At 47.7% G+C, this 112,530-nt stretch carries 125 protein-coding genes, 1 tRNA gene and 5 pseudogenes (2 of these 131 only partly in view); 74 read left to right on the forward strand and 57 right to left on the reverse strand.

Annotated elements, in window-relative coordinates:
- From QVC96_RS07490 to QVC96_RS07535, 10 genes are all read left to right on the forward strand, one after another.
- A protein-coding gene (locus tag QVC96_RS07490; protein WP_287688759.1) for a glycosyltransferase crosses the window boundary here: on the forward strand, positions 1-546 show its 3' portion. Its footprint begins 480 nt before the window's first position; the window shows 546 of its 1,026 coding nt (coding positions 481-1,026); its start codon lies off the left edge, out of view; its stop codon occupies positions 544-546.
- A 73-nt stretch (positions 547-619) separates the two neighbouring features.
- Positions 620-970, forward strand: a complete 351-nt coding sequence (locus QVC96_RS07495; protein WP_287688760.1) for a transcriptional regulator — start codon at positions 620-622, stop codon at positions 968-970.
- Between the two features lie 49 nt (positions 971-1,019).
- Complete coding sequence (locus QVC96_RS07500) at positions 1,020-1,628, forward strand: hypothetical protein (protein ID WP_287688761.1); 609 nt, start codon at positions 1,020-1,022, stop codon at positions 1,626-1,628.
- 104 nt (positions 1,629-1,732) lie between these two features.
- Complete coding sequence (locus QVC96_RS07505; RefSeq protein ID WP_287688762.1) at positions 1,733-2,020, forward strand: twin-arginine translocase TatA/TatE family subunit; 288 nt, start codon at positions 1,733-1,735, stop codon at positions 2,018-2,020.
- Positions 2,021-2,055: 35 nt separating this feature from the next.
- Positions 2,056-2,406, forward strand: coding sequence for a twin-arginine translocase TatA/TatE family subunit (locus QVC96_RS07510; protein ID WP_287688763.1), 351 nt, complete (start codon positions 2,056-2,058; stop codon positions 2,404-2,406).
- A complete protein-coding gene (gene tatC, locus QVC96_RS07515; protein ID WP_238026508.1) occupies positions 2,390-3,217 on the forward strand; it encodes a twin-arginine translocase subunit TatC in 828 nt (275 codons plus the stop codon). The genes QVC96_RS07510 and tatC overlap by 17 nt, the downstream gene beginning before the upstream one ends.
- 250 nt (positions 3,218-3,467) lie before the next feature.
- Positions 3,468-4,106: a hypothetical protein gene (locus QVC96_RS07520; protein WP_287688764.1), complete on the forward strand. Its 639-nt coding sequence runs from the start codon at positions 3,468-3,470 to the stop codon at positions 4,104-4,106.
- 97 nt (positions 4,107-4,203) lie between these two features.
- Positions 4,204-5,001, forward strand: a complete 798-nt coding sequence (locus tag QVC96_RS07525; protein WP_287688765.1) for a winged helix-turn-helix transcriptional regulator — start codon at positions 4,204-4,206, stop codon at positions 4,999-5,001.
- Positions 5,002-5,102: 101 nt separating this feature from the next.
- The gene (locus tag QVC96_RS07530; RefSeq protein ID WP_287688766.1) at positions 5,103-5,405 is read left to right on the forward strand and encodes a hypothetical protein; all 303 of its coding nucleotides are present in this window, start codon (positions 5,103-5,105) and stop codon (positions 5,403-5,405) included.
- A complete protein-coding gene (locus QVC96_RS07535; RefSeq protein WP_287688767.1) occupies positions 5,402-5,749 on the forward strand; it encodes a hypothetical protein in 348 nt (115 codons plus the stop codon). The genes QVC96_RS07530 and QVC96_RS07535 overlap by 4 nt, the downstream gene beginning before the upstream one ends.
- Before the next feature lie 105 nt (positions 5,750-5,854).
- On the opposite strand, the gene QVC96_RS07540 is transcribed toward QVC96_RS07535, so the two are convergent.
- Together QVC96_RS07540 and QVC96_RS07545 are read right to left on the reverse strand one after the other, a co-directional pair.
- Entirely contained in the window at positions 5,855-6,610 is a 756-nt protein-coding gene (locus tag QVC96_RS07540) for a DUF929 family protein (RefSeq protein WP_425597944.1), read from the reverse strand.
- 170 nt (positions 6,611-6,780) lie between these two features.
- A pseudogene (locus tag QVC96_RS07545) lies at positions 6,781-7,811 on the reverse strand (DUF4322 domain-containing protein).
- A 505-nt stretch (positions 7,812-8,316) separates the two neighbouring features.
- On the opposite strand from QVC96_RS07545, the gene QVC96_RS07550 reads away from it, so the two are divergent.
- The gene (locus QVC96_RS07550; protein WP_287688769.1) at positions 8,317-9,924 is read left to right on the forward strand and encodes a PQQ-binding-like beta-propeller repeat protein; all 1,608 of its coding nucleotides are present in this window, start codon (positions 8,317-8,319) and stop codon (positions 9,922-9,924) included.
- Here the strand turns inward: QVC96_RS07550 and QVC96_RS07555 are convergent, their stop codons facing one another.
- The 3 genes from QVC96_RS07555 to QVC96_RS07565 are packed head-to-tail and all read right to left on the reverse strand — an operon-like array spanning position 9,925 to position 12,497.
- On the reverse strand, positions 9,925-10,572 hold the full coding sequence (locus QVC96_RS07555; protein ID WP_238026522.1) for an ABC transporter ATP-binding protein: 648 nt from the start codon (positions 10,570-10,572) through the stop codon (positions 9,925-9,927).
- Positions 10,553-11,530 carry a FecCD family ABC transporter permease gene (locus QVC96_RS07560; protein WP_238026523.1) on the reverse strand — a complete coding sequence of 326 codons (978 nt, stop codon included), beginning with the start codon at positions 11,528-11,530 and terminating at the stop codon, positions 10,553-10,555. Before QVC96_RS07560 ends, QVC96_RS07555 begins: the two co-directional genes overlap by 20 nt.
- Before the next feature lies 1 nt (position 11,531).
- Positions 11,532-12,497: an ABC transporter substrate-binding protein gene (locus tag QVC96_RS07565; protein ID WP_287688770.1), complete on the reverse strand. Its 966-nt coding sequence runs from the start codon at positions 12,495-12,497 to the stop codon at positions 11,532-11,534.
- A gap of 214 nt (positions 12,498-12,711) precedes the next feature.
- Here QVC96_RS07565 and QVC96_RS07570 point away from each other — a divergent pair, with 214 nt between their 5' ends.
- The 4 genes from QVC96_RS07570 to QVC96_RS07585 all read left to right on the forward strand — a co-directional run bounded on the left by QVC96_RS07570 (position 12,712) and on the right by QVC96_RS07585 (position 15,963).
- Positions 12,712-13,716 carry a potassium channel family protein gene (locus QVC96_RS07570; RefSeq protein WP_238026525.1) on the forward strand — a complete coding sequence of 335 codons (1,005 nt, stop codon included), beginning with the start codon at positions 12,712-12,714 and terminating at the stop codon, positions 13,714-13,716.
- 140 nt (positions 13,717-13,856) lie between these two features.
- A complete protein-coding gene (locus QVC96_RS07575) occupies positions 13,857-14,141 on the forward strand; it encodes an OsmC family protein (RefSeq protein WP_287688771.1) in 285 nt (94 codons plus the stop codon).
- Positions 14,142-14,425: 284 nt separating this feature from the next.
- Positions 14,426-15,055, forward strand: a complete 630-nt coding sequence (locus QVC96_RS07580) for a hypothetical protein (RefSeq protein ID WP_287688772.1) — start codon at positions 14,426-14,428, stop codon at positions 15,053-15,055.
- A gap of 38 nt (positions 15,056-15,093) precedes the next feature.
- Positions 15,094-15,963 (forward strand): hypothetical protein, encoded by an 870-nt coding sequence (locus QVC96_RS07585; RefSeq protein WP_287690450.1) that lies wholly within the window; start codon positions 15,094-15,096, stop codon positions 15,961-15,963.
- 9 nt (positions 15,964-15,972) lie between these two features.
- Here the strand turns inward: QVC96_RS07585 and nrfD are convergent, their stop codons facing one another.
- Entirely contained in the window at positions 15,973-17,040 is a 1,068-nt protein-coding gene (nrfD, locus tag QVC96_RS07590) for an NrfD/PsrC family molybdoenzyme membrane anchor subunit (RefSeq protein WP_287688773.1), read from the reverse strand.
- Between the two features lie 120 nt (positions 17,041-17,160).
- Between nrfD and QVC96_RS07595 the strand changes: the two genes are divergently transcribed.
- The 11 genes from QVC96_RS07595 (at position 17,161) to QVC96_RS07645 (ending at position 29,352) form a co-directional block, all read left to right on the forward strand.
- Positions 17,161-18,021, forward strand: coding sequence for a tetratricopeptide repeat protein (locus QVC96_RS07595; RefSeq protein WP_287688774.1), 861 nt, complete (start codon positions 17,161-17,163; stop codon positions 18,019-18,021).
- Positions 18,022-18,064: 43 nt separating this feature from the next.
- Positions 18,065-22,369, forward strand: a complete 4,305-nt coding sequence (locus QVC96_RS07600) for a twin-arginine translocation signal domain-containing protein (RefSeq protein WP_287688775.1) — start codon at positions 18,065-18,067, stop codon at positions 22,367-22,369.
- A 25-nt stretch (positions 22,370-22,394) separates the two neighbouring features.
- Entirely contained in the window at positions 22,395-23,255 is an 861-nt protein-coding gene (locus QVC96_RS07605) for a 4Fe-4S dicluster domain-containing protein (protein ID WP_287688776.1), read from the forward strand.
- A 17-nt stretch (positions 23,256-23,272) separates the two neighbouring features.
- On the forward strand, positions 23,273-23,926 hold the full coding sequence (locus tag QVC96_RS07610) for a molecular chaperone TorD family protein (RefSeq protein WP_287690451.1): 654 nt from the start codon (positions 23,273-23,275) through the stop codon (positions 23,924-23,926).
- On the forward strand, positions 23,926-25,401 hold the full coding sequence (locus QVC96_RS07615) for a 4Fe-4S binding protein (RefSeq protein ID WP_287688777.1): 1,476 nt from the start codon (positions 23,926-23,928) through the stop codon (positions 25,399-25,401). The genes QVC96_RS07610 and QVC96_RS07615 overlap by 1 nt, the downstream gene beginning before the upstream one ends.
- Entirely contained in the window at positions 25,398-25,976 is a 579-nt protein-coding gene (locus QVC96_RS07620; protein WP_287688778.1) for an HAD family hydrolase, read from the forward strand. The genes QVC96_RS07615 and QVC96_RS07620 overlap by 4 nt, the downstream gene beginning before the upstream one ends.
- Complete coding sequence (locus tag QVC96_RS07625) at positions 25,976-26,380, forward strand: DUF2299 domain-containing protein (protein WP_287688779.1); 405 nt, start codon at positions 25,976-25,978, stop codon at positions 26,378-26,380. Before QVC96_RS07620 ends, QVC96_RS07625 begins: the two co-directional genes overlap by 1 nt.
- 28 nt (positions 26,381-26,408) lie before the next feature.
- Positions 26,409-27,326, forward strand: coding sequence for a mechanosensitive ion channel family protein (locus QVC96_RS07630; protein WP_287688780.1), 918 nt, complete (start codon positions 26,409-26,411; stop codon positions 27,324-27,326).
- 31 nt (positions 27,327-27,357) lie between these two features.
- On the forward strand, positions 27,358-27,831 hold the full coding sequence (locus tag QVC96_RS07635) for a hypothetical protein (protein WP_287688781.1): 474 nt from the start codon (positions 27,358-27,360) through the stop codon (positions 27,829-27,831).
- A 251-nt stretch (positions 27,832-28,082) separates the two neighbouring features.
- Positions 28,083-28,967: an SPFH domain-containing protein gene (locus tag QVC96_RS07640; protein WP_238026552.1), complete on the forward strand. Its 885-nt coding sequence runs from the start codon at positions 28,083-28,085 to the stop codon at positions 28,965-28,967.
- A complete protein-coding gene (locus tag QVC96_RS07645) occupies positions 28,930-29,352 on the forward strand; it encodes a hypothetical protein (RefSeq protein WP_287688782.1) in 423 nt (140 codons plus the stop codon). The genes QVC96_RS07640 and QVC96_RS07645 overlap by 38 nt, the downstream gene beginning before the upstream one ends.
- Before the next feature lie 83 nt (positions 29,353-29,435).
- Here QVC96_RS07645 and QVC96_RS07650 read toward each other — a convergent pair whose 3' ends face one another.
- The gene (locus QVC96_RS07650; RefSeq protein WP_287688783.1) at positions 29,436-29,924 is read right to left on the reverse strand and encodes a hypothetical protein; all 489 of its coding nucleotides are present in this window, start codon (positions 29,922-29,924) and stop codon (positions 29,436-29,438) included.
- A gap of 146 nt (positions 29,925-30,070) precedes the next feature.
- On the opposite strand from QVC96_RS07650, the gene QVC96_RS07655 reads away from it, so the two are divergent.
- Positions 30,071-30,424, forward strand: coding sequence for a hypothetical protein (locus QVC96_RS07655; RefSeq protein WP_287688784.1), 354 nt, complete (start codon positions 30,071-30,073; stop codon positions 30,422-30,424).
- Positions 30,425-30,432: 8 nt separating this feature from the next.
- On the opposite strand, the gene QVC96_RS07660 is transcribed toward QVC96_RS07655, so the two are convergent.
- On the reverse strand, positions 30,433-31,092 hold the full coding sequence (locus QVC96_RS07660; protein ID WP_287688785.1) for a sulfocyanin-like copper-binding protein: 660 nt from the start codon (positions 31,090-31,092) through the stop codon (positions 30,433-30,435).
- 167 nt (positions 31,093-31,259) lie between these two features.
- Here QVC96_RS07660 and QVC96_RS07665 point away from each other — a divergent pair, with 167 nt between their 5' ends.
- A complete protein-coding gene (locus QVC96_RS07665; RefSeq protein WP_287688786.1) occupies positions 31,260-32,018 on the forward strand; it encodes a hypothetical protein in 759 nt (252 codons plus the stop codon).
- Positions 32,019-32,141: 123 nt separating this feature from the next.
- Here QVC96_RS07665 and QVC96_RS07670 read toward each other — a convergent pair whose 3' ends face one another.
- Positions 32,142-32,888 carry a transposase gene (locus QVC96_RS07670; RefSeq protein ID WP_287688787.1) on the reverse strand — a complete coding sequence of 249 codons (747 nt, stop codon included), beginning with the start codon at positions 32,886-32,888 and terminating at the stop codon, positions 32,142-32,144.
- 47 nt (positions 32,889-32,935) lie between these two features.
- Here QVC96_RS07670 and QVC96_RS07675 point away from each other — a divergent pair, with 47 nt between their 5' ends.
- Genes QVC96_RS07675 through QVC96_RS07685 form a run of 3 tightly spaced genes read left to right on the forward strand, consistent with a single transcriptional unit; the run spans position 32,936 to position 33,928 of the window.
- Positions 32,936-33,424, forward strand: coding sequence for a helix-turn-helix domain-containing protein (locus QVC96_RS07675; RefSeq protein WP_238027283.1), 489 nt, complete (start codon positions 32,936-32,938; stop codon positions 33,422-33,424).
- Positions 33,396-33,593 carry a hypothetical protein gene (locus QVC96_RS07680; protein ID WP_287688788.1) on the forward strand — a complete coding sequence of 66 codons (198 nt, stop codon included), beginning with the start codon at positions 33,396-33,398 and terminating at the stop codon, positions 33,591-33,593. The genes QVC96_RS07675 and QVC96_RS07680 overlap by 29 nt, the downstream gene beginning before the upstream one ends.
- Positions 33,590-33,928 carry a transposase gene (locus QVC96_RS07685; RefSeq protein ID WP_287688789.1) on the forward strand — a complete coding sequence of 113 codons (339 nt, stop codon included), beginning with the start codon at positions 33,590-33,592 and terminating at the stop codon, positions 33,926-33,928. Before QVC96_RS07680 ends, QVC96_RS07685 begins: the two co-directional genes overlap by 4 nt.
- Before the next feature lie 16 nt (positions 33,929-33,944).
- Here QVC96_RS07685 and QVC96_RS07690 read toward each other — a convergent pair whose 3' ends face one another.
- On the reverse strand, positions 33,945-34,268 hold the full coding sequence (locus QVC96_RS07690; RefSeq protein ID WP_287688790.1) for a hypothetical protein: 324 nt from the start codon (positions 34,266-34,268) through the stop codon (positions 33,945-33,947).
- A gap of 169 nt (positions 34,269-34,437) precedes the next feature.
- Here QVC96_RS07690 and QVC96_RS07695 point away from each other — a divergent pair, with 169 nt between their 5' ends.
- Positions 34,438-35,589 (forward strand): pyridoxal-phosphate-dependent aminotransferase family protein, encoded by a 1,152-nt coding sequence (locus QVC96_RS07695; RefSeq protein WP_287688791.1) that lies wholly within the window; start codon positions 34,438-34,440, stop codon positions 35,587-35,589.
- Here QVC96_RS07695 and QVC96_RS07700 read toward each other — a convergent pair whose 3' ends face one another.
- From QVC96_RS07700 to QVC96_RS07710, 3 genes are read right to left on the reverse strand one after another with little or no spacing between them, the layout of a single operon-like run.
- Positions 35,590-35,793: a hypothetical protein gene (locus tag QVC96_RS07700; protein WP_287688792.1), complete on the reverse strand. Its 204-nt coding sequence runs from the start codon at positions 35,791-35,793 to the stop codon at positions 35,590-35,592.
- Positions 35,794-35,850: 57 nt separating this feature from the next.
- Positions 35,851-36,336: a 3-isopropylmalate dehydratase small subunit gene (locus tag QVC96_RS07705; protein WP_238026561.1), complete on the reverse strand. Its 486-nt coding sequence runs from the start codon at positions 36,334-36,336 to the stop codon at positions 35,851-35,853.
- The gene (locus QVC96_RS07710) at positions 36,333-37,580 is read right to left on the reverse strand and encodes a 3-isopropylmalate dehydratase large subunit (RefSeq protein WP_238026562.1); all 1,248 of its coding nucleotides are present in this window, start codon (positions 37,578-37,580) and stop codon (positions 36,333-36,335) included. Before QVC96_RS07710 ends, QVC96_RS07705 begins: the two co-directional genes overlap by 4 nt.
- A gap of 81 nt (positions 37,581-37,661) precedes the next feature.
- Between QVC96_RS07710 and QVC96_RS07715 the strand changes: the two genes are divergently transcribed.
- Entirely contained in the window at positions 37,662-37,802 is a 141-nt protein-coding gene (locus QVC96_RS07715; protein WP_287688793.1) for a hypothetical protein, read from the forward strand.
- A 377-nt stretch (positions 37,803-38,179) separates the two neighbouring features.
- On the opposite strand, the gene QVC96_RS07720 is transcribed toward QVC96_RS07715, so the two are convergent.
- The 3 genes and pseudogenes from QVC96_RS07720 to QVC96_RS07730 form a co-directional block, all read right to left on the reverse strand.
- The gene (locus tag QVC96_RS07720; protein ID WP_238026564.1) at positions 38,180-38,344 is read right to left on the reverse strand and encodes a hypothetical protein; all 165 of its coding nucleotides are present in this window, start codon (positions 38,342-38,344) and stop codon (positions 38,180-38,182) included.
- A gap of 114 nt (positions 38,345-38,458) precedes the next feature.
- The gene (locus QVC96_RS07725) at positions 38,459-39,727 is read right to left on the reverse strand and encodes a transposase (RefSeq protein ID WP_287688794.1); all 1,269 of its coding nucleotides are present in this window, start codon (positions 39,725-39,727) and stop codon (positions 38,459-38,461) included.
- A pseudogene (locus tag QVC96_RS07730) lies at positions 39,705-40,269 on the reverse strand (IS607 family transposase). The gene QVC96_RS07725 and the pseudogene QVC96_RS07730 overlap by 23 nt, the downstream one beginning before the upstream one ends.
- Positions 40,270-40,531: 262 nt before the next feature.
- On the opposite strand from QVC96_RS07730, the gene QVC96_RS07735 reads away from it, so the two are divergent.
- On the forward strand, positions 40,532-41,419 hold the full coding sequence (locus tag QVC96_RS07735; protein ID WP_287688795.1) for a PD-(D/E)XK nuclease family protein: 888 nt from the start codon (positions 40,532-40,534) through the stop codon (positions 41,417-41,419).
- Between the two features lie 161 nt (positions 41,420-41,580).
- Positions 41,581-42,348: a winged helix-turn-helix transcriptional regulator gene (locus QVC96_RS07740; RefSeq protein WP_287688796.1), complete on the forward strand. Its 768-nt coding sequence runs from the start codon at positions 41,581-41,583 to the stop codon at positions 42,346-42,348.
- A gap of 179 nt (positions 42,349-42,527) precedes the next feature.
- Here the strand turns inward: QVC96_RS07740 and QVC96_RS07745 are convergent, their stop codons facing one another.
- From QVC96_RS07745 to QVC96_RS07780, 8 genes and pseudogenes are all read right to left on the reverse strand, one after another.
- On the reverse strand, positions 42,528-42,704 hold the full coding sequence (locus QVC96_RS07745) for a hypothetical protein (protein WP_287688797.1): 177 nt from the start codon (positions 42,702-42,704) through the stop codon (positions 42,528-42,530).
- Between the two features lie 35 nt (positions 42,705-42,739).
- On the reverse strand, positions 42,740-42,865 hold the full coding sequence (locus tag QVC96_RS07750; protein WP_287688798.1) for a hypothetical protein: 126 nt from the start codon (positions 42,863-42,865) through the stop codon (positions 42,740-42,742).
- Between the two features lie 430 nt (positions 42,866-43,295).
- The gene (locus QVC96_RS07755; protein ID WP_287688799.1) at positions 43,296-43,526 is read right to left on the reverse strand and encodes a hypothetical protein; all 231 of its coding nucleotides are present in this window, start codon (positions 43,524-43,526) and stop codon (positions 43,296-43,298) included.
- Positions 43,527-43,686: 160 nt separating this feature from the next.
- On the reverse strand, positions 43,687-44,106 hold the full coding sequence (locus QVC96_RS07760) for a hypothetical protein (protein ID WP_287688800.1): 420 nt from the start codon (positions 44,104-44,106) through the stop codon (positions 43,687-43,689).
- Entirely contained in the window at positions 44,079-44,501 is a 423-nt protein-coding gene (locus QVC96_RS07765) for a hypothetical protein (RefSeq protein ID WP_287688801.1), read from the reverse strand. The genes QVC96_RS07760 and QVC96_RS07765 overlap by 28 nt, the downstream gene beginning before the upstream one ends.
- Positions 44,488-44,811 (reverse strand): hypothetical protein, encoded by a 324-nt coding sequence (locus tag QVC96_RS07770; protein ID WP_287688802.1) that lies wholly within the window; start codon positions 44,809-44,811, stop codon positions 44,488-44,490. The genes QVC96_RS07765 and QVC96_RS07770 overlap by 14 nt, the downstream gene beginning before the upstream one ends.
- A gap of 307 nt (positions 44,812-45,118) precedes the next feature.
- Positions 45,119-46,149, reverse strand: a pseudogene (locus QVC96_RS07775) (DUF4322 domain-containing protein).
- 128 nt (positions 46,150-46,277) lie between these two features.
- Positions 46,278-46,580, reverse strand: coding sequence for a transposase (locus QVC96_RS07780; protein ID WP_287688803.1), 303 nt, complete (start codon positions 46,578-46,580; stop codon positions 46,278-46,280).
- 243 nt (positions 46,581-46,823) lie between these two features.
- Between QVC96_RS07780 and QVC96_RS07785 the strand changes: the two genes are divergently transcribed.
- From QVC96_RS07785 to QVC96_RS07825, 9 genes and pseudogenes are all read left to right on the forward strand, one after another.
- Positions 46,824-48,779 carry a serine/threonine-protein kinase gene (locus QVC96_RS07785; RefSeq protein WP_287688804.1) on the forward strand — a complete coding sequence of 652 codons (1,956 nt, stop codon included), beginning with the start codon at positions 46,824-46,826 and terminating at the stop codon, positions 48,777-48,779.
- A 515-nt stretch (positions 48,780-49,294) separates the two neighbouring features.
- Positions 49,295-49,768 (forward strand): annotated as a pseudogene (locus tag QVC96_RS07790) (IS256 family transposase); the annotation flags it as partial.
- Between the two features lie 46 nt (positions 49,769-49,814).
- Positions 49,815-50,303 carry a helix-turn-helix domain-containing protein gene (locus tag QVC96_RS07795; RefSeq protein ID WP_238027283.1) on the forward strand — a complete coding sequence of 163 codons (489 nt, stop codon included), beginning with the start codon at positions 49,815-49,817 and terminating at the stop codon, positions 50,301-50,303.
- On the forward strand, positions 50,275-50,811 hold the full coding sequence (locus QVC96_RS07800; protein WP_287688805.1) for an IS630 family transposase: 537 nt from the start codon (positions 50,275-50,277) through the stop codon (positions 50,809-50,811). Before QVC96_RS07795 ends, QVC96_RS07800 begins: the two co-directional genes overlap by 29 nt.
- Before the next feature lie 19 nt (positions 50,812-50,830).
- A pseudogene (locus QVC96_RS07805) lies at positions 50,831-51,445 on the forward strand (transposase); the annotation flags it as partial.
- A 105-nt stretch (positions 51,446-51,550) separates the two neighbouring features.
- Positions 51,551-52,087 (forward strand): hypothetical protein, encoded by a 537-nt coding sequence (locus QVC96_RS07810; RefSeq protein ID WP_287688807.1) that lies wholly within the window; start codon positions 51,551-51,553, stop codon positions 52,085-52,087.
- Entirely contained in the window at positions 52,068-52,463 is a 396-nt protein-coding gene (locus tag QVC96_RS07815) for a hypothetical protein (protein WP_287688808.1), read from the forward strand. Before QVC96_RS07810 ends, QVC96_RS07815 begins: the two co-directional genes overlap by 20 nt.
- Positions 52,464-52,673: 210 nt before the next feature.
- Positions 52,674-53,513 carry a CBS domain-containing protein gene (locus QVC96_RS07820; RefSeq protein ID WP_287688809.1) on the forward strand — a complete coding sequence of 280 codons (840 nt, stop codon included), beginning with the start codon at positions 52,674-52,676 and terminating at the stop codon, positions 53,511-53,513.
- Entirely contained in the window at positions 53,510-55,573 is a 2,064-nt protein-coding gene (locus QVC96_RS07825; protein ID WP_287688810.1) for a type IA DNA topoisomerase, read from the forward strand. The genes QVC96_RS07820 and QVC96_RS07825 overlap by 4 nt, the downstream gene beginning before the upstream one ends.
- 81 nt (positions 55,574-55,654) lie before the next feature.
- On the opposite strand, the gene QVC96_RS07830 is transcribed toward QVC96_RS07825, so the two are convergent.
- The gene (locus QVC96_RS07830; RefSeq protein ID WP_287688811.1) at positions 55,655-55,948 is read right to left on the reverse strand and encodes a hypothetical protein; all 294 of its coding nucleotides are present in this window, start codon (positions 55,946-55,948) and stop codon (positions 55,655-55,657) included.
- Positions 55,949-56,199: 251 nt separating this feature from the next.
- Positions 56,200-57,003: an MBL fold metallo-hydrolase gene (locus tag QVC96_RS07835; RefSeq protein WP_287688812.1), complete on the reverse strand. Its 804-nt coding sequence runs from the start codon at positions 57,001-57,003 to the stop codon at positions 56,200-56,202.
- Positions 57,004-57,310: 307 nt separating this feature from the next.
- On the opposite strand from QVC96_RS07835, the gene QVC96_RS07840 reads away from it, so the two are divergent.
- From QVC96_RS07840 to QVC96_RS07860, 5 genes are all read left to right on the forward strand, one after another.
- Positions 57,311-57,985: a hypothetical protein gene (locus QVC96_RS07840; protein WP_287690539.1), complete on the forward strand. Its 675-nt coding sequence runs from the start codon at positions 57,311-57,313 to the stop codon at positions 57,983-57,985.
- A 110-nt stretch (positions 57,986-58,095) separates the two neighbouring features.
- Positions 58,096-58,188: transfer RNA gene (locus QVC96_RS07845), tRNA-Glu, on the forward strand.
- Between the two features lie 276 nt (positions 58,189-58,464).
- The gene (locus tag QVC96_RS07850; protein ID WP_287688813.1) at positions 58,465-58,794 is read left to right on the forward strand and encodes a hypothetical protein; all 330 of its coding nucleotides are present in this window, start codon (positions 58,465-58,467) and stop codon (positions 58,792-58,794) included.
- Entirely contained in the window at positions 58,733-59,170 is a 438-nt protein-coding gene (locus QVC96_RS07855; protein WP_287688814.1) for a hypothetical protein, read from the forward strand. Before QVC96_RS07850 ends, QVC96_RS07855 begins: the two co-directional genes overlap by 62 nt.
- A 283-nt stretch (positions 59,171-59,453) precedes the next feature.
- On the forward strand, positions 59,454-59,957 hold the full coding sequence (locus QVC96_RS07860; protein WP_287688815.1) for a hypothetical protein: 504 nt from the start codon (positions 59,454-59,456) through the stop codon (positions 59,955-59,957).
- Positions 59,958-60,265: 308 nt separating this feature from the next.
- Here the strand turns inward: QVC96_RS07860 and QVC96_RS07865 are convergent, their stop codons facing one another.
- Positions 60,266-60,634, reverse strand: a complete 369-nt coding sequence (locus QVC96_RS07865) for a hypothetical protein (protein ID WP_287688816.1) — start codon at positions 60,632-60,634, stop codon at positions 60,266-60,268.
- A gap of 103 nt (positions 60,635-60,737) precedes the next feature.
- Positions 60,738-60,935: a hypothetical protein gene (locus QVC96_RS07870; protein ID WP_287688817.1), complete on the reverse strand. Its 198-nt coding sequence runs from the start codon at positions 60,933-60,935 to the stop codon at positions 60,738-60,740.
- An 83-nt stretch (positions 60,936-61,018) separates the two neighbouring features.
- Between QVC96_RS07870 and QVC96_RS07875 the strand changes: the two genes are divergently transcribed.
- Both QVC96_RS07875 and QVC96_RS07880 read left to right on the forward strand, forming a co-directional pair.
- Positions 61,019-61,666, forward strand: coding sequence for a hypothetical protein (locus QVC96_RS07875; protein ID WP_287688818.1), 648 nt, complete (start codon positions 61,019-61,021; stop codon positions 61,664-61,666).
- A gap of 449 nt (positions 61,667-62,115) precedes the next feature.
- Positions 62,116-63,375: a radical SAM protein gene (locus tag QVC96_RS07880; RefSeq protein WP_287688819.1), complete on the forward strand. Its 1,260-nt coding sequence runs from the start codon at positions 62,116-62,118 to the stop codon at positions 63,373-63,375.
- A 235-nt stretch (positions 63,376-63,610) separates the two neighbouring features.
- Here QVC96_RS07880 and QVC96_RS07885 read toward each other — a convergent pair whose 3' ends face one another.
- The 3 genes from QVC96_RS07885 to QVC96_RS07895 are packed head-to-tail and all read right to left on the reverse strand — an operon-like array spanning position 63,611 to position 64,657.
- Positions 63,611-64,012 (reverse strand): hypothetical protein, encoded by a 402-nt coding sequence (locus tag QVC96_RS07885; RefSeq protein WP_287688820.1) that lies wholly within the window; start codon positions 64,010-64,012, stop codon positions 63,611-63,613.
- Positions 63,985-64,398, reverse strand: a complete 414-nt coding sequence (locus QVC96_RS07890) for a hypothetical protein (protein WP_287688821.1) — start codon at positions 64,396-64,398, stop codon at positions 63,985-63,987. Before QVC96_RS07890 ends, QVC96_RS07885 begins: the two co-directional genes overlap by 28 nt.
- Positions 64,379-64,657 (reverse strand): hypothetical protein, encoded by a 279-nt coding sequence (locus QVC96_RS07895; protein WP_287688822.1) that lies wholly within the window; start codon positions 64,655-64,657, stop codon positions 64,379-64,381. Before QVC96_RS07895 ends, QVC96_RS07890 begins: the two co-directional genes overlap by 20 nt.
- Positions 64,658-65,071: 414 nt before the next feature.
- On the opposite strand from QVC96_RS07895, the gene QVC96_RS07900 reads away from it, so the two are divergent.
- Entirely contained in the window at positions 65,072-65,299 is a 228-nt protein-coding gene (locus QVC96_RS07900; RefSeq protein ID WP_287688823.1) for a hypothetical protein, read from the forward strand.
- Positions 65,300-65,460: 161 nt separating this feature from the next.
- On the opposite strand, the gene QVC96_RS07905 is transcribed toward QVC96_RS07900, so the two are convergent.
- The gene (locus QVC96_RS07905; protein WP_287688824.1) at positions 65,461-66,459 is read right to left on the reverse strand and encodes an AAA family ATPase; all 999 of its coding nucleotides are present in this window, start codon (positions 66,457-66,459) and stop codon (positions 65,461-65,463) included.
- Between the two features lie 160 nt (positions 66,460-66,619).
- Positions 66,620-67,615: an alkaline phosphatase family protein gene (locus QVC96_RS07910; protein ID WP_287688825.1), complete on the reverse strand. Its 996-nt coding sequence runs from the start codon at positions 67,613-67,615 to the stop codon at positions 66,620-66,622.
- A gap of 267 nt (positions 67,616-67,882) precedes the next feature.
- Between QVC96_RS07910 and QVC96_RS07915 the strand changes: the two genes are divergently transcribed.
- Positions 67,883-69,097 (forward strand): MFS transporter, encoded by a 1,215-nt coding sequence (locus QVC96_RS07915; protein WP_287688826.1) that lies wholly within the window; start codon positions 67,883-67,885, stop codon positions 69,095-69,097.
- On the opposite strand, the gene QVC96_RS07920 is transcribed toward QVC96_RS07915, so the two are convergent.
- Positions 69,032-70,300 carry an RNA-guided endonuclease InsQ/TnpB family protein gene (locus tag QVC96_RS07920; RefSeq protein WP_287688827.1) on the reverse strand — a complete coding sequence of 423 codons (1,269 nt, stop codon included), beginning with the start codon at positions 70,298-70,300 and terminating at the stop codon, positions 69,032-69,034. The genes QVC96_RS07915 and QVC96_RS07920 overlap by 66 nt on opposite strands.
- The gene (locus QVC96_RS07925) at positions 70,278-70,844 is read right to left on the reverse strand and encodes an IS607 family transposase (protein WP_287688828.1); all 567 of its coding nucleotides are present in this window, start codon (positions 70,842-70,844) and stop codon (positions 70,278-70,280) included. The genes QVC96_RS07920 and QVC96_RS07925 overlap by 23 nt, the downstream gene beginning before the upstream one ends.
- 123 nt (positions 70,845-70,967) lie before the next feature.
- Here QVC96_RS07925 and QVC96_RS07930 point away from each other — a divergent pair, with 123 nt between their 5' ends.
- On the forward strand, positions 70,968-71,099 hold the full coding sequence (locus QVC96_RS07930; RefSeq protein ID WP_287688829.1) for a hypothetical protein: 132 nt from the start codon (positions 70,968-70,970) through the stop codon (positions 71,097-71,099).
- 1 nt (position 71,100) lies between these two features.
- Here the strand turns inward: QVC96_RS07930 and QVC96_RS07935 are convergent, their stop codons facing one another.
- Genes QVC96_RS07935 through QVC96_RS07950 form a run of 4 tightly spaced genes read right to left on the reverse strand, consistent with a single transcriptional unit; the run spans position 71,101 to position 75,005 of the window.
- Complete coding sequence (locus QVC96_RS07935; RefSeq protein ID WP_287688830.1) at positions 71,101-72,003, reverse strand: energy-coupling factor transporter transmembrane component T family protein; 903 nt, start codon at positions 72,001-72,003, stop codon at positions 71,101-71,103.
- On the reverse strand, positions 71,978-73,330 hold the full coding sequence (locus tag QVC96_RS07940) for an ABC transporter ATP-binding protein (protein WP_287688831.1): 1,353 nt from the start codon (positions 73,328-73,330) through the stop codon (positions 71,978-71,980). The genes QVC96_RS07935 and QVC96_RS07940 overlap by 26 nt, the downstream gene beginning before the upstream one ends.
- Positions 73,330-73,989: a hypothetical protein gene (locus QVC96_RS07945; protein WP_287688832.1), complete on the reverse strand. Its 660-nt coding sequence runs from the start codon at positions 73,987-73,989 to the stop codon at positions 73,330-73,332. The genes QVC96_RS07940 and QVC96_RS07945 overlap by 1 nt, the downstream gene beginning before the upstream one ends.
- Positions 73,986-75,005, reverse strand: coding sequence for a YncE family protein (locus QVC96_RS07950; protein WP_287688833.1), 1,020 nt, complete (start codon positions 75,003-75,005; stop codon positions 73,986-73,988). Before QVC96_RS07950 ends, QVC96_RS07945 begins: the two co-directional genes overlap by 4 nt.
- A 231-nt stretch (positions 75,006-75,236) precedes the next feature.
- On the opposite strand from QVC96_RS07950, the gene QVC96_RS07955 reads away from it, so the two are divergent.
- The 3 genes from QVC96_RS07955 (at position 75,237) to QVC96_RS07965 (ending at position 80,301) form a co-directional block, all read left to right on the forward strand.
- Positions 75,237-75,725: a helix-turn-helix domain-containing protein gene (locus QVC96_RS07955; protein ID WP_238027283.1), complete on the forward strand. Its 489-nt coding sequence runs from the start codon at positions 75,237-75,239 to the stop codon at positions 75,723-75,725.
- On the forward strand, positions 75,697-76,233 hold the full coding sequence (locus QVC96_RS07960) for an IS630 family transposase (RefSeq protein WP_287688834.1): 537 nt from the start codon (positions 75,697-75,699) through the stop codon (positions 76,231-76,233). The genes QVC96_RS07955 and QVC96_RS07960 overlap by 29 nt, the downstream gene beginning before the upstream one ends.
- A 261-nt stretch (positions 76,234-76,494) precedes the next feature.
- Complete coding sequence (locus QVC96_RS07965) at positions 76,495-80,301, forward strand: S53 family peptidase (RefSeq protein WP_287688835.1); 3,807 nt, start codon at positions 76,495-76,497, stop codon at positions 80,299-80,301.
- A gap of 24 nt (positions 80,302-80,325) precedes the next feature.
- Here QVC96_RS07965 and QVC96_RS07970 read toward each other — a convergent pair whose 3' ends face one another.
- The gene (locus QVC96_RS07970) at positions 80,326-81,426 is read right to left on the reverse strand and encodes an MFS transporter (protein WP_238027371.1); all 1,101 of its coding nucleotides are present in this window, start codon (positions 81,424-81,426) and stop codon (positions 80,326-80,328) included.
- A 175-nt stretch (positions 81,427-81,601) separates the two neighbouring features.
- Between QVC96_RS07970 and QVC96_RS07975 the strand changes: the two genes are divergently transcribed.
- Positions 81,602-82,120: an LOG family protein gene (locus tag QVC96_RS07975; protein WP_287690453.1), complete on the forward strand. Its 519-nt coding sequence runs from the start codon at positions 81,602-81,604 to the stop codon at positions 82,118-82,120.
- Between the two features lie 55 nt (positions 82,121-82,175).
- Here QVC96_RS07975 and QVC96_RS07980 read toward each other — a convergent pair whose 3' ends face one another.
- The 5 genes from QVC96_RS07980 to QVC96_RS08000 all read right to left on the reverse strand — a co-directional run bounded on the left by QVC96_RS07980 (position 82,176) and on the right by QVC96_RS08000 (position 86,784).
- Entirely contained in the window at positions 82,176-82,721 is a 546-nt protein-coding gene (locus QVC96_RS07980) for a class I SAM-dependent methyltransferase (RefSeq protein ID WP_238027372.1), read from the reverse strand.
- Between the two features lie 36 nt (positions 82,722-82,757).
- A complete protein-coding gene (locus QVC96_RS07985) occupies positions 82,758-83,390 on the reverse strand; it encodes a helix-turn-helix domain-containing protein (protein WP_287688836.1) in 633 nt (210 codons plus the stop codon).
- Positions 83,368-84,465, reverse strand: coding sequence for a nitric oxide response protein (locus QVC96_RS07990; RefSeq protein WP_287690454.1), 1,098 nt, complete (start codon positions 84,463-84,465; stop codon positions 83,368-83,370). Before QVC96_RS07990 ends, QVC96_RS07985 begins: the two co-directional genes overlap by 23 nt.
- Positions 84,466-84,531: 66 nt before the next feature.
- Positions 84,532-85,302: a hypothetical protein gene (locus QVC96_RS07995; RefSeq protein ID WP_287688837.1), complete on the reverse strand. Its 771-nt coding sequence runs from the start codon at positions 85,300-85,302 to the stop codon at positions 84,532-84,534.
- Between the two features lie 45 nt (positions 85,303-85,347).
- Positions 85,348-86,784: an MFS transporter gene (locus QVC96_RS08000; protein WP_287688838.1), complete on the reverse strand. Its 1,437-nt coding sequence runs from the start codon at positions 86,782-86,784 to the stop codon at positions 85,348-85,350.
- A 178-nt stretch (positions 86,785-86,962) separates the two neighbouring features.
- Between QVC96_RS08000 and QVC96_RS08005 the strand changes: the two genes are divergently transcribed.
- Genes QVC96_RS08005 through QVC96_RS08025 form a run of 5 tightly spaced genes read left to right on the forward strand, consistent with a single transcriptional unit; the run spans position 86,963 to position 92,707 of the window.
- Complete coding sequence (locus QVC96_RS08005; RefSeq protein ID WP_287688839.1) at positions 86,963-88,150, forward strand: RNA-guided endonuclease InsQ/TnpB family protein; 1,188 nt, start codon at positions 86,963-86,965, stop codon at positions 88,148-88,150.
- Between the two features lie 39 nt (positions 88,151-88,189).
- A complete protein-coding gene (locus QVC96_RS08010; protein WP_287688840.1) occupies positions 88,190-89,287 on the forward strand; it encodes an MFS transporter in 1,098 nt (365 codons plus the stop codon).
- Between the two features lie 55 nt (positions 89,288-89,342).
- Positions 89,343-89,849 (forward strand): hypothetical protein, encoded by a 507-nt coding sequence (locus QVC96_RS08015; protein ID WP_287688841.1) that lies wholly within the window; start codon positions 89,343-89,345, stop codon positions 89,847-89,849.
- A 4-nt stretch (positions 89,850-89,853) separates the two neighbouring features.
- Positions 89,854-91,191: an ATP-binding protein gene (locus QVC96_RS08020; protein ID WP_287688842.1), complete on the forward strand. Its 1,338-nt coding sequence runs from the start codon at positions 89,854-89,856 to the stop codon at positions 91,189-91,191.
- A 31-nt stretch (positions 91,192-91,222) separates the two neighbouring features.
- A complete protein-coding gene (locus QVC96_RS08025; protein ID WP_287688843.1) occupies positions 91,223-92,707 on the forward strand; it encodes a protein kinase domain-containing protein in 1,485 nt (494 codons plus the stop codon).
- On the opposite strand, the gene QVC96_RS08030 is transcribed toward QVC96_RS08025, so the two are convergent.
- The 3 genes from QVC96_RS08030 to QVC96_RS08040 all read right to left on the reverse strand — a co-directional run bounded on the left by QVC96_RS08030 (position 92,704) and on the right by QVC96_RS08040 (position 95,058).
- On the reverse strand, positions 92,704-93,078 hold the full coding sequence (locus QVC96_RS08030) for a PIN domain-containing protein (RefSeq protein WP_342765759.1): 375 nt from the start codon (positions 93,076-93,078) through the stop codon (positions 92,704-92,706). The two genes, QVC96_RS08025 and QVC96_RS08030, sit on opposite strands and share 4 nt — an antisense overlap.
- 101 nt (positions 93,079-93,179) lie before the next feature.
- Positions 93,180-93,422: an AbrB/MazE/SpoVT family DNA-binding domain-containing protein gene (locus QVC96_RS08035; protein WP_287688844.1), complete on the reverse strand. Its 243-nt coding sequence runs from the start codon at positions 93,420-93,422 to the stop codon at positions 93,180-93,182.
- A 262-nt stretch (positions 93,423-93,684) separates the two neighbouring features.
- Entirely contained in the window at positions 93,685-95,058 is a 1,374-nt protein-coding gene (locus tag QVC96_RS08040; protein WP_287688845.1) for an MFS transporter, read from the reverse strand.
- Positions 95,059-95,386: 328 nt separating this feature from the next.
- On the opposite strand from QVC96_RS08040, the gene QVC96_RS08045 reads away from it, so the two are divergent.
- The 4 genes from QVC96_RS08045 to QVC96_RS08060 are packed head-to-tail and all read left to right on the forward strand — an operon-like array spanning position 95,387 to position 98,098.
- Positions 95,387-95,947 (forward strand): hypothetical protein, encoded by a 561-nt coding sequence (locus QVC96_RS08045; protein WP_287688846.1) that lies wholly within the window; start codon positions 95,387-95,389, stop codon positions 95,945-95,947.
- Positions 95,948-96,000: 53 nt separating this feature from the next.
- The gene (locus tag QVC96_RS08050) at positions 96,001-96,396 is read left to right on the forward strand and encodes a PadR family transcriptional regulator (RefSeq protein WP_287688847.1); all 396 of its coding nucleotides are present in this window, start codon (positions 96,001-96,003) and stop codon (positions 96,394-96,396) included.
- Positions 96,393-97,310, forward strand: a complete 918-nt coding sequence (locus QVC96_RS08055) for an ABC transporter ATP-binding protein (RefSeq protein ID WP_287688848.1) — start codon at positions 96,393-96,395, stop codon at positions 97,308-97,310. Before QVC96_RS08050 ends, QVC96_RS08055 begins: the two co-directional genes overlap by 4 nt.
- A complete protein-coding gene (locus tag QVC96_RS08060) occupies positions 97,298-98,098 on the forward strand; it encodes an ABC transporter permease (protein ID WP_287690456.1) in 801 nt (266 codons plus the stop codon). The genes QVC96_RS08055 and QVC96_RS08060 overlap by 13 nt, the downstream gene beginning before the upstream one ends.
- Before the next feature lie 113 nt (positions 98,099-98,211).
- Here QVC96_RS08060 and QVC96_RS08065 read toward each other — a convergent pair whose 3' ends face one another.
- Positions 98,212-98,715 (reverse strand): hypothetical protein, encoded by a 504-nt coding sequence (locus tag QVC96_RS08065; protein WP_287688849.1) that lies wholly within the window; start codon positions 98,713-98,715, stop codon positions 98,212-98,214.
- A gap of 194 nt (positions 98,716-98,909) precedes the next feature.
- On the opposite strand from QVC96_RS08065, the gene QVC96_RS08070 reads away from it, so the two are divergent.
- From QVC96_RS08070 to QVC96_RS08085, 4 genes are all read left to right on the forward strand, one after another.
- Entirely contained in the window at positions 98,910-99,095 is a 186-nt protein-coding gene (locus tag QVC96_RS08070) for a hypothetical protein (RefSeq protein WP_287688850.1), read from the forward strand.
- 362 nt (positions 99,096-99,457) lie between these two features.
- Positions 99,458-99,682 carry a type II toxin-antitoxin system CcdA family antitoxin gene (locus QVC96_RS08075; RefSeq protein WP_238026885.1) on the forward strand — a complete coding sequence of 75 codons (225 nt, stop codon included), beginning with the start codon at positions 99,458-99,460 and terminating at the stop codon, positions 99,680-99,682.
- Positions 99,672-100,073, forward strand: a complete 402-nt coding sequence (locus tag QVC96_RS08080) for a type II toxin-antitoxin system VapC family toxin (RefSeq protein WP_238026886.1) — start codon at positions 99,672-99,674, stop codon at positions 100,071-100,073. Before QVC96_RS08075 ends, QVC96_RS08080 begins: the two co-directional genes overlap by 11 nt.
- Positions 100,074-100,392: 319 nt before the next feature.
- Complete coding sequence (locus QVC96_RS08085; RefSeq protein WP_287688851.1) at positions 100,393-100,749, forward strand: DUF488 domain-containing protein; 357 nt, start codon at positions 100,393-100,395, stop codon at positions 100,747-100,749.
- A 19-nt stretch (positions 100,750-100,768) separates the two neighbouring features.
- Here QVC96_RS08085 and QVC96_RS08090 read toward each other — a convergent pair whose 3' ends face one another.
- On the reverse strand, positions 100,769-102,247 hold the full coding sequence (locus QVC96_RS08090) for an ammonium transporter (RefSeq protein ID WP_238026888.1): 1,479 nt from the start codon (positions 102,245-102,247) through the stop codon (positions 100,769-100,771).
- A gap of 353 nt (positions 102,248-102,600) precedes the next feature.
- Positions 102,601-104,196: an APC family permease gene (locus tag QVC96_RS08095; protein WP_238026889.1), complete on the reverse strand. Its 1,596-nt coding sequence runs from the start codon at positions 104,194-104,196 to the stop codon at positions 102,601-102,603.
- A gap of 331 nt (positions 104,197-104,527) precedes the next feature.
- Between QVC96_RS08095 and QVC96_RS08100 the strand changes: the two genes are divergently transcribed.
- The 3 genes from QVC96_RS08100 (at position 104,528) to QVC96_RS08110 (ending at position 108,133) form a co-directional block, all read left to right on the forward strand.
- Positions 104,528-105,661, forward strand: a complete 1,134-nt coding sequence (locus QVC96_RS08100; RefSeq protein WP_287688852.1) for an arginine deiminase family protein — start codon at positions 104,528-104,530, stop codon at positions 105,659-105,661.
- Positions 105,662-105,939: 278 nt separating this feature from the next.
- The gene (locus QVC96_RS08105; protein ID WP_238026891.1) at positions 105,940-106,920 is read left to right on the forward strand and encodes a metallophosphoesterase family protein; all 981 of its coding nucleotides are present in this window, start codon (positions 105,940-105,942) and stop codon (positions 106,918-106,920) included.
- A gap of 298 nt (positions 106,921-107,218) precedes the next feature.
- Entirely contained in the window at positions 107,219-108,133 is a 915-nt protein-coding gene (locus QVC96_RS08110; RefSeq protein ID WP_287688853.1) for a metallophosphoesterase family protein, read from the forward strand.
- A 30-nt stretch (positions 108,134-108,163) separates the two neighbouring features.
- On the opposite strand, the gene QVC96_RS08115 is transcribed toward QVC96_RS08110, so the two are convergent.
- The 6 genes from QVC96_RS08115 to QVC96_RS08140 form a co-directional block, all read right to left on the reverse strand.
- The gene (locus QVC96_RS08115; protein ID WP_287688854.1) at positions 108,164-108,571 is read right to left on the reverse strand and encodes an alpha-E domain-containing protein; all 408 of its coding nucleotides are present in this window, start codon (positions 108,569-108,571) and stop codon (positions 108,164-108,166) included.
- The gene (locus tag QVC96_RS08120; protein ID WP_287688855.1) at positions 108,561-109,361 is read right to left on the reverse strand and encodes a transglutaminase family protein; all 801 of its coding nucleotides are present in this window, start codon (positions 109,359-109,361) and stop codon (positions 108,561-108,563) included. The genes QVC96_RS08115 and QVC96_RS08120 overlap by 11 nt, the downstream gene beginning before the upstream one ends.
- Positions 109,346-110,668: a circularly permuted type 2 ATP-grasp protein gene (locus tag QVC96_RS08125; RefSeq protein WP_287688856.1), complete on the reverse strand. Its 1,323-nt coding sequence runs from the start codon at positions 110,666-110,668 to the stop codon at positions 109,346-109,348. Before QVC96_RS08125 ends, QVC96_RS08120 begins: the two co-directional genes overlap by 16 nt.
- Before the next feature lie 134 nt (positions 110,669-110,802).
- On the reverse strand, positions 110,803-111,411 hold the full coding sequence (locus QVC96_RS08130; protein ID WP_287688857.1) for an urease accessory protein UreD: 609 nt from the start codon (positions 111,409-111,411) through the stop codon (positions 110,803-110,805).
- Complete coding sequence (gene ureG, locus QVC96_RS08135) at positions 111,383-112,015, reverse strand: urease accessory protein UreG (protein ID WP_238026896.1); 633 nt, start codon at positions 112,013-112,015, stop codon at positions 111,383-111,385. The genes QVC96_RS08130 and ureG overlap by 29 nt, the downstream gene beginning before the upstream one ends.
- Positions 112,012-112,530, reverse strand: partial view of an urease accessory protein UreF gene (locus tag QVC96_RS08140; protein ID WP_287688858.1) — the 3' portion only. The gene runs 90 nt beyond the window's last position; the window shows 519 of its 609 coding nt (coding positions 91-609); its start codon lies off the right edge, out of view; its stop codon occupies positions 112,012-112,014. Before QVC96_RS08140 ends, ureG begins: the two co-directional genes overlap by 4 nt.

Below are 112,530 nucleotides of genomic sequence, written 5' to 3' on the forward strand. Positions count from 1 at the left end.
CTCATTAGGGCTGGCTTCTGGACCCTTGGCTTTGAATCCCAGGCCTCGGGAGGAACCTTTCTGTGGGGCGGGTCCATGGCCTTCAGGAGGAACTTCTTTGACGGCGAAGTGATCAGGGAATTATCCCGGGAGTGGTGCGACGACTGCACCCTCACCAGGATAGTTAAGAACAGGGGAGGGAGGATAGCCTTTGATGGTCTGGCCATCCCCCTAAATGTCTACGACGAGAGGGATCTCTGGAGGTGGTCCACGAGACAAGTGGTAACCATTGTTAAATACTCAAGCAGAGGAGCCAAAGCTTTCTTGGTCATTGGAGCTTTCATGTTACTCTATCTGGTCCTCTTCCTTCTCACCCTCAACCCATTCTATCTCTCCCCCCATCTTCTCTGGATCCTGAAGAACTTCTCTAGAAGTAGACATCTGGGGAAATATTCATATATCCCATCTATCATGTCAATTCTAGGTGTATACTTCGGGTGGATTAAGCTAATCCTCGATTACAGGAAGAGGGAGGTCCTGTGGAGGGACAGGATCTATGTTCTTTAACAGAGTTTTACAAATCATAGTATAATCTAAGACCGAGAATTTTTTATACTTTCTTAGGTTTAGAAGGCAAGTTATGAAATTAGCATGTGAGCTAGGATCTCAGGTTGTTGTTCCAGCAATAAGGTCCATAGTTGCTCAGGAGATGTTATCCATGGGAGTTCCCTACTCCAGGATTGCTGAGATCCTGGGAATCTCCACAACCACAATCTCAAAGTATAGGGCTAGAAATAACGATAGGCTCGTGGAAATGATAAGGAAGGACCCAGACTTGATGGAGGATATGAGAACTCTCTCTAGGCTGGCCAGGGATGGAAGTGCGTCCTATCATCATATTTGTGAGATGTGCCACCTGATCAGGAAGAGGTTTTTTATGTCCGCGGGCAGATGTCCCATGGATGATGAAGTTCTACCCCGTGAAGGATAAGATGACATGAGGACTAAAACTGATAAAATCCAGCTTCGCACTAACAAGTTTGAGTGATGAGGTCGAGCACTGCATGAATCGTGATGAGCGGACCACCACTGATGTGAGGCTTGAGCTTCACCTTAATCCCTTCTCGTTTCACGAGACGACTTCCAGGTATAGGGTAGAGGAGGAGGATAACTGGATAAAGTTAATAGGGAAAGAAGGAGAATACTTGGCCCGGGAGTTTGAAACCTACGCTGTTCTGCTCTATCCCATTTCATGGATTCCCAGGGAGCTAATCCTGTCCCTGAACACCAGGCTAACCTCAGTGGACAAGTTAAGGGACGTGTTGATGAAGCCCATGGACTGGAGGGACTTCGTTACTTTCAGGATTAGGGAGGGCCAGATCATTTCCTCCGATCTAAAGCTTGAGAACTTTCTTGGGAGAGACCTAGTCAATAACGTTCTGGAGTCCGTGGGTCTTGAGTTCGTGGAACTTGAGGATAGCGTGGAGTTGGCCTGCGAACTTGAGAGTTTCAGTTGGTCAAGCCTGAACTTGGCGTTCTGGAAGATCTCAATGGGCCTTAGCCTTTATTTTGAGCTTAAGCGGTCTCACGAGGATATCTCACTGAGGCTTGCCCAGGAATACTTAGGCAGGTTCCATTCTCCTTCCTAAGGGTGTAATCACGTTAATACTCACGTTCTAAAATGAAGAAATAAAATAATGAAGTAATCTTTTTTAACTCGTTTTTACCTTAACTAATTTTAGAGTGTATTAAAATGGTCGCAATAAACCCCTCGGATATTGCCATTATAATTATAGTGGCACTGGTGCTGTTTGTGGGGAGCAGTAAGATTCCCGAGCTATTTAGGTCGATGGGTAGAGCACTTGGCGAATTCAAGAAGGGGAGAATGGAGGCTGAGATGGAGATAAATCAGATGCAGTCTCAGGCTCAGCCTACTGTACAGCAGAATCAACAGAAAACTTCCCCTGAGGAATTAGAAAAACAGATAAGAGACCTTCAGAACCAGCTGGATCAGATGAAGAAGCAACAGGGTACAAAGTAACCTTTTTTGCTTAATAGAGCAGGGAGGGCCCAGGAATGATAGGTAGCCTTAGCGATCTTTTGATAATGGTAATAGTGGCCATACTCCTTCTGGGAGGTGAGAAGGACCTGTCTGGTACCGTCAAAAACCTGGGCCGAACCCTTTCAGAGCTGAGGAAAAGGCAGAACGATTTTAAGAATGAGCTCATGAGAGAGCTCTCCGAATCAGGCGACATTACACAGGAGGCCAAGAGGAGCTTATCCTTTAACACTGACGTTCCAGCAGTGAGGCCGGTTTCTAGGGTTACACAAGCTCCTGAAGATCCTAGGATAAGGCAACTGGAGGACCAAATCAGAAAATTGCAGGCTGAGCTAGAGAGGTTGAAGAAGGGTGACGGAAAAAACTAATGAGCTTCCCAAGTCTCAGGAGAGACCACTCCTTGAACATCTTAATGAGCTAATTGTTAGGGCTAGAAGAGCCCTGATCTCTCTCGTGATAGCCTTCGTGATTTTCTTCTTTTTCGGGATCACTGAGGTATCCTTTGACGGATTTAATTTCCCAATTCTCTATCCAAACCTTTTCAACAGCATCTCCTCCCACTTCATCGAGCTATTCATTCACACTGAACTCCCTCCTCAGATGAAACTCCTGAACCTAAATCCCTTCGATACCCTGTTCTCAGCTGCCTACGTTTCCTTCTTTCTCTCCCTCTTCATTGCACTTCCCATCATCATACACGAAATATGGGGTTTCGTCTCTCCAGGCCTCTATGAACACGAGAAAAGAATGGCCAAAATGGTAGTGTTTCCCGCATTCGTATTGTTTGCTGCTGGATCCAGTTTCGCATACTTTGTAATAATTCCAGTCATGATGAAGTTCGTACTGATCTATACAACGACCTTGGGAGTGGAACCCACCCTGAGTCTCAGGGCTTTCATCAATACAGTTATGTCGCTCATGTTAACTGTTGGAGTTGCGTTCGAGTACCCGCTAGTAATGAGCATGCTTACTTTAGCCGGTGTGGTAAAAGCTCAGAGCTGGAGAAAGAACTGGAGATACGGCGTGCTTGGAGCCTTTATTATAGCATGGTTCATTTCGCCGGGAACAACTGGGGGCGTCATTGAGACTACAATTGGTGTAACACTCTCAACACTTTACTTCGTGGGAGTGGTTGCCTCTTACTTTGCCGAGAAGAAGAGGAAATCCTGGAGTATATAACTGTATACTAACCCAGTAAAGTTGAATCTCAAATTTTTCTTCTGTATATTTTTGAAGTCACATAGTTTAAATGTTATTTCCAACGAGTATTATTCATGGAGTTATGGTTGGAGATTTCCCTAATAATCGCGTTCTTGGCCTTAGATCTGATTCTCTTAGGTGATGGAATAAGGGAGAACCTAGTCTCCAGTAGGGACTCCAGAAAAACCTGAGGAAAAAATCTATATCTAAACGTGAGAAAGTGTCATAGATGTCTAAGAAGAGGAGGGATGAAGACAGTAAGGGACGAATTCTATTACCTGTTAGTAAGCGCCATGAGAGCGAATTAAGGGAGCTGATGAGGGTCTTAACCGAGAGGGGGTTTTTCCCTAGGAACGGTGACTGGAAATCCTTCATAGATGAGGCACTTGAGTCCCTCGTGACGCAGATAAAATCCGCTCCCGACTTCACCTTCAAGGAGAGAACTGACATGTTCAAGGACTTCTACAGCTCTAGGATCATGGGTCTAGTCCCTTTACCTCTAAGCACCCTTCAAAATATTGTGGAGAGGAGCCCTGAGGTGGCAAATGAACTTATCTCAGTTTATTTCTCTCTTTTTAAACACTCATTCATGGTTAATGGCATCAGTTCGCTGAGGGACTACTTGGACTCCTTGAGACGTTTTTTCATCACCATTACTCCCCTAGCTTCCCAGAACCTCATTATTAGGGAGGATGGATCGTGCGGTTCCTTCACAGTTTTCTCATCAGTCTTGGGTAAACAGATGGTGGAGAAGGTGTACTTACCCCTGTTGAGACAAATACTAAATGAGAGCACGGTCCAAGTAAGGAATCTGAAAGGTGATAATATCACCATAGAGGCTCAGTTTTGTCTTCCAGTGAAAGAGTAGGGACGATAAAGTAATATTTTCTCTATATAAATCATAAGAAGTCAAGCTGGAAGAATGGTTTAAATTTTAGATTTCTATAGTATACTCGTAGAATTCTATGGACGAAATTGACAAGAAAATTCTGTATTTCCTTTTCAGGGACGGAAGAGTAAGTCAAAGAAGCCTAGCTGAGGAGCTTAAGGTGACTCCCCCAACGCTCAACTACAGGTTCAAGAAGCTGGAGGAGGATGGAGTACTCAAGGGCTTTACCCTGTTCATAAATCCTTCGTTCCTATCTAGGTACTACGGATTTGTAGCGTTCATAAATCAAAGGGACTTTGACTCCGATTGGATTTTCCTCAAGTTCAAGTGCGTTGAATGGTTGAACGTCTATGGAGTGATAGGGAAGAGCTTGAGGGATTTGGACGAAAAGATTGAGACCATGAGTAAGACGCTGGGAGAGACTAGGCTCAAGTATATACCTGAACAGAACCCGGAGGAGCTGAAATCCATGGACGCCTCAATACTTTCAGCCCTTTCCAAGAGTCCCAGGGCTACAGAGAGCGAGATTGCACAGGAGTTGGGTATTCCCTCCAAGACTGTTTCCAAGAGGTTGAAAATAATGTCAAAGAGGGGCGTATTCTCGGTTTTTCCAGTTCTGGATATTCCCAAATCCGGTCTAATAATGTTCTCAATGTTCTCCAGAAGCCTCAGAAAAATTACGGGGGTTCTTGAGCCATGCACGATTTTCAGGATCACAGACGGAAAGGCTGGGATAAACGTGTGCTTGGTGGAAAACATGTTACAGACAAGGAACTACGTAAACGGCGCACGGTTACAGGACCCGGACAGCGACGTGATGATTATATACGAATATTATATCAACTCCTCACTATTACGAATTTTAGATCAGTAATCTATTTTAACTTAATTGAGAGCTAAATTGATTGTTTCGGGGTACAGATGTTTAGGTTATATTTACAAAAGATATTTAGTGTTCCAAGCTAAGTAGTATGTATGAATTGGACAGAGGCAAGTGAGTTAAAGAATCTCTCCGAGAGGGTTCAGAAGTCCATATATATGGTCAGTATAGTGGCGCTAAGGCTTCACGGAGAGGACAGGAAAGACATGCTTGCCATAAGGAAGATGTTGAGAGAATTGAAAGCTAAGTTAGGTAATGTGAGGAGCTTTCAGGATAGGATGGAGATATCAGAGATCTTCGGAGCGGTACTTCTAGGGTTGAACATTCTGTACTCCCAGATACCCGAGGAAAGCGTGAGGAACGATATTCTGAGGATCCAGGAGTTTCTAGGTGAATGAGGAAAGTGGATAGGGATCTTCTGGCATTGCTAGGTGAGGCTGGAGCCACCGGTCTCGCCAAGGGCATATATGAAGTGAGAAGGGAGGAGAGGTTTAGGCATGCTTATGAAGATGAGTTATCTCACTGGAAGTTCTTTAGATCGAGAAAAAGGTCTCGTTTAGAGTTACCCGTGTATTATGCACTCCTCTTGTTTGGAATCTTGATAGGCACCCTTGGTATGAGCGTGACGAGACGCGTCATTAACTATCTGGAAAGAGGGGCAATTGATTTTTACGTCAAGAATTATCCGAACGACGAAAGAATCATGGAAATAGTGGAAGAGGAGAGGAAACACTTCCTTTAGGGTCTTACCATGATAGTCAGGCAACTGGACGGGGAAAAGGTTGAGGTTGAAGGTATGGTGCCAGCTAGGTGTTCAATCCGTGGGTTTAGGGCTAGGATAGTTATTTCAGGTAACAGGGTTATAGCGGGTCAATGTGAGTGCGGATCCTTTCCCTGCTCTCACACCGCTAAACTCTATCTCATGTTCATGGCTAGAAAGAGATCTAGATAGTTCCTGTCTTTCTGGGTAGAGTATGTGGGCAGTTTGAGACTCGTAAACGTTCTCGTAATAAACGGGGAAATTAGATTTTAATTCATTTTCATAGTGTACTATTGCAGGTTCTTGGCATACATGCGAGGGCTGATTTCCGTCAGCTAGACAGATCTCTGCAGTGAGCAGGTTTGCGGTGGAGAAAATCTGGTATGAAATCAAGTTTTCACCATGTAGCTGGTTGAGTACATAGGTCCAGTTCTTCATCTGAATAAGTCCGGGATTATTTGTTGTTCCCACCTCATAATACAAACCTGCTACGTCTATAAATGGTATACTGCCGTTACCCAGTTGTTGCCACAACTGGTAAATATTTGAGGGAACTGCCTGAAGTGGCTGATGATTTCTGTCCTGAAATTCATAAGCTAGAACAGAAATATATTGACTCGTGTAACTTAGATTTTCAAGAGTGAATGTAGGAACGTCTGGGTATACGTCTGTGGAGCTAGATTCCATGTACTTAAGCCCTGAAACGTTACCAAACCTGTCCAGGGCAATTATGAGAGACCACATCTCTGCACCGCAGTATGGGCACCACTCCGCTCCTACAAATATAACTACTGGTTTACCTTGATAGGTTAGTTCACCGCTTCCCTGTTTTACGGAGTACACGAATGAGCTATTGAATTGAGTGAATCCGCTCTGGTTACGCGCCAACTCATATAGTTCAAGGTTAACAGGAGCAGAAACGTATGTCCCAATCTGATGGCTTGAGGATTGGACTTGTCTTAAATTAATTATAAAGGTTCGGAAAACCTCGCCCTTCACGGTACTCCCCAAAATCACCCCCTTAAAAATAAATCAAAATAAATAAAAAGCGGTTCTATACTTTTAATCAATCGTGATAAGAACTTATTTTGTATTTCATCTATAAAAAGCAAATGAAGGAGAAGCTTGAAGTCAGTCCTCTTAACTTCCCCCTTGAGGAACAAGAACAGCGAGTAAAGGAACGTGGCCAAAACGAAGACGAGAAGGCGGAAGACCCAGCTCCTGGAACAGGTGAAGGGGAGGAAGCCCTTCACCTCCCTGTAGGAAGTCTCGATGGGGTTCCTGATCCTGTCGTAAAGCCTCAAGACCTTGTCCTTGGGCAGGTCGAGGTTGGTCGCCCTGGCGAAGTACTCGACGTGGGACCTCCTTCTAGTCACTTCACGACCGTGGACGATCAACCTGAAGCTGACTTGATCAGTCCTCTTGCTCGCGGTGGTGTAAGGGCCGTCATACTCCTCGTAAACCTTGACGTCGCCCACCGGGACGCCCACAATGTACCTAAACTGGGAGAGGAACTTTATGACCTCTACTGTGTAGAAGCCTGCGTCCAGCGCTATTATCCCAAAATCCCAGGGAGAGGACCTGCTCCACGAGGATTTTCACCACTTCGTCCTTGCTCATCCCGTTGTAGCGCGTGAAGGCTAGGATTACGGTTTTGCCGTTGTAATCCGTAGTAGCTGTGGCGTAGTTCCACTGGTATCCCTTATCCCCGCTTCCCAGCCCCTCCACCCTCTCTCCCCAGTACTTCACCCCCGTCCAGTCTACGCTCACGTCCACCTCCTCCACCCCCTTCAACACCTCCCTCGCCACTTCCTGTACCTCCTGGAGCAGGCGGTCCGCTACTTCTATCCCCTGTTCCTCCACGTAGTTCCTCACGGTCTGTGGGGATATATCGTAGCTTCTCGACCTGTTCTCCACCGAGTCTCTCCACAGGCAGGCCGAGACCAACGTCTTCGCTACCTCTTCCTTCCTTGAAGTTTAGCGAGGAAAGGGTTATATATCCTAGCTTCTGGATGTTTACGTTGTGGGAGAGTAGGGTGATCATGGGTAATATCACCATCCTAGTATTACCCACTCTCCCACAAATTTCTTTCTCCAGCAGAGTTCAGTTTGTTTCATGAGTTTTAATTCACATCCTCTCCTCCAGTCTAAAATAAAGCTCTAGTGATTTTTTCATAAACTGAATTTGGGGAGTACCGTTCAGGGCGGGGTAGCTCACATCCACCGAGGCACTTCTGAACTCAATTTGTCTGTACTGTACTCTAGCTCAGGCTTGCTGTGTGTTTCAGGGTATTTTACTGTGGAGGAATGACTGAGTCTTCGTGAAGAGTAGTTGACAGGACCCTGGTGTATTTCATTTGACCCGAACGCCAATGGACTAGTATAGACACTAGAGGCCCTATTCATTGCGACCAGATCTTAAAGTATCCGACATGGCACGACTTTTCACTTTAAATACGCTGTGATTAATTTCCTTCATTTTAATTAAAACGAAGTTCTTCTCTTTTAAATAGATAACGAATAAAAAGAGGAAAATTCATCGAGACTTAATGAATAGAGTACTCGTAGCCATAGCCTTAGTTTCCGTATTTTTAGTTGGTTCCTTCCTAGGAGCTCCTATGATACAGTTCTTTTCCTCGGTGATAACACCAATACCTCAACCAATCATCAGGACTTACGATATGTATAATACCACATATTTCCCCTACGAGGTAAAGGTAGTGTACTATCCTGGTAACGCGACGAGCCAGAATCTAGATCTGCCCAGTTACTGGGGAGTGACAAACGGTGGACAGTCCCACAACGCTGCCTTTACCACCACATGCACCGAGTTAATTCAGGGCGTAGTCTGGCAACAGGATTTCGCCCATATGGCTGGTGCTGCCCTAATCCCCATGACGGCCCCGCAGAGTATGTTGCCCGGTGCCAATGTCATGGGAACTAGGTCTGCACTGGTCATGCTCACGCAGATGGTGGGAGAGCCACTGGGCGTTACGCTGGCTGACAATCTGCTATTCGTGGAGGAGGACAGCGGACCGGGAAGTATCTTCGCAGTAAATCCCTTAAACGGACAGGTCGTGTGGTACGCCACTGGACTGGCCAGTTACGCAATGAATAATCCCATAGTCTACAACGGGATAGTTTACGTCACTGTGGGTGACGTTGGTTTCAATTTTGCCAACTTTGTCCATTACGAGAAGGGTCAGTTCTCATCCATTCACAGGGGGATGGCCTACGGGGCTATCTATGCGTTCAATGCTACCGACGGTGAATTGTTGTGGATGAGGTTCACCATGGGCGAGGCCATGCCAGCTCCCGCAGTCTATAATGGAGTGCTAGCCTACGCTGATGGAGGTGGAGAATTCATAGGGGTTAACGCGACCACGGGACAGGTCCTTTGGCAGGATATGATGCCGGGTTTATTTGATAGTATGAGCAGTGTGAACTATTACGTTCTACCCAATGGCACGCCTATTTTCATCGCAGGTTTCACCAGCTTGACTGAACCTTACGGATTACTGGTTGCCGTCAACGGGATGACAGGGAAGGAGGTGTGGAATGCCTCACTACCTTCTCCCAATAAACCCTTCAATACGGGAATGGGTGACGTGCCTCCTGCGGTAGATCAGCAGGCAGGAATTGTGGTACAATCTACCGTGGCCAACGCAGAACCTAACGGGACCGTGGACACCATGGTTCTTGCCGTTAACGCTACTAATGGACACGTGTTGTGGGTAACGAACCTAGGGAGGGGATATACCCCACCAGCATTCAAGGGAGCGATCCCCATGATTTACAATAATACCGTTTACGTGGGCGCACCGTCACTGGGCAAGGAATTCGCACTGAATCTCATGAACGGTCAGATACTGTGGCAAACTAGATTGAATGGAATAGGACTTCCACCAAAAGCGCCTGGAGGACCTAGGGGAGGAGCTACCTATTACGACAACCTACTCTGGGTAGCAGGAGGTCCTTACGTCTACGTGTTAAATCCACACAACGGTGAACTACTACAACAGTACTATGTGGGCGGAAGATTCGGTATAGTTAACCCAGTGATAGTAGGAAGTACCATATATCTGACGAACAGCTATGGATGGGTAGTGGCGATCCCTCTCTACCAGGTTTACCCAGACTATGTGCTTTACGCTTAGTTAGAGGTCCAAGAAAAACATTTTTTTATTATCCAGGTTCACCTTTTTTACCCTGCAGTCGTACGCTGTTTCCAGTATTTGTTCGTTTAGTTCATCCGGATGGGATTGCCATATTATCTTCCCTCTTTTCATCACAATGACCCGATCGGCCCTTTCGATCCAGTTCAGGTCATGAGTGGCAATCAGAAAGTCCTTATCAGTCCTCGATCTAGAGATCAGGGAGATAACCTTGGCCTGGTTTTTTACGTCAAGTCCAGAGGTCGGCTCATCCATTAGGACCAGTTGACCCTCAGCCAAGGCCTTAGTAATGAGCACAAGTTTCTTCTCTCCAGTACTTAGGGTGGAGAAATACCTGTCCATGAGGTGAACGATACCCAGTTCCATCATCAACTCATGATACTTATCCAAGGAGTTCCTGGTTCCCGCAAGTAACACATCCTTTACCGGTATCTCAGGTGACGAGAATTCCGCAGGCACATAGCCCTTGGATATTTCATCTCCATTGAGAGCTCTGACAACAGACCTCAGGAGAGTGGTCTTACCAGCGCCGTTCTGGCCCAGTAATAGATTTACCCCTCTTGAGAGCTCGAGGTCAAAGCTGGAAAGCAGTCTTTTCCCTATCCTAACCTCAATTCCCTGTATTAGCAATTCCCTTCACCAACACGTAGATCATTACGGGAGATGCAAGGATTGAGGTGATGGCAGTGAGCGGTATCTTGAAACCCAGTGCACCGTTGGATATTATCTCGCTGGACATCATGATCGTGCTTCCCAGCATCATGGAGTAAGGGATCAGCTGTGATGCACCTCCAGGCACTAGCCTTCTCACAAGGTGTGGAACTATTATTCCCACAAATCCAATTATTCCCGCGAAGGATACAATGAACCCCGTGACCAGGCTAATCAGGAGTATCCAGGCCGTTCTGAACCTGTTGGGGTCAACATCCTTGGAAAGGGTAAGTTCATCGCTAATTGATGCCAGATCAATCATTCTGGACGTGTAAATTCCCAGGACTCCCAGAACTACCACCAGTAGGGATAGGATAGCTACGTTAGTCCATCCAACTACCTCTATCTCACCCAATAACCAGAAATTCAGGGGAGGTACCTGTGGAAACCTTTCCTGCAGGTATGTCAGGAGGATTGATATCAATGATGAGAACACGTAAGAGACTACCACCCCTCCTATGACCACTCCATATACGCCCGTTTTCCTCCCGATAAGCAGGGTGATCGATGTGGAGAGCATGGAGAAGAGAAATGCAACAAGGGGAGACACGTAGGCAATCCAGGCGAAGGGCAGATTAAAAGCCAGTAGATAATACGTAAGAACCGCACCAAATGCCCCTCCCGAAGCTGTGCCACTAATGTAGGGATCCATGAGCGGATTCCTGAGAAGTAATTGCATCACTGCACCCGAAAGGGCCAGAGCTGATCCAACCAGGGCCGAGGCAAGTACTGTGGGTAAGCGAATCTGAACTAGAATGTAACTGTAGGCTCCAGAAGGATGAAGGAGTAGAGAGGGCGGTATATATACCTCTCCGTAAACTAAAGCAAGAAAGAAGATAACCGCGCTTGACCCCAGGAGTCCCAGACCCTTCCACACCCTAGAACACCGGGAGCGTTACGTTGAGCTCCCTCATCACGTAGGAGGAGTTAACGTAACTGGGCGAGTTCCCCTGCATGATCTCCCTCATCATCCCAACTCCGTAAACTGCAAGAGGTCCTGGTTCGTTTAGAAGGTCTGTGGGTAGGTTCTGGGAAAGAATGTATATCCTGTGATCCTGATAGGCCCTCGTTGAAGCTATCCCAGGTATGTGGTTTATCATGTAGGTCGTGTAACTTAGGTTATATATTTCCTGAACCACAATTACCTGGGGATTGGCCAAGGTCAGGGATGAGGGCCCAAGTAGGGGATATCCGCTCCGATTGGCGAATACATTCACTCCTCCTGCCTCCTCTATCACGTTATTGATGAAAACGTTCCCTCCCGCAGTATAGAATTCGTAGTTGGGACAGATCCAGATGAGGTAAGCAACACTGGTGTTTCCGTGAGAGGTATACCTCTGAAGGGTTGAGTTCATCCACGAGACCAGTTCCTCACCCTGGGTTCTGGTTCCAAGCGAGCTGGAGAGGTTAATGATGGAGTTCTCTATCTGCGTGAAGTTCTGGGCGTAATCGTCGTTGGTGAGGATCACGTTCAGACCCGCTTCCCTTAACTGGTTCAAGTTACTTCCTATGAGTCCCTCTTCATCCACCACGAGGGATGGATGCAGTAGAACTAACCCGCTCACGTTAATTGACTCTCCCTCCTCCAATACCGTGACGTTGCTCGGCAGGTAACGTGTTGCGTTTACCAGTTCGAGAAGGGAATAGGAGTAGGAGTCCACACCTACCAGCTGTTTTCCCAATCCCAGGGAAACTAGGATTTGGGTATCACTGGGAGCTAGGGACACAATCCTTTGAGGGTGAGAATTGCTCGAGTAAACAGGTCTATTCAGAAGATAAACTGAGGAAAACGCTATCAAAACCACTACCACAACAGCTATCCCGACGACGAGCCTTGAGTTCATGGGTTTGGATAGGCTATCCATATATATAAACTTGATGCGAATCCCAGGCTCAGAAGGACATTACGTCGCAGGACATCTAGGGATCTTGTGACAGTTCGTAATGTTTAAATTACTCTAAACTTTGTCACAGGTAATGAGATCGGTGAGGTGTGGCATTATTTCCAGGAGCGTAATAACAGGGATATTGCCCCTAGAAATCTTAGGTCGATGAGATATGACGTGGAGATCCCTCCTCTTAGATATCCTCGAGTATGCTGTCGCACCTTACTCCGTTCTCAGGAAAATATTCCCACAGGTTATGATGCTGGCGCTGGTGGTCCTGTCCAATGCTGTGATTTTTGTCACCTACCAGCACCTGGACTGGATCTCTGCAATTTATGCGGGTGTGAACGTTGTCACCACGGTCGGGCTCTATGCTCCCAATATTAACCAGATGCCTTCCATTGAGAAACTACTCTTGGTTGTAACCATAATAATGGCAGTAGGCCTTTATACCAGCATCATCCAGTCTATGGTGAACACTGTAGTCAGGAGGTCTTCGTGGGCTGACGCGAGGGCTAGATGGAGGGGATCTCACTTGAAGGATCACATAGTTCTCATAGGGACAGGGAGGGTGATAGTGAGTGCTGCTAGGAGACTGGAAAAACTGGGAAAGGAGTACATAGTACTCACGAATTCCAAGGAAGTACTGGAACAGTTAAAGGGCGACAGGGTGATACTGGGAAACCCTGAGGACGATAAGGACCTAATGAGTGCAGGGATTCCTTCAGCATCATCCGCAGTTATAGCTATGGAGGATGATACCAAGACCCTTCTTGTAACCCTGAAGGTTCAGAAGATTAACCCTCCACTCAACACCATCTGTGTGGTAAAGCAGGACTCCCTCATCGACGTGTTCAGGACTGCGGGCGCGGACGAGGTTATTCCCTATGAGGATATAGTTGGGAGAATCACTGCAGCTGCCTCCATTGCAAAGAACGTAGGAGGAGTTATCTTCACGATGGACAGGAAGGCAGACATGGTGGTGGGATTTTTTGATGTGAAGAAGGAGGTCAAGATGTCTTCCCTGCCCAGCGACGTGGTGCCCATCATCATTGTGGATAGCGGAAAGCTTAACCCCTACTTCTCCAAGGATACGGTGTTGAAGCCAGGGCAGACTCTAATCCTCCTGGGAAATCCTGATAAGTTCAAGGAGATAACCCAGATGGTCTCACAGTAAGTAGTTGAATTTAAACCATTTTCTTAACAGATGAGTTTATGGAAATCAGTATTAACCTCTTTGGGGGTCCAGACTCTCCCTCTGCATAGATTGGAACCACGGTTAAATCCGTTGAGGAGTTTTACGAAGATGGTCCCCTAATGGCCTTTCTTGTCTCCATCCCTCACTGTATCTTCAATTCCATTTATAATGTGGCTGAAAAGGAGGGAATGAAACTAAAGTGTAAGGTTAGGGCAAGGTACGTTCTAGACGAGAAATTCCTGAAGACTGGTATCTATAAGTTCGCGAGGATAATCTTGGAGGTAAGTAGTCAGGACTGCGACGAGGAGGATCTGAAGGACCTAATCAACAAGGTCAAGACGGAGTGTCCAATCTACCTGAGCCTCATGGACAGGATGGAGATTCGTGCGGTTAAAGGTGGATAATTTAAGAGAAAATATTCTCTATAAATATTCTTTTATGTTGATTAATCTTCTTAGTAGTGCTATACGGATTTTAACGTGGTGAGATATTCTTCAATAAAGTTCGTATTGAAATGAAAATCGTTCATAGATGAGCGATGACATTTACCTTAAAAGTGAAATTTAATTGGAAGATAATTGGGACAGAACTGAAGGACTTTTAGGTAAAATGGACTTGAAGGGATTTTCAGGAAAGTACTATTCTTAGGATAAAAACTATATAAGTTAGGCCAAAATATTCATTATTAATGTCAGTATTGTTCCTAGACCCCAAGGACATTGAGATACTGGAGTTTATGGTGGCAATGTTACATATCTCGTCATACAGACTATCCAAGATTTCAGGAATACCTGCCTCGACGGTTTGGAGAGTTCTGGTGAAGTTAAAGTCACTGGGGCTCATTACCAAGGATGGGAGGGAATTCAGCATAACTCCCCGCGGTCTTGTAATGGCCTATTACCTCACCAAGAGACAATCCATACGTGAGACTGCCCTGCAAAATCTTAAGGAAGCGTGGAAATATGAGGGGTCTCTCGAAGAGTTGAGAAGTTTTCTGGCCTCTCTTCAGGACTTCTTGATGAGATTTGAGATTTCTCCCATGAGCATATGTTTCAATCAACCCCTCTCTGTGATTAGCCTCATGCTACCCAGGGCCAAGGACCTCGATGAACCAAGCCAGCGCGTCTTAGCCAGGTTCATACTCCGCACCTTCCCCTCTGTGGTGTTACCCTCCGGATGCAAGGCGGTATTGAGCTTTGACCAGAATGGAGAGCCGTACGCCCTTGCCGCTGATTGCAAGGAAGATGGAGTGCACCTGTTTCACAAGTGTGCCCTAATCAACTCTGTTGTTAAGGCGGAGGTAAAGGGTCGTAAGTAGTGGATCTGCAAAGGTTTTTATTCAACTCATCTCTCTTGATGAGGAAGGGCCTTCACCCGGTTATTATTCTAAGTGGGTGCCAAAGAAAACATCCTACCCCCATTTACCACCTTCCGCCAGGTGAGACCAAGGAGTTAAGACTTTGCGTGAAGCTTGGCGTCAGGGAGGACTCGCGTTGTCCCTTTCTTTATCCATCCCTTAGGGAGGAATTTCATGAGAGGGTAATAAGAGGCAATCCGAGTAAGGTTACTATAGCTGGAGTGGAAGGACTTCTCTTCGTGGACGTTTTGCATCCAGAGAGAAACCAACGTATATTGAAGGCGATTCTGAGCAATATTGTCACCACTTTTGGAGTAGCAGAATACCAAGTGGAGGTTATAGATGACATTGTAGGTTTCTCCTGGGGTATGGTGGACGCACTCCCCTCAATAAGGGAAGGAATGGTTATAGGAATGATAAACAGACCCGGGGGTCTAGCTCCAGTGAGAGCACTCTACAGGATATTGAATGGTGCCCATGACTACTTCTCAAGAAGGGGTATTGACCCAGAACTCATTGAAAAGCTGGCCGAAGAGTCTCTGGAAAGGGCAACTAAGATCCTGAAATTCCATGGGGTATATCCCATAAACCTCACGAGAATCGGTATACTGAACCTGAGGGAGGCGTTGAATTTGGGATACTCCATGGACCTTGAAATACCCAGTCCCTGGTACGGTGAACTGGTTGAGGCAATAACTCCCCTTGTTCAGGACCCGATGCAGTCGGAGTTACTCTTCCTCGTAATAGGGGAGAAAGGAGAAGTGGAGGATTCCCTGAAAGAGGCAGAGAGGGTGGGTTTTCCAACCTTTCATGTGGGAAAAGTCCTAGAGAAAGGAGATGTTATTAGAATAAAAAAGAAACAGGATTAACTTAGTCTTTTATCCTCTCCATCCGAAGCTTCCTATTGGTACAGGCTGGTTGGTCACTATCTGGAACGGTGTCATAGGCGCTAACTGGTAAGCATACTGTCCTGCGAATAGTATGTCTGCCCTGGTCAGGTATCCAGCAACCAACGCGAAGATTGCAGCTACAACAACAAGGTACTTCACTGCGGTGGGAACGTCCATTACAGGCATTTGTCCTACTGCCTTGGATGGAGCCTGAGCCTTCATTCCCATAATAGGCAAACCGCTAATGCTCAGGTAACCTATTCCCGAAATCACCAGCGTGAGCGCAGTGAGTGCCATATCAGCGTAGAATGAGGCCTGAGATACTAGATAGTTGTAGGCAACTTGGTCAAAAACATAAATGAAGTTAACAGATGCCATGAACAGGAACCATGTGGCAAGTTCCGCAACGCTGGAAAACATCAGCAACTTGGTCAGAGTCACCCTGGCCCTAATCATGTCCTCACTCTTCCCGACCAAGGCAATGAGGTAAGCCAAACCTGTGGCGGCAAATATTCCGTCAGCCAGATAAAGTGCAGGGATTCCACCATTATTCCAGAAGGGAACCCCAGTAGTTGCAGCAAGTTCAAAACCGCTATACGTCGTGGAGAAGATGCCTGCGAAAACGCCTATCACAGCAATAATGCCTCTAATCAGCCTGCTCTTCATGTTAGCTAAGGTTACTACCATGTACAGGAACGAGAATAGCAGGAGACCACCAACGAACACTATACCCCTGGCCATCCAGGAATGTCCAAGGTTCGCAAAAGCTTCAATGGGCGAAGCAATGGCAGCGGAAGGTCTTCCAAGATCCATATCGAAGAATCCGAGAGCAAGGATTGCAGCGATAAAGGTTACAACTGAGGCCCTCCTGGTGAAGGATCCATATTTATCTGTAACTTCCATTAGGCCTATAATTGCCATCAGCATTCCTGCAATTTCCGTGAAATAGAGGGCTAGCGCAACATATTCGCCCCACAGTGGATACTGGTTTATCTGTATAATTGGTGCCTGAATTCCGAAAGAGGTCCCTGGAGAAGGTGCGCTAAATAGACCCATCTTTATCTGATTCTCTGGTTTACATTATTAATTTAAATAAAGTTTCATTTCACCATACCGATATGTTTAAGAGAACATATTTTCCCCAAGTCTTTTTTCCTTCCTTGAGGATGGTTACAAGTGGACGACATTCTTAACAGGGCTGAGGAACTCATAGGGGAGGACAGACTGGAGGAGGCAATTTCACTGCTCAGGAATGTGGATCTTGTCGAGGCGTACATCTTGAGGTCTGAGGCACTACGTAGATTAGGGAAAGTGGAGGAAGCGTTAAGGGAACTGGATGCGGGATTGGAGAAATTTCCGTTCAGTTACGTTATTCTTGCAACCAAGGCTGAGGTTTTAGAAAGTATGGGGAGGTTGGATGAGGCTCTTGATACCATTGACCAAGTCCTGGCTATATTACCATATTCCTCTGAGCACAGGTTCGTGAAGGCTAGATTACTTTTCAAGCTGGGGAGATATGAAGATGCCAATCTTGAACTAGCTGAAGTCCTGAGGGTTAATCCCAGGAACGTGGACGCCAGGATCATGAAGGCGTTTTCCTATTACAACATTGGACTCAAGCTTGACGCTCTGTCTGAGGTGAACAGGGCCCTGGCATTCAAGAAAGATGATCCAAAGCTTCATGCCCTTAAGGGAAGGATTTATTTTGAGACGGGTTATCAGAAACTAGCCCTGAGTGAGTACAAGATAGCCTCCCATTATGAACCCGAGAACCCCGATCACTATTATGACATCGCCCTCTGTTATTATACACTAAAGATGATGGATGATGCGCTCCTCTACGTGGACATGGCCATTGCAAGGGGGAGTAAGGCCTCCTATCATGCACTCAAGGCAGCAATACTTAACGAGATGGGCAAGGACCCCTCACAGGAGATCAAAACAGCCCTTCAGCTTGATCCCTCCATCAAGCCAACTTTGGAGAACCTGTTAGGTGTAAAAATATCTCCGGAAGGAAATATCGATAAAATGAAGTGAGTTCTTAAATAATCTAGGCAAGTTAATCGACTCTAGATAAATAATGAGCCACTTGAAATTGTCCAGAAGGGACTTTCTTAAGGTAGGCGGTGCAGCTGCACTTGGTGCTGCCCTCATTCTAGGAGGCAACACAGTGGCCAAGAAGATATTTGATACATTCTCTGAGACAAATTACACTCTTAATTACCCCAGTGACGAGATTGTTTACTCCAACTGTTTCCAGTGCCTGGGGAGATGTGCATTAGAGATTGTGAGAACTCCCACAGGATTTCCCAGGTTTATCACCGGGACCATAGGATGGCACATTAATGACGGTGGCGTATGCCCTAGAGGGGCGTCTGACGTTTATTACTACTTCGCTCCAGCGAGGTTAAGATATCCTCTCCTAAGGGCTGGGGACAGGGGATCAGGTAAGTGGATGGCAATAGATTACGATACTGCGTTCGACATCCTCGTAAACGGTGCCTCGGCCAAGAGCTGGAGCAACCTGGGGGTTACCCCACAGGATCTAGGAGTTGCCAATTTCCAGGGTCTCATGCAGATAAGGGAGACGAACCCACATTCTCTGGTCTTCATGCAGGGTAGGGATCAGCTTATCCCTGGAATCACTGCAGGATTCTTTGCAGGAAACTACGGGACCGCAAATGCGGGAGCGCACGGAGGATTCTGCTCCATGAACGTGTACACTTCGGGCGTATATGTGACGGGTGGCCCAGTATGGGAATATGCCGGTCCTGATGAGGAGAGGGCCCAGTACTTCATTTTAGCAGGTCTAGCTGGAGATCACTTCCCCAACTGGATGAGGAGGATAATTGCCAGGATAAGGGAGAATGGAGGGAAAGTTGTCACAATTGCCCCTGAAAGATTTGGATTCTACTCCGTTTCAGATGAGCATCTCTTCATCAATCCAGCCATGGACGGAGCACTAGCCATGGGATGGATAAGGGTTCTGGTTGACTTCCACTATTACGTGTATAAGGCCTATCTAGCCTCCACAGGGCAAGGTCCTGCAGTCATTAACCCAATTACCCTTACACCAGTGCAACCTGCCTACGATGCGTCCTCCGGCCAGCTCGTAATGCAGACTGTTACTCCCTCAGGTCAGGTGCAGGCTATACCCAGCCTTGGTGATATCCCCAGCACTGCCGTGTTCCCGCATATTGACGAGGAGTTCCTCAGGTACTATACAAACATGTCCTGGCTTGTCATAGTAAATCCAAATCCACAGAACGGTGACGCTTTGGATCCCACGGATCCCACTGCAGGAAATAATGTAGGCCTTCATCTAAGGATGCCCGTCAACAACCCGGAGTACAGTAGTGCTCATCCTTGGCTAGAGGCGATAATGGGAAATGACGGCAATGTCTACTCCTACGTGGACACCCCATGGCAGAAGAACGTGATGCCAATTCTCACAATGGACGAGCTTCCTTCAGGTATGCAGTCAAGTATAGTGCAAGTTCCCTACAAACTCAAGAACGGGACGTCAGTTAAGGTCCCGGCCATCCAGGTAACAGTCCCCAAGGCTTTAGGTTCCTCAGAGACCATAACGCTCACCGTGACCACCGCATTTGAGCTATTTAGGGCAGAACTTCTCAACTACGATCCATATACCCCCTTCTCTTCCTCACCTCAATACGGAGCCTTGAATGTCGCCTATCTAGCTGGTATACCTCATAATACTGTGGTGACAATAGCTAATGAACTAGCTACTGTAGCTTTCCAGAAGTCCATTTATGAACCGGCACAGTGGGTAGACTATCTAGGTCGTTATCATGATCATGTGATTGGAAGACCGGTCTCAATTTACTTCATGAGAGGTCTAGCTGCACATGCCAACGGTTTCATGAGCTCAGCTGCCTACTACTACCTTGTCCTTACCCTTGGTGCCTGGGATAATCCTGGCGCTGATCTGTACAAGTATCCGTATCCTCACTACTTCCCTGGCCATGCCGTACCTCCACACCCGCTAGCCAATACCCCGCAGATAGATTCCAATATAGCCTCGGCCATAAGCGGGATGAATCTCTCCATACCCAAGGGTAGATCTGGATTCCTCAAGACTGAGTATATCTACAACGATGGAACGGTGGACATAAAGAACGTCACTGTGGTGGGAGCGGGACCCTATGGATATCCGGATGGACCAGATGACCTAGTCTTGTTCAGCACAGGAAGACCCTTGCTCATTGATAGAGGCTATAGCTGGGAGTTACCCCTGTCGACTCAGAGGTCGATCTCAGCCGTGGCTTACACTGCTTACTTTGCCAACAACTACCCGAACCAGGTTATGCCCTACACGGTCAATGCAATGATGTGGTATATTACTGCTCCTTACTGGAATAATGCCTACGCATTAACGGATCTATTACAAAAGGTTACCGAGAAAGGCAGTGACGGTAATTACGTGATACCATTCACGATCAGCTTCGATCTGTTCATGCAAGAGACTAACAACGTGGTTGACCTGATAATGCCTGACTTGTCATTCCTTGAGATATATGGATTCCACAGTATCTTCGATAGACCCACCAGCTTGCCTCAGGGCCCATCTGACTCTCTGAACTGGCCAGCCTTACCATCTATGTATCCAGTTCTATGCACTGGGGATACCCTACTCACCTTGCTCTGGTTGCTCAGAGCTTATCCAGGCCAGACGTCCATAACTCCCACGGATAATCCCCACTACACCACGCAGGATCCTATAACTGGCGGGAACCTGATTAGTCCTGTGAGTGTGACAGACCCAGTTAGCGGAACTCAGATATTAACCCAGGGTCAGCCCGGTCTCATCTCCACAGCTATGTATATCCTTAAGTCAGGAACCCTATTGGCAGGATACGGAAGCAACTTCGAGTACATACTTACGGACGCTGAGGGTAAGCAGGCTCCCAACCCTCAACAACTTAAGCTATATGCCTCCTTCGTACCAGCTTCATCCGATCAGCAGAGCGTAATTAACCAGATATTAAGCAGTGTGCCATCTGGGCAAACCTTCTCCACTGCTCCTACCTTCAAGATAGGGGCCAGTGACAGATCCTCAGGAACAGAACATTACTTCAGGATTCCGGTGAAGTTCCAGCCAGGCCTACAAACTAAGCTTCAGGACATAATTAACAAGTACGCTCCTAACATGTCTCTCAGCGACATTAACCCTGGTTACGTTAAGGTAGGGAAGGGTGGAGCTGTTTACGTGCTTCCCCCATCAATTAGATACATGAGAAACGTGAACATGTTCTACTTTTTGGGATGGGGAGCCTACATGCCAGCAGGATATGGACCAATAGGTCTACCCTACGTTCACAGGATTTACCTGGAGTACCTTCAGAAGTTTAGGTTAGCTGCGGCAGGTAAGTGGACCGGGTATAATGCAGCCTACTACTATTACTATTTAAAGACCGGAAACGCGAATCTAAAAGTACCTTCAGTGTTACCCAATGATAGCTATGGCCAAGCTTTGGCAAAGAACATACTGGACTATCACAGACCCTTCGGTGGGTATTATCCACCACCAGCCTGGGCTTCCAACATAACGTCAGATGGAATCAACGAGAGCGAGTATCCCTTAACGTTCTTCGTTAGAAGGCATGACAGGGTGTATCATACTTGGTCGTTCAACGTCCCATGGTTGATTGCAATCATGCCATACACTCCTGTGATGTTGAGTTCTGCAGATCCATACGTGAAGAGTATGGGCATACAGAGCGGAGATATGGTGCAGTTTGAGGCCATAAATGAACCTTGGAGTGGAGGTCTCAGGACCACGTTAACTGCGGTAGCATTCCTAGATAACGCTACCAGGCCAGGTGCTGCGTGGGTGATAGTCTCCGCTCAGGCATTGCCCGGGTTCAGAGGTCAAACGCCTGACTCACCTCAGGTGAAATACAGCATACTCAATAACTGGGCCAACATAGCTTACATGCCACCCTCTAGGGGTGGTCAGCTCTCCCCGACCACGGATAAGGCTTTCCCCATCATGTACCTTGATCCCATTACCGGTCAAACCTCGTGGCATGATAGCAGGATAAAGTTTGTGGGCAAGTCCTCCTCAACCCAGGTTCAGGTGACAGCAAACAAATTCGTGTATATGGGCCAGGACTTCTCCAATCAGGACATACTATCCACAATACTCAACCAGATGGGAGGTCAAATCTCGGTGAGTAATTCCCCATCCACGCCTACATTCGCCCATCCGGTGAACGTTCCTCACCTAAGATTTGACGCAAACAACATGACCTCAACAAGCATATGGAGCTTCGTGTCACCAAGCTCCCTAGCCCCAGGTTACACCATAGGTACCTACAAGGTGAGGTATGGGTTTGCAACCGATCCCTCAAGTCAAGGGTGATTTTCAGGTTTTGAGGTGATGTAAATTGTCCCAAACCCCACAAATTCAGTTGGATATTAAGCAAGGTGGAGTCCAAAAGGCTCTGCCATATACCCCTGTGGCAAACTACGCCATAATAACTGACCTGAACAAGTGCTTCGGATGCGCAGGTTGCCAGATGTCATGCAAGGAGTGGAACACCTCCGGAATGTTCGGCCCATTACCGGATCTGGATCCCTACGGAAACTTGGACGTAATGTTCTGGCTCAGGGTGCTATACGTGGAGGTTGGTAACTATCCCCAGACCAAGGTTTACAACATTCCCATCAACTGCTTCCATTGCTTGAACGCTCCATGCGTAGAGGTATGCCCTGTGGGCGCTACCTTCAAGAGAATACAGGACGGAATAGTCCTAGTGGATTATGAGGAATGTATTGGAACCAAGTACTGCATATACGCCTGCCCCTATGGTAACAGGTTCTTCGATTATATTGAAGGCGTGACCAAGAAGTGCACCCACTGTTTTGACAGAATATATGATCCAACCCTTCCGCCCGAGGAGAGGATACCCGCCTGCATTCACGGATGCATGGTCCAGGCAAGGATTTGGGCCAATAGGTTAGACCCCACCAATCCTGGTAACATACTCTTCGTGGATAAGGGAGGCTTCGTCCTAGGCCCGGAGACAGGTGCCAACCCAGCAAGCGGCTATTTACCGTGGCACAGCGCCTATGCAGCAGATGATGACGTGGAGCTGTTGAGCCAGTCAGAGTACTATAACGTGTGGACCTCCAATGGAGTGGTTCAGCTTGGTGCCCAGGGGAATAACTCGACCTACACTGAGACCCAGGGGAATAACTCGACCTACACTGAGAGTAACGGGTCGGGTTCCAACTCAAGTTCTTGATTTTTTAGGTGATCCATCTGTCAGTTTCCATTCTAGATGTTTTGAACGTGAGACATTCCACCTACGATATGTTCTCAGACCTCTTCCTGTACAAGTTTGATGTTAATGAGTACCAGCAGTTACTGGAGAAGGTCCGTCTCCTGGAGGAGAAGTTGGGCAAATACATGGAGGAAACAGGAGTAGAGATAACGGAGATCAGGAAAGCGCTTGAGGAGAGCAAAAGGAGCGACTATCTGATAGAGTATTCGTCCCTCTTCATTGCGGGAGTTGGGGTGAAACCGCTTATCCCGGTAGAGAGTAAGAGGCTCTTCTCCCTCATGGGCGAGAAGATTGCTACCTTCAAGTATAATGACGTGGTAAGGTTTTACAGCTCAAGGAGTCTGGTGCCCAGGTTAGGTTCCCAGTTCGCCCCAGAGCCTGACCATATAGCCTCCCTGCTGGCTTTCATGTCACTCCTGGTGGAGGAAGAGTTTCAGAGCAGGAGTACGGGAAGGGATGCCTTCAAGATTGTCCAAGATCAGAAGAACTTCGCCACATCCCACCTCTTTTCCTGGATACCCGACTGGATAAATGACGTCATCCATGATCCAAGGTCCAGGATATACAAGGTAATTTGCACTCAGCTGGGAAACTGGCTCAAGTTCGAAAAGGATTTCTTGGGTGAAAGGTAGTGCTCAATGCAGGTCTCCTGGTCTCTAAGAAGGCAAGGGAAATACTGGGAGACGATGTTCTTAGGACTGTGTTCGATGAGGCCAGGCTCTCTTATGTAGCAGAGATTGGTGATTTCATCTTTGAGGATCTGAAACAGAACGATGTCAAATCCCTTCTCGTCGTGAACGAGGGAAGTAGAGAGACGTGGATGGAGGATATAGACCAGAGGCTTGGAATATCTCCCCTGGCCGTGACTACCATACCCTACACCTGGTTTGAGAACAAGAGCAGGGATTTCGTTCTCGCTCTCCTTATGGGCTACTCCTCCAGAGCCCAGCTCATGGACCTGGCGTACAGGGTTCAGCCCACAAGGGCTTCCACGATCTCCAGAAGATCATTAATTAGATTGAAGGTATATGAGTACAAGCCCTATCCCGTCCTTTTCGACGAGGTTCACGCTGAGAGGGAAATAAACAAGGCCGTGGAGGCATGTCCGCTCAACCTGGTGGTGAAAGCCCCGGAAGGACCATCGGTGGGTTCACCCGAAAAGTGTACGGCCTGTGGGTATTGCAGTGCCTCTTCCTATCTAGGATATTTTGAAGTTCCAACGGCCACAACAGATCAGGTTGTTGCATTTATTAATGCGGTGGTGAGATATTACTCCAAACCAGCTTCACTGATGTTCACTGATGGAATGCCTTCGCAGATTGTTGAGGGGGTCTTCCCATTCGTTGTACCCTGCGTGGCCTCGGTTCATGATTCATTTGTACTGGCAAGCTACTCAGCTGGATTGACGCCCATAATTCACGTATCCTCCAGTTGCGGTAGCAAGGAGATGGCTCTCAAGAGACTAGAAGAGATCCCATCCCATTTCCCGGGAACTGACCTAAAGGTTAGGAAGGCCAAAGATGACGAGGAACTGAGAAAAGCGCTTGAGTTACCCCTCTTGGATCTGGGAAAGTCTACCATTCCCTCTGAGGTCCTCCTTCATAGAAGCAGGAGAAGATCCCTTCTTCTCTGGTCAATTGAAGAGATGTCAAGGAAGGTCTCCATGAACCAAGAGGGCGTTGTTCCAGGGGTATACAATGTGACCGTTGACCCCAACAAATGCGTTCTATGCGGAGTGTGCGTGAGGGCGTGTCAAATGCTTGTACCTGACCTGAAGGGCAACGACAGCCTAGAACTCACTTACAATATACCCTACTGTATTGGCTCAGAGAGGTGCGTGAAGAATTGCCCAGAGAACGCGGTTTCCGTAACAGGTTTCGCCAGGATCTCAGATCTCAAGAAGAAGACCATGAACAAGACGAAGGTGGCCAAGTGCAGGATCTGTGGAAAACCTATAGGGTCAGAGAAGGTTAAGGTAAGGGTGGACTCAATGTTGATATCCCAGGGACTTCAGGGCACGGCCCAATACACTGACGTGTGCAATGAGTGTAAGCAGAAGGAGTTAACTAAAATATGGTTGGAGAGACTTCTGAGTGGTAAGAGATGATTCCCTACCTCATAGACGTGGAGTCCGTATTTGACTTTTCCTCAGTGAAGGGGATAGATCTTTATAATGAGATTGCAAGCTCCGTTCCCAAGTATTATCCACCCAAGGAGCTGATTAAGATCGTGATCGGTACGCTCGACCTTTCCTCCGTGAAACCTTATCCAGACGCCCTTTTCCTTGAGGAACTGAATTATAGGGCGAGGATCTTCCTCATCACCAACCTCCCGAAGCTGGAGACCAAGTCCCTGCTAATGAAATACAACCTAGACGTGTTTGTGCAGGATGTAATATCCCCGGAGGACGTGAACAGGTATCACCCATCACAGGAAATGTTTTCCCATGCCGCTAAGCGAGCTAACACCGTGATGGGGGTGATGAACTTCGTCACGTCTAGGGTGGGTTATGCCATCAAGGCCAGATCCCTCGGAATGAAGGTCACTCTGCTCAGGAATCAGGTTAACCTTCCTCAGGACCTAGGGATAGGGTTTAAGCGAGACCTGATTTCCCTTGCTGAGAGCATGGCGCAACATAAGGTGGACACGAGCATGGGAGACTCAGCGTTGAGGTGCACCTGATGGCCACTGACACTGAAATCTTCACTTGGTTCAAGGAGCTCGGGATGAAGGTAGACAAGGTTACCAGTGGAGGGGTTTATTTCCATTTCACCGTCTCACCTCCCATGGTAGGCCTTCCGGTATCTGTGATAAGGACCACCCCAGAATCCACCTACTACATAGTCGCGGTCATCTTGGATCTGGACCAGTCCAAATTCAAGGACAACCCTTCTCTTATCTCTCAGGTTAAGAGGGAACTCCTCAGGCTCAATGTGGAGTTCTTCTTTACTCCTGACGAGAAGGCTCCTAGGAGCGTGCAGATTGCTAGGATTCTGTTCGCAGAGGGTTTATCCAAGAACGAGGCACTGAACACTGTCACACTTATAAAGAACGCTGCCCTGCTTGTCCTAGAGCTCCAAAAGTAATATTTTTGCGAAATCCTAGAACTTAGTTATGTCGAGAAATGAGAGTAGAATATTTGCACTCACAATCTCCTCTATTATAGCCATGGTTGTTATAGGAGCAGCAATCTACATCCTGGGGTCCATGAAGTTGTTGCCAGGAAACTACATTCTGTACCTCGAGTTAGTGATCTGGATAGTGGGAGTTCTCCTTGTTAGCTACCTTCTATCTCTCTTAGTCAGGAGGAGGCTCTCCACAGTTATAGGAGTAGATAACGCCTCCTCCCTGGGTTTCGTCATAAGGGTTATAGGCTACGCCCTGGCGCTGGCGGGAGCTGTGTCAGTCTTTAAGGTGGGTTTGGGCGAGGCACTGGCTGCAGGTGGATTTGCAGGCCTGGTCCTAGGTCTCGCATCGCAGGACGTGCTCTCAAATGTATTTGGAGGGATAATGCTCCTTCTCTCACGTCCCTACAAAGTAGGTCAACGGATCACGGTATCCACTTGGCAGTATGGCCTAGACTTTCCAACATATTCACCTAAGTATTTCTCCACGGATTACCTCATACCAGGCTATACTGGAACAGTGATTGATGTAACTCTCCTCTACACCATAATACAGACAGACGAGTTATCTGAGTTAAGGATCCCGAATAGCATCATGATACAGGCTGCCATCTTCGTCCACGACAAGGAGGAGAAGCGTAAGGTGAGAACTAGATACGAGATTTCGAAGGATTTTGACCCAGATATGGTTGCGGAGAGGATAAAGGAGGAGTTGAGTCATATGGAAGGTCTACTTGCACCACCTGTAGTCAGGGTACTGGAAGCAACTCAGACGTCATTTATCTTTGGAATTGATGTGGTTGCAAAATCCGTTTATGAGGAACCCGTCAGAAGTGAAGTCATAAAGAGGGTTACAAGGGTGGTGAAGTCCCTGTCCCGTGAAGAGAAAGTAAATGAAAGTAAATAGAATTTTTAAACTCTCCTGCGTAATAGTTGTTATGACGAAAGAGCTGACCCCACTCGAGAGACTTCAGTTAATTGTACCGGGGTATAGGGGTTATAAGGCTAAGGATCTAATTAGACAGGATGACTTCCTGATAAGGTCCTCCGTTAAGATGAAACTGGAGAACACATTGAACAAAATCGCTGAACTGGAGGCACAGATAGTTTCCACTTCTCCCTTCTCTCCAGAACTCAAGAAATTGGAGTTCCTTGCATCCAAGATCAGGACGCTCATATCTGAAATGGTTGCATCTCAAGGGGGAGGAGCGGACGTATACGCAAGATATAAGATTACTACTGAGGCCCTTGATGAGATAGTGAAGAATGATCTGAACCTGATAAGCATAGCAGATCAAATCTACAATGACATCAGTTCAGGAAAAGTGGACTCAATAGATTTCATGCTGAATCAATTGCGAGATATAATGGTGAAGAGGCAGGAATTATTCTTCCCACCGGAATACAGATGAACTATTTCACAAGGCCACTACAGCGTTGAGATTTGTGGTAGCATCACTACTTGGCACTCTGTAATACGATAACACGGCGTATATTCCCTGATGCTGAAATCCCATGTAAGTATATAACGAGATCTTCAGGATCTTTCATAGTCAAGACTAACTCGCATCGGAATCTTAGGTTGTGCTGAGTTAAGCAACTTTGGCTAAAAGGGAGAAAAATAATGTGAAAAGGTTTAAAATATAGTATACAAGTGATTCATATGTCTCTTCAAATTAGAGGTCAGGTAATCAGCACGGAGAGAGATGACGGAACTTCCTTCATGGCCCCCGACGTTCTGGTCTTTAGGTATCCCAGGGAGCAGGTCACATCGAAGTCTATTTTCATAGTTCAACCCACGGAAAACTGCGTTGTTATCATTCAGGGACAGGTACAGGCTGTACTTCCTCCAGGCACGCATAATATTCAGTCTCCGCAAAATCCTCTCTCCTCTTTCATGGCAAGGTTCAGGTATAACCAATTACCCTTTGATACCATTGCCCTCTTTATATCCATGACAAGGCACGAGGTCAGGATTCAGGGAAAGAGCCAGACAGACGATCTGGTTCCACTGGACTACGAAGTTGCCGTATACTATAGGGTGACCGATGCAGCTAAACTGGTTGTAAATATTCAGTTCGCTGGGGCCTTTTTCAAGGATGGGGACTTAGCAGCGTATCTAGCACCCATCATAGATCAGGAAGTTAGCTCTATTCTGAACCAGGTGAAACTTGTGGACGTCTATAAAAAGTTCGGAGATATATCGACCGCTGTAACCGCTGCATTGAAACAATTCCTAGCAGAGCTAGGAGTGGAACTAATCTCAGTCAGGGTAACCAGACTAATTCCTGAGGATCCAGAGCTCAGGAGAATAATTCAGCTTAGAGATCTTGGCCTAGACGTTGAGAAGGCTGTGAGGATGGGACTGGCTAGATTGCTCACTGAACAAGGTAATCCAGCAAGCGTTAACATGGCTATAGGCACTCCTTACTACCCCAACCTCTCCACACTGGTCAATCTACCCCAGAGGCTCCTTCAGGTATCCATGGGCTCTTCATCCCAGACGGAGGGTGAGAGCAACGAGCAAGATCAATCCAAGAGCTCTTAGCTGGAACGTAGGAGCAGGAATAGGTTACTCCTTCATCCTCACAATAATCATGGCCCTATCATCCCTAATCCTCAAGGGCTTCTATCCTCCTTTCCAGTTCTCCATTGCGCCGGTGAAGTCGCTTATAGTTTCGCCCGTTGAGGGAGTAGTGCAGTTACTGATATTGCTGGTACTTTTGGCCTTCGTCTTTCCCACAAGGGGTGAAATTATCTCAAAGGAGCTGAAGAACGTGAGGAAGCTTGCCATATTCGTGGTCGTGGGTTATCTTATCCTATCTCTTCTTCCCTACGCTATAACCACAGGCTACATCCAGACTTATGTGGGACTGGTTATTGCGTTCAATATCATCAATGGAGTGGTTGGAGGCGTGGGTTCCAGTCTTTAGTGGAAGGTCAGATCTGGAGGACTTTTTTGGTCTCGCAACTGGTCAAGGTAACATGAAGTTAACGAACAGGACACAGTAACCGGTCACTTCTGTCCAATCTTGAGTGAGAGAAAACATCTTTTCCTGGAAAGGCAGTCTGGTTCCCCTCCCTTACTCCTGATCCTTAGGAAAGAGGCTAGGGTAAATTCCATGAGGGAAGTGATGAAGGCGTAAACTTCTGCTTCTTCAGTCTCTTCAGGATCCTGTTGCAAACCCTCCACTATCTCCTCTTTCTCCTCTAGGTATTCCGACTTATCCCTATACACGATCTGGAACATCATATCGTCATTTTCGTATCCCTCGGTTGCCCTTTCATCGTCAAAATAGAAAGTCCCCCATTTAGCCTTATGTGGCTTTCCTGTCATCTCCAGTTTATCCACGAAGAACTGGCTAACTATTTCCTCCAGCTCCGTCTCAATATCCCCAACCTGCAACGCGTTCAGAAGGGGATAGTCGTAAAAGGTGTCAGAGCTAAACCTAGTGCATATATCCGCAAACTTCCGCCATCTCAACACCTTGTCCTCAAATCTCATCTCCCGCTATTCCTCTTTAGATGAGTAGGCGTCCAGCCATTTTTAATATATGTAAACATGTCCTTTACTTTGGTAGTTTCACTTCAATGAATTTGGTATCACTTGTCCTATCTTAAATAGTATCACTCCTCAATATATAGATTAGCATGATTGGTCTCAATTCTTCGGACTGGCATGTTACGTTCAGTGATATAATTGACGCTAACCTTCTGAGGAGGAGATATCAAGATTATGAAAAGTCCCTAAAGAGGAGTAAGCCAAGGGATCTTATGCTCGTGGTGAAAGACTTTCTCGCCTTCGTCAAGGGTCTAAAGACCAGCGTAACATCCTCCTGGCTCGCCAGTAATCTTGCGGAGCAGGAGAGAATAGCCAAAAGGATATTTACAGTGTTGAGGTTAAGATACTTCATTCTCTTCCTCTACAGAAAAATTGTGGATGGTCTGGTCACAAGACTACTGAACCTGATCAAGTCCCTGGTTACCCAGATCTCCCTTACCTGACTTCTTTTTTAGTTCATTTCGTAGGGCACTGTGTAGTTTCCTGAGTAAAGGTCTATCCACATTCCGCTCTCCGCATGTCCAGGTATGGGGCAGGCTATCCAGTAATATCCCTGGGGGAGGTCCTTCAACAGTCCTGAAACTGATGTTCCTCCTGATATTCCATTCCCGTCATTGTAGCCTATCTCGAAGATGATTTTACCATCTTGGGAAAGGATCAGCTGATTTGGAATTGGGGTGTTGTTCTGAACCACGGCCAGAGCATGACCTGTGGGTTCTGGGTTATAGAAGGTGAAGAAAATGCTCCAGTTGGCAGGGATGTATATCTTCATTTGACCGTTGGTAGTTCCATTGTAGTTTAATGGATTGGACGCTGTAGGCGACGCGTAAAGGTAAATAAACACGGTGTGGTTCTGCGCATTATAGTTAAGTTTTACCGCACCAGGAGGTAGCTGTTTGGTCTGGTTAGTGCTGGTATTTGTCACGTTGGAAGTGACGTTCTCACTCTCTGACGTGTTTGTGCTAACCTTGGTTGTGTTGTTTGTCTTTACTGATACATTCGTGGGAGTAACTGTGGGCTGAGTGGTTGTATGTCTCTGGGCAATCAAGAACACTGAAATACCTATTAATGCAATAATTATTATAACTAATCCAATTTGCCAAATCTTCATAGGATTGGGACATCAAGTGACTCTTTAAGTTTTTACCCAAATTTGGTGTATCGTTGAAAACCTTTGCTATAAACAATTAACTCACGCTGAACTACAGAACGTGGTAACCTCCATCTAGAAGTTAAACAAAACAAGGCTAATTAATTACAGTCGTAACTATTTAATAGATGAGGGTCAAAGCCTTTCTCCTGATACTGCTCTCCTTCCTGATCTTCCTGGCCATTTCATTGCTTCATCTCCCGCTCTGGTTATCGCTTCTTTCCGCCCTGATGTTCTGGGCAGGCGTAAGTCTCCTAGTGTTCCCCAGACTTAAATGGGGTGGGGGAAAGTATTACAGGATAACGTTCCTTACTTACTTCGTTTACCACTCCCTTGTTTACTCCGTTGTTCTGGGTTTGCTGGAACCGGGCGGGATAACGGCCCTCAGATTTGTGGGGCAGATACACGTGGGTTACGGTTTTGAAGTCCCTCCCCCGGTTGAGTTCTTCCCCTACTGGATATCCCAGTCCCCCGCGCTCTGGATAATACTGGGAGGTTACGAGGCTGACATTGTTCCTTATACAATCTTCATGGGGCTTCTCCTGGGCAATCTCATGGGGCTTAACGTTTCCTATATCAATAAACTTTCCTCGTCGAGGGAAAAGGGAGGGATAGCGATGTCTTTCCTTCTCTTACCTTCACTGGGAATAGTGTCAGGAGCTTCCTGCTGTTTGGCTCTTCCCACCATAGTTCTCTATACCCTTGCCCTTTCCATACCTTCTATAGCCTCTCCAATCCTCTTGGTTCTATCCTCGCCCACCTACTTCAATTTCGTATATTACGGATTGCCTATTCTCTCTGTTCTGGCCCTATACGCGAATCTTCGGCTTCTCGTGAGGGTGTTCCTATCGTGTGAGTATAGGGGTAGTTCAAGTAACCCCTTATAACTTGGTGACATCAATGAAAGAACACTTAAATTAACCGGGGAGTTAATTGGCTTGGAAGACGTTGGGTCTAAACTAGTTTGTTGTATATTTCACGTTTAGAATTCATTTAGCACTTTTCGGAACTTACCTTAGACTGAACAGTTTCTTGACATCACCAACCTCGAGGTAAAGAGTTTTAAGCAGGCGGGAGAGCCGTACGACTCCCAGGCTCTCCCCAAGGACGTATCTCAGGGAGAGGAGGAAGTTCAACGTGATCGAGATGAGCTTGACGTAACCAAGGTTCTTACTCCACGTCCTGAACGAACCATTCTCCAGGCCCAGAGCCTTCAGTTCCCTTATCACCACCTCCACGTCCCACCTGTTCTCCCATGCGGTGAGTATCTCCTCAGGGGACATGGAGAGGTCGGTGGAGAAGAGGTATCTCCTGCCGTAACCCTTATAGTCCAGTACAACTAACTTCACGGGGACTCCCAGGTACGTGACGTGGTGCTCTCCCTCGGGGAGGAGTCCAACGGGCACGGACCTGTCACCCTCGACGACCCGTGCGCTGGACTTGAGGGAGGACACCACGTCTGAGAGGAGGGTCCTCCCGTTCACGTACCAGGAGTCGAAGGTTATGACCTGTACGTTGAGCTCCCTCCTCAACCTGTCCAGGACCTGGAGGGTCATGTCCACCTTCGTGGAGAAATTCAGGTCCTGTCCCACGGCCTTGGCCATCTCGGCCACCTTCCTGGCCACGTACGCGTCTACGTGGACCAGGTACACCTCGCCCGTGACCAGGTCCCTCACCGTGACCACCAGGAGCTGGATGGCGGGGATGAAGGTCCCCTTCACCCTGGAGTAGAAGAACATGGCCAGGTTCCTGGACACGGTAGTACTTAGGTAAAGTTTTTATCTTGGTATTACTAATATAGAATGTGGAGGAATTAGAGAAGGCTTACAGGGAGGAAAAGAATGCTAGGATAAGGCAGAGAATACTGGGGGTGAAGATGTACCTCGTGGACGGGTTCAGGGAGTACAGGGTGGCCGAGGTCCTCGGGGTTTCGTACTCAACGGTGAAGAAGTGGGTCGCGAAGTACAAGAGGGGAGGGGTCGGAGCGTTGAGGGATAGGCCAAGGTCGGGTAGGCCCAGGAAGTACTCCAGCGAGGAGGTGAAGAAGGTGCTGGAGACAAGTCCCAGGGAGCTGGGATACAACCTGGAGGGGTGGACCATGAGGGCGCTGAACGCTGAGCTGAGGAAGAGGGGGATAGTTTACAATAGGTATCACCTTTACAGGGTAGTGCACCAGCTGGGGTACGGTTTCGTGACGCCCAGGCCGGTGAACGCCAGGGCCGAGGTGGAGAAGCACCGCGATTTTAAAAAAAGTGAAGGAACTGATGGGACGCAGGATAGCGTTCTTCGATGAGACAAGGGTGGTGGTGGGCACCACGGTGAGGAGGTGCCTCGCCAGGAGGGGTTCCAGGCCCAGGATCAGGGTGAACCTGGGCTTCCAGCACTTCTACGTCTTCCTCGCCCTTGACGCCATTTCAAGGAAGGTGCTGTACACCCTCTACAACTCTCCAGCAAGAACATGAAGAGCTTCGTTTACAGGATGGAGAGGAAGTGGGGCAGGGAGACCAAGTACCTCGTCCTTGACAACCACTCCTCCCACAAGACGGGGGCTATCCTGGACCTGTTCAGGAGAAGGGGAGTGAGACCCGTTTTCACCCCAAAGTACTCGCCAGAGCTAAACCCTGTGGAGAGGATCTTCAAGGACCTGAAGTTCCACCTTGCGAACAGGTTCTTCAACAACGTGGAGGAGGCAAGGGAGGAGGTGAGGAGGTTCTTCGAGGAACATCATGATCAGTTTAATCTTGATGTGGTCCAATATCTGGATTTAGATGAAATAGAGGTAGAAAACAATGGATAAAAACTTCCACAAAGTACTAGGGCATGGCCCTGGCGTAGGCCTTCTCGTCGAAGGTATCGTCCACCGCCACCTGCACTGGATGATCTCCAACCAGGAGCTTCACAGGTGGGAGCAGGTCAACCTCGGCCAGCTCGTCTAGCTTGCCCAGCACGCTCTCGTAGTCGAAGCCCAGGGCCTCGGCCATACTCGCTAGGCTTCCCCTCTCCGAGATCACAGCCAAAAGCAGCTTCCTCACAACGTCAGCCCTGAACTTCCTGAGCACCTCCCTCAGCGCGTTCAGGTAATCCCTCCTCCACCTTAGCGCCTCCTTCAGTTTCCTCAGCCACTTACCCCTTCTCATTATTCAAAACTCGTATTACCCTGGTAAAAAACTTTTCAAGGGCCAAGGCACTGACGTCAAGTTCAGGGAAATGCTATTCATTAAATACGCGAAGGTATGGGATAGCCCCAGACGTCTTGGCGATTTCTCCCACCCTCATAAGTTAAAAGCAGGCAGTTAAGTATACCATATGACAAGAAAACTTCTCATGCATGTAGGTCCCGTGACCATAGATTACGACGTCCTGGTAGCAGGACTTAGGGGTGACACGGGCTTCACCTCGCAGGAGTTCATAGAGGCCATGTCCTTCTCCCTGAAGTATCTTAGGAGGCTAATGGGAGCGGACGAGAGTTATCAACCCTTCATCATACCCGGAGGAGGTACTTCAGCTATGGAGAGCGTGGCCTCTGTCCTGAGGCGTGGAGACAAGGTCTTGGTGGTCTCCAATGGCGTATTCGGCGATAGGTGGAAAGCCATCTTCAATCGATATTCAGTGGCGGTAGACATCATCAAGGCCAACCCAGGGGAGTATGTGAAGCCCGAGGAGGTGGAGGAAAAGGTTAACGAGGAGAAGTACACCCTGGTGGCCATGACCCACGTGGAGACCAGCACCGGCGTCAGGGAACCCATCGCTGAGGTCACCAAGAGGATAAGGGATAAGGTGGATCTCATTGCAGTGGATGGGGTAAGCAGTGTTGGGGCTGAGACCGTGAAGGCGAAAGATTACCAGGTTGACATTTACCTCACCGCAAGTCAGAAGGCCATTGGAGTTCCTCCCGGTGCGGGCCTTCTCGTCCTCTCGGACAGGGCAGTGGCAAGGTTATCAGACGAGTCTGTAGCGGGGTATTACTTAAACCTCAAGAACTGGGTTGATGTGATGAGGAACCTCGAGGAGGGCAAAGGTTCATACTTTGCCACCCTTCCTGTTCATCTAATCTTCATGTTGAGCAAGGCCTTCGAACTCATGGAAAGGGAGGGACTGGAAAACAGGGTTAAGAGACATGAAAGGGTGGCCAAGGGTATTAGAGCTGGTGTGGAGAGCATGGGGCTGGATATTGTGGCCAAGAGACCTGAGGCTTACAGTAACACCGTGACCGGAGTTCTCCTTAAGAAGGCCAACCCAGCGGACGTGTTGAGGGAGGTCATCTCGGAGGGGCTGGAGCTGGCTCCCGGAGTTCATCCAGCTCTTGCTGGGAAATATTTCAGGATTGGGCACATGGGCTGGGTGAACCCCAACGACGTGATCACCACAATTGCGGTACTGGAAAGGGTTCTAAAGAGGCTGGGGGAGCCTGTTAACGTGGGTGAGGGAGTAAGGGCAGTTCAGCTCACCTATACCTGACTATCTCCTTTTCAGAAGTATCAGCCCTTTTCCAATCCTGACCACGAGCAGAATGGAGCCCAACTCCACGAGATAATCAATTATTCCCAGGGCAACGTAAATTCCAGGGGTGAGTTGCCCCGTCAACTCCTTCATGGTTAGCAGGCTCAGGGGATAATCGAAGCCCCAAAATAGAAGAGACACCAGAAAGTAAGTAATCTTCATCAAATATAGTACCGATAGCATGATTAAAAACAAATTTATTTCAGTTAACTCTCCCTGTTATGCCGAAACTTTCTTGAGGTACTCCATTATACCGCCAGATTTCAGGATGTCCAGAGCCATCCCCGTGATTCCCTTGCCCTTCAGCACTCGGCCGTTCACCGTAATTTCCCCGGTCTCCACGTTGATCTTGACCACGTCCCCCTCATTTATCTCCCTGGTGGCGTTGGGAAGGACTATGAGGGGAAGCCCGTTATTGATGCAGTTCCTGTAGAATATTCTGGCGAAACTTTCAGCTATAACCGCTTTAACTCCAGCAGCCTTCAAGGCTATGGCGGCCTGTTCCCTGGAGGAGCCCATGCCGAATACCTTCCCCGCGACTATTACAACCCCTTTGGAGGCCTTTTTATAGAACTCAGGGTCAAGTGGCTCCATGGCGTGCTGTGCAAGGTAGGCAGGGTCAGTGTACTTCAGATGCCTCGCAGGGATTATTATGTCAGTATCTATCTTGTCACCGTATTTGAGGACAGGACCTTCCACCATCATTGTAGATCCCTCGGGTCCGTTATGTACCCAGTGGCCGCTGAGGCAGCAGCCACAGATGGCCCAGAGAGGTAGACCTTAGCTTCATTGCTTCCCATCCTTCCCCTGAAGTTTCTTGAGCTTGTGGAAACTATCACCTCTCCCGGTCCCGCAACTCCGAAGTGGCCACCAAGGCAGGGCCCACAGGTTCCATAGGTCACCACACACCCCGCGTTAACCAGATCCTCTATGTAACCTAGCTCCATGGCCTGCTTGAACATGGTATAGGACGAGGGAATGGCTATGCATCTAGTCTTAACCTTCTTACCCTTGAGTATCTCAGACGCAATCCTGAAGTCTGAGAGCCTTCCATTGGTACAGGAACCAATGTAAACCTGATCCACCGGTACCTTTGACTCCTCCCTGGCCGTCTTAACGTTATCCACGCTGTAGGGTGCGGCAACAAGGGGTTCCAGTTTGTCAAGCTCTATGGTGTACTCGTCAGAATACTTCGCTCCTGAATCTGGCGTGACAAGCTCCACTTCCTTACCCCTCATGGTCTTTATATAATCCTTGGTCTCGACGTCTGGTATGAACATGAGGGCGTCAGCGTTCATCTCTATTCCCATGTTGGAGACCGTGGCCCTGTAGTCCATGGGGAAGGCCTTTGGATTTTCTACGTGGACCTCTATGGACATTCCGTTGAAGTAGTCGGCCTTGAACTTACCCAGCAACTCGAGGGCCACATCCTTTCCATTTATCCACTTTCCGGGGCTTCCCTTGAGGGTAACCTTGAATGGTTGAGGAACCACGAGCCACGTCTTACCCGTGATCACAGCAGCAGCTACGTCGCTAGCTCCCATTCCCTGGGCAAATGCTCCCACGGCGCCAGAAGTGGTGGTGTGACTGTCAGCTGCCACTATCACCTGACCAGGAAGGGCATACTGCTCAATCAGAAGCTCGTGTAGAATACCCACGTTTATGTCGTGGAAGTTGGGTAACTTCATCTCCTTGACAAACTTCCTTATGTTTCCCTGTATCTCTGCGCTCCTCACGTCTGGTGGAGGTGCCAAGTGATCGAAAGCCACCACTATCTTAGCCTTATCGAATATCTTCATCATGTTGGCCTTTTCCATCACCTCAATCACATGATAACCTGTGAGGTCATGGAATGCCACAATATCTGTCTTGGCCTCAATTACGTCTCCTGGAGAAACGGTTTTACCTGAGGCCCTGGAAAGTATTTTTTCAGTTAATGTACCTGTCATATCAAGGGAATGTATTATACGTGAAAAATTAAGCTTTCCATTAAACTTGGTTCGCTTCTCGTCCTGATTTCGTCTCGTGCAATGCGATGCGAGCCTTCTCACTGGGGCAGAGTTCATCGCTACTCCAGCAGGGCTTGCGGTGACAAGGGAGGTTCCATCTCCGTGAGAATGATAACCTCCACATCGATCTCCGCAGGAGGTCTAAGGAATGCAGTATGGTAGGAAGCTAGTCGCTTTTACAGGAGTTCTGTATGGCAGAGTGTTCTGCACCTCATAACTCGAAAACGTCCTGCGTGAATCAGAACTCGGTCCGTTTTTGTATATCCCGTTAGAAGCTCCTCAAATTTTCACGCGTGTTACCTTGTTGCAGGATAAAACAGGACCTATTTCCTTAAGATGTTATGTCCTAGTCAGTTAGACTCTCCCCTGGGTAGTCAGGTCTTTGTGGTCTTGGTCACCCAAGTAAAGTATTCCCCATGACAACCCCTGTGACTACCTTGACCTTCCATAACGTTAGGCGAGGTATAAGCTCAACGACAGGTATCCAAAAATTCCTGTCTCGTTCGCATCCCTTGACGTTCTATCGTGCTAGTTCTGACCTAGGCAGGAGATGTTTTCCGTATCCCTGTTATGTAACCCTTCCCTTTCTCATACGAGATAAATACGTATCCACAGTTGGGACATAACTTCGTGACTACGTTTCCTTCCCTGGTGAGATGCTCCTCAACCACCTTTTTGCATGATGGACAGGTTCTTCTTGCCATGAACAGGGTATTCGTGTAAAAACGTTTTAAAGTAGTAAACCTCGATCCCGAAAACTCGACCCAAGGCTCTCCCTAGATGCGTCTGTAAAGCACTTGTTTAAGGGGGTTTGGGTCTCATTGAATTTCATGTACTTTGTATTCAATTCTCGACCCTTGGAGTTCACCGAAGTCGCGGATTGAACCGCTCATCCTTCTCACTCCCATTAGGGGGATAACCCCACTCACCTCACGGTGAGGAAACCCCCACATCCTGAGGTTAAACCTGTTCAGAAACCTCCTCATGATGTTAAGTGACGCGTTGAACTGCCTATCAATTGCGAACCCACACCTCCCGCACCTGAAGGTCCTGCCAACCGTTCGGGAAACCCATCCACATCTGGGGCAAGACCTGGATGTGAGGTGCGGGTTCACCTCCACCACTTTACAACCGTATAGGGGAGCCTTATACTTCAACACGACAACCAGTTTCCTCCAGACAGTCCTTGAAAGCTTACGTGATAAGGATTCGCTGGCGTCATCGAACATACCTTGCTTATTCAACCTCTCGAAGACCAGAACATGATTATTGTATAGCTCAAGAATGAAGTTAGCCAACTTATGAAGCAAATCGTTAACCCTATTCCTCTCGCGATGAGAGTACCTCTCCATCAGTTTCTTGCCACCCTTCAACTTTCTAGAGGCAACTGATTGTACCTTAGCCCTCTTGATTTGCATGACATACTTCAAGGAGTAGAGTTGCTTCATAGAGATCGTGATGATTTTCTCGCCATCGTAACCGTCCAAGGAGTACAAGTTAGAATCGAATGCTACAGTTTCAGGTGGCGTGGTTGTTGGTGATTCTTTTCTGAACACTAAGTACACTTTATCCTCCTTGATGACTGGTTCTGTTAACTCCATTCCTTCCACTCTTCTAGAGAACCATCTTCTATCCCAGGAATACGTGATGTATTCGTGTGGTTTCACGGTTATCCTAACGCTCTTACCGAGGACTTTCCTCAACGTGGTTTTCACCCTCACGTAACCCTTCTTCACAAGCGGTGGTTTGAACTTGCTTCTCCCCTTCTCAAATCTCCTCCTCCACGACTCTAGGATAGAGTACACGTCGTGAATTGCCTGGTCAACGTAGTGTTTTGCCAGTCCTTGGGCGTTCTCCCTCATTAAGTATTCTCTTAACTCTTTGTATATTTCCTTCTTTTTTGGTAACTCTACTCTTCCATTCTTCACGTTAACTTTGTTGAACACGTACTTTATTCCTCTGTTCAGTAAGTTCACGTATGCACGAATTAGTTCTTTGCTTCTTTCCTCCTCATTTCTTATCGCATACGTTAAATGTATGTATTCTTTTTCTGGCGTAAAGGTTTCAATCCTTAAGTTCTTCAACACATTTCTTCACCTTTTCACGCTCATGACCTCTCGTTCCGCCAGAGAACGAGACTAGGATACTGATCAAGTCTTCAATTAGTTCCTGTTCTGGATCCTCTTTTTCGAGCACCACTATCTCGCAACCGTGTGCCCTGCATACTTCCTCAAGTATCTCGAACCCGAATCTCACCAGCCTGTCCTGGTGAGCCACGACTATTTTGTTTACCTCGTTGTTTAGTATCATTCTAAGTAGTTTCTGGAACCCTTTCCTCTTCATGTTCAATCCAGATCCCATGTCAGTGATGACTAGATCATGATCTGGAACCCTTTCCTTCAAGTAGTTCACTTGATTCACCAGGTCATTGTGTGCGTCTGATGATCCTGGCGTAAAGTACCACTTTCTTTTTCCTTATTATTCCTGCCAATCTCTCAACGTCCTCCTCCCGAAATCTCATTTTCCCAGATGGCAATCTCTCTGGTTTTATGTACCCCTTTTTTACGTATTCCTGCAATGTTCTGTAGGAGATTCCCAGTCTCTGGCACACTTCCTTGGGCCTCAGCATTGTATTTGATTTGTATACAAAGTATTTAAACTTCACGCTTTAGCGGAAACAGTTTTCAACGGCGTGGATAAAATACTCCATGTTTCCACCTGATGTGGGGCGTAAGTAATGCTAAATCTAGTCAGAGAACCGAGCCTTCAGTAAGTTTTTACCCTTGTATCTAAATGTAAAGTTAGAGGATAAAAATTAGAATAAAAGTTCTGGTTAATGGAAACGTCTTGATCATGATTTTAAAACTATGGTGGTGTACTTATAACTAGAGATGTCGCTTGCTGAAGAAATAAAGAAGATACTGAAGGAGAATCCATCGATAATAACCGACGCTTTAATGGAGAGGCCAGATGTTCTTTATCAGATGCTGGCCAAGCTCATGCCCTGGCAGAGACTGGAAAGCGAGATCGAATCTGTTAAGGAATCCACGCAGAAGTCAATTGAGGAGGCCACCAGTTCACTGAGGCAGGAAATGAGGTCAATGATCGAGCAGAACATGAGGTCAATAAGGGAGGAACTGAAGAACTTCGCCACCAAGGACGACCTGAAAAACCTGGTAACCAAAGAGGACGCCAAGAACTTCGCCACCAAGGACGACCTGAAAAACCTGGTAACCAAAGAGGACGCCAAGAACTTCGCCACCAAGGACGACCTGAAAAACCTGGTAACCAAAGAGGACGCCAAGAACTTCCTCACGAAGGATGACGCCAAGAACTTCGCCACCAAGGACGACATTAAAAGGCTTGAGGTCGTCATTACAGGACTTGGAGCAAGATGGGGCCTACTCAGCGAGGAATCCTTTAGGGAAGGCGTCAGGGAGATATTGGAAACTGAAGGCATCAAGGCGACCAGGGAGGTCCTTTACGACAAAACAGGCGAGGTCTATGGGGAGCCTTCTGACGTGGAGTACGACTTGATAGTGAGGGACGGAAGTATCTTGATGGTGGAAATAACTTCCTCATTGAAACGTGGTGATTTGCCCGTCATCAAGAGGAAAAGGGAACTGTACGAGAGAGTAAGGAACGTCAAGATTTCCAGAGTCCTCGTTATCACTCCATTCATTCACGACAAGTATCCCGATAGGGTAAAGGCCATGGCAGGCGATATGGGAATCGACATAATTCAGCCATCGTCCATAGGAAATCAATCCGTTACCTGAATTTCACGGGTGAAGTAACCTTTTACCTTACTCCTGGATAGAATTCTATCCTCAAAGTACCCGCAGATTCCAATTATTTCTCATCCTTTTCACTAAAATTGGTCACAATCGAAAAGTATATTTTGGGCAATCCATATTATATAACTTTAGGATGGTTACTTATGGATGATGTAAATAAGAAAATAATTCTGTACCTGATGAGGGACTACAGGTACTCGCAAAGGAAGATCGCAAAGGAACTGAACATATCTCCCCCTGCAGTTAATTACAGGGTTGAGAGGATGACCAAGGACCTTATTATAAAGAGGGTTGCGCTTTACGTTAACCCCAACTTTTACGGGAAGTATCACGGTTACGTGGCCTTTCCCAACACCAGAGACTGGGACGGGGAGTACGTATTCAAGGTTAAGTGCATTGAGCACGTTAATGTATACGAGATAGAGGCGGAGAGCAGGGAGGGATTGAAGACCAAGATTAATGAGATGTCGTCAAAGCTGGGAGAACCAACCATGGTTTATATCCCCGAGCAAACTCCCTACAACCCGTCGACCTTCGATCTCAGGCTTCTCTCAGTCCTCAAGGAGAACCCCACAATGACACCTGTGGAGCTCAGCGAGAGGTTGAAGGTCTCCTCCAAGACCGTTAGGAGGCACCTGAGGTATCTCTATAAGAAGGAGTTCATAAGGCTGGTTCCCATAGTGGATCTGGACAAATCGGGCGTTATCATGTACGCCGTTTTCACAAAAAAGGTTGAGATAGCTAAGAAGTTCTTCCAGTCCACTCTGTTCAGGGAGGTGTCTGACAAGGAGGCCGGGGTATTTGTGAATATAGGGAACTCTATACAGGAGGTATGGGATAAGGTCAGCAAGTTCAGGGAGTTTGACTCAGAGGCAGATCTGATGATAGCCCAGTCCTATGACGTAGCGTAATCTGGACTTTATTCACTCAAGACTCCTACGTGTCTCCACGAAATTGAGGCTGCGGTTTCTCTTGAGTATTCCAAGTCATTTTGACGTGAAATGGCGAGACTGCCCCATAGTCCCATTATTAAGGTATAGATTCTGGCACTACTTCCTCTCCCACAGAACGAGACTGACGGAGTACCTCATCATCTCAAGGTTCCTGTTAGTCTTGGGTACGTCTTGAACCTCACGAGTCTATCCCTGAGGGACTCGTTGGGGTTAACGGATGACACCACCTTGTGCTGCAGGAGTAAATAGAGATTGTAGACGTCCGAAACCCATGTCCTCTTCTCGGACACTATGCGAGTTCCTGAAACACTCATTGCTGTCTCCCACGGAGAACACTACATATATTCCTCTAGAGGACACAAGTCCAGTAGACCCACGAGTAAAATGCCTTCACGTTCCTCCTAAAGTACATCCACATCTTATCCACGACCTTCACGCCCTCGTTCAGCTCATCCCTGGCTCTCCCCCATTCCATGAGCTTTGCTCACTCTTCCCTCCGTACCTCTTGATCCACTAATAGTTTTGATTAATTTTTGTCCTATGGCATGGATAGTACTTTCCTGAAAATCCCTTCAAGCTCATTTTATCTAAAAGTCTTTCAGTTCTGTCCCAATAGTCTCGCAATTATATTTACCTTTTAAGGTCAGTGGTGTTGTTGATCCATGAATGATTTTTATTTCGGCACGAACTTTCATGAAGAATATCTCACCGCGTTAAAATCCGTGAAACACTACAAGGACATCATTCAGAGAGCACTGTGTAAAAACTTACACAAAGTGCTAGTGAGCAACTTCCCGAGCACAAATTCCTCCTCCCTCTTAATCCCGTCCTCACCCTGCCCTTCCCGTCATACATGGGCAACCTAACGCTCATCCACCTGAGCCTGTCAATCCTCCTGTCCTTTATCACCACCGAGAAACCTTCAAGAACCTGTACCTCGCGTATCGCCTCCTCTTCAACTTCTTCCCCCTATCGTACCTCGGGCTTACCTCTTTCACCTCCCTCATCGCTAGCTCCTCCACCTCCTCAACAGGTTTATGAGCCAGCGTAGGAAATAGGGGGTCGAACACGATGCGTATCAGCTCCTCCTGAGTTGATACGCGGTTTGTATCTGAGTTGAGGTCATGGTACGACATCGTGTTCCCCTTAAAGTATTACTGAAAAATGATAGATTAATTTTGATCATCTCATATAGATTAACTAATTATAATTCGGAATGTAAACCTGAATGATCTTCAAAGGATTAAAAGAGGAAATAGACAAAAAATTGATAAAATAAGGAAATTTTTAGAAAGTTTAAAAACTATTAAATATCTTGTTAATTTCAACGTATTTATCATCACATTTTCTTTTTAATTTTCTAAATTCACTTGCTTTATATATATCGAAAGGGAAAAATGTAATGACATACCTTTCATTATCGATATCTTGAGCGACTATTATAAAATATGAATTTTCTGAAAATTTAAAACAATAAATTTCTCTGTATTCTTTTTTAGGTTGGGCAATAACACATTCACCTGTATTCCAAGAATCATTTATTTTAATCTGATAACAAGAAGGTTCAAATTCCTTTCTGCATACTAAATTCATCAATTTGCATGATATCTCAATACTTTTTAATTTATATGAAATGATATAAAATCTATCTTCTAATTGATCTTTTTTCTTCTTTCTGAATTTACATTCTATTTGACAGTTGTCAATTGTATCCATGAAATTCTCACACAAGGATTACCTAAATCATCTCTAAGATCTGGATATATATTAAGATTTGTTACCTTAGGACTTATTTCTATTATTTTATTTTCAACTAGAAGCTTTGTTACTCCTCTCTTCTCAAAACTAACATTTTCTACTTTAACAGACTTATGAGAAACAATATTTTCTTGTGAACAAGTTTCTCCCCATCTCGGTTCATTTGAATTTACAACAATAAAACCTTGCGATATTGGTGAAAAAGATGTCTTATCTTTATTTGCAATTACAGCAATAGGCATGAGGTACAATTTTATTATGACTTCCTCATCCTTAATGTTCACTACAATTTTAGCAGGTTTAATCTCTTCAATTTCAAAATCAATTATAGTTATATCCTCATTCCTCATCATATTCTTCATCCGTGTATTCTATATCTATGTAAACAGCATTGTTATGCTTGTCCTTACCTATTATGACTAACGCGTCACGAGTTTCGAAATGGTCTATTTCTCTCCCTAGATTTATTACAATTCCAGAATTATACTCTTTAAGTTGAAATGTCGACCTGTGCGTGTAATTAGCGTTAGTTACTATATTTGAAACAGTTGTACTTTGAGTAGTAACGTAGCTTCCAATCATATATAGTATTAATTTAATTTCGGTATATAAGCATCCTTCATTGAATGACTCTGGGGCAAAATAGTTTAATCCTTCCCCCATCTATTATACACTTTTAAACTATTTAATCTAATGTTGTGTAAGCCCTATCCTCACGAACCTTCCTCATAACTCAACCACTCCTCTTTATACTTGAAATCAAGGACTTACACTCCTCCCTCTTAAAGTACTCACTAATAAATAAGGAGAGGTTGCGAAATCAAGCCTAGTTCGGTTTGTTGTGTATTTCACGTTAGAGGCCCCTTAAATACACGACATGGGTAGCCCTTCTTTCACTTGTGGCTTAAGACAATGTCCGCAGTGATAGGAATTCTATGAGCTACCCCGCCCTGAACGGTACTCCCCAAAATCACCCCCTTAAAAATAAATCAAAATAAATAAAAAGCGGTTCTATACTTTTAATCAATCGTGATAAGAACTTATTTTGTATTTCATCTATAAAAATCAAATGAAGGAGAAGCTTGAAGTCAGTCCTCTTAACTTCCCCCTTGAGGAACAAGAACAGCGAGTAAAGGAACGTGGCCAAAACGAAGACGAGAAGGCGGAAGACCCAGCTCCTGGAACAGGTGAAGGGGAGGAAGCCCTTCACCTCCCTGTAGGAAGTCTCGATGGGGTTCCTGATCCTGTCGTAAAGCCTCAAGACCTTGTCCTTGGGCAGGTCGAGGTTGGTCGCCCTGGCGAAGTACTCGACGTGGGACCTCCTTCTAGTCACTTCACGACCGTGGACGATCAACCTGAAGCTGACTTGATCAGTCCTCTTGCTCGCGGTGGTGTAAGGGCCGTCATACTCCTCGTAAACCTTGACGTCGTCCACCGGGACGCCCACAATGTACCTAAACTGGGAGAGGAACTTTATGACCTCTACTGTGTAGAAGCCTGCGTCCAGCGCTATTATCCCAAAATCCCAGGGAGAGGACCTGCTCCACGAGGATTTTCACCACTTCGTCCTTGCTCATCCCGTTGTAGCGCGTGAAGGCTAGGATTACGGTTTTGCCGTTGTAATCCGTAGTAGCTGTGGCGTAGTTCCACTGGTATCCCTTATCCCCGCTTCCCAGCCCCTCCACCCTCTCTCCCCAGTACTTCACCCCCGTCCAGTCTACGCTCACGTCCACCTCCTCCACCCCCTTCAACACCTCCCTCGCCACTTCCTGTACCTCCTGGAGCAGGCGGTCCGCTACTTCTATCCCCTGTTCCTCCACGTAGTTCCTCACGGTCTGTGGGGATATATCGTAGCTTCTCGACCTGTTCTCCACCGAGTCTCTCCACAGGCAGGCCGAGACCAACGTCTTCGCTACCTCTTCCTTCCTTGAAGTTTAGCGAGGAAAGGGTTATATATCCTAGCTTCTGGATGTTTACGTTGTGGGAGAGTAGGGTGATCATGGGTAATATCACCATCCTAGTATTACCCACTCTCCCACAAATTTCTTTCTCCAGCAGAGTTCAGTTTGTTTCATGAGTTTTAATTCACATCCTCTCCTCCAGTCTAAAATAAAGCTCTAGTGATTTTTTCATAAACTGAATTTGGGGAGTACCGTGAAGGGCGGAGCTTCCTGCTTCATGGATGAGGCTTGCCATGGCAGAGGTCTAATCTCCACAGGCTCAACGGGTGGCTCCCACCCTGCCCTCCTGAGGAGGTTGAGGGAGGCGTTGAGGTCGCGGTCAAGAACTAGGCCACATTGGCAGGTGATGACGCGGTCTGAGAGGGAGAGGCTATGTTTCTTCCCGCACCTGGAGCAGGTCTGAGAGGAGTATGCGGGGTTTAACCTTAGGACCTCTTTACCGTGCTTCTGGTATATCTTCAGAATTTTCATAGACCGAGAACTTCACTTCAGTTCTGGGAACGGAGATCGTGAATGGTTAGGCCCATGGATTGTGGAGGCATCGGGTTGGTCACTCGATTAAACTTGTTTATCTATACTTTTCTATCAAAATAAGTTGAATTTTGTGCATTCCAGACTCTCTCCACAGGCCTAGGGCAGGGCATCATCCTCCCCAGTACTCTTCGGTAATATTAAGCCCTCTCTTAAAAAAGGTTTTACCACAAGTATTACTATGTGAGTTACGCTTTCATCCGGGATAACAAGGTTTTCCTGCTGTCCAATGGCACACTTACTGAGATAAACGAGAAAATTAAGGTCAAGGACACCGTGATAGGTTACGTTGTATCAGAGGAAGGGAACAGGATCAGGTTCACCAAGGTTCCGGTGCACGACTGTTCCAAGCTTCCCGTCTTCTCCGGAGTGTTGAAGGAGACTTCGCTAGATCGATCCGTGGCCGTGCTGGAATCCTCTGAGTCCGCCTGCATTCTGTTCAATCCCCCTCCCCTGAAGCCAGGACTCACATATGACGTGGTGGGAGGGAGAGTATTCCTCAGGGGTGACAAGAGATCTATCATGGACGCCATGGACCAGTATGATGTGGTTAAGTTCGCCCTGGAGAGATACGATGACGAGGAGGTGAAGAGGAGAGGAGTTATCTCCCTGGTCAAGCTCGAGAAATGCGAGGAAGCCATCTCCCTTTACACTTCCCTCAAGGAGAAGGATCCCGAGGAATCGCTCGCAGTGGCGGAGTGCTTTGAGAAGACAGGGAGGGAACTTGAGGCACTGAAGATCTACTCCTTCTTCTCGGAGGAGAAATACAGGGAACTTGAGGGCAAACTCATAGCGAGGGCGAACTCCCTGATAGCCGAGTTTGAGAAGCAGGGCAACCCCAAACTTCTGGTGGAGGCGCTAAACGTTATTCCCACCTACGATCTACCTGCGGTGAAGCTGGGCTTTCATTACCTGGGAAAGAACAAGGTGGATGAGGCCATAAACATGTTTGAGGAGGCCCTCCGCAGGAACAGGAACTTCCAGAACCTGGTTATCCTGGGATCAGCTCTTCTCAGGAAGGATCCCAAGAGGGCCCTGGATGTCCTGGATGAAGCGCAGAGGATCAGGAGAACCGCTCCCCTGGCCTACCTCAGGGGGAGAGCATTTGAGGAGCTTAACTCTTCTCCCAACGCAATGAGGGAGTACCTCTATGCCTGCAGGGAGGGAGTAGTGGAGGCCTGCTCCAAGGCTCTCCCCGCAACCAGGCAGGAGTTTGACCCCGATCAGTGGATTGGTTACGTGCTGTACGGCTACGAGATCAGAGCCGTTCTGGGAAGGGGAGGCATGGGTTACGTTCTCCTTGCGGAGAAGAACGGGAAACAGTACGCCATGAAGGTGATGAAGAGGGAGTACAGAATGGACGAGTTCCTCTATGAGGTCGCCAAGATGCAGGAGATCTCCAGCGGTTCTAGGAACATGGTGAGGATCCTCGCCAACTTCATAGACGAGAACTGGACCGACTACTACGGCTCTCCCCCTGCCATAGTGATGGAGTACATGGCCGGGGGTGATCTCAGGAGGATACTCGCCGAGGAGGAGTACTCGTCATTGAGGCACTCGGTGAGGTGGGGAGAGGTGGTGGCACTGATCTACTCCCAGGTTGCGGAGGCTGTGATTCACCTGCATAAGCAGGGTTACGTACACGCAGACATAAAGCCGTCCAATATCCTGTTTGACAGGGCCCTCTCCAGGTATGGGGAGGAGGCGGAGAACCAGCTCCTAAGGGGCGAGGTGGTGCCCAAGCTCTCGGATTTCGGTAGCTCCATCAGGGTTGGATCGCCGGTGATTCACTACACCCCCTATTACGCCCATCCCAAGCAGAGGTTTGGAGGGAGGGCAGAGACCAGCATGGACGTGTATTCCTTTGCAGTGTCCATGTACGTAACCCTCACCAACAACTTCCCCTATCCGGAGTGGCTGGAGAGGGAACTGGAGGAGGCAATCCTTTCCCCCGAAAAGAGGGCTGATGCGCTGAAGGATTTCTACTCCGTGGAGCCCAGGATGGACTACGTTCCTCAGGAGTTCAGGGAGATCATCCTCTCGGGACTAAGGGGAGAGGTGAGCATGGAACAGATTAGGAGGGAGTTATTGTACGTGGCGAAGTATGACTATAATTTACCTGTGGAGGTAAGCGTATAACTAGTTTCTCTTCAGCTAAAGCTTCCTCTTTCGCTTCCTCTTTCATGGTTTATGACTGGCAAGACAACGGAGGGGCCTAGCTCGGCCTGGTGTATTTCATGTTAAAGGCTCCTTAATACGACAATGGGGACACGGAGGGTTTTGGACTAGGACACATATTCGCGACAAGGAGAATTTGATCTGCTCTTGCACCTAGGGCCCACATGAACTCAATTAAAGACCGTGGAGACTTTGGGTCATGGCACTTACCGCAACTGAAAACCAGTAAGCTCCGAACCTATTTTACCCGTTCATCATAATATCACACTCAACTTATATAGCGCGTGACGTATAATTTCCTGTGCAACAGTCGGAAAGGGGCGATTCAGGTTTCCATTGCGAATTGTAATTAGTTAATCTACGTGGGATGATCAAAATCAATCTATCATTTTTCAGTAATACTTTAAGGGGGCCGAACACGATGTCATACCATGAGCAAACTAACTATCGAACCCGCATACCAACTCCAGGAGGAGTTGGTACACATCGTGTTCGACCCCGTATTTCCTAAGCACTGGCTCATAAATAAACCTGTTGAGGAGGTGGAGGAGCTAGCGATGAGGGAGGCGGAGGAGGTAAGCCCGAGGTACGCGAGGGGGAAGAGGCTGAAGAGGAGGGGATACGCGAGGTACAGGTTCCTAACTGGTTTCTCGGTGGTGATGGAGGGCAGGAGGATTGAGTACAGGCTCAGGTGGATGAGCGTGAGGTTGCCCGTGATGTACGACGGGAAGGGGAGGGTGAGGACGGGGGTTGAGAGGGAGTTGCTGAGGGAGGAGGAAGATGTGCTCAGGAAGCTGCTCACGTTCTACTCAGTGCTGGGAGGGAAGATGAACGCGAGGCTCTGGACCCCTGAGCTTGAGGTTGAGGGAGACTTCCAGTACGTGATAGCTGACGGGAAGTGGGTCAAGCTCAGGGGAGGGAAGGGAGTCCTCCTGGTGACAGGCGTCACGCTAGTACTTAGGTAAAGTTTTTATCTTGGTATTACTAATATAGAATGTGGAGGAATTAGAGAAGGCTTACAGGGAGGAAAAGAATGCTAGGATAAGGCAGAGAATACTGGGGGTGAAGATGTACCTCGTGGACGGGTTCAGGGAGTACAGGGTGGCCGAGGTCCTCGGGGTTTCGTACTCAACGGTGAAGAAGTGGGTCGCGAAGTACAAGAGGGGAGGGGTCGGAGCGTTGAGGGATAGGCCAAGGTCGGGTAGGCCCAGGAAGTACTCCAGCGAGGAGGTGAAGAAGGTGCTGGAGACAAGTCCCAGGGAGCTGGGATACAACCTGGAGGGGTGGACCATGAGGGCGCTGAACGCTGAGCTGAGGAAGAGGGGGATAGTTTACAATAGGTATCACCTTTACAGGGTAGTGCACCAGCTGGGGTACGGTTTCGTGACGCCCAGGCCGGTGAACGCCAGGGCCGAGGTGGAGAAGCACCGCGATTTTAAAAAAAGTGAAGGAACTGATGGGACGCAGGATAGCGTTCTTCGATGAGACAAGGGTGGTGGTGGGCACCACGGTGAGGAGGTGCCTCGCCAGGAGGGGTTCCAGGCCCAGGATCAGGGTGAACCTGGGCTTCCAGCACTTCTACGTCTTCCTCGCCCTTGACGCCATTTCAAGGAAGGTGCTGTACGCCCTCTACAACTCCCTCTCCAGCAAGAACATGAAGAGCTTCGTTTACAGGATGGAGAGGAAGTGGGGCAGGGAGACCAAGTACCTCGTCCTTGACAACCACTCCTCCCACAAGACGGGGGCTATCCTGGACCTGTTCAGGAGAAGGGGAGTGAGACCCGTTTTCACCCCAAAGTACTCGCCAGAGCTAAACCCTGTGGAGAGGATCTTCAAGGACCTGAAGTTCCACCTTGCGAACAGGTTCTTCAACAACGTGGAAGAGGCAAGGGAGGAGGTGAGGAGGTTCTTCGAGGAACATCACGATCAGTTTAATCTTGATGTGGTCCAATATCTGGATTTAGATGAAATAGAGGTAGAAAACAATGGATAAAAACTTCCACAAAGTACTAGTGATAGCTGACGGGAAGTGGGTCAAGCTCAGGGGAGGGAAGGGAGTCCTCCTGGTGGCCATGGGCGTCACGCGCGAGGGTAGGAAGGCTGTGCTGGACTTCGTTTTGGCTAAGGAGGAGGACGCGAGGAGTTACTGGAGGCTTTTTGCAAGGGTGTGGAGGAAGTTCAACTTCAAGCTCGTGGTTGCGGACATGGTCAGGTCCGTGGACTCCGCGCTTGAGCTCTCGGGAATAGACGCGAAGAGGCAGCTCTGCCTCAACCACGTCAAGAGGCGCTTAGACCGCGACGAAAGGAAGGAGATCGACCTCCTCGTGTCTGGCCTGCTCGCCGAGTTCCCCAACAGGATCAAGGAACTGGTGGAACGCGGTCTCCTCTCCTTCACCTCCCTTCCTCAAGAACTTCAGCGCCTCCTCTCCACCAACAACCTGGTGGAGTCCTTCAACTCCCTGGTGGAGAGGAGGAGGTTCGGCAAGTGCCACACGCCCCACAGGCTACTCCAGATCGTCTGGGCCATCGCCGATAACTACAACATTTTGGATAATTTTTTGCAGAAATGGAATAATATCCATATACTTTTCGTTTTCTTTACGATCGAGACGTTTCCACTCAATTAATCCTACATTGAATAATGAGAAATGAAGGAACTAGAATTCAATTCGCAATGAAGACCTGAATGGCCCTCGGAAAGGGGGCTGGCCATATTTCTACCGGCTGAGGTTGTGTATGAGGACGGAGAGAGGGATGTTCTCTCTGAGGATTTTGTTTCCGCCGAGGGAAATTTGAGATTGTTCGTGCCCCCCTCAAAGCTGGAATCTATTGTTGACGCCCTCGAAAGCCAAGGATTCAGGGAACTGAACCGAAAAGACGGGGAAAGGATTTTATCTCAACGACTATACAATATTTGGGAACTGGTAATTATCATACACGGAGATGGATACATAGATGCCCACGTAGAGGTGTCAAGTGATTACTTGCGCGAGAGTAATATGGACGTCTCCACTCAATACATCTCCGTTCCCTCAATTTACGAGGTATTCGACTTTTACAAGCATGTTTACCCTTTTCTTCATATATATAATTCGAAAAAGAAAAAATGGATAATTTCAGTCGATAAAAACTACGAATTCATATTGAAGTCACCTCTCTCCTTGACCCCATGGATGGCTGTGAGCATCATTCTCACGGCGGTACCTGGAGTGGGTTCCATGGCCTACGCATTGTCGAGGCTGAAAAAGGTTGATCAAGGGGAGATTTGATGAACTCTCACGTATTGGAATCGAAGGGGCCCTTAGGATAGGGGATAGGCAATTACGAACTTTCCTTATACTTGATACAGGTTTCAGCGGACCCTACGACCTGCTAATTCCACCCTGGGCGAGCCGTGAGCTCGGCTTGGAAAGCTGTAATGACATCACCACGTTAAGAATAACTTCAGGTGAAGTGAAGGCATGTGTAGTGGATCTAGAACTTTACCTCGACGGATTAAAGTATGTAGTCAGAGCATTAGTACCCTTTGGGTATAGGTCAGACTCGGTTCTTATGTCCATCAATCTTATGAGCAGAATTTCTAGAAGAGTCATCATTGATTTTCAAGATAAGGAAGTTAATGTGGAACTTCAGGAATCGCACTGAGACGAAAGAAGCCTATTTCACCTGTCAACAGATGACTTTGCCAATTTCAGGGCGGTACAGGGTTGGGCCATCCTCACGGATCTCTCAGGGAACCATGTGGACGATCCACGCTGAATAAACTCAAATGCCTGCTCCATCTTAACAAGGTTAACGGGGACGCGCTGACCATTTAACAGGAAATCCTTTTAGGTATAATCACGAGATTATCTCATGATAGTTAAAACGTTGATGAACCCGAATCCTCCAGTGATCTCCGTAACCGACGGACTCAAGGAGGCCTTCAGGAAGGTTAACGACCGTGGACTGGGAAGGGTTATCGTGGCAGATGAGGTGGTGAAGGGAATCCTCTCCACGAGGGATCTCCTCTCCATCCTCATGAGCTTCTGCCCCTCCGCGTGCACACAGGCCGACCTCTACAAGATGGGGGTAACCCAGGCCTCAGGTTACATGACCGTGAACCCCATGACTGTGGGCGAGGATCAGGACGCCCTCGAGGCAATCACCATCATGGTTACTAGGAACTTCGGCTCCCTCCCCGTAGTTAATGCGTTGAGGAGGCCCGTGGGGCTGGTTACGGAGAGGGACTTCCTCCTCATGTTTCAGGACCTAGACCCCATGTTCTCAGTGTCAGGTTTCGTCACGCCCAGGGTTAACACCGTGTTCCGGGACACCCTCCTGGAACAGGCAGTGAGGATGATGCTGAGGAGAGGGTTCAGAAGGCTACCTGTGACGGACGAGGACGGGAAAGTGGTGGGAATGGTCACAGCTGCAGATGCCGTGAAGGCGGCAGCTAAGGCGGTGGAGAAACTTGAGCCGGAGCTCTTCTTCGGAAGGAGGATCAGGGAAATCATGAAGACCCCAGTGGTGACAGTGGAGGAGGACAGGTCCGTGAATGAGGCAGCAGCCCTCCTTATCACCAAGGGGATTGGTGCCCTCCTGATCCTGGACAAGGAGGGAAGGGCCAAGGGGATAGTGACGGAGAGGGACCTCCTCATAGCCCTTCATTATCAGCTTCATCTCCCCTTCGCCAAGGGTAAGAGTCGCGCATGAAGCTAGTGATTACCGAGAAGCCCAGCGTTGCGCTGGACATAGCCAGGGCCCTGGGAAGGCCCGTGAGGAGACAGGGCTACCTTGAGGTCGGGGATTACCTGGTAACGTGGACCTACGGGCATCTCCTGGAGATCGGGGAGATAGCGCCAAAGAAATGGTCCCTGGAGGACCTCCCCATCTTTCCTGAGAAGTTCCAGTACACCGTAATCAAGGGGAAGGAGGGCCAGTTCAGGGTGGTGAGGAAATTGCTGGAGGGGGCTGACACGGTGGTGAACTGCGGTGACGCAGGAAGGGAGGGTGAGCTCATTGTGAGGGAACTCCTTGAGTACGTAGGGTACAGGGGGAAAGTGTTGAGGCTCTGGACCTCAGAGGCCCTCACCAGGGACGTGGTGCTAAGGGAGTTCAGGAGATTGAGGCCCGGTTCCCAGTTTGACAGTCTCTACTACAGCGCACTTGCCAGGCAGAACGGCGACTGGATAGTGGGCATCAACCTGACCAGGCTCGTCACGCTCAAGGCAGGAGGGGGAGAGGTCTGGAGCGTGGGAAGGGTGCAGACGCCCACCCTGGCCATGATAGTGAGGAGGGACCGGGAGATAGAGAGCTTCAAACCCGAGATCTACTACGTGGTCCTCGCCAGCTTTGAGGGCGGGTTGAAGGGGATCATGACCAGGAACGGGGAGGAGGCGAGGCTGGGAAGGGAGGAGGCTGAAAGGGTTGTGAAGGCCCTGAGCGGGGTGGAGAGAGGGAGAGTGGAGAGGGTGGAACAGGAGAGGAAGGAGGAGAGACCCCCACTTCTTCACTCCCTCACCTCACTGCAGAGGGAGGCTAACGTGCTCTTCGGGCTTTCCGCCAAGAGGACTCTGGACATTGCCCAGTCCCTTTACGAGGAGTGGAAACTGATAAGCTACCCCAGGACGGACGCGAGGTACCTGGGGGAGGGGAACAGGGAACTGGCCAGGGACATACTGAGGAAGCTCGGAAGGTCAGACCTCGTGCCCAGGGTGGACCAGGTGGGAAAGAGGGTGTTTGACTCATCCAAGTTAACTGACCACCACGCCATCATTCCACTTGACAGGCCACCTGAGAACCTTCCCTCCCTTCACAGGAAGGTGTACGACCTTGTGTACAGGAAGTTCGTGGGGGCGTTCCTTGAGGATTACGTGTATGAGATCCAGAGGGTCTGGATAAGACTGGGTCAGGAGCTCTTCCTTGTTCAGGGGAAGAGGAACCTACAGCTGGGATGGATGCAGTTATACCCGCACGAGGATCAACCCCTGGTTATTCCAAGGGGTGAGGTGAGGAAAGAGTGGGTCAGGGAGGAGGAGAGGGAGACCAAGCCCCCCGCAAGGTTCACTGAGGCCTCCCTCCTTCGAGAGATGGAGAGGCTGGGGCTGGGCACGCCTGCAACCAGGGCCGGGATAATTGAGACCCTCCTTGAGAGGGACTACGTGGAGAGGAGGGGGAAAAGCCTGGTGAGCACGGAGAAGGGGAGGGAACTGGTGGACAAGCTGGGGGACAGCAAGGTTGTTAGCCCCGACATGACCGCTGAGTGGGAGAGGATGCTCGAGGAGATATATGTGAAGGGAAAGGGGGAGAGAGGGTATCAGGAGTTCTTGGAGGGGATAAAGAGGTTCACGAGGGAGGAGGTGGAGAGGCTTATGAGCAGGGAATTCAAGGTGGAGAGGAGGGCAACCCCGGAAATGCTGAGGCTGGCCAGGAGCGTGGCCAGGGACCTGGGGGTTAAGCTCACGGGGAGTGGGATGGAGGAGGTGAAGAGGTTTCTGGACGAGAACCTCCCCAGGACAAAGATTGTGTGCAAGTGCGGAGGAGAGGTGGAGGGCTTCTCCAGGGGGTGGAAGTGCAGGAGTTGCGGGAGCGTGGTCTGGAGGGAGATTGCGGGGAAAAGGATCACCTTCAGACAGGCAAAGGCCCTCTTCCAGGGAAAGGAGGTTAAGATGAGGGGGTTCAGATCAAGGACGGGGAAAAGGTTCAGTGCAATAGTTTACCTTGAGGAGGGAAAGGTGAAGTTTAAGTTCCAGGATGGGGAGAGAACTGGTTAGTGGAGGTCAAGCACGTGTTAGTACGTTAGGATTCAGCGGTGACCTCAAGCAGGTAACTAAGTTTCTCTTCCGGAGGCTGGCTCACTCCTTTGGTATAACACCTTTCTCGCGGGCGGTTCTCTCTATTTCCTGGAGTATCTCATCTATTCCCTCCACTTTCCACCTCGACTTAACGTCATCTAGGCTCTCCTTCTTTTCCTGGTAAACCTTTATCACAACCTCGCTCACTAGCCTGTGTGCAGGGCTTCCGTGACCCGTCTTTATCCCAGCCCTCTGGAATAGGGCCCTTAATGTAGGGCTCTCCTCAATCTCGTCCACCACACACAGGGGTACATCCTTAACGTCCACTTTAGCGGACTTAAACTTCCAGCTCATATCTTGGTGTGTAACTCCTACACTAAAAAGGGTTTTCTAGAAGGATGTCAAATCTTCTTGGAGCAAGGGGGATTTTGGTTCGTTCAAGATGTCGAGATCAGAGTGCGCTTTAATGATGTCAGGTAGTAAGGTGTCAGGAGGCTAACGATACCAGAAAGCCTGCCTGAACTTGCATGGCCTAGCTCGGCTTGTTGTATATTTCACGTTAATGGCTCCTTAAATACACAACTATATGGGATAGCCCCTGGCATTTATCCAAGGTACACTACTCCCCTACTCTCGACTCTTATCTCTCTGGCTATCTGGCTCAGGATAGACTTTGCAGTCACAGAGTTAAGGATAATGTTGACGGGTTTCAACTCATTTCCCCTCCCTGTTCTCTCCATGACCCTGACCACCACCTCTTCAGCGGTGCCACCCTGAGAGATTGCCTCCTTCACCCAGCCCACCAGCTTCTCCCCATACCTCACGTTAAACTCCAGTAGTTCCTCCATCTTTTTCTTCTCGTACACTGGACCGTGAGAGATCACCACGTTATCCAGAGACCTGAGAAGTTCCTTAACGAGGTTGAGCGACTCCATGGCAGACCAGAAATCCACGTAGAAGGGGAAGACAAACCCCTCAAGAACCTTGCTCCCAAAGAACGCATCCCCCGCATACAGGGTGTCCCCAACGATGTAGCCGGTGTGACCGGGCGTATGGCCGGGGAGTTTAACAGGTTGAATCTCGGAGGGAAGAGACGTAGAGATGGAGTCCGTGATGGGCTCCTTCACCAGATCGTACGAGAAGACTGAGGATGAACGAGAACTGAACCCGTACGTCATTGCCCTTCTTCCCAGTAGGGACAGGGCCCACATGTCCTCGGGGGGCAGGAACTTGATCTTTCCCCCAAGGAGACCAGCGATGTGGTCCATGTGACCGTGAGTTGCCAGCTGAACCTCCGCCTCCAGGTTAAGGGAGGAGTTCTTCCCTCCCTGGTCTATCACTATTCTACCTTCATACACAAGAGTGTTGGGGCTACCCGGGTGGACCTCTACGTTCTTGTCAAGTTTCATGGAACAAGATATTTAAAGCAGTAGTAAAAAAGATATTGGAAAATCGTGGTGTCGTCAAACTTGCATAAATTCGTCTTATGACCTCGTACCTTCGCATTGAATTCCTTGAAACTTCAAAAATGCCAACATGACGACACTATGTGGAAAATCAACATGTTGCACCCCCACAAATCTATTTGGTAACGCCGTGAAGATATGTCAAACTTCACCGAGGTTAATAATATTCTCTGATGGTAATAGAAGCCAACCTGATCACTGGAGAGAAATATTTATATAGATCACAAAACAAGTTAATATCTGACATAAAATGAGAAGATACCTCAAATCGAGAAGGGCAATCTCAGGTGCAGTAACGGCACTGATCCTGGTAATAGTCAGCGTGGCGTTAGCCCTTGCAGTGGCAATCTTCGCCTTCGGCATTTTCGGTACCTTCAATGGGGCAGGCTCCGGAGTCCAGGTGTTAGGTACACCCACAATCCTGAATGTCACTGACGCTGCTAATGTTAATAATCATTATTATTATTATGCCGTAATTGAAGTGACCGTAAAGGATGGGGCATCGACTAATGCAATATTAAATACTATAGAAATAGGCTCGCAATCATATACCTTGAATAATAGCATTTCTAAAGCATCTGCATCAGGAACAAAAGCATCTGCATCAGGAACAACATATTATTTGCCACAGCCTTTTCAATTTGCAATCTTAAATGAAAGCGTATATGCAAAGTTTAGCACCAGCATCAATGGAGTAGAATTGAATTCTACGGGAGCACATATAGGTACTATATCGGATATACCTGCTGGATCAACAACCACCATATATTTGGTAGTTGATTTGGGCACGACGCCTCCAGGTCAACTATCCTCCACTAACGTGGGAAGCACCGTACCCATAACCCTTCAGTTCAATGCAGGTAGCCTCTCCCCACAGGTACCTGTAGATGCTCAACTCTCAGGTAGTGCCTATACTTCTTCCTGAACCAAGTCTATTTCCTAAAAATATAGTCAAATCTTTTTCTCCTTTTAAGTTTTTAGACTTATTAGTATGTTAAGGAGTAACTTTATAAGAAGTCCTGAATTATTAATAATGCCGCGGTAGTATAGCCCGGTCAAGCGTGAGCGCCGGAAGTATGCAGGCCTCTCAAGCCTGTGGCCCGGGTTCAAATCCCGGCCGCGGCACCATCCCAATTTTGATAGGAAGCTAAACAGCCCGTTTATGAAGTTAGTGCTTTCACGTAGTTCAGGATTTGTCCGCACTTCACCACTCGGTTTAAGGGTAATCCTCGTTCCTTCCCCTCCTCAAGGATAACATTACTTTATCCAGGAAACGCAGGTAGGCCTGATACCCCTCGAGGTCAGGAAAACCCAACCATCACGTTCACTGTACTTCCAACAGAATCAATTTAAAAAATGTGAAAAATTATAAAGACCTAAGCAAATACTAACACAGTGGAATAAATGACTCAGGAGATAGGAAAACAGAACCTACCTCAGGAATTTAGCGTAGGAGATTTGGGTGGGATTGCCACTATCTTCCTGGGATCTCTTCAGATCCTGAGAGACATTGTGGGGCTTGATCAGGCAAAGTGTGTAGAAGATACTTTAAGGAACTGGAGAAGTTCAGGTCAACTGACCGGGAGTGCAATAGTTAGACCCAACGAAACCATCAGGCCTGCAATCTCCATGGCTAATGGAGTCATGTCGAACGCAGTGCCTTTACCCGACCTTGGGTCATGGAGAAATAGTCAGGACCAAGGACGGTTACATGGTTTACCTGGGAAGGATTAATCCCAGCTGGACGGAAATGGTGGTGGCACAGGGCGGTTTCTACAGGCCGGTTTTCCTTGGAAAAACCTTCATCAGGAAACTGGGGGAGGCCCTGAACAGTTCCAGGGATATCCTGAGCCTGAACCTTGGAATGGCAGGCTCCTCCCTGGATCTGCTTGAATTCGGCGGAGTCGTTCTAGGACCTGAAAACGACGTTTACTCCAAGGGGTGGGTGAATCCCTATTCCATGGGCCAGTGTAACTCCACGGGGGATTTGGTGAGCTGGCTCGCTAATTTCGCCAACGATTTTCTCAATACGGAAAGGGCCACCGTCATCCCGCACGGACAGACTCCTTTTCAAGTTCAGGGCTACAACACCCACCGCATGGAGCTATGATAGGAGCCATTACTACTATTCCACTAATCCATGGAAACTTGCGCCAAATCTTGTTGCCATAAGCGAACAACTACCGGATGTTTACGCCACGGTTAGCAGGGGGATCTTTCCAGGGACGCCAGTTCATGCCGTAATCTCCATCGCCTCGTTCATAGGAAAATTCATTAGCCTTCAGATCCCGGAATTCTCCATCAGGGATATCCTGAAGGTAGGGATCGGGGCACCACTGCAGTCTTCCAATGCGTGCCCCTCATGCTCACAGTACGGGGACTTTGCGCAGATAGTGGGACTGGCCTCAACCCCCAAGATTGGGCCCTTCGCTCTCAATGGGCAGGACCTTTACGTTTCCCTGACAAGACCGGACCTGGAGCAAATGACGGTGGACGACATAGCGGAGTATTACTCCGCGGTGGGACTGGGTCGGGTTATGAAGCTTGGCCTGTCCTTTGCCCCTATCCTGGCTCAGGTCTGGGATGAACTAAAGGGGAAGTATGGAGACGTTCTAGCCTACAGGATCACCTCCTTCATCCCCGTCACTGATAGCCTGGATGAGGCGAGGACTAGCGCTGGAGAGGTAGCCCAGATTCTGACCAAGATCTACGCCATGGCAAAGGAGGCCCTTCAGGGATTATCCCCAGAGCTCAGGGGAGAGGCCATGCGAAATCTGGACGTCTGTTTCCAGGAGATAGCCTATCCCTTTGGTGACACCCAGGAACAGGTGAACGAGATTGTTCAATGCACAGTGGAAAGCGTTGGTTGGGTGAAGACCCTTTTTCCCAGGCCGTGATGAACAGGTTCCGAGTGATGTCACTAGGGGGCTATCTATCCCAACCTTACGGATGGGATCTTTGTGGAAAGGTTGACCAATTCCTCCCCTTTACTCCCCGAACGATGAAGAGCAGGAAACCCATCAAGATTAACTAAGGTATTAATCGTGGGGCAAGAGGGAATTTCACACAGAGGCAAGATAGAAGTAAGCTTGGTTGATAAAGAATTTCTCTATTTCTCTCTATACCCAATAGAGCAACTACAGTGGTGTTATTAAGGTATTAGTTCTGGAACCAGTTCTCTACCACTCCAGACCCACTCAATGTCTCAAAGCTCCTGTTTACCTTGATTGCCCTCTTCAACCTCTAGCCTGTCCCTGAAAGATGGCTCGTTGAAACTCACGACGATACATGCCTGTGTTCCAGGAGGAATAGACTTTGGAGTGGTCCCAAGCCCACGTGCCCTTCTCGGGCAACGTCCGAGTTCTCTAAACGTGTTCTTTACCCTGTCTCTCACGGAGAGCGCAACGTATATTTCTGAAGATATCAAACCCGTGCCAACGCTAGCAGTTTTTCTTCTGGCATGGGAACATGAGGAGGTCACTGGAAAACTCACAAGTACTAGCATAACTTCATCTTTCTTCCGGAACATCCCGTTCACGATCCTCCCGCTCTTCAATCTCCTTACTCTCCACAAGTTTTGCTCTCTCCTCCGTTTATCCGTGTTAAGGGCGTGTCTGGGGCATTAAGGCAGGAGAATCCCCTTTGCGTAAATCTTGAGATCCTTTTACTCACGCTCTTCAATGTTTCGCTCCCTTCGCGAACTCCCGCACCTCCGCATAGGTAGAGTTAACTCCCTGCCTCTCTCCCGTTCTTAACCACGCGATTGCACGAGGTACAGGAACATCTCTGAAACTGGTTTCCTTCACCTCTTGGCCATGAGCATACTCCTTGGGTAACAGATTTACCTTAATGAGGATAATACGAGAGCATTTCATAACCCATATATAGGTTTCACGTATTATAGTTAGGGATATCTAAAGTGACGTCAGCAGAGGTGTTGCGGTCGTTTTCTGACTATATGGAGTGGAAAATTGAAAAAGCTTCACATAAACTTCCTAGGGAATTGATCAGGAAAATGGAAGATTACTTGATAGATAAATATGCTGAAGATATTATTGAAATAGGGGAATTCATCACGGCTTTTACTACCAACGAGAATCTACTGGAAATGATCTCTGAGAAATATAAGATAATGAAGGAGGATCTTGAGTTCTATAACTCTATCATTGAACATAATACTGTGATTGGAGAATACAAGGAAATGGCAGAGGATAAATTAGGAAAGTTAATAGATGGATTGAGAAAAAACCAGGACAAATTCGTAGAGGAAGCATCTCAAAAATATTCTGGCGTCTTCATCATTTCCTACTACACACTTTATCTCCGCCTCATAACCCGTTTGTATCTTATGCTGAAAGACTTGAAAATTAAAAATCCAAATGTAAGAACCGTAGATTCACCCGAAGAAAGGAAGATTATTAGCCTGATAAATGCTGAGGTGTTTCTTTTTGCGATACCAATCCTCGTGTATTTAAGAAAGGGTAAAGTGATGGGAGAAATAACGACCCTACAAGGTATAATGTTATACCTTATAACCCAAGGCGAGAACACTGTAAATCCCAATTCTCTAGGACATAGGCTATTCCTGGCTGTTTTTAATGATTAGAAAGGCTGTGTTCGTGGATACCAATGTAATAATTTCATGGCTATTCGAGCCTGGTAACACGAATTTCAGTCTCGCAAATAAAGTGATAGAGTGTGTAAAATGGGAAGGGAGGGAAACCCAAGGTTCTAGAGAAGACCAGTGCAGAACTGGCTACGATGATTTTAGATCCCTTTTAATGACCTTCAGGATCCTAACTGACAACTTAGGGGCTGATTGGGATTCCTTAACTCTCTCCATACATTTCTTGGCTGTTCCCATACATATCTAGCATGTAATAATATTCCCGCGTGAGTGTAAAGTTTTTTACTTTTGGACTTTACATCTTCACTTCCGTCATCCGAGAGAGCTCAGATGACCTTCAACGGCAATATTTGCCTTGCTTACTTGGGCAGACGGCAATATTTGTTCAAGATAAATTGATTTAAATTGTTCTCTACATCAATAGAGCCATGCTCCGAAGTCTTCTGGAAATAATGGATCGATATCCGGATCTACCAAGGGAGGTAATCCTGAAGGAGAGCATTCTCCTGAACGGATTGAGCTTCTCAGACAGCGCCCTTCAGGCCAGTTACCAGGAGAAGGCCTACTACCTTTTCACGTTCGATCCAGACGATCCAGAACACGTAAAGGGAAGGGGAAGGGTTGTACCACAGGAGGTGAGAATCTCAGGAGGTCCACTGGGGCTGAGAGCCACGGTCATTCAGTCCAGGCACTCCTCCAGGTCTCCCTTCAGGGTGGACCTTGAGGAAAATCTCAAGCTCTTTGTGGATGGACAGCCCATAGCTGACGTGGAGTTCGTCCCAAGGCCCTCCTACTACGGTCAGGCTCTCAGGGACGGGATAAGGGTGGAGGAGGTTGCTCCAGCGATTTACTGGGGAGAGACTGCGGACGTTACGGCGTACAGGATATGCGAGTACTGGAACGTGAATCAGCAATGCAAGTTCTGCGACATTAACGAGAACTTCAGGTCGTGGGGTCATCTCAGAAAGGGACTGGGTGCAGTTGTTCCCAGGGAGTTAGTGGCTGATGCGGTGGAGGTCGCGTCCAGGGACCCTGGGGTGAGAAGATATCTCATCACAGGCGGAACAATCAGGGATGGTCTCAAGGAGGCTGAATTCTACCTTCAGTACGTCAAGGAAGTTGAGGAGAGAGTTTCGTCCCTTCCAGCCAGGTTAAACACTCAAGCGTTGAGGGTAGAGGTTTTACCCAGGTTCTATGAGGCAGGAGTTGACTATTATCACCCGAACCTGGAAGTGTGGGACGAGAAACTGTTTGCGCTCATATCCCCGGGAAAGAACCTCAACATTGGAAGAGATGAATGGATAAGGAGGACTGTTGAGGCAGTGAAGGTGTTTGGAGTGGGAAACGTGAGCCCCAACTTCGTTGCGGGAATTGAGATGGCCTACTCCCCTGACTTCCCGCACGGTTTCAGGAAGGTGGAAGAGGCTGTGAAGTCCACGGCCTCGGGAATAGAGTTCCTCATGTCCAGGGACGTGACTCCCAAGTTTGATACGTGGGGTCTGGAACCAAGGTCATGGTTCGGTATCCACGGAGTCTCACTGCCACCCCTTGAGTATTACCTGGAACTGTACAGGGCTTACAGGGATTTGAGGAGGAAGTACGGAATGCCGTGGCCGAGAGGTCTTGGGGAGGCTGGGCCTGGCGTTTCCAGGGTACCAGCTTCCGGGTTCATGGATGTGGAGTTCTAGCTACTTGAAGGGCTGAAGGGTTCAGTGCCGAGGACAACGTGAGATCTCGGAAATCCAGCTACCTGAAGAACCCTTTCTCCACCAGATGTTGCGGAGTAACAAATGGTAACGTTCTAACGTTAAGCTCACTTCTTTCATTCCCATCACCGAGGGCCTGGATGAGGTGAGGATGAGGGCTGAGGAAGTGGGCGAAATCTAGGTGAAGGTCTGCATGGCAAGGGAGGCCCTCTTTTTATTAGGTTAGATTTATAAATCTGTAATTACATTTCTTTCTAAAATCTTTCTCCTCTGAAAGTATGTGAAACGTAATGATTACCATTTTATTCTTTTCCTCTGCAATAATGTTTAGATGTATATCTTTTATTAAAAAACAGAAACTTCTCCTGTGAGAGGATTCGCATGCACTGGCACAGGTGCTTGTGTCGTAATCCCCGGTAATCTTATTGTAACATTGAAGACAGGAGTAATCATCTGGGTGCTCACAGACAAATTCTAAAGCCTTACAGATGTACTCTGGAGAGATATTTCTATTTCTGAACAAGGCTTTGATTTGCTTCAATGTCTCTTCCAGCTTTTGCCTTTTCTGTGGACTTCCAACCATCCAGCATTCTATTTCGCAATCGTCAATGTGATCCATGATGCGCTCACGCAAGGATTTCCCAGCTGGTCTCTCATATCCGTATAAACATTCATGTTTGTAACACTGGCTCTAATAACATATACCTTGTCATTCACGGTGATCTCTGTTTCGCCCTCGTGCAAAACCTTCATTTCCATCTTGGCCGGAGAATGAGAGACAAGTTTCATGGGGTTGCACATCTCTCCCATCCTGGGACTATCTGAGCTGACCACCACGACCGGGTTAACTACGCTCGAAATATTCTTATAATCAGGTGTCGCGTAAACAGCAATGGGAATCAGGTATACTGTGAGCTCTACATTCTCGTTGTCTGTCTTGATCAAGATTTTTGCAGGATCAATTCTCTTAACTTCGAATGGAGACCTACTTATCTGAAGGGTCATCGTCTACTCCCTCATATTCAATATCCACGCTCACTATTTTCCCTTCCCTGTCGCGAAAGACCATTACAAAGGCCTCATGAGACTCCACGTTGAATGGTTCGTTCGTGGATAGTCGTATTATTATCCCGTATTTATTATCCACAACTGGATTTGCAATTTCATGTTGATGTAAAGTACCCTGAGCCTGAGGAACGAAGTTAAAAGCCTCGCGGACTCCTGTGAGATTTAAAGATTCTCCATTCGAATATATTTCCTGCATGTGATTATGTCTCCGCGTTAGTCTAAAAGCTTTTGGTGTTTTAACTTGGAGATTACTCCATTTCGTTGCGTGTTTCACGTTAAACACACAACATGGTAGTTTAACTTACCTTTACAATCACTTCAATCGCACCGGAGCGCTTAGAGGGCTTTCATCCAGCAATATTTACTCTCCCCACACGGACAGACGGCAATATTTATTCATAATAAGTTGATTTAAATTGTTCTCCACTTCAATAAAGTTATGCTCCAAAGTCTTCTGGAAATGATGGACCAATACCCAGATTTGTGGCTACCCAACATTGTTGTATATTTGAGGAGCCTTTAACGTGAAATACGCAACAGACCAGCCCCAGATCTACCAAGGAAGGTCATCCTGAAGGAGAGTATCCTCCTGAACGGGTTAGGCTTCCTCATGTCCAGGGACGTGACTCCCAAGTTTGATACGTGGGGTCTGGAACCAAGGTCATGGTTCGGTATCCACGGAGTCTCACTGCCACCCCTTGAGTATTACCTGGAACTGTACAGGGCTTACAGGGATTTGAGGAGGAAGTACGGAATGCCGTGGCCGAGAGGTCTTGGGGAGGCTGGGCCTGGCGTTTCCAGGGTACCAGCTTCCGGGTTCATGGATGTGGAGTTCTAGCTACTTGAAGGGCTGAAGGGTTCAGTGCCGAGGACAACGTGAGATCTCGGAAATCCAGCTACCTGAAGAACCCTTTCTCCACCAGATGTTGCGGAGTAACAAATGGGTTAAACTCAAGGGCGATTCTGGCCACATGATGGAACACGGAGAAAGCGACTCACCTATATAAGGTCATTGAGGGCGCAGAACCTCATCATCCTATCGTGAACTTCGTACACTTCATTGATCTTCTTCACGTAGAACCAGTCCTGAAGTGACCTTAGGGCCTCCCTGAGCACCTCGTCGCTTGCGCCAACCGCTCTCTTCAGTTCACTCCACCTGCTCGGTAACCTCTTCACTATTTCAAGGTACATATCCCTGTTTCTCCTTCCCCTCAGAAAATGGGAGAAGGACTCCTTGAGAACCTTACATGCCTCCATTCTCGTCTCCTCCATGGCCCTCTCGTGATCAAGTCCCTGATGCACCCTGAGGTAACCATACAGGGTGAGCCATCCAGGTATTCCATCGAGTTCACCCACAACCTCGTCCACTTCAGGAACTTTCATCCCGCCCTCCTTAAATCCCCTCCTCAGGAACTCCCTCGACTGGGGTTCAGTGAAGGGCTTTAACTCCAGCCTCACGGGCTTCCTTCCCACCAGGGGAGATCCCTCAGGGGGAGATAACACGACCCTGATCAGCCCTGTCATGGATCCTGTAAACACGAAGGTGACGTTGGGAAATGAGTAGAAAACATAGGAGAGGATATCCCACAGCTGTTTTGTCACGGAGCTTAGCTCCTGAACCTCGTCCAGGATCACCACCACTTTGCCTGTCCTGGAAAGTTCGCCAAGAATATCACCTATGACCCTGCTCCTGTTCCTCAAGGTCACGGAGGGTAACGGCCCAAGGGTCAGGGAGTCCACCCTTGAGAAAATTCTCCTTGAAAGCGGATCCTGAAGACTCCTGCTCAACCTCTCCAGAAGGTCACTCAGGTTTCGAGCTCCCCACAGGTTCACGTAAACTGACCTGGACCCCTTGAGTGTGGCCTTGATCAAACTGGTTTTTCCAACCATTCTTGGTCCTAGGACCACGGTCCACATACCCTGTTTCACAAGCCTGGCAAGCCTCTCGGCCTCCTCATCCCTGAAGAGTAGCTCCCTGAGATCCTCCTTAGGCCTCACGTCGAACAGAATAACTCAGCACCCCTGAGTACTCAGCACCCCTGAGTTAAAATAGTTAAGGCTAGACGCCGTAAGTGATAAGGAATTTTGGAGACGTGATCGAATGCAAAGCTGACAAAAGAACGTTGCTCATGTTCAGAAAAACGATCCTTTCCAGAAACTATTTCTGCCAGACTACGAGGGGTATCTCCATTTCCTCCTTGGTCATTCCGCCGTGAGATCCCCTGTAACTCATCTCCTCCTCATCCTGCCAGTAGGAGTATAGCCTGTTATCCACGGGAACCCCAGCGTAATCGGGAACGTTCTCGCCTCCCGTTATTTCCCTGAGTTTCTCCCTGTCCAGTGTAATCAGACCATACTTAGAAAGGTATTCACTCGGGTTCCTCCTGGACATTATCATCAGGTTCCTGTGATCCCCGAAGGGTGGTAGATCAGCATAGTCCAGTATATCGTTCCCAATGATCACGTTGCTCTCTATGGGTACGTGTCCGTGATCCGCTGTCATGATGACGGAGTACTTCTCCGAGAGATCCCTCCCAAAGGTCTCCACCAGTCTGTAAACCTCCACGGCAGTCCTCATGGTATGCTCGGAGTAGGGTCCGAAGTGATGGCTCACGGAGTCCACGAAGGGAAGGTAAATGAACATGAACCTGGGACTCCTCCTCTCTGCGATCTCCCTCGCCTGGGTTAGGGCATCCCACGGAGAGTAATATGGGGTAACGTTCCCCAGCATGGACCTGAAAAGGGTTGAGGACGGTCTCATGGCAGGGGCCAGCACCACGGAGTCTCTGGGAAGATAGGGTTCGGCCTGCATCAGGTTTCCCATCTTCACCTCATCGTTTCCCAGGAGGTTCTCAATCCTTCCCTCTTTCCTGTTGAGAACCCTCCATCCCATTATCCCGTGCACACCAGGGGGAGTGGCTGTGAGCAGTGTGGTCAGCACCGTGACCGTAATCGTGGGAAAAACAGAGTGGATCCTCTCCGCTTTGATCCCAACTCTTTCAGCCAGGGAGTAACCCAGTCCGTCAACAAGGACGAGGGCGATCCTCTCCTTTTCGAGGTTGGCTATTCCCACGGGGGATCTCCCATAAAGTGCGTTCCTTACCTCTAGGGAAAGGGTATAGATGCTTTTATTCAGATCTGGTTCCACGCTCATATGTGTGGATAAAACTACACATAATAAGAATTTTCTAAATAGTTAAAATAGTCTATATAGAAATATAGAGATCTTCCTATAGTGTCATGTTAATGTGTTAATTTCTTTCCAGAAGTTAAATGCAAAGTCAGAAACCAAGGCTAGTTTGATGGCATCATGGATCTCCTGAACGCGAAGATCTACATAGTTTTCGTGAACTAAATAGACTCTTTAGTTCTAAATATTTTATGTAGAGTAAACTTTTTTTATAAATGATCTGAGGCCTTTATGAAACCTTCCAATCCGTTGAAGGATTACGAGGAGAAAAAGCTGGGAATATTCCACCTTAAGACCACCCTCTTGGCAGGGGCCGGGCAGATAGTTGATGGTTACGATTTAACCGCTGCTGCTCTGGTTCTCTCCATTGTGGAGGCGTCTTTCTCTGGCTACAACCTGGTTCAGCTATCCCTTATCCTCTTCCTCAGTATCACTCTGGGGAACATAGTGGGTGGGATTCTCTTCGGGTATTTGGTGAGACACGGAAGAAAGAGGTTCTACGGGATAGATGCAACACTCATGACGCTGGGGGCCCTGTTGCAGGCATTTGTTCAGAGCCCCTACGAACTTGCAATTCTCAGGTTTCTGCTGGGAGTTGGGATAGGGGCCGATTACGTTCTGTCTCCCCTGATAAATGCTGAGTACGCCAACAGGAGGGATAGGGGAAAGCTCCTGGCTCTCGCGGGTGGATTCATGTGGAATGTGGGGGCCCTGCTCTCCGTGGTCGCCACCATAGCCCTGGAACCACTTGTACCCCAGGACGTGCTGTGGAGGATTGTTTTAGCCTCCGGTTCAATTCCCGCCATTGCGGTCATATACGGGAGGAGGAAGTTTCCTGAGACCCCTCAATACCTGGCCTTCGTGAAGGGCGATTTGAACGAGTTAAGGGAAAAGTACGATGTTTCAGCTGGATCCATCAGTTTGAGAAAGGCGTTTCTAAGGACGTTTGTCCCCACTTTAGTTTTAGCCTCGCTGACGTGGTACCTCTTTGACGTCTCAGCTTACTCCGGTGTTTTCTTTGGACCCAGTGTGATAGCGAAGGACCTAGGTGTGAATGGCCTGGTTTTCGAGCTTATCATCCTGGGCGGATTTGCGGTTCCGTGGAACCTTGCCAGCGCAGCATTAAATGACAGGCTGGGGAGACGTTTACTTCAGGCAGTGGGATTTGCGGGAATGGGTACCTTTACCCTGCTCTTTGCCCTTTTCTTCGGCAAGATCATGGCTGTGGAGTCGCTTCTGCTCTACGGGTTCAGCACAATATTCTCCCAGCTGGGACCAGGAACAGTGGTGGGATTCTGGGGAGTGGAGCTATTCCCCGCAGAGTTAAGGGGAATAACGCAGGGCATTACCGTGATGTCAGGGAGGCTTGGGGTTTGGGTCTCATTGAATTTCATGTACTTTGTATTCAATTCTCGACCCTTGGAGTTCACCGAAGTCGCGGATTGAACCGTTCATCCTTCTCACTCCCATTAGGGGGATAACCCCACTCACCTCACGGTGAGGAAACCCCCACATCCTGAGGTTAAACCTGTTCAGAAACCTCCTCATTATGTTAAGTGACGCGTTGAACTGCCTATCGAGGGTGAACCCACACCTCCCGCACCTGAAGGTCCTGCCAGCCGTTCGGGAAACCCATCCACATCTGGGGCAAGACCTGGATGTGAGGTGCGGGTTCACCTCCACCACTCTACAACCGTATAGGGGAGCCTTATACTTCAACACGACAACCAGTTTCCTCCAGACAGTCCTTGAAAGCTTACGTGATAAGGATTCGCTGGCGTCATCGAACATACCTTGCTTATTCAACCTCTCGAAGACCAGAACATGATTATTGTATAGCTCAAGAATGAAGTTAGCCAACTTATGAAGCAAATCGTTAACCCTATTCCTCTCGCGATGAGAGTACCTCTCCATCAGTCTCTTGCCACCCTTCAACTTTCTAGAGGCAACTGACTGTACCTTAGCCCTCTTGATTTGCATGCCATACTTCAAGGAGTAGAGTTGCTTCATAGAGATTGTGATGAATTTCTCGCCATCGTAACCGTCGAGTGAGAAAAGATTGGAATCGAATGAAACAGCATCGAGGGGAGTCGTCATTGACAATTCCTTCCTGAACACCAGGTACACTTTATCCTCCTTGATCACCGGTTCTGTTAACTCCATTCCCTCAACCCTCTTAGAGAACCATCTTCTATCCCATGAGTATCTGATGTATTCGTGTGGTTTCACGGTTATCCTAACACTTCTACCAATGATCTTCCTCAACGTGGTTTTCACCCTCACGTAACCCTTCCTCACAAGCGGTGGTTTGAACTTACTTCTCCCCTTCTCAAATCTCCTCCTCCACGACTCTAGGATAGAGTACACGTCGTGAATAGCTTGGTCAACGTAGTGTTTTGCCAGTCCCTGCGCGTTTTGGCTCATCAAGTATTCTCTCAACTCTTTGTATATTTCCTTCTTTTTTGGTAACTCTACTCTTCCATTCTTCACGTTAACTTTGTTGAACACGTACTTTATTCCCTTATTTAGTAAGTTCACGTATGCACGAATTAGTTCTTTGCTTCTTTCCTCCTCATTTCTTATCGCATACGTTAAATGTATGTATTCTTTTTCTGGCGTAAAGGTTTTAATTCTTAAGTTCTTCAACACATTTCTTCACCTTTTCACGCTCATGACCTCTCGTTCCGCCATAGAACGAGACTAGGATACTGATCAAGTCTTCAATTAGTTCCTGTTCTGGATCCTCTTTTTCGAGCACCACTATCTCGCAACCGTGTGCCCTGCATACTTCCTCAAGTATCTCGAATCCGAATCTCACCAATCTATCTGGATAAGCCACGACAACCTTGTTTACCTCGTTGTTTAGTATCATTCTAAGTAGTTTCTGGAACCCTTTTCTCCTCATGTTCAATCCAGATCCCATATCAGTGATAATGATGTCGTGTTCCGGAACCCTTTCCTTCAAGTAGTTCACTTGATTCACCAGGTCATTGTGTGCGTCTGATGACACCCTAGCGTAAAGTACCACTTTCTTTTTCCTTATTATTCCTGCCAATCTCTCAACGTCCTCCTCCCGAAATCTCATTTTCCCAGATGGTAGTTTCTCTGGTTTTATGTACCCTTTTTTCACGTATTCCTGCAATGTTCTGTAGGAGATTCCCAGTCTCTGGCAAACTTCCTTGGGCCTCAGCATTGTATTTGATTTGTATACAAAGTATTTAAACTTCACGCTCTAACGGAAACAGTTTTCAACGGCGTCCTGACCACAACGTTTCTCTTTCCAATCATTATTTCAAGTTATGGTATAGTGGATACAATGATTCTCCTGGCCGGGCTTTCATTTATTGCAGTCTTGGTGACCACGTTGTTACCGGAGCCCAATCAGGTGAGCCTTGCAGAGAGGGAGATTCAGTTGAGAGGCGTTCAGGACGTTGCCGAGGAAAAATGACTTACCTGAAGGGGATGGCCGGTATGAGTCCGGCACCAACTAGGACCAGGTCCACAACAGTTAGGAGGATGACGAGCGTTATGACAAGTTCGTCTTTCCTGTCTAGCTTCCAGTAAAGTCTCCTTTTTCCCCTCATGAATCCCCTGGTTTCCAGCGCAAGGCCAGTTAGTCTTGCTCGTCTAAACAGGAAGATGGCCACAGGTATAAGCGATCTGTACAGCGCGCTGACCTTGTAAAGGGGTCCCTCCTCTCTCAGCTGTTGAAGGTTGTAGGCATCCTCCATCACGGAGAATATCCTGGGTGCAAAGGCCATCCCCACCATGATGGAGAGGGTGAGGGATCTGGGAAATCTTATGCTCTCCAACGCCCTAACCACGTCTGTGGTAGTGGTGGTAAGAAGGAAAAGCGATGACGCCAAAAGCATGGCCCATACCCTCATGGAGACCTGAAACCCATACTCTAGGGCTTGATAGCTCAGGTCAGTCACATACCCGAGATACCTGAAATAACCTGGAAACGTCCATATCACACTGTATGAGTGAAAAACTAGGTTAATTGTGTAGGGTGGGGTGAACACGGCAAATCCCCAGCTCATCCCAACTATCTGCATGAAACTGAATTCCATTATCGCCCTTAACCTCCTGAGGGGGACGAAGAACATGCTCAACGTGACTCCCTCAAGAGCTCCAATCCACCATATTGATGAGGACGCTGTGATGGTGATCCCAGCTATGAGGACCAGCTTGGTCAATGGATTGAGCCTGTGTAATAACGTGTTCCCAGGGATAAACGAGGTCAGCCTCTGAAAACCGTGAAGTCCCAGCACCTTGAAGAGGAAATAGATAGGTGTGAAAGTCCCGAAAATCACCAGAAACCAGCTAATTGCCTGATCCTGTAAGTTCAAGAATGTCACCTGTTAGCTTCCTAACGGTTCCATTTTCAAGGAGAAGGATTTGATCGGCAAAGCTTCTGGCAAAAAGGGGATCGTGAGTTGATATCAGAATTGTCTTTCCAAGTCCCCTAAGTTCGTCCCCGAGTCTCAACCTGCTCTCTATGTCCTGTCCCGTGGTGGGTTCATCCAGAAGAACGACCTCTACACCGCTGGCCAGTACGCAGGCCATGGCAAGCCTCCTGGCCTGACCGGTGGAGAGATAAAATGGATCCTCATCCCCATAACCTTGAAGGCCAAATCTTTTCAGCAATACCTCCACGTCAGTCCTCCCGGTACATGATGCCAATTCCTTGGCTACCGTGTCCCTTGAGAACAACAACTGAACGTCCTGGGGAAGATAGCCCACGACTCTTCCCCTCTGCCTTGGGGATAACTTCGAGATATCCTTTCCATTCACCAGGATATATCCCTCAAAGTTGAAATTTCTGGGCAGAAGTCCCGAGATTGCCCTCAGCATGGTGGTCTTCCCTGATCCATTCCTTCCAAGAAGGGCGTTAACCCCGCGTGGAAGCTCCAGCGATGTGTTCAGGATAACCCTGTCCCCGGTCTTCACCTGGATCTTGGCCAGGAGGGTGATCCCGTTATCGGAACTGCGAGTGGAGGCAGACGGATACTCGGTCGGGATCTCTACCTCACCAATCTCTCCATTAACCAGTGTTACCACCTTGTCTGCGATCTTCCTGAATTCAGGCTTATGTTCCGCTATTATCGTGGTGATCCCCAGTTTGCCTATCAACTCAAGTACCTGTCTGGTCTCCCACGGGTCTAGATTGGATGTAGGCTCATCCATGACGAGCAGTTCTGGCTCCATAGCAATTACGCTGGCCAACATAACGACCTGCTTCTCCCCCAGGGAGAGTTCCCTGATCTCCCTGTGAAGCAGGTGTGATATGTTCAGGAGGCTGGCCACTTTCCTGACTTTAGATTCAATTTCCCGAGGGGAATAACCAAGGTTCTCCAGCCCGAAGCCTATTTCGTCCATCACGTATTGGTGGACCAGCTGAGCGTCAGGATCCTGAAATAGACTGCCCACCACCACTGGCTGGCCCTCTCCGGGAACAAGTCTCCTTCCTCCCATCCTTATCTCTCCCCTGACCTCCGCCTCCACAATGTCGGGTATTACCCCATTAAGCAGGTTGAGGAAAGTGGACTTACCAGATCCAGTCCTTCCCTGGATCAGGACTATCTCGCCCCCTTTAACCTCCAGGCGGGGTATCTTTAACGCAGGTCTCCCCTTACCTCTGTAGATCACTTCAACGTCTCTGATCTCCAGGAACACTAAGTTACCACCCGGCTTACCCTGTTGGCGAGGAGCGCCGATATCCCTCCTACAAACACGTCTCCAGGAATATATGTCACCAGAAGATAGAGGACCCTTGCCTGATCAGGAACAAATCCGAAGATCAAAGGGGCCAGGAACCCATACGTTAAAAAGGGGTGGACGAAGGAGAAAGCAAACCCCAGGATCGCCCCCTCGAATACCGTCAATACTGTACCCCTGGTTCCATGCCCGAAAATTTTCCCCTTTGTAAGGAATATCGCCACATCCGTGAGCAGGCCGTAGGTGAGAATGTCCTCGATTAGCCAGAGAGGTTCGCCCGTAAATCCAAAGTGAAGAATATCTCCAACAATATCAAATACGGCCATGGTGAACATTCCGGATCCAACCTTTCTCACCACCCCCACAGTCAGGAAGAAGAAAACTATTCTGAGCCAGACGGGAGGGTTAACTATGGGGTAGATTCCCGCGGGGAGGAATATGGAGTCCCCGAGCACGTGATCGGCAATTGCAGTAACGGCTCCCCCCACACCCATCACAGCCAGATCCACGGCGGAAAACTTTGGCCTGGCCTTCCTCAGGATTAAGAACGCTGTGATCGTGGCTAGAATGAAGTAGCCTAGAACTAGAGGAAGTGGTGTGATCCCGGGTTGAATCATCTCCTTTTCACCGCCAGCACTCCCAGGGCTACAACCACCACCACGGCCACTAAGGCGAGGATGTAGTAACTGGTAAGGCTGTTACTGGGGTGAGATGAGGGAGCGGAAACCGGAATTACGGAAATGGTATTAGACCCGTAGTTCATTACGTAAATTTCATGGTTCTCCGGATCATATACTATCCCGTTTGGCGAGTTACCCACGGTGATCAGACCTAGCGAGTGGGTCTTAAGGTTCATAACTGCAACCACATCGTTCTTGTGCGCCACGGAGAGGTAGAGCGAATCGTTGGCCGGCACGTAAATCATGTAGGAGTATCCGTTAACCCCGAAGGTTGGAATACTGAAAACATATAGGATTTTTCCTGTAGTTGCATTAATGATTTCGACCTGCTGGTCGTAGGTAGCTATGGCCAGCTCATCTGGGGGTATGAAGGTCATCGCGTCAACGGTGGTGTCGTTCAGGGTGAAGTTATATACCACCTTTAAGGTATTGAGCGAAACTCCGTAAACAAGGTTGGTGTCATATCCGCCCACATACACTATGTTGGTGAGGTTATCATAGGCTAATGCCTGTGGACCGTTCATCACGGTGATAGGCGTAACGTTTCCACCCGGAGATATCACGTAGATCTTATCCCCGTACGACGCGGTTACAACCACGTAATTATCAGTACTTATTATTGAGGGGAATTTGCCCACCTGCGGTACGTTGTATGTTGAGATCACACTCCCGTTCCACTTGATCACTGGGCCTTTCTGGTAAACAATGTAGAAATATCCGTCCAAGTAGGCTATCCTGAACGGGACCGCCCCGCTGTATGAGGGAAGGCTGTAATTTTCAATTATTGACGAGCCTCGAACTACCTGGAGCATGTTGCTGGACTGAGCGATCACGTAAATCTCTCCATTCACATAGATCCCGTAACTGGGTCCCTCCCCTGAGCCAATCTGAACCTGAATTGCGCTCATTGCAACGAGCAGAAGGGAAATTAGAAGGATGAGAAATATTTTCATAGGTATATAAATGTAGATAGCATAATAAGTATTTCGTTTTTAAAGTGTTAAATTGAAAATAGTCTACTTCTGTACTTGGTCTATCCAGTTCTGAGCTATAAGGAACAGGTGAGGCTGGTTGCAAAGGTGTTATAACATCTACATCACAATCTCTCCTAAAACAGCAGATCAGGATAACAATTACGTTAGTACTTAGGTAAAGTTTTTATCTTGGTATTACTAATATAGAATGTGGAGGAATTAGAGAAGGCTTACAGGGAGGAAAAGAATGCTAGGATAAGGCAGAGAATACTGGGGGTGAAGATGTACCTCGTGGACGGGTTCAGGGAGTACAGGGTGGCCGAGGTCCTCGGGGTTTCGTACTCAACGGTGAAGAAGTGGGTCGCGAAGTACAAGAGGGGAGGGGTCGGAGCGTTGAGGGATAGGCCAAGGTCGGGTAGGCCCAGGAAGTACTCCAGCGAGGAGGTGAAGAAGGTGCTGGAGACAAGTCCCAGGGAGCTGGGATACAACCTGGAGGGGTGGACCATGAGGGCGCTGAACGCTGAGCTGAGGAAGAGGGGGATAGTTTACAATAGGTATCACCTTTACAGGGTAGTGCACCAGCTGGGGTACGGTTTCGTGACGCCCAGGCCGGTGAACGCCAGGGCCGAGGTGGAGAAGCACCGCGATTTTAAAAAAAGTGAAGGAACTGATGGGACGCAGGATAGCGTTCTTCGATGAGACAAGGGTGGTGGTGGGCACCACGGTGAGGAGGTGCCTCGCCAGGAGGGGTTCCAGGCCCAGGATCAGGGTGAACCTGGGCTTCCAGCACTTCTACGTCTTCCTCGCCCTTGACGCCATTTCAAGGAAGGTGCTGTACACCCTCTACAACTCCCTCTCCAGCAAGAACATGAAGAGCTTCGTTTACAGGATGGAGAGGAAGTGGGGCAGGGAGACCAAGTACCTCGTCCTTGACAACCACTCCTCCCACAAGACGGGGGCTATCCTGGACCTGTTCAGGAGAAGGGGAGTGAGACCCGTTTTCACCCCAAAGTACTCGCCAGAGCTAAACCCTGTGGAGAGGATCTTCAAGGACCTGAAGTTCCACCTTGCGAACAGGTTCTTCAACAACGTGGAGGAGGCCAGGGAGGAGGTGAGGAGGTTCTTCGAGGAACATCACGATCAGTTTAATCTTGATGTGGTCCAATATCTGGATTTAGATGAAATAGAGGTAGAAAACAATGGATAAAAACTTCCACAAAGTACTAGTGAAAGTTCTTCCTGTTTCCCCGAAAGATAAGGTCAATCTTCCAGTGAAAGTTAACTACAGAATAAAACTAAATTGTTATGCAAGTTACGAGCTATTGCAAGACCTCGCTCTAAATAATGAAGCAGGGTGTCCATCTTCGACTTACACTACTTTGCCCCAACTGGAACGAGAATGGTTCTTTCCATTTGCTAACTAGTAATTTAGAAAAAATATTTTAAGGGGAGGTAAATACACAATGTAATGCATAAAAAATTTCTAGCACAAGTGGCCTTGTATCTCTTCGTTTTTTCGGTTATTGTCCCAGCTCTAACCATCACTGTGGGCTCAGCGTCAACAATAAATGAGACATTATTCACCAGGTTGCATGGTTTCAGGGAGGTGAGCCTTCCCGGAAACACGCCAGTGATAGCCTCAATTTACATACCTTTGAGGAATGTGGATCTTCTGTACTACTACGCGGAGCAGGTGTCCAATCCTGGATCGCCCCTCTATCATAGGTTCCTTTCCCCATCTCAGGTCAAGAACCTCTTCTATCCCACTTCCCAGTTCTCCCAGGTAATGAATTATCTTCACGACAATCACGTTCGTGTTCTGTTCACGGCAGCGGATTCCGTGATAGTAGTTCAGGGAACAGCATCACAGCTGTCTCGGGTTCTTGGCATACATTACGTGTTGATGAGTAATGGGAGCGCGTATTACTACACTTCAATGGGGACTCCAAAGGTTCCCGGAATCATTGTTTCCAGCAACGTTTCTGCCCTGTTCTTCTCCCATCCGTCCACCCTTTTCACCCAGAGTGACGTGGAGAAGCTGAAGAGCAAATTCGATCAGCCAAACATAACGGCTCCTATAGAGGCTTATCCCTTACCTGATTTGAGGGGAGTTTATAACGTCTCGACGCTCATAGGCAGGGGGATAAACGGCACAAACTACACCGTGGGAATACTGGACTTCTACGGTGATCCATATATTCAGCAACAGCTGGCATACTTCGACAAGATATATGATATACCAGCTCCACCTAACTTCTCCGTTGTGCCCATAGGTCCCTACAATCCAAACCTGGGAATAACTGCAGGATGGGCAGGTGAGATAAGCTTGGATGTGGAGTCAGCTCACGCCATGGCTCCCGGTGCCAGCATTGTGCTCTATGTGGCCAACCCGAACCTTCCCCTTTCCTCGGTAATAGCCAAGATCGTGTCCCAGGATAGGGTTGATACCCTTTCCCAGAGCTTCTCAATCCCTGACGAGTTTATACCTACGTTCTCTGGTTCCCTGTTTTACCAGTGTGTGGTCCTCACAGATCAGTATTACGCCATGGGTAGCGCAGAGGGCATAACGTTCCTGGCATCCAGCGGAGATGAAGGAGGTAGCGGGTACAGCGCAGGACCTCTCGGCTCTGTTGGCTATCCTGCAACCTCTCCCTTCGTCACCGCAATGGGTGGGACCACCACCTACATAACCTTCGGAGGATTTTCCTTTAACGTTACGGCGTGGTCCAACTATGGATTTGTGCCACCAGACGTCAACTACGGTGGCAGTACAGGGGGAATAAGTCAGGTGGAGCCCAAGCCCTATTATCAGTGGGGGCTGACAACTCCCGCTGGCTTCCCCAACGGTAGGGAAATTCCAGATATTTCGGCAAATGCCGACGTTTATCCAGGGATTTTCATCGTGTGCCCGGGGAACGTCACTGCCATCTCAGGTGGAACCAGCGAAGCCTCACCATTGACTGCGGGTCTCCTAACCCTGGTAATGCAGTACACCCATTCCAGACTTGGCAACGTAAACCCTGATCTTTACTACCTCGCCAACACCAACTATGGGAAGGTCTTTTACCCCATAACGTTCGGCTATAACATACCCTGGACTGCATCGTACGGTTACAATCTTGTCACTGGATGGGGGCAGCTCAACGTGGGAGAATTCGCCTCCCTGGTGAAGGAGTTACCCAGTTCCCTCTCGATCATGGTTAACGTCTCCAACACCACCATCCTCCCGGGACAGAGCTTGACGGTTAAGGCCAACGTGACCCTGAACGGGCAGGAGGTTAATAGCGGTAACTTCTACGTCACGCTGGAGAGCGTTGAGGGCAATCTCACCACTGTGAAGTTGACCAATGAAGGGTCAGGCATCTGGTCAGCCAATCTGGTGGTTCCCCAGAATGATAGCGGTGTGACGTTCGTAACTGTATGGGGCGAGTCTAATGGAACAATGGGTTATGGAATGGTCGAGGCGTACTCTGGTTACTTCGTTCAGTTCCTCTCCCCAACTCCATATCAGGTGTGCTGGACAGGCTCGGGTATCAACGTTGTAGTCAACGCTACAACTCCCTCAGGCCAGCTAGCCCCGAACTCAACGGTGCTGGAACTGAACGTGTACTCATACAACATTACCAACAATTCCTTCACGTTGGTAAACCAAACCTCCCTTACCTTCAACCCTGCGGTGAACGCGTGGACTGGAATGATACAGGGCAACCTGCCTGCCGGCCCTCTCCTCCTTCAGGTGGTCAACTCCTTCGGATATGACGCTATCTTTAACGGGATAGGACTCAATTCCCTCTTCATTCTCTCTCCCACAATAGCGGAACCCGGTACGGTCTATCCGGGTCAAGACATAATCATTCAGGGAGGCCTGATCCCACCCGCCAACCTAATTTCCATGGCACCAGATACGGCAAACAATCTGATGACCGGTTCAAACATCACCGCCGAACTGCTTAATGACGGAAAGGTCGTGTCCACCACCCAGGTCCTCTACACAGGAACCGGTTACCTGGGTTACCTAAAGGTTCCCAGGAACGCCACATCAGGTCTGTACACGGTTCTCCTGTTCGCTTCATACGACTCCTACACACTGAACGAAACCATCCCAGGTTTTTACTACGGTCAAATATACGTAGGCTCCAGGATCAGTACACCCCTGAACTTCTCCAGCACCTACGTGATACAGGGATCCACGTTATACATTTACAGTAACATAACGTCAGCTGGTAAGGTAGTGAAATATGGAATGTTCTCAGCAACGGTTTTCCCAACCCTTCTCACTCGGAACTATTCGATCATCTCCACATTACTTGAGGTTCCCCTGTGGTACAACTCCAGCAGTGGTCTGTGGACAGGTAACGTTACCCTACCCTCAACGCTCTCCCTCGGTAACTTGACCTATCTGGGTAACTCCTACTTTGCTGAGCCCTTCAAGGTCCTGGTCACAGGAGTATCAGCCTATGGTGGCGTGACCTCAACTAACATCTCCAACTCCAGGGAATTCTTCGTGGAGCCATATACTCTCGTAAAGAATGACCCCTCATACTCCGAAGTTCAGACCTATGACTCAGCGTTCCAGAGCGATACTCTTCACGTGAACGGTAACCTGGTGAACGATCTCTTCCTGGGCAACAATACGCTGGTCAACAGCGACGTTATCATTACCCTCTCAAACGTGAGCGGAACCTTGATATTCAAGGACACGCAGGCAATCCTTGTGGACGTTCAGGCTAGCAGACTTATCCTTATTAACAGTAGTGTAAAGCTCATCAATTCTCAGGTCCACGACCTGATTGCCCTCTCATCCACGGTAACCCCAGTACAGACTGTGATCAGTAGCGTAACTCCTGGTCTCCCCATCATCCAGATAGGTGTAACGCCCTACGAGAACATCACGGGTAATGTGACCATCCCGATAACTGTCCAGGGACAGGACGTTGGGCAGGTAATGATCTACCTGGACGGGCAGTTGCTGGAGAGCTTCCAGGGTAACGGAACCCACCAGGTAAGCCTAGATACCGCTAAGTACTCAGACGGTACACACGAGATCAGCGTCACAGTGGACCAGACCGACGGTCTCAACTCCACAGTGAATACCAGGGTTGTTTTCGAGAACCAGTTGGAGTCGGTATCACAGAGGGTTACCAGTCTCAACGAAAGCCTGAGTGAGGGAATTTCCACAGTTCACAGTACTGCCAACGATGGGGAGATAATAGCCATAGTCGCCCTGATCTTGGCAATTGTTGGCATAGCGGTGGGACTTAAAAGAAGAGGCTAAACCTTTTTTCCCTTCGTGATCCTTCTAGCCAGTAATCTTCTGGTGAAGTATAGCCAAGGTAACTAGGGAGAGGAGAGTCGCGATCATCAGGAAACCCAGCCCCAGTTCATCATTGAACTGAAATAGGGACGAAAAGACCAGGCTTCCCAGAACTCCTGACACTATCTTGCCCGTGTAAAGGAGTGACGTGTTGGCCGTGGAGTACCTAGGTCCGTACAGATCTCCCACCAGGGCTGAAAAGAGGGGATAGGTTGTTCCGCCCATCACTCCCACTAAGGCTACCCCAACTAGAAGGAGGAGATTTTTCCCCAGGTCTCCAATCACCACTAGAAGTGTGCCCAGTAGGATTCCAGCGATCATGTAATCAATTCCCCTTAACCTCCCAAGTCGATCCGTTAGATACCCCATGATGGGCCTTCCCACCCCACTGGCAACTGGAAAGTATACCGTGGCGATGGCGTACTGCACTTCGCTCAGGTAGTCCCCCAGTTCCCCAAGAGATGACGAAGTGACAAGAAGCGGAATGGAGGCTAGAACGAAGGACGCGTAAATTAGCCAGAACCTGGTCTCCCTCACTGTCTCCCCTGGGGGAGTTCCCTCCACGTTCCCCGGGTAACTGGAGAGAATAAAGAGGGGCAAGAGACCTAGTGAGATTACACCTATCACCAGCATGGAAACTCTGAAACTATGGGAGAGTTCGATGAATGGGTTTGCAATTGCCCCTCCCAGGCCAAAACCCATGGATACAAGTCCCGAGGCAAGTCCTCTCCTTTCCCCGTACCACTTGATGGCTAGATTCAGGGATATTCCGTAAATAGTTCCCTCACCCACACTGCCAAGAGTCCACGTTGCGTAGAAGACGGGAAGGTTTGGTGCCAGGGAACTCAATATTAGCCCCAGGGAGAAAGCCAGCGCCCCCAGAGAACCCACTAGTTTTGGCCCCCTCAAGTCTGAGAGCCTTCCGCTCAGAACTTGAAAGGAGGTAGAGGAAATCACAAAGAGCGTAAAACCCACCTCAATGGCGCTGGGAGAGGAGTTAAATCCCTTCACCAGTAGGGGGAAGAAGGCATTCCATGAGTACTGATACACTGAATTGAATAACATGGCTACGAAGCCAGTGGTCAAGAAAAATCTCCTGTCCATGAAGCTTGAATCCAGAGGTGGAATTAATTGCTTTGGTGATCAAGGAAGGGGCTACGTCTGTTACGTGTTTCGCGTTAAGGGCCCCTTGAACATTCAACGTGTTGGGCAAATCCAGACCAGGAACACCATTTTTATACCCAGTATACACTCAATGATTATGCAGATCGCCATAGCTGCCCTCGGAACAGAGCCCAGGGACGAGTTGAAGGAGAAAGCTAGAAAGTTTGTGAGAGCCCTGAGCAGGTGCAGTAAGCAGGTGTTCATTCTGGGTGGTTACTGGGGTTTAATGGCCGTGATAGTGGATGAGGCCATCCGTGAAGGGCACAGGGTTGTAGCCATAATTCCCGAGGGAGCGGAGCACGTCATCATGCCCAGCGAGGTAATCAGGATTGACACGGGATGCGATCCCAGATGCAGATCAGTTTTCATAGCCAGGTCAGGGGACATCCTGGTTAGTCTAGGAGGAGAGACGGGGACCATGACTGAGATAATGATGGCCTATGCCATGGGCAAGTCCGTTTACGTCTTGACAGGGACAGGTCAGAGCACGGACAGGTTGGCCCAGGCCTTCCCGGAGAGGCTGGATGAGAGGGGATTTGGAGAGGTTCACTATTACGACGATCCTGAGCTGATGGGGGCAGAGATCTGCAAGAAATATTACGGTAGGGAGATCTAGTTACGCAATGATGACCCGTGTTTCAGCTGAGATGTGAGGAGAAGAAAAGGGCTGATCAAGTTTTCTGCATCAGGGAGAAGAACACCCCCTGGTTTGCGTAGTAGTTTCTCTCGAGAAATCCAGCCTTGAGGAAACTTTTCCTCAAGTTCCTCACAATCTCTAGGTCCACGATAACCAGGAAGGAGTTCCTATTCAAAACCCTGTAGATTTCCGATGCCAGCTCATCTCTCCTGCTCTTGACAACGTTGTAGAAGTAAAGTGGAGCATATACCAGGTCAAAATTGCCGTCCCTGAAGGGCAAGGGAAACAGGTTCTGCACCAGGTTGTTGTCCACATCTCTCAGGTAACCCTTTACCTCAGGCAGGGAAATTTCGTCGTCCCACAGGTCAAGGGAGGTGATCTCCATACTGGGAAAGCTCCTCTTCAGCACAAGGGTGAATAAGCAGTTCCCACATCCCACCTCCAGAACGTGTCTGGGCCCCAATCCTCCCACGAACTTGGTCAGAATCTTGGCGTAAAATAGCTCCTCATCTATGGTCACTCCCATCCTTCGGTAGGGTTTAAATTCCCAGGAATTGATGCTCTCAAAGAGCGACGACACTCCTTCACTCTCTCTTGGTAAATATAAGGGCAGACCCTAACTGTTAAGGTTCTGAGACTCGTTCCTCTCCAGACTTTTCAGGTACTCTCCCACAACCTTCTGTAACGCTCTCCTGAGCAGTTCCTCCGCGGAGGAAGGCTTTATTCCCATGGTGTTAGCTAGGTCGGTGAGAGAGGACTTCCTCTCCACGTTGAAGAAGCCCTTCTTATAGGCAAGCACAAGGGCCTGTAATTGTCTAGGGGTTAGTCCTGTATCGTTTTCCACTGCCTCCCTCGATCTCAGTACCCTGGGTTTCATGTTAAGTCTATTGAGCTCCGACAACATTTCCTTAAGATATCCCATGGAGGGAACCAGTAACCTGTACACTATCTCCTCCTTGCTGAGGGGCCATGCGTTGAGTATCATGGCGTCCGATCCCGTGAAGAACCTGCATGCAGAGCAACTCGGTGCCCTTGCCCAGATCCTTGAATCCCCCACGTTAATGACCCTGACACCCTTATCTCTCAATTCCTTTTTAAGCTCTGGACTAACCTCGGTCTTTATGAGGTGATCTGTAAATCCGGTTTTCGGCGATATCTTCTCTATCACTGTATGAGTCTCGCCCATGACCTGCATGACCCTGCAGTCGCTCCTCCTGACGTATAGCTCAACTTCTAGCGGTCCTTTCACCCTTAATAATAAGGGACTCACTTTTATCAACCTTTCTCACCTGTGGTATTACTTGCTTGAACATTAACGCGTAAAATGAGATGATCCCTATACCCTGAAGCGGTGCTGAGAGGAGAAGGATGGGGGAGACCAGACCCAGGTCGAAGGTAACTCTCATCACCAGACCCAGGTTGAGGAGTATGAGTGGGAGGTATGACGGCCTCACTGTCAATCTCTTTCCCGTAATTCCCACAAGCATGTCAATAAGGACAGAGTCCACACCAAAGACAGTATTAAATAGAAAGCCTAGGGCGAGGGAGTGAATATATGCATCGTAATTTTCCTGGACCAGGGCAGAGACCAGGAGCCAGATCCATGCTGTGGTAAGCGCGATCCTGGGATAGGGCCTTCCCCTGGACCAGGGAATTCCCGAGGCGTGAAGTGATAGGCCCCACCCCATCACCATGAAGACGGGAGATAGGGGCATACCGTAGCCCAGTATTCCTATGGCCAGGGAAATGTATGCCAGTACCATCTCATCCTGGTTGATCCTCCTCCCTCCCAGGACAAGTCCTAGATCCCTGCTCATGATCGCGAATATAGTCAGGGCGGGAAAGGCCAGCCCGAGCCACGGTAAATCGAAAACTGCCTGGAAACTTACTATAATGGACGTGATTAAAAGGGTATAGAACAGAAGGTAGTTATAAGCTGTGGGTTTAAGGCCAATCCTGGAGGGTGAAAGGTATATCCTAGAATAGTTCATGAGAATAACGAGTGCGACGATCACCAGATAATATGATAGCGGATTATTGAGCTCGTTAAGAACGTTCGACAGTAGGACCAGTACACCAAAGACCAGTATCAGCCAGGTGGGAGCAGAGTTCCCTCTCCATTCATTGCTTAGGGCTACGAGTAGTTCATTTCCTATGAGCAGAAGAAAGAAGCCGTACACCATGACGAACCAGTGGGCCTGAAAGAACGTTATTGGAAGCGGATATGGAAAGCCTTGATTATCCATGAAGTTAAGCACAGCCGGTACTCCTCCTAGGAAGAGGAGGCCTATTCCCATCATCAGCAGGAAAAATCCCGGTTTCATGGGTCCAATGGCGAGAACAAAAATATCTATTGACACCCTAAACCTTTAGGGTTAAAGAGATCCCCGTTAGGCAAGGTGCCCATATGTTGCCTGAGTGACGGTAAACGATCCAACAACTGACGGCATGATTACTCCAAGCACTCCGAAAATATGGTATAAAATCAGCGTAAACGCCAGAAGAGCAAACAGTGCAATTGTTCTCTTGCTTCCCCTTTTTCCCAGTTCCCTTATTTCTGAGGCACTTCTCAACTTCTCTCCAGGTTTGAAGAATCTGATGCTGGGCTCGATGAGGCTCAATGCAAGGGGAGGGAAGAGAAAAGAGAAAGCACCTCCCACGAGCAGAAAGATAGCCCAGGTTCCTCTAACTACATTTGCCCCTATCTTCCTGAAGGGTAACTTGTATTCCACATAGAGGGCCTCAACCACTGTGTAGGCACACCATACCACGTAAACCGAGATATCCAGTATAGTCACAGTGCCAGCTAGGGAGATCCAGGGCAACATCAGTGAAGAGAGGCCCAGCGTTCCCAAAATCTGAGGTAACACGTTAACCTTAGCATATGATAAGATGATAGAAAGCAGAAAAATGGTTGCTGGAATTAGAAAATACGGCCTGAAAAGGAAGAGGTATGGAATTGCGTTTATTATCATGAGCGACAAGTCGGTCTTCCCAAGCTTTCTCGCCAGCATTTTACTATAGGTCAGATCCACGGTAACCGCATGAAGTGCCACAAGAGGCGCGATGACTAGAAGGAGTGGTTTAAGCGAACCAGCCAGTGCAAGAATATAGCTTAAAAGTAACATGAAATATGCTCCGTGATTTCTTGTCCTCTGCATATGAGGAACTAGGGAAAACAAGCCATAAAATATGACCCTAAAAGATTAGGTTCTGTTAGGCTTAATCGCCCCTTCAACCTTCTCTACCCTGACCTCCTTTCCTCTTGAGGCTGAGAGTATTAGGGCCACAAGCAGGATGAAGAGGGCCACCACCAGTGCTGCCTTAATTCCGTTAAGGAAGGATTGCTCTACCCCTCCCAGGAGATTGGTTGTTCCGAGAAATACCTCAAACGCAACGTATCTCGGTATTGAGAGAGAGGCAACGGTCAAGGTTAGAACATAGCTGGACAGTGTTCCCAGGTTGGCCAGAGTCCTCAGAAGGCCGTTTGCTCCACCGTAAAATCCTTTCCTCGCGTTGGCCATGACTGCACTGTTGTTTGCGGGATAGAATAAGGCCGATCCCAAGCCTCCTATAACTGAAGCGATAATGATCATGTATAGCGGGGTGGTGACCGTGAGTGTCAGGTAAACTAGGATTGCTCCCATCATCATTGCAATCCCCAAGGTTGCTGGTATCCTGGCCCCTATCCTGTCCGAGAGCCTCCCGGCCGCAGGTCCGAGAGCACTGGCTATCACGTAACCTGGAACGAGGAGGAGCGAAGCGTTCAAAGGAGTTAGCCCCCTTATACCCTGGAGGTACATTATTATTACAAAGACCACTGAGAGGTAACCTGTGCTCTGAAAGAACGACGCCAGTATTGAGAAGGAGAGGACCCTGTTCTGAAACGCCTTTAGGTCTATAATGGGGTTTTCAGCCCTCCTTTCATAGGCCAGCATGAGCACCACCAGAACTGCGCCAATCCCAATGAGCGATCCATTGAACATGTCTATCCCCCTTCCAGCTACGTCAGACGCTCCATAGGTTATGGCGGAGAGCCCTGCAAGTAACAACACCATCCCGGGGATGTCCAGTTTCTGCTTCCTCTTCTCCTGAAGGTCCTTGACGTATTTCAGGCCAAGGAGAATTGCCACAATGCCTATGGGAACGTTTATGTAGAAGATGTACCTCCATCCAACCAGGGTTGTGAGTATTCCCCCTACCACTATTCCCAACGTTGCACCAACGTTCCATCCTATGGAGGTGTAACCGTAAGCCCTTCCCCTCTGATTCGGGGGAAAGGTGTCGGCTATGATTGCCCCAGAATTAGCCTGAAGCATGGACGCCCCAAATGCCTGAACCGCCCTGAATGCCACAAGCATCTCCGCTGTGGGAGATAAACCACAGAGGGCTGACCCGACGGTAAAGATCGCGAAGCCCAGATTATACATTCTGGACCTTCCCAGTATGTCACCAATTCTTCCAAGCTGGGTCGTCATCACGGCTACAACCAAAAGGTAGATCAGGATAGTCCAGATTGCAAGGTCAAGGTTAGTTCTCAAATCGGTGGTGATTGTGGGTAAAGCCAGGAGGACTACCGTAGAATCTACTGCCGCCATCAGTGTGCCCAGTACTAAAACAAAAAGAATGATAGATCTATTCATAAATTAAATAGCTTCACAGATCCTTAAATCCTTTAGTTTCAAACAATTAACAAGTTAACAAGGACTCAAGGAATGCAACCTTGACTTATAAAGGTTCGGAAAACCTCGCCCTTCAGGGCGGGGATGAACGAACACCGAACAAAACAAATATTAAAGAAATATCACTATCCTTTTCGTAATGTATACCTTAAGGTTTCGCGCGTACGCCTCCCCTGACGTGTTGAGGGAGTTAAAATCCCAGTTGAGGTTGCTGTGCGAGGCGTACAACACCTTAAGGTATACAGATATCGCATTCCATGAAAGGGATGGGAAATGGCTTAACAAGACCGAGTTGAGGCAACTCGCCCTTGACCTGAGGAAGCAGGACCCTGACTACCAACGCGTGTTCTCCCAGGTCTTCCAGAACGTAGCGGACAGGTACTGCGAGGCCAGGGATCGCTTTTTCCAGGGGCTGGCCAGGTTCCCCAGGGAGAAGAAACCTGAAAGGTACAGGTCCCTGGTCTACCCCCAGTCGGGATGGAAGATCCTCTCCACTAGACCAGCTAGATCAGGGAGGAAGAGCTGGATTTACCTTTCCCTCTCGTGTCTTGGCGTGTTCAAGGTCCTGGCCCATCGACCGCTTCCAGACAAGATCAGCAGGGTCGCGGTGAAGGTGACGCCAACAAACAAGTTATTCGTGTCCTTTCTGGTGGAGGGAGACCTTCACGTGGAAAGTGAAAGGACGGGGAAGGTCGCTGCACTGGACCTTGGCATCTCCCACCTCCTGGTCACGTCAGACGGCCACTACGTGGATAACCCCCGCTTTCTGGAGAGGGTCCTATCCAGGTACAGGTCACTCTCCAGGCTTCTCTCCAGAAAGAGGAAGGGATCGAGTAACTGGGAGAAGGCCAGGCTTAGACTAGCGAAACTCCTGGAACGGGTGATCAACACTAAGATCGACTTCTACTACAAGCTGGCCAACACCCTGGTTAGGCGTTACGACGTCCTGGTAATGGAGGACCTCAACGTGGTGAAGATGACCAGGGACGGGTCAAGAACCCTGAACAGGCATCTCCACGACGTTTCCTTTTCTAGACTCTCCTCAACCCTGAAATGGGTCTTCCAGAAACACGGTAAAGAGGTCCTGGAGGTGAACCCCGCATACTCCTCTCAGACCTGCTCCAAGTGCGGTAGAAGACATAACCTCTCCCTCTCAGACCGCGTCATCACCTGCCAGTGTGGCCTAGTTCTTGACCGCGACCTCAACGCCTCCCTCAACCTCCTCAGGAGGGCAGGGTGGGAGCCACCCGTTGAGCCTGTGGAGATGAGACCTCTATGGCAAGCCTCGTCCATGAAGCAGGAAGCTCCGCCCTTCAGGGCGGGGTAGCTCACCAAACTTATTTCCTCGCCATCTCTTTATATCATCATGTTGAAGGCTATCATCTCTCTCCTTTTGATCTTTCTCCTTGCTGCTCTCTCCGTTTACTCGATCAGTTTCGTATTACCTTCCCTCTCCTCCATCTATGGTCAGGGAGTCTATTTCACGGTTCCCTTGAGCTGGATAGGTGGATCCATAGGAGGAGTCGCACTGTCTATTTTGGCAGATAGATGGAGCAGGAAATTTTCCCTTCTAGTTTCCATTGCACTGTTCACGTTCCCTCTTTTACTGAACGTCCTTGTAAGGAACCTGTCACTACTTTACGCCATCTGGTTTCTCATTGGGTTTGGGGTTAACGGAGAAAACGGTATCAGTTATGCATATGCAGCAGAGCTCTCCCCTCCCAGGTACAGGGGATTTGTGGGGAGTATCATGCAAGGGTTATACTTCATGGGAGGCCTCCTGGGTCTGATATGGGCATTCCTTTTCACAAACCTAGACACCTATTTTCTAACATTGGGGCTAGCTTCGTTACTCTCATTTGTACTCTGGTTTCTGATCCCCGAATCCAAGTGGAAGAGCAGATCCAGTACTGGCAGAATTAACGTTCTCAGGATAGTGATTCTGGGTTCCCTGTTTGCCATAGGATCTTTTCTCTTTGTGGTGCCTCTGGTCTCCCTCTCTTTCACCCTACTGTCTTCCCTCAAGCTTAACGCCTTCCTGGTGCTCTCCATCGCGTTGCTGGTTGGCATGATAGCCTTTACTCTGGCTGGCAGAATCTCTGACAGGATAGGAAGGAAGAGGACCACTTTTCTCTTCATAGGGATATCAATTCTTTTCTCCCTGGCAATATTGCTCACCCTCAATTCTACTCTACTGAGTATATCCCTCATCATGCTCATGGTAGGATCCTCCTTCTTTGCCTACTTTGGAATCTGGATGAGCGAAATCTTCCCTCCCGAAATTAGGGCCACAGGAACCAACGTGGTGTTTTTCCTTGGTAGGCTCGTGGGAGGAGGATTCGGGGTCAGTCTAGTTCTATTGATGCCCTTTGGACTGAAGGATGACTTGGGAATATCGTTATTGGTCTCGTCAATTCTGGTGCTGGGTTCGGTTCTGGGATTACCTGAGACCGTCAAGAAATAGTGGTCATAATCCCTCAGGGAGTAATACCACGTACCCCGGTATTTAAGATAATTCCATGAAGCTATCTATCATGCTTCAGGACAGTGACGTGCTCAAGGAGATTCAGAGGCTTTACGACGGCAAACCGGTTACATTATCTAAGTTGAAGAAGAAATTTCAGGAGGATCAACTTCATGAGGTCCTCAAGAGGCTTGAAGATCAGGGAAGGATTAGATCGGTCCAGATAAAGGGAGGTAAGGGATATGAGCCTTCTCTGGACAAACTGGACCAGGTACTCCTGGAGATCTCCAGCCTGAGGGATGAGGTCAGGAAACTTCACGAGTCCCTCTCTCAGAGAAGTAAGGCAAGGGTGGATTCCTTTGACGAGATCTATGAAAGGGTGAGGGACAACCTGGGTTACGCCCATCTGCAGGCAATTCGCGTGGAAATGGGCCTTGGAAAGGAAGAGTTTTACTCCGCACTCCGCGATCACATAGAGGACCATTATGATCTGATTGCAGGTGGAGAGGAGGGGTACGTGAGAAAGGGTTCCATTTACGGAATTGTGAAGAGGAAGAGGTAAGAACATGATTTGCAATGTACCAAAGGTCACTGTAACCACTTGGAACGCAAGGAACGTAGTCCTAGCCGGTCCCACCTACAGGAGATACCTAGAGAAGACCCTGCTCGCCCTTAAGAACAACGACGTGGCCACAGTTATAGGGCAACCTGGAATGGGGAAGACCACCATCCTCAGAAAGACCCAGGAGGAAGCACAGGGCTTCACCTTCTTCCTCGATCTGGCAAGTAAGGCGGAGATTGAGGATGAGTTCTGGGGAAAGGTTGACCAATTCAGGGTCAGGGAACTGGTCCTACCCGCTCTCAGGAGCAAGGGTAGTAAACTGGGTTACGGTTTCCTCAAGAGATTGATGGGCGTAAAATTTGAGGACTGGTTACTCAAGGTCTGCAACAAGTACGACGATCTTCACCTCAGGTTGTTCTGCCTAAACTACACGAAGGATTTCGACGGGATGCTGAGATTCCTCATGGACCTCAAGACCCTCACTGAGGTGAATCTTCTCGTGGATGAGGTTAGGGATTCCCACATTCCCAAGATTCACAGGCTTATAAACGCTGGCCTTGGCATTCCCGTGATAATGGCCATTCCCACGGACTCGTACAGCAGGGTCACAGACCTGGCTGTGAGGAGAAGGCTGGACGAAAGCAGGGTCTCCCTTGATACCGTCTTAACTCAGGATGATATAAAGGAGATAATAGATGCTTATTGTCACCCCCTCGCAGAGGATCTTTTCCCCATCATCTATTCCCTGTGGAGTGGAGGAGAGCTAAACACGGTTAGCTCCATGTTACAGTACATGAAGTCGCAGGTAGAAAACTTTGAGAGGGAGTGCGGGGAGAACCTGGAGTGCCTCAAGGAGAGGTTGAGGAGTTCCCATTCCCTGAAGAACCCTGAAGAGGACTCCAGGGAGATGGAGAAGTTACTGAGGGAGATCCTATCCGCGGAAGGCAAAGAGATGGGTATCACTTACGTTCATCCCAGGGGGAAGAGGATTGAGGCCAACGGAAAGTTCATGGTGGTGGGGATATTTTTCATAAAGGATGGGCAGGCAGTGCTGGGTCAGGTTAAGCTCATGAACGATGACAGGGAAAGCGATGATGAGGTTAATCTACTCTCTGAGGTGAGGACAGTGGAGCACGAGAAAAAGGAGTATACGGTGGGAAGTAAGTTCGTGTTAACCAACTCAGGGAGATTAAGGGTATCTGACTCCATAACCAAGATAGAGATCTCCACCTTTGAGGCCGTACGTATATTGAGGGGCGACATGGAAATACTCAGGGAGGTTCTTAGGCCCCTTCACGATCTTAACGAAGTGAAGGATACGACGGTGGAGAGCACGGCATAAGGCTAAATTTAACTTGGTCCAACTTTATCACGTGCTGATATCAAGGATCGGCTGGACCCCAAGGAAAGTTGGGAACCTTTATGACGTCACCATTCACATCTCGTTTTCAGAGAGGTTTCTATTCGCGGAGGTGCCAGTCGACGTAGATCGGTTCATGGTTACATGGGATGGAAAGCTGGTCTCATGTCTACCCACAGGTTCCCGTGGAAATTATATCTGCAAGTTAAGCTCGCCTAAGGGCATCCATAAACTGGTTGTGACGGCGAGCTATAGGGGGATACCAGTCGTAAAGACCGAGGAAGTCCCTCTTGTGGACTTTGACGTTTCTCTAGTTCAGGAGAAAAATTATCTCCTGATTCAGGTTTTAGGTTATTCTAAGGAACCAGATACGATCAATGTGAAGTTGGATGGTAACCCCCTTGTACCATCGCACATAGGTCCAGGAGAGTATAGGGTTGATCTAACTCGTGGGGGAGTGGCGGAAGTTGAGGTATGCATCTCAGGGATCTGCAAGAGATCAGTTATGAATGTGGATTTGACCCTATCCCTAGACCGCTGGGATCCAGAAGTGTGGGTTGGAAGGGATCTCTACGGGTACAGGGTGGAGGGTGTTCTGGGTGAGGGAGGATTCAGTTATGTCCTGAAGGCCTCCTCCCCTGGAGGTATTGTTGCGTTAAAGGTGCCAAAGCTGGTGCAGTCCCCTTCCGGTGGTCTCACCAGAAATGTAATCAGCGTTTTGGATAACCTGTTCAAGGAGCAGAGCGCCCTCCTTGACCTCAGCGACTCACCTTACCTTGTTAAGCTTGTGGGAGTCCACTTGGATAGGGATACCTTGAGAAAAGCTCTGATTGAGCCCAGGTACTACCTGGAATACCCTCCCATGATAGTCATGGAGTACATGGCAGGTGGATCAGTGGGTAAACTGGTTAGGGACGACGCGCTATTTTACTCGGACTCCTGGAAGAGGGTTGTGTTCCTCATAATTTCTAGGATCTCCAGCGGTTTGATCAAGATCCACGAAAAGGGTTATGTTCACTGCGACGTGAAACCGACGAACGTTCTTCTGGATAGGGAACCGCCTCCCACCGCGGGTGAAATCTACGAGAGGATGAGGAGAAGGGAGGTTAACCCCAAGCTGGCCGACCTAGGTTCTGCGGTGAAAGCTGGAGGGATTCCTCCCGGTATCACCCTGGAGTACTCCTCTCTGGAGCAGTTAGCCTCCATCAGGCAGGGAGGGATTGATCCAAGGGACGACGTATATTCCCTGGGAGCTATGGCATATTTCCTGTTAACCAGGAGGTACCTAAATGATCCCATGATCCCCTCCATGGAGAGAATGCTTCAGGGAGAGAAGATAGATAGGTCAATATACAGGCTAAGGGACTATGCTCCTCTTGAAACTGTTGGGCTGGACTCCGCGGTGGTGAGATTCCTCAAGGATATGACGGCCGAACAGAGGAGTAGCAGACCAACCTCACTGGCGGTTTTTAATTTCTTTACGTCTATTTTGAACTAGCTGGGAAGATTATGTATTATCACGTTTTTGTCATCTAGCTTCTCCAGTTCTAAGTCAAGAGTCAGGAACTTCATACCAAGAGATAGGGCAGTGTAATAGAGTACAAGGTCAATTGCGTCGTTATGCCTATCACGGCTTTTCCACGCTTTATGGAAAGCACTTAAGGGTGTTCTTGCCCTTCTAAAAGACCTGAGGCTAATGAGCCCCTCCCTAACCCTCCTAGGGTTGACCTTCATTCCTGTCCTGCTAAGCTTCTTGAGTACCCATAGGGATTCCAGGAGTGAGAGCTCAGAGTAGAAAATCTCGGGGGAAGATATCCTTTCCAGCAACTTCCTAGTTCTCCTAACTTCAACCCCCAGGATGGGCAGGATAAAGCTGGGGCTACATCATGTTGTTGTGCATTTAAGGAGTCTTTAACCTGGAACTACATAACAAACTGAGCAGGCTCTAAAGCTGACGTCCAGCAGTATTCTCATTTCCTTTCAACTCTGGACTGTTCCTCAGAGCTGATCCTTTCCACATCTTCATGGGTAATGGTGGCAAATTTCTCGCCGTGAAGGGCTAGCCATACGGGGTCCCTGATGGGTTTGAGAACTATTTGATCCCCCTTAACCCTGAGAATGAACTTCGATCCCTCCTTTAACTCCAGTTCCTCAACTATTCCCTTCGGAATCCTGATCGTACACTTTTTCCCCAATCTAACTTCAGTCTTCATGATTAATTATTAGTCAGACTCATTTAAAGTTCTTATCAGGATTGGCTCGTGACCAATTCAAAAGCCAACTCAAGAAGAATTTACCGGTCCTTTATCACCCTTTCCTTGTGTGTAGGGTTATTGTAATTAAGGGCCTGTAGGGTTCTACGAATACCAAATCGAAAGAGAACTGGACACGTCACTTGACAGAGACTTCACACGCTACCCTTTCCTTAATGAGAAGCCGGCATTGAGGGAAAAAAGGTGAAGTTTCAGGGAGTCCTCACGAACTTATCACTACTTCGTTTGACGACTCCTCTAAGGGCTTTCCCTTGGTTTCGGGTATTGCTACTAACGTAATCACTGCAGCTACTGCCGCTATGGTAGCTAGAAAGTACACAGCGAACGACTCTCCGTAGTGCTGGAAAAGCGAGGGGAACACAAATGAGGTCAATGTTGCCCCTATTCTTCCTCCCGCCACCGTGAGAGACTGAACCAGCCCTCTCACCTTGGTTGGGGCCAGCTCCACACCAAGTATACCTGACGCAGAAACGGATCCGGGTCCTGCTTGAGATCCCAGGTTCTGCAGTCCATACAGGAAGAAGGCTAACACAGGGGAGAACGTTGCTCCAGCATAACTCTTGTAGAAGGCAAAGGACACCAGCGATATGGCCATCACCACGAATCCTATAACCTGCAAAGGTTTCCTCCCAACCCTATCAATTAGGGAGAGCGCTATAATTCCCCCTGGTACGGTGAATCCTCCCTCAATCAAAAGCTGAAACACTCCCGAGTTTATTCCCAGACTGTTCGCAATTATGCTAGGACCGAACAGTATTCCCGAATAGGCAACAATGTCAAACAGGAACCATAGGATAATGGCCGAGATGAAAAGACCCAGATTTCTCTTGATGTACTGAGTGAAGCTGGTCTCATCCTTTATCTTAGAACTCAGGTTAACTTCAGTTCCCGTAACTTCCCTTATAACGTCCTTAACCCCCTCTACATCTCCCTTTATTCTACCCAGGAACCTGGCTGTTTCCGGAATTTTCCTTCTCAGGTAGATTACTGACGCGGAGGGTATGGCTCCAGCGACCAGCACGATTCTCCAGATAAGGGATGGTGGAACTCCAGCTGCCTGAAGAGCGAGATACAGGATCGCAGCCGTTGTAGCTCCGAATCCCCAGAACAGACCGAATCCCAGGGCAATTATCTTACCCCTATCCTTCGCGTTGGCATGTTCAGCCATGATCATGGGTGATAAAACGTAATCGGCACCTACGCCCAAGCCCAGGAGAAACCTTACAATAATGAGCTGTGTTGGATCGGTCACGAAGGCCTGCAGGAGGGCACCCAAGGTCATGAGGCCCACATCTATTCCGTAAAACTTCTTCCTACCCTGGTTAGAAAGGATGCCAAATATTATGGCTCCCACGGCAGCACCGGCAAGAGCCGATCCCGAGATCCCAGCGGTGATGGATACGTAGTCAGGACTCTTGGATGTTACCCCGAACTCTGATAAAACTAGCAGGAGAACAATACCTATTGAGGATAGGTCGTACCCATCAGTGAAAACTCCCATCCCGGTGGTTATTAGCGACTTGAAGTGAAAAAAGGAAAGTTTCTTTTCGTCTAGAGGCTTGAATAAATCTTTCATGATAGCGCTTGGACTCTATACTATTTTTAGAATTATGTATATAATCAATATATAACTTCATATTCCTCATAGTTCTATATAGTCTATTTAGTTTTGAATGTCCGTAAAATCCACCCGATGACGAACGTGGTTCTCGGTACATCGACCATTGGTTAATAGATTGAACTATGTGGAAATATCAAATTTGAACTTGCCTCAGGTAAGGTGCAGTCATAAGTGGAAAATAATTGGCACTGCAACTCCGACCTTGGGGTGAAGAACAATGATCTTACAGAGCACCACGATGCAATTGGATCAGTTTTTTATTCTTCACCATGAATCTCGGCCCATGAATCTTGGGCTCATAATCTCAATCATCTTCATCGTCATAGATATTCTGATATCCCTGTGGAACAGCTACAACGCTGGACAGACCTATAGGGCCAGGAGAACCCTTGGTGCAATTTTCTACTTCTTTGGAGGTTTCCTCCCAATGGGTTACATGGTCCTCCTTGCCCTGACCCTGATCCTGGGCTATCTAGGTTATCTATCCTTCTCCACCTTCACCTTCCTCTTCTCTTTCAGCTTCCTCTTTTTTGGCCTCACGTTCATAATCTGGGGAATCATTGCCACCGTAACCTCAGCCATGGCCTTCTCAAGAACCCATAGCTGGACCTCTGGTTTCATCACCATTTACGACGCTGTGGCCACTGTTTTCGACGCGTGGGAGTACATCTCTGGATTCTTCTCAGCTTGGAAGAGCGTAAGGAGATCCATTGATAGCAGTGACTTTTCAATCGTGGACGTTATTGCCATTGCCGCACTGGCCCTAGCTATCGGTTTCCTGATCACTTACGTAGCCTTCAAGGAGGGCATGAAGAACTCGCGTATTGTCAGGACATGGTATTGAGGCCTGAGGAGTCTAAATAAGGGTTAATATTTTCGATATCAATATTGATATCTATGACTGGCCAGTGGCACAGAAGGAGAGGTCTTTCTAACCTGATTCTCACTCTCCTGGAGTCCCGGGGCGAGATGACAGGAGCCCAGATAATGAGGGAAATAGAGAGGGTGACCCAGGGTATCTGGAGGCCGTCTCCTGGCGCGGTTTATCCCGCCCTCGATAAGATGGAGAGCGAGGGTCTCATAGCCGTTACCAGGAACGAGAAATCGCAGAGGTATTATGCAATTACGGAGAGGGGCAGGAGATTGCTCTCTCCCCAGGGCAGTCTGGAGGTTGCCCTGGGTGATCTGGAATACAACGTGAGATATCTCCTAGATAACAGGGATCTGTTGACCCCCGATCTTAAGGAGAGGCTAGTTAAGATACTCGAGGAGATGGAGGCGATTCTGAAGTGATTGAAGTGGATAAAATCTCCAAGACATTTCGCGTTAAGGGCAAGGAAATTCGTGCCCTGGACAAGATATCCTTTCAGTTGGGGAAGGGAGAAATCTGTGGGCTTGTGGGACACAATGGGGCAGGAAAAACCACGTTAATCAAGATACTTTCCACGCTAATAGTTCCGGATGCTGGAGAGGCGAGGGTGGAGAATCATGACGTGGTCAAGGAGGCCAACTTTGTCAGAAAACTGCTCGGAGTGATGACGGTGAGCGAGAGGGCCTTCTATTACAGGCTTACGGGAATGGAGAATCTCATGTTCTTCGCCTCCATTAGGGGTCTCTCACTAAGCGAGGCCAGATCCAGGGCCAAGGAGCTCCTTGAAATGGTTGGTCTCTTGGAGTGGAAGGATATTCCCTACATGAAGTATAGCACGGGGATGGCCAGAAAGCTTGCCCTCGCCAGGGCACTGATCACCGACCCTCCCGTGATCCTGATGGATGAACCCACCCTGGGAATGGATCCTATCTCGTCCAGGGAGTTTCGCAGGCTTGTGGAATCCCTGGGCAGGAACAGGACAGTGTTGATGACCTCGCATAATATGGTTGAAGTCGAGGATCTGGCCGACAGGGTGGTGATACTGAACAGGGGGAAATTGATAGCCAGCGGTTCACCACGGGAGCTGAAGGAGAGAGTGGGGACAATGAAGCTTGTCAGAACAAAGATGCCGGACTCTAGGTTAAGGAAGTATATTGTGGGCCTCTCAGATCAATATTTCATCCTGAGAGTTCCTGAGAACATGAATGTTGAGGGAGATGAGGTGAGCAGGGAACCTGCGACTCTTGAGGACGTTTTCGTTTCGCTCACCGACGAGGTCGATTCCACGACCAACAGATCCAGAGGGGGTGGAGGGTGGAGAAGATGGGCGTCCTGAGCAAGTTATACGCGTATATTTACCTGAGGGGCTTCAGGATCTGGAGCAGTTACAAGACGCAGATGGTGCTCAACGTCCTTTCGTGGATACTTCCCGTTTTCACTTACTACTTCGTTGGCACCTCTCTGGGTGGGGAGCTTGAGAGTTTCGGGATATCCAGTTATACAGCGTTTGTGGTGATAGGTCTCGCGTTTCAGGGATACGTTTCCTCCACCATAACCACCATAAGCCAGAGGCTCAGGAACGAACAGTTGTACGGGACAATAGAGTATTATGTACTGTCAGAGGGTGGGGTTCTCTCCTTCCTGATCTACTCGGCACTGTGGGGTTTCACCATCAACTCCGTGAATGCGGGAGTCATCCTGGGTATCGGGGAGTTACTTCACGTTGACTTCCACGTGAACGTCCTTTCTACCTTGATTGTGTTTGCGCTACTCCTCTCTTCAGCCCTTGGGCTTTCCATGATATCCGCTGGTTTCACAATGCTTGTGAAACAGGGGAACCCCATCTCCTTCTTCTTCTCCACGTTTACAACCCTGATGTCAGGGACGGTATTTCCAGTCACCGTGTTGCCCAGCTGGATAAAGGACATAAGCCTGGCAATTCCCCTGACCTGGGCGCTTGAGGGCCTCAGATTCACCATGCTGGAGGGTTATGGAATAGGAGGAGTGCTGGGTATTGTGGAGGTACTTCTGTTGTTCAACGCTGTTCTTTTACCTCTTGGAGGCTGGTTCTATCTCTACTCCTTCAACAGGTCTAGAAGGAAGGGAACTCTCAGTGAGTATTAGCCAGATTAAAATGCCGGTAATCAGAATTTTCTTTCCTCTTGATGTAAAATAAAGAGTACTAGTCAGCCGAATTTAAGGACCTTTTGATATCATCCGAGGGCATTAAGATACCACTATTGGTAATTCAATAAATCTGCGTAATGATATACTACCGGAATTCCATCCATATTTCTGAACTCGCAAAGGTCTTTGGATAACCTCTCATTCACATCTCCCAATAAATACCCTACCAATCCTCCAAATACAGCCAAGAGCAGAACCACCTCGGGTTTCTTTGATGTTGATCCAATAGTCCCTCCAACTACACCATCCGCAACTGCACCGTCGGGTTCATATATCACAGTCTCATATAACCTTATCACTTGCCAGGCTAACGACAGATCCCTGATCAGTTTAAAGATAAAGGGAAGAAAATCTTCGCATCTCTTTGCGTCCATCCCTTTTATAGGACTATCACGATTTAGTCTTAGTGATATAATAACGACGTTATCTTTGTCTATCAGTACAGGGTGTAGATCTAGATTGAAGACCTCCCTCGCAGATTTTTCAATTATGTCCTGAGTTACTACCAGGGGCTTGTTTACTTCAATATCTACTCTGAGATGCTTAATTGGCATATAATAAAAATAATTAGCCGTCTTTAATAATTTTGTGTCTCTTCATCCCGAGCGTTAAAATACTTTGTATATTTTCCAGAGCTCAATTTTTACCTAAATTAGAGAATGAAAATTAATCAAAACTGATCATTCTGGTGTATTAATGTTATGAAGATACGCCAAATTCTGCTAAGCCCAAGATTAACCTTACGCTCATGCACCTGAGCCCGAACTCAGCCCTTCTGCTCTTCATCACGATCGAGAAACCTTCAAGAACCTACAACTCGTATACTTCCTCTTCAGCTTCTTACCCCTCACCCCAGGCTTACCTCCCTCATCGCGAGATTCTCTATCTCCTCAACATGTTCGTGGGCCAGTTCTTGGAAACACGGGGAACATAACATGTAACCAGGAGAAGTTGTTACGGGTCCATCGTTGTTTGCTCATGATGGCATCATGTTCCCCTAAAGTATTACCAAAATGATAGATCAATTTTAATTGTCTCTCATAGATTAACTAATTATAATTTACAATGAAAACCTGAATGGCCCTGTAAGCTTGATAGAACCATTTTTTGCTTCTTAATCAAATAAGCCGAATTTTATGGGATGGACACTCTCTCAACGTTTTTAGACTGACTCTGCAAGGACAAGAAAGTAAGCAGTAATGACAAAAGATTACCGCAATGCGGTCAACTGCTCCAATGATAAGCAGTGTTCAGGTATACGTAATTTTTATATACGCAAACAACGTATATAGAACTATGTCTGACGTAATTTCTGTTAGAGTCAAAAGACAGTTAAAGGAGAAAGCCGAGGAATTAGGAATAGATATAAGACAGGTAGTGGAAAAAGCCCTGGGAGAGGAAATAAAGAAAAGAGAAGAAGAGGAAATAAGGAAATCAGCAGAAATAATAGTGGAAAACATGAAGGAAGTTAAAATACAAGAGTGGATAAAACTCGTGAGAGAAACGAGAGATGAAAGATAAATATCTCTTCGATACTTCAGCGTTATATCCGTTCATCATGGAATTACTAAAGGGAAAAATAAGTTTTGACTTCCTTTCTAACATTTACATACTGGATTTAACAGTTTATGAAATCGGTAACGTCTTATGGAAAGATAGTAAAATTAGCAATAAAATAAAAGACCCTGTAGAAACAATGGAAAATTTCCTAAATATAATAAAAAAATTCAATTTGATAAGCAAGATTGACTACGTTAAGGTATTAAAAATAGCAATTGAGAGGGACTTAACATTTTACGACAGTGCATACGTTTATGTAGCTGAAGAAAACAATCTCACTCTGATCACCTACGATGAGGAATTACTAGGAAAAACAAAAAACGCAAAGAAACTGGACGAAATCATAGGTTAGGCTTAATTCCGAGTCATTCAGGCTTCCATTAAGAATTGGAATTAGTTAATCTATATAATATGATCAAAATGGAGTCATCATTTTCAGTAATGCTTTAAGGAAAACAAGATGTCATACCAGGGGTTAACTCGCAATACGAAATATACAACAAACCTTATGACCACAATGGTAGTGTTCTGTGTAAGCCCCAGTGATGTTATGAAGATATGTTGAACTCTGCGAGGCTTAATTATATCTTCCTCCTATGAAACTAAACAATCATCTCGATTTTGGTATCCATGACTAATCTTTTTTAGCGTCTTAGGCATCACCATCTATCATGATAAAGATAAAAAGAGTTTACGATGAGGTGGAGAAGGACGACGGAATAAGGATCTTGGTGGACAGGTTGTGGCCCAGGGGCCTCAAGAAGGATTCTGTGAAGATTGATAAATGGTTTAAGGACGTTGCTCCCTCGGACAGCCTTAGAAAATGGTTCGATCACGAGCCGGATAAGTGGGAGGAGTTCAGGAGGAGATACCTTGAGGAGTTGAGAGGGAATCCCGCCACAAAAGAGCTAGTGGAAATTGCAAGAGATCACGACGTCACTCTCCTTTTCTCCGCCAGGGATAGGGAAAGAAACAATGCCGTTGTTCTCAGGGAGTTTCTGGAACAGGAGATAAAACAAAAGGAATGAAACTGTCCATAAAAAATGGTTAGTCTTTCTTTTCCTCCTTGTTCTCCTTGACTTCCTCCTTTATCTCCTCTCCCTTTCCCTCAACCACTGCCTCTGCATAGGCCCTCTCTCCGTGCATAGCGTAGTCTCCAACGTTGAGTTGTTCTGGAGGCGCCCTCAACGGTATGAAGAGCCCTATGGCCTTGAGCAGTCCGTATGTGACCGCGAAGTCATATACGAATACCACCAGTGCACCCAGTGCCTGTATCCCCACCTGTGCCACGTTTCCGTACAGTGCTCCAACGAGGGCCGGGTCAACGTATTTGGTCACGTTGGGATCAGCGAACACACCTGTAAGTATTCCGCCCACTATTCCAGCTATGCCGTGAGTGGAGAACACACCTAGACTGTCATCAACCCTCAGCTTGGGTTCCAGTTTGTACAGGGCAAGCCAGGGCAGAGAGCCGGAGGCTATACCTATTAACATGGAGTAAACTCCGTTCACGTAGCCTGCCGCTGGCGTTATGGCCACCAACCCAGTTATTGCGCCCGAGGTTGCACCTATGAGGGATGGCTTACCAAAGAACTTCATGTCCATGAGCATCCAGGTTATGGCGCTTACAGCCGTGGCGATGTTGGTGTTGAGGACAGCAATTGCTGCGTCTATGGTGGATCCTCCAGGGTCACCGCCGTTGAATCCGTCCCATCCTAACCAGATCAATCCTGCACCAGCCAGTATGAGGGGTAAGCTGTGCGCCTCCAGCTTCCTCTCCGATGCCATCCTGGGACCTACGGCCAGCGCTGCCGCTAGGGCACCTACACCAGCGTCCACGTGGATTACGTATCCGCCAGAGAAGTCCACAGCACCCAGCTGGTTCAGCCAGCCTCCTGCGAAAAGCCAGTACGCAACCGGGCTGTAAACTAGGAGGGACCATAGGGGCACGAACACCATCCATGCCTTGAAGTTCATCCTCTCTAGAACTCCTCCTGCCAGAAGTACAGGAGTGATTGCAGCAAACACGAACTGGAAGAAGATGTACGTGGAGGTGGGGATATCCAGCGGAGTGTTTCCGGGACCGTAAATGGTCTGAGATCCCTCATAAAGCCCGGCAGTTGCGGGCGTTGGAGATCCTAAAATTCCGAAACCGTTAATCTCAAGGAGGGGCTTACCAAATCCGAAGTTGTAACCCGCTATCATCCACACCACTAGGACCGCAGCGAAGGCGTAGAAGACCATCATCGCGCTGTTTATGGAGTACTTCTTCTTGGATAAACCAGCATAATAAAGCGCAACACCTGGGACGCTTTGAAGTCCAACGAACGTGGCCGCAGTGAGCATCCACGCGTTGCTTCCTGTATCTAACCAGGAGGGAACTGCCACCGCAGGGTAATCTGCTGTATGGTTAGCCAAAGCTGCTACTGTTGAGTTCAACTGTTGTAAAGTGGAGTTTGTGGCTCCCAAAACACTTAAACTTAACAGGAGAGGAATTACGAGTATTCCGATCAGGATTTTTCTCATTTTTTTCTCGAGAGGGATCTTGATAAATAGCTAAAAAATATACTGACTATTCCTGATGAAAGCATTTTAAAAGTAAGATTAAGTTTTCGAAAACTTTCCATCTTTTCTTTAAGTCTGGGGACGTAATAACTAAATAGATATCAGGTTATTTCCTGACCTGAGTTAGTATAGTTTAAATATTATCTATTTTATAATGGTATTTCTCAATTTCTGTTATATCGTTGGTTTCCATTGCTTTAAGTTATATAACAGCTAAGAAAATAGGGTTTGAGCCAATGTCAATTCATGGCAGGAATTATGGTAATGTCGCGAGGCTACGGAAAAGTTAATAGAGGTTATTAAAAAATTCTTCATTATTCCGGTGGGATTTCTTGGAACGAGTATTTGATATCAATACCCTCTTTTCTCAATCTGTACCACCTCATTACGAAATAAATGATAATCCCAGCAATGAAAGGAGATGCGACTATTGACCAAGTAAGTGGATTCATGGTTATTCCTAGGTAAATAGTAGAATTTCCAAACCAATAGAAACCGTATATGCTCATTACCACCAGGTCGGCAATGGATATCCCTAGTATCACAGTCCTGTTCCCCTTGAGTTCCAGCCCGTTTCTCCTAATCAACGCCACAATGGACGCTAGGATAACCACAATGAAACCGAACAGCAAGGCCATGGCGTCCGCCGTGTCCATACCATAAAAGAAGGCGGAACTGAGAGGCGTTACAGTAATTACGGTGAGGCTGCCTATGGTTATCGCCTCATCGATCAGGTGCGCGACTACAGGGGAGTGATATCTCTCGCTAACATATGAGACAACTGTTGGCAGAGCTTTGTCGAAGGCTACAGCCATGAAATATCTGGACACGAAGAGCGCAACAGCGAACATTATGGCAAGGTACCAGAAGTAGGACCCTATTACAAGTAAGAGATCCAGCGGTAAGTTTCTGAAACTCACAACTACATCAAATATGGGATTTAATAAGTTGGAATAATTTGTCCCCAAGACTCCTGCCCCTATAAAGAAGCTAGAGGTGAGGGTGCTAACGGAAGACGAAATGAAGAAAGTTATCAATAAACCTGCCACTACAAGTGCAGCGAGTACCCCTATTCTGAACGCCTTACTTCCCCCTCTGACCTCCCCAGCCACAGAAGTGGCTCCGTTGACAAAAGGAAGGAAGCTCGCTGTAAATACCATTAAACCAATTGTGGCTAAGACGGGATTGCTAAAGAGAGGTGTTGCAGAAGAGCTTGCTTTTACTATGGAGCTATAGTCATACCCAGCTGAGGTTATGGACGTGGGGGTAACGTAATGCATCAATATACCTGTTAAAACGAACGTTATGAGAGCAATAATTGTTATTCCTCCCATTATTTGATTTGTGTATTTGGGTAGGAAGATATTTATTGCAATTACGCCTGTGAACGTAACTGCTCCGATCGCGAGAATCATGAAGGGATCTCCTAGGGTTGTGGCTATTGAGGTGAAGGAACCTCCAAAATTTGTTCCTAGTGCGGAAAATCCAGTCTGTAGTTGACCAACACCATCATAAACTATGGCAGCGTCGAATATCATCTGAGATATGCCGAAGACTAAACCCGTTCCTACCCCAATTGCCGGATGCAATACTCTGCTCGCGAACACGTAATCTGCAGCTGTTCTCTGAAACTTTTCACTTATCTTAGTCCATAAATAACCGTGAGGGAGCAGAACTATCCAACTCAGTAGTGCACCGATTACCACAAGTCCGTTGGGGGAAACAGATAGGCCTGATAGGTAGGAAATTGGGAGAACGTAGAAGGCTATGAAGCCCATACTGATGAACATGGCGGTTAGCCAGTTTATCTCTCTGACTAACCCCGAGGATTCCCTGGCAAAAAGGGAACCCTTTGATATCTTTTGATCTTCTTTTCCACTCGCCATGAACTCAAATCTTGGTATCTGCATTATAAGGTCTTCTTAATTCATCATAAAAATTTTTTAGAAGTATAAATGAAAATATTAAAAATACTTAGTAGAGGTCTAATCAACGATAAATTGAATTAAAAAACTTTTAGTTATCCCGCTAGAATCTCCAGTCTTTGACCTCTAAAATGGAATCGTTTTCTGACTTTTTAATCATGAATGATCCAAGTAATTTCATTTGATAGTTAATAGTTATAGCTCTTCTTTTATCAAATTATTTTTAAGGATCATTTTCTAGTTCCATCCTTAATATTGTATAATTATTGGGAATCCGACAAGAATTAATTTAAACCATCTCACATCTGACCCAATAATGGTTCAAATCCAAGTTAAAGCCGAGTACAGTCCCTTGAGAAAGGTGGTTGTGGCAACTCCGGGTAACGAAAAGACTAGGTTAACACCTAAAACGCTATACGAACTTCAATACGCGGAGATCCCAGACCCCGTGGAGTTAAGGTTAGAACACGACGAGTTCGTGAAAAAGTTGAAAGAGAACGGGGCCGAGATTATCAACTTGAGAGAGGAGATCAGGAAGCTAAAAGTAGAGGAGTTAATGGACTTGGTGACAGCCTCGAGTGAATGCGAAATAGATGTAGAGTCCTTGGATAAGGAGCAGTTAAGCGATGTAGTAATTTCAGGGCTTACTGCCCTGGAGGCTAAGAGTTTAGGAGCTAAGGTCCTAGTTCCAGAAAATGAGGAGTTCTGCGTAAAGCCTCTGGTAAATATAATGTTTACCAGAGACCCAGGCATGGCTATAGGGCGAACATATGTGACTGGTAAGATGAGATGGGAATCCAGGAGGAGAGAGCCAGAAGTGTTTACCAAGATATTGAAACCAGAGTTTACACTGAGGACAGAAAAGGGCTACTTTGAGGGAGGAGACTTCTTTCCTCTGGACGGAAGACTGCTCATGGGATTTGGAACTAGAAGTAGCGGACTGGGATTAAGCTTTGTTATTCCTAAATTGAAGGAGATAGGAGAAATAGATGAGGCGATACTAGTGAAACTCGATACCCCAGAGCTTCATCCCAACAAGGGAATAGGACACTTAGATACAGTTATGGGAGTACCAGCTCAGGATGTTATAGTTTACTATAAGTCCCTCTTGGATAGATCGAAGGTTTACCTTTACAAGGGAAATGAGGTTGTTCGGGATAACAGGGTTCTCAGTGAAGTAATGAAAGATTTCCTTGGCAGGGACTTGAGAGTAGTAAATATAGGTAACGCTGAATATTATAGCGAAGAGAGGGAACATTGGCTCTTAGCAAGTAACATCATTGTTGTTGGAAAGAACAAGATTATAGCGTACGAGCATAATAGACTAACCAATAAGCTGATGGAAGAAGCCGGGATAGAGGTTGTGACATTCAAGGGAAATGAGATAATTAAGGAAGGAGGGGAAAGAAGCGGTCCAAGATGTATGACTCTCCCGGTTCAAAAATACTGAGGACATGATCCAAGATTAAACTGACCTTCTGCTGGTCAATAGGGCGATAACGGTTCGTGTATTTATCATGTTAATCTTTTTACTAACTGGGTATTTATCAAGTTTTTTAAGAAAACTCTTAAGTTTCTGCAGACACCCGTACAACTACGAACTTTTTATTGTCTGTCGTGTTGCCAAGAAAACATTTTAATTTTTAGATAATCTTCCTGAGGTTACCATACTTTATTTTATAGATTTTTACAAACAAACCTTTTAATCTATTAAGAATTAAGCGATCCATGCCTCTATTTAGGAGAAAGGGAAATAATGAGAGCGTAGGTGAAAGGAAAAAGACGAAAGTTCTGTTCACGTCAGATCTTCACGGATCGGAAACAGCTTTCAGAAAATTCATTAACGCAGGGTTAATGCAAAAAGTAAGTTCACTCATAATAGGAGGAGATATAGCGGGCAAGTCCCTAGTTCCTATTATTGACAAGGGAAATGGCTACGTTCTAGTGGATGGAAAGGAGATCGCCAAGGGTTCTCTGGAGAACGTAATTGTTGATTTCAAAAGAAAAGGTATCTATTATACTATCTTGTCGAAAGAAGAATATGACGAACTTCTATCAAACAAAACTAAACTTGAGGAAATATTTAATGAAAAAATGAGGGAAAATCTTGAAACATGGATTAAAATCGCTGAGGAGAAGTTGAGAGGCAATAACATTCCAATTTTTGTAAATCTAGGTAATGACGATCCATCATTCCTTTTTGATATTATTGATCAGAGTGATATCTTGAGGAAGAGTGAGGGTAATATCATAGAGGTAGGAGGTCATGAAATGATCTCCTTTGGTTACGTGAATCCAACTCCATGGAAAACACCTAGGGAAATGTCTGAGGAAGAACTCATGATCAACCTAAGGAGGATGGCAGAGAAGATCTCCGAGCCAGAGAAAGCCATATTCAATTTTCATGCTCCACCCTATAATACTTCCTTGGACAATGCACCCATGTTATCGCCTGATTTGAAACCGGTAGTCAAGGGAGGAGACGTGGTTATGACTCACGTAGGGTCTAAATCTGTACGAAAAATCATAGAGGAATTCCAACCTATGTTGGGGATCCATGGGCATATTCATGAGTCTAGAGCTTTCGATAAGATAGGTAAGACCGTCATAATCAATCCGGGAAGCGAATTTAATCAGGGAATTTTGCACTCAACACTAATTCTACTCGAAGACGGTAAAGTGAAGGGAAACCAGTTCATAATAGGATAGCTTCCTTTTGAACAGGTTTATTTAGGGTCTACCTTGACGTTCTTTAAATGATCCTCGGAATATATAATATCAAAATTGGAAAGAGAAAAAATTCACCACCCTCTCATCCAATTCCACCGAGCTACAGACGATGGTGAAACTACTTGATCATCCACATGGTTTATTTTAAAGATGTTTAGTTGAAACAGGGAGTGTCTTTATTCTTTTAATGTTTACAAGAGTCAAATCTGTCATCACTTTATATTATTTTTTGATTTTTTCCTTTAAAGCTTAAATTTAGTTTAAACGTATAGAGATCATGCCTTATCAAACGAAAATACTCTTTACAAGCGATATACATGGATCGGAAACAGCTTTTAGGAAGTCGTTAAACGCCGCCAAAATCTATGGTGCAACATACTTAGTTTATGGAGGGGATATGTTCTCGAAGGACTTTCTCCCTGTTATGAGTGATGGGGGAAGCTATTTCCTTGATGGTAAAAGGGTCAGCTTGGAGACTATTCATGAAAACTTCATCCAGACAGGAAAAATGCCGCTAATAATAACAAAGGAAGAATTTGACTATGTGCTAAATAACAAAGAAGCTCTTAGGAAGGTTGTACTCGAGAGATTGGAGGCACAAGTAGACAGATGGGTTAAAATTCAGAGGGAAAAAGCAGAGTACGCCAACTTCAGCGTGATATGGAATTTAGGCAACGATGATCCTCTAGAGCTCGATTCGATACTAAAATCATACGATATTGAAACTTGTCAAGGGAAAATCGTGCCATTGGGTGATCTAACAATGATTTGCGAGGGCTTCGTAAATCCCACACCTTTTCAAACTCATAGAGAAGTTCCAGATTCCACACTTTACATTAGATTAGAGAAGTTAATGGAGAAGGTCAAGCCTAAGGAGACTATTCTCAATGTGCACGCTCCTCCTTTCAATACGAAACTGGATTTAGCATTGAACAGGGAAAGGGAAAGAGTTCATGTGGGTTCGCAGGCCGTTCGAGATATAATAGAGAAATATCAACCATTATTGGGTCTACATGGACACATTCACGAATCACCCTCCATAGATAAGATTGGAGATACTAAGATAGCCAACCCAGGCAGTCAGTATCAGGACGGTCTATTTAGGGGAGTACTTGTGATCATTGAAAGATACCTGGAAAAGGGTGTTCTGAAATCTTATAGGATAAAGGCTATGGAGATATTACACGGTTAAGTCTTGTTCTTGACTTAACTACACCGCTCTTTACTTTCCTTCAGGTTGATTTTCCTGCTGTGATCTCACCCTTAAAGGGGAACCTCTATCATTGAAATAGCTTTCCAAAGCGTTTCCCAAACTCACGGTACTGGAGATGATACCGTTAAAATAACCTAGCAGGTCCTCCTTGGACGAATTAATCCTCAGCTCCATTTCATTGACCTCAATCATCAGCCTTTCTCCCGCAAAGCTCCTTATATTTTCCCTGAGATACTCGAAGGAGGTTCTGATGTAATCGAAAAGCTCCTTCTGGCCTTCCAATCCGTATCCCTTGGCCACGGAATCCAGGCTAATCCCACTGTTTATTGCAATGATCGAGATTCTGCCAATATTCTCGATCCTTTCCAAGTACCTTCCAGCCCAGTAAATTCTATAGGCGATGCTCCTAGTCAGCAACTTTCCTCACCTCAACCAAGACGTTCTTCAGTTGGCCTCTACCTGAGCTCACGAAGCTCCCAATGACGGGACTAACGTCAGCGAAGTCTCTTCCAATGGCGAATTTTACATAACCCAAATTGTAAAATCTGTTCCTAGTCGGATCTACGTCAACGTATGTACCGTCTGGCATCATTACCTCCACCCACGCATGTGTTGCCCTCGGTGTGTCATTAACAACTCCCATGACGTATCTAGCTGGGATTTTCAACGCCCTTAAAATGGCAAGGGTAACATGAGTGTAATCCTGGCAAACACCTTTGCCCAATTTGAATGCGTCGTAAGCCGTGGTATTGACATCCGTAGCTCCAGGGCTATACTTTATTCTTCCCCTGACAAACTCCACAATAGACTCTATCACCTCGCCTAAGCTCTTGGCTCCCTTTGTCAGCTCAATGGCAATTTTTTGGAAGGGTTCGGGATCCACAAGTCTTGTGGGCAAGAGAAATTGATTGAATCCATAATCAAATGGAAAATCGTAGTCAACTCTTATGGCCTTGGCGTCTACCCTAACTAGGCTGTCAGAATAGATTTCCAGTCTCCTGTGAACTTCCGTGACCTTTATTCTGTAAACTATGTTATCGAAGATATCCCTAAAATAAGTCTTGTACCCTTGTGGAATGGAATCTACCTTGTGCTCAAGAAGGCGTTGATTATCACCATCGTAGGGTACTATCCTAGTGGTATTCTCGTTCACGATTACGTCTGCCTCATATTCATATACGCTTCGGTACACTACCCTGTAATCCATACCGGTTTCACCATCCCTCCAGAGGAATTGTTTGTAACTCTACTTCCTACCACACCCACACGGCTTAAAACAGCTGTGGCTACCCTATCGTAGTAGGTGAAGAATCGGAAGTCGGCAAAGGTCTCGTAGAACGAGTCCCCCACTGCGGAGACCACAGTGTCGAAATCAAGAACCTCCTGAGCTATGAAGTTCTCATACTCCTTCATTAGCTCCTTCAATACGCTGACACTGTCATCCTTCAATATGGAGAGACCTATTCCTCCGTAACCTTCCCTTTTCTTTATTACGTAACTGGCCGGGTTATTAATCACCTTCTGAAGGTTATCCCTTTCGTAAAGGCAAATGGTGATCGGTTGCCTTACTCCCTCAAGGGAAATTCCGTATCTCTCCGCGAGATATGGTATCCATACAAAGGTGGCCTTATCGTCTGCTATTCCAACCCCTGGAGCATTGGCTATGGTTACCCATCCGCGGAGATATGCCTTCATCAACTCTGGGGTGAGGACATCTAGGTCCTCAATCCTCCTGTATATCACGTCAACGTGTACCTCTCCCTCATCTAAAGTCTTCACCACAACTTCCCCCTGCTTCACCCCTATATCCTTGGGTTCGGCTAGCACCAGGCCCAGTCTATCGGAAATGAACCTGTGCTCAAAATACGCTGAGTTCAGGGGGCCATCAGTTAAGAGCGCTATCACGGGATCCTTGCTACCGCTAGCGTAGCGAAGGGTCTCGTAAAGGTATTCCAAACCAGAGGGTTCCTTCACAGCATAACCTTCGGATAGATCGGGTAAGAATCGTTGAACGTACTCAAAGGCCTTATATGCATAGGCTATTCCTGAGGGAACCCTCACATTGTCTTCGAGTATATACGGTTCTCCGTTAATTCTCACTATGTCAGCCCCATTCACGTAGACGTACATTCCCTTCGGTGGCGAAAACCCAACCATTTCCGGTTTGAAAAAGGGCGTGGTCTTAACTATCCAATCAGGTATGGGCACGGATTTCTCCTGATAGACCTCCTTTATCAGTCGGTTGAGGATCAGGGTCCTATTGATCAAATAGTTTGATACCTCTAGATAGAAATCTGAACTGATAACCCTAGGAATAACATCTATTGGTGTGCCCCTGTATCTGGAAGAGGTGTAAAACGTGAAACCTTCCATATAGGCTTGCAGGTTCACCAGTCTGCTCAGATCGTGGATCTTGCTCTCAAGAGAGGTTACCTTCTCCAAAAGTTTACGGTTAATTGGATCCGATAAAAATTCGTTATATGTCCGATCCTTAATCATCCTCCTTATTTTCACATGTTTATACTTAATCCTGATAACTTTAAGTATTTCCTGGGAAGAAGATTGAATAGAATTAGCGTTGGGCCAAGCTTCGCTAGGAAGCTGAGACATTTGAGGCCTAAACTATTAAAGAGGGATCTGTGGATCGTTTAAAACCAAATATTTGTGAGATCAGACCATCTCTGATGAACTTTGGTGAAAGGCAGTATCTCCCTTGAGAAGGAGAAATCCCCTTCCTTAACATGATATGTCGTCAAGAGGCAACTGTCACCCATCACCCAAGGGTCTAGGTAATCCCCGTCCCTCATTCTAAAAACGTCATAAATCATTAGTTTATCCCCTATATACACCCTGGTCACTGACTTTACGTTTCCCTCGAGGAATCTCTCCCCCTTACCTCTTCTTCCAGGAATGAACGTCTCCACTATGGTGGCACTTCCCTCGACGTAAAAGTCGCTCTCCATCAATGCGTTGGCCCTGTTGTAGAAGACAACTGGATGGATCAGATAGTTAGAGTTGAGTAGTCTCACCCTTGACTTTATTTTAACGTTGGAGTCCGAGAGAACCTTGGTAAACGCTTGGTCAGTGATCGTTCTCCTGCTAACCTCTATGTTATATTCCAGTTCGTCATCATTGGCTAGGACCTCTGAGGGGTTTACCAATATTAACAAGTTTTGAGTGAGAATGGCATTCAGTGCACCCTCCCTCTCTATGATTAGGCCATCCCCGTTATCCCTTATTCCTAGGTATCCCCTCAAGTCCCAACTCCTCATCCAGCACTCTTACAAGTTCCTGAGTCCCCTCACCGGTTTTCAGGCTGATGAACACGCTGGGCTTTCCCCTTCTAACCCTAACCGAGTCCTCCCTCATCTTGTTCAGGTCAGCTTGAACATAGGGAGCTAGGTCTATCTTATTCACAACAAGCAGGTCGCTTTCAGTGATCCCTATACCTCCCTTACCCGGATACTTATCTCCCGCTGAGGTATCCAGGACGAAAATTGTGAAGTCTGCGAGCGATGAACTGAAAGTTGACATGACGTTGTCGCCTCCGCTCTCAATGAACACCAGATCTGGCCTGGCCCTCTCCTCAAGGGTCTCAAGTGCCCTCAAGTTAAGCGATGGATCCTCCCTTATGGCCGTGTGTGGACAGCCTCCCGTGACTAAACCCAGTACGTTCTCCCTGGGCAGTATTCTCAGTTTCTCCACCAGGTTATGATATATTCTCATGGCGTCATAAGCGGATACTACGTCGTTGGTGAGAATCCCCACCTTGATACCTCGTTCGGTGTATTCCTTGGCAAGAAACTCGATTAAACTTGTCTTCCCAGATCCCACTGGACCAAGGATCCCAACCCTAATCATGACATGAACACCTTCGGTTCCCTCTCCTCATGTTTCTTGGAAATCACGTCTAGAACTGGAGAGAAGGGTTCGAAATCTCCCTCCAGGGATACCTCATTTAGCACTCTCGTTATCAGTTTCTGTCCCTCAAGAAAGTTTAGTGCTCCCAACCTCACCGCTGCGTAAACCATCTGAACGAGTTCCGAGTAGGCAAGTCCGGCTAAACAGGCGGTCTTATCAATTCCCATTGAGACGCAACATCTGGCCACGACCACAGGATAGCTTCCGTTGATCCCCCTCCTCACCGCGTTAACGAACTCGTCATCGCACAGGTTCAACAGCGCCAGTGATCTTCCCATGTTGATCGTGGCCTCCCTCAACTCCCTTGTTAGCTTCGACGCAATGGAGAGCTCATTGGCCCTCCAAGGGTCCTCAAACGCCATCCTAGCTATGGGTATGTCACCTCTTTCAATCACATTCTTGAATGTGGACATTATGAATCCCTCCACGTTAAGGCCTTGATAATACGCTTCCTC

This window comes from Metallosphaera javensis (ex Sakai et al. 2022) (assembly GCA_021654415.1).
Lineage (GTDB): Archaea > Thermoproteota > Thermoprotei_A > Sulfolobales > Sulfolobaceae > Metallosphaera > Metallosphaera javensis.

What these genes read in the sequence shown, in the direction of transcription:
- QVC96_RS07495 (WP_287688760.1), top strand. Translation starts at nt 620, where the DNA reads ATGAAATTAGCATGTGAGCTAGGATCTCAGGTTGTTGTTCCAGCAATA.
- QVC96_RS07505 (WP_287688762.1), top strand. Translation starts at nt 1,733, where the DNA reads ATGGTCGCAATAAACCCCTCGGATATTGCCATTATAATTATAGTGGCA.
- QVC96_RS07510 (WP_287688763.1), top strand. Translation starts at nt 2,056, where the DNA reads ATGATAGGTAGCCTTAGCGATCTTTTGATAATGGTAATAGTGGCCATA.
- QVC96_RS07520 (WP_287688764.1), top strand. Translation starts at nt 3,468, where the DNA reads ATGTCTAAGAAGAGGAGGGATGAAGACAGTAAGGGACGAATTCTATTA.
- QVC96_RS07525 (WP_287688765.1), top strand. Translation starts at nt 4,204, where the DNA reads ATGGACGAAATTGACAAGAAAATTCTGTATTTCCTTTTCAGGGACGGA.
- QVC96_RS07530 (WP_287688766.1), top strand. Translation starts at nt 5,103, where the DNA reads ATGAATTGGACAGAGGCAAGTGAGTTAAAGAATCTCTCCGAGAGGGTT.
- QVC96_RS07535 (WP_287688767.1), top strand. Translation starts at nt 5,402, where the DNA reads ATGAGGAAAGTGGATAGGGATCTTCTGGCATTGCTAGGTGAGGCTGGA.
- QVC96_RS07550 (WP_287688769.1), top strand. Translation starts at nt 8,317, where the DNA reads ATGAATAGAGTACTCGTAGCCATAGCCTTAGTTTCCGTATTTTTAGTT.
- QVC96_RS07565 (WP_287688770.1), bottom strand. Translation starts at nt 12,497, where the DNA reads ATGAACTCAAGGCTCGTCGTCGGGATAGCTGTTGTGGTAGTGGTTTTG.
- QVC96_RS07570 (WP_238026525.1), top strand. Translation starts at nt 12,712, where the DNA reads ATGACGTGGAGATCCCTCCTCTTAGATATCCTCGAGTATGCTGTCGCA.
- QVC96_RS07575 (WP_287688771.1), top strand. Translation starts at nt 13,857, where the DNA reads ATGGCCTTTCTTGTCTCCATCCCTCACTGTATCTTCAATTCCATTTAT.
- QVC96_RS07580 (WP_287688772.1), top strand. Translation starts at nt 14,426, where the DNA reads ATGTCAGTATTGTTCCTAGACCCCAAGGACATTGAGATACTGGAGTTT.
- QVC96_RS07585 (WP_287690450.1), top strand. Translation starts at nt 15,094, where the DNA reads ATGAGGAAGGGCCTTCACCCGGTTATTATTCTAAGTGGGTGCCAAAGA.
- nrfD (WP_287688773.1), bottom strand. Translation starts at nt 17,040, where the DNA reads ATGGGTCTATTTAGCGCACCTTCTCCAGGGACCTCTTTCGGAATTCAG.
- QVC96_RS07600 (WP_287688775.1), top strand. Translation starts at nt 18,065, where the DNA reads ATGAGCCACTTGAAATTGTCCAGAAGGGACTTTCTTAAGGTAGGCGGT.
- QVC96_RS07620 (WP_287688778.1), top strand. Translation starts at nt 25,398, where the DNA reads ATGATTCCCTACCTCATAGACGTGGAGTCCGTATTTGACTTTTCCTCA.
- QVC96_RS07625 (WP_287688779.1), top strand. Translation starts at nt 25,976, where the DNA reads ATGGCCACTGACACTGAAATCTTCACTTGGTTCAAGGAGCTCGGGATG.
- QVC96_RS07630 (WP_287688780.1), top strand. Translation starts at nt 26,409, where the DNA reads ATGTCGAGAAATGAGAGTAGAATATTTGCACTCACAATCTCCTCTATT.
- QVC96_RS07635 (WP_287688781.1), top strand. Translation starts at nt 27,358, where the DNA reads ATGACGAAAGAGCTGACCCCACTCGAGAGACTTCAGTTAATTGTACCG.
- QVC96_RS07640 (WP_238026552.1), top strand. Translation starts at nt 28,083, where the DNA reads ATGTCTCTTCAAATTAGAGGTCAGGTAATCAGCACGGAGAGAGATGAC.
- QVC96_RS07650 (WP_287688783.1), bottom strand. Translation starts at nt 29,924, where the DNA reads ATGAGATTTGAGGACAAGGTGTTGAGATGGCGGAAGTTTGCGGATATA.
- QVC96_RS07655 (WP_287688784.1), top strand. Translation starts at nt 30,071, where the DNA reads ATGATTGGTCTCAATTCTTCGGACTGGCATGTTACGTTCAGTGATATA.
- QVC96_RS07660 (WP_287688785.1), bottom strand. Translation starts at nt 31,092, where the DNA reads ATGAAGATTTGGCAAATTGGATTAGTTATAATAATTATTGCATTAATA.
- QVC96_RS07665 (WP_287688786.1), top strand. Translation starts at nt 31,260, where the DNA reads ATGAGGGTCAAAGCCTTTCTCCTGATACTGCTCTCCTTCCTGATCTTC.
- QVC96_RS07680 (WP_287688788.1), top strand. Translation starts at nt 33,396, where the DNA reads ATGGGACGCAGGATAGCGTTCTTCGATGAGACAAGGGTGGTGGTGGGC.
- QVC96_RS07685 (WP_287688789.1), top strand. Translation starts at nt 33,590, where the DNA reads ATGAAGAGCTTCGTTTACAGGATGGAGAGGAAGTGGGGCAGGGAGACC.
- QVC96_RS07690 (WP_287688790.1), bottom strand. Translation starts at nt 34,268, where the DNA reads ATGAGAAGGGGTAAGTGGCTGAGGAAACTGAAGGAGGCGCTAAGGTGG.
- QVC96_RS07695 (WP_287688791.1), top strand. Translation starts at nt 34,438, where the DNA reads ATGACAAGAAAACTTCTCATGCATGTAGGTCCCGTGACCATAGATTAC.
- QVC96_RS07700 (WP_287688792.1), bottom strand. Translation starts at nt 35,793, where the DNA reads ATGAAGATTACTTACTTTCTGGTGTCTCTTCTATTTTGGGGCTTCGAT.
- QVC96_RS07705 (WP_238026561.1), bottom strand. Translation starts at nt 36,336, where the DNA reads ATGATGGTGGAAGGTCCTGTCCTCAAATACGGTGACAAGATAGATACT.
- QVC96_RS07710 (WP_238026562.1), bottom strand. Translation starts at nt 37,580, where the DNA reads ATGACAGGTACATTAACTGAAAAAATACTTTCCAGGGCCTCAGGTAAA.
- QVC96_RS07715 (WP_287688793.1), top strand. Translation starts at nt 37,662, where the DNA reads ATGCGATGCGAGCCTTCTCACTGGGGCAGAGTTCATCGCTACTCCAGC.
- QVC96_RS07720 (WP_238026564.1), bottom strand. Translation starts at nt 38,344, where the DNA reads ATGGCAAGAAGAACCTGTCCATCATGCAAAAAGGTGGTTGAGGAGCAT.
- QVC96_RS07735 (WP_287688795.1), top strand. Translation starts at nt 40,532, where the DNA reads ATGTCGCTTGCTGAAGAAATAAAGAAGATACTGAAGGAGAATCCATCG.
- QVC96_RS07740 (WP_287688796.1), top strand. Translation starts at nt 41,581, where the DNA reads ATGGATGATGTAAATAAGAAAATAATTCTGTACCTGATGAGGGACTAC.
- QVC96_RS07745 (WP_287688797.1), bottom strand. Translation starts at nt 42,704, where the DNA reads ATGAGTGTTTCAGGAACTCGCATAGTGTCCGAGAAGAGGACATGGGTT.
- QVC96_RS07750 (WP_287688798.1), bottom strand. Translation starts at nt 42,865, where the DNA reads ATGGAATGGGGGAGAGCCAGGGATGAGCTGAACGAGGGCGTGAAGGTC.
- QVC96_RS07755 (WP_287688799.1), bottom strand. Translation starts at nt 43,526, where the DNA reads ATGTCGTACCATGACCTCAACTCAGATACAAACCGCGTATCAACTCAG.
- QVC96_RS07760 (WP_287688800.1), bottom strand. Translation starts at nt 44,106, where the DNA reads ATGGATACAATTGACAACTGTCAAATAGAATGTAAATTCAGAAAGAAG.
- QVC96_RS07765 (WP_287688801.1), bottom strand. Translation starts at nt 44,501, where the DNA reads ATGATGAGGAATGAGGATATAACTATAATTGATTTTGAAATTGAAGAG.
- QVC96_RS07770 (WP_287688802.1), bottom strand. Translation starts at nt 44,811, where the DNA reads ATGGGGGAAGGATTAAACTATTTTGCCCCAGAGTCATTCAATGAAGGA.
- QVC96_RS07780 (WP_287688803.1), bottom strand. Translation starts at nt 46,580, where the DNA reads ATGAAAATTCTGAAGATATACCAGAAGCACGGTAAAGAGGTCCTAAGG.
- QVC96_RS07800 (WP_287688805.1), top strand. Translation starts at nt 50,275, where the DNA reads ATGGGACGCAGGATAGCGTTCTTCGATGAGACAAGGGTGGTGGTGGGC.
- QVC96_RS07820 (WP_287688809.1), top strand. Translation starts at nt 52,674, where the DNA reads ATGATAGTTAAAACGTTGATGAACCCGAATCCTCCAGTGATCTCCGTA.
- QVC96_RS07825 (WP_287688810.1), top strand. Translation starts at nt 53,510, where the DNA reads ATGAAGCTAGTGATTACCGAGAAGCCCAGCGTTGCGCTGGACATAGCC.
- QVC96_RS07830 (WP_287688811.1), bottom strand. Translation starts at nt 55,948, where the DNA reads ATGAGCTGGAAGTTTAAGTCCGCTAAAGTGGACGTTAAGGATGTACCC.
- QVC96_RS07835 (WP_287688812.1), bottom strand. Translation starts at nt 57,003, where the DNA reads ATGAAACTTGACAAGAACGTAGAGGTCCACCCGGGTAGCCCCAACACT.
- QVC96_RS07840 (WP_287690539.1), top strand. Translation starts at nt 57,311, where the DNA reads ATGAGAAGATACCTCAAATCGAGAAGGGCAATCTCAGGTGCAGTAACG.
- QVC96_RS07850 (WP_287688813.1), top strand. Translation starts at nt 58,465, where the DNA reads ATGACTCAGGAGATAGGAAAACAGAACCTACCTCAGGAATTTAGCGTA.
- QVC96_RS07870 (WP_287688817.1), bottom strand. Translation starts at nt 60,935, where the DNA reads ATGAAATGCTCTCGTATTATCCTCATTAAGGTAAATCTGTTACCCAAG.
- QVC96_RS07875 (WP_287688818.1), top strand. Translation starts at nt 61,019, where the DNA reads ATGGAGTGGAAAATTGAAAAAGCTTCACATAAACTTCCTAGGGAATTG.
- QVC96_RS07880 (WP_287688819.1), top strand. Translation starts at nt 62,116, where the DNA reads ATGCTCCGAAGTCTTCTGGAAATAATGGATCGATATCCGGATCTACCA.
- QVC96_RS07885 (WP_287688820.1), bottom strand. Translation starts at nt 64,012, where the DNA reads ATGGATCACATTGACGATTGCGAAATAGAATGCTGGATGGTTGGAAGT.
- QVC96_RS07890 (WP_287688821.1), bottom strand. Translation starts at nt 64,398, where the DNA reads ATGACCCTTCAGATAAGTAGGTCTCCATTCGAAGTTAAGAGAATTGAT.
- QVC96_RS07895 (WP_287688822.1), bottom strand. Translation starts at nt 64,657, where the DNA reads ATGCAGGAAATATATTCGAATGGAGAATCTTTAAATCTCACAGGAGTC.
- QVC96_RS07900 (WP_287688823.1), top strand. Translation starts at nt 65,072, where the DNA reads ATGTCCAGGGACGTGACTCCCAAGTTTGATACGTGGGGTCTGGAACCA.
- QVC96_RS07910 (WP_287688825.1), bottom strand. Translation starts at nt 67,615, where the DNA reads ATGAGCGTGGAACCAGATCTGAATAAAAGCATCTATACCCTTTCCCTA.
- QVC96_RS07915 (WP_287688826.1), top strand. Translation starts at nt 67,883, where the DNA reads ATGAAACCTTCCAATCCGTTGAAGGATTACGAGGAGAAAAAGCTGGGA.
- QVC96_RS07925 (WP_287688828.1), bottom strand. Translation starts at nt 70,844, where the DNA reads ATGCTGAGGCCCAAGGAAGTTTGCCAGAGACTGGGAATCTCCTACAGA.
- QVC96_RS07930 (WP_287688829.1), top strand. Translation starts at nt 70,968, where the DNA reads ATGATTCTCCTGGCCGGGCTTTCATTTATTGCAGTCTTGGTGACCACG.
- QVC96_RS07945 (WP_287688832.1), bottom strand. Translation starts at nt 73,989, where the DNA reads ATGATTCAACCCGGGATCACACCACTTCCTCTAGTTCTAGGCTACTTC.
- QVC96_RS07950 (WP_287688833.1), bottom strand. Translation starts at nt 75,005, where the DNA reads ATGAAAATATTTCTCATCCTTCTAATTTCCCTTCTGCTCGTTGCAATG.
- QVC96_RS07960 (WP_287688834.1), top strand. Translation starts at nt 75,697, where the DNA reads ATGGGACGCAGGATAGCGTTCTTCGATGAGACAAGGGTGGTGGTGGGC.
- QVC96_RS07965 (WP_287688835.1), top strand. Translation starts at nt 76,495, where the DNA reads ATGCATAAAAAATTTCTAGCACAAGTGGCCTTGTATCTCTTCGTTTTT.
- QVC96_RS07975 (WP_287690453.1), top strand. Translation starts at nt 81,602, where the DNA reads ATGCAGATCGCCATAGCTGCCCTCGGAACAGAGCCCAGGGACGAGTTG.
- QVC96_RS07990 (WP_287690454.1), bottom strand. Translation starts at nt 84,465, where the DNA reads ATGAAACCGGGATTTTTCCTGCTGATGATGGGAATAGGCCTCCTCTTC.
- QVC96_RS07995 (WP_287688837.1), bottom strand. Translation starts at nt 85,302, where the DNA reads ATGCAGAGGACAAGAAATCACGGAGCATATTTCATGTTACTTTTAAGC.
- QVC96_RS08000 (WP_287688838.1), bottom strand. Translation starts at nt 86,784, where the DNA reads ATGAATAGATCTATCATTCTTTTTGTTTTAGTACTGGGCACACTGATG.
- QVC96_RS08005 (WP_287688839.1), top strand. Translation starts at nt 86,963, where the DNA reads ATGTATACCTTAAGGTTTCGCGCGTACGCCTCCCCTGACGTGTTGAGG.
- QVC96_RS08010 (WP_287688840.1), top strand. Translation starts at nt 88,190, where the DNA reads ATGTTGAAGGCTATCATCTCTCTCCTTTTGATCTTTCTCCTTGCTGCT.
- QVC96_RS08015 (WP_287688841.1), top strand. Translation starts at nt 89,343, where the DNA reads ATGAAGCTATCTATCATGCTTCAGGACAGTGACGTGCTCAAGGAGATT.
- QVC96_RS08020 (WP_287688842.1), top strand. Translation starts at nt 89,854, where the DNA reads ATGATTTGCAATGTACCAAAGGTCACTGTAACCACTTGGAACGCAAGG.
- QVC96_RS08035 (WP_287688844.1), bottom strand. Translation starts at nt 93,422, where the DNA reads ATGAAGACTGAAGTTAGATTGGGGAAAAAGTGTACGATCAGGATTCCG.
- QVC96_RS08040 (WP_287688845.1), bottom strand. Translation starts at nt 95,058, where the DNA reads ATGAAAGATTTATTCAAGCCTCTAGACGAAAAGAAACTTTCCTTTTTT.
- QVC96_RS08045 (WP_287688846.1), top strand. Translation starts at nt 95,387, where the DNA reads ATGAATCTTGGGCTCATAATCTCAATCATCTTCATCGTCATAGATATT.
- QVC96_RS08050 (WP_287688847.1), top strand. Translation starts at nt 96,001, where the DNA reads ATGACTGGCCAGTGGCACAGAAGGAGAGGTCTTTCTAACCTGATTCTC.
- QVC96_RS08060 (WP_287690456.1), top strand. Translation starts at nt 97,298, where the DNA reads ATGGGCGTCCTGAGCAAGTTATACGCGTATATTTACCTGAGGGGCTTC.
- QVC96_RS08065 (WP_287688849.1), bottom strand. Translation starts at nt 98,715, where the DNA reads ATGCCAATTAAGCATCTCAGAGTAGATATTGAAGTAAACAAGCCCCTG.
- QVC96_RS08070 (WP_287688850.1), top strand. Translation starts at nt 98,910, where the DNA reads ATGCACCTGAGCCCGAACTCAGCCCTTCTGCTCTTCATCACGATCGAG.
- QVC96_RS08075 (WP_238026885.1), top strand. Translation starts at nt 99,458, where the DNA reads ATGTCTGACGTAATTTCTGTTAGAGTCAAAAGACAGTTAAAGGAGAAA.
- QVC96_RS08080 (WP_238026886.1), top strand. Translation starts at nt 99,672, where the DNA reads ATGAAAGATAAATATCTCTTCGATACTTCAGCGTTATATCCGTTCATC.
- QVC96_RS08085 (WP_287688851.1), top strand. Translation starts at nt 100,393, where the DNA reads ATGATAAAGATAAAAAGAGTTTACGATGAGGTGGAGAAGGACGACGGA.
- QVC96_RS08090 (WP_238026888.1), bottom strand. Translation starts at nt 102,247, where the DNA reads ATGAGAAAAATCCTGATCGGAATACTCGTAATTCCTCTCCTGTTAAGT.
- QVC96_RS08095 (WP_238026889.1), bottom strand. Translation starts at nt 104,196, where the DNA reads ATGCAGATACCAAGATTTGAGTTCATGGCGAGTGGAAAAGAAGATCAA.
- QVC96_RS08100 (WP_287688852.1), top strand. Translation starts at nt 104,528, where the DNA reads ATGGTTCAAATCCAAGTTAAAGCCGAGTACAGTCCCTTGAGAAAGGTG.
- QVC96_RS08105 (WP_238026891.1), top strand. Translation starts at nt 105,940, where the DNA reads ATGCCTCTATTTAGGAGAAAGGGAAATAATGAGAGCGTAGGTGAAAGG.
- QVC96_RS08110 (WP_287688853.1), top strand. Translation starts at nt 107,219, where the DNA reads ATGCCTTATCAAACGAAAATACTCTTTACAAGCGATATACATGGATCG.
- QVC96_RS08120 (WP_287688855.1), bottom strand. Translation starts at nt 109,361, where the DNA reads ATGGATTACAGGGTAGTGTACCGAAGCGTATATGAATATGAGGCAGAC.
- ureG (WP_238026896.1), bottom strand. Translation starts at nt 112,015, where the DNA reads ATGATTAGGGTTGGGATCCTTGGTCCAGTGGGATCTGGGAAGACAAGT.